The organism is Agrobacterium rubi TR3 = NBRC 13261 (assembly GCF_000739935.1).
Classification (GTDB): domain Bacteria; phylum Pseudomonadota; class Alphaproteobacteria; order Rhizobiales; family Rhizobiaceae; genus Agrobacterium; species Agrobacterium rubi.
On the sequence record NZ_BBJU01000013.1, the window covers coordinates 1 to 115,343 of the forward strand.

Genomic DNA, 115,343 nt, shown 5'->3' on the forward strand with positions numbered 1-115,343 from the left:
ACAACGGCAGCACAGGCTGAAGATCCACCCATGCTTTATCGGGATCTGCGTGATGGCCGATCGGCGGCATCGAATCCGTTGGACAAACGCGGCAGTGCCTTGAGCAGATCGATGAACTGCTCAAGACGACCGGAACAGAAAGGTCCGAGCTAACGCGGATGCAGATCTGGCTCCGACATGGCCAATTTCGAGTGGAGAAACGAAGTGTATGAAGATTGGCTCGCCGGGAGTGGCAAGCCAATTCGCGCGTGCGTGGCAGGCGAGCTTGCTGAAGCAAGGGGGTCGTAGAAATCCAGGTGTTCGCCTACTTTGGTTAGAGCGAGGAGGAAGGCATGCGCGTCGCTGGATGCGCATGCCATTTAGACTCTACTGAGAAGACATGCAGGATCAATGTCGCGCGGCTACTGATGCCCGGGCCGATATCTACCCAATTCCAGTTCTTCTTGTTTCAAGAGATTTTCGCCTGACAGTATGTCCAGTACACGTCCATACCACGCCACATCCGCCTTAATCGCCCGCGCTACCTCATCATTGCACAGCAGGATCAATCGTGTGTAAATCGTCGGATCATCGACGTCAGCCATGATGCCATCGGACGCGGCGATGTGGTTCTCCTGACTGCGGCGCAGCACAACGGGACTGTGAACCACGCGAGGCGGTATATCCGCTACATAGTATCTTTCCGTATCTCCTATACGAACCCCGAATTCTTCCCCACTCCCATCGGGGCGGGCGAGGTTGTATATCGTCCAACCGAAGTATTCATGTACGAGTCTTGCAAGTCGGCTTCGCTGAAACCAGTGGCGGTCGAGCATCTCTGTGAATTCTTCTCTTCCGACAGAAATCACCTGTCCTCCGGAGACCAACGTTGATCTGTCCTTCAGGAGCCGCATCTCCGATTTGAGAGCGTCGCAGAAGTCCTGGTCTGTTTGGAAAGCGAACTCGCCGAATAACTGTTCGAGTTTTTTGACCGCTAGATCGAAGTCTTCGTCACTCGACGGTCTTACGGTTTCAGATAGTTTCAGTAGCACCATCCACGATGCCATCCTGAAGCCGTTGAGCGCGAGACGTTCGTTTGATCGGAGTTTCTCGATCGCGGCACCGTAGCTAGTGTTGATCGAACCCTCGATCAGATACAGCCTGAGATATCCGGCTGATATCGGAGCGCCGTTCACCGCTGCGTCGTTGCCGATTTCGCTGGATGCGTTTGTGACCCGCGCTTTGTTGAATGCGTGGTCGACATGGAAGCGAGACCCTAGAGCGTCAATAGCCGGCGCATTCGAATGCTGGTTGAGAAATTGCAGGAATGCCTCTCGGCAACGCTTTTGTGGGAGATGGCGATCCACCCAAAGCGATGTCCTACCAAAAGTATCCGTGAGAATGACGGCGTCATGCGGTGATTGATCGTACATATGGCGTACCGAGTAACCACTCCGTCGCGCTAGCGTCACGAATGAAGCGTGGACCTCTTCCAGGGGCGGGCGCTCGTCACCCTGAAGCATCGGTATGAAGGCTACACGGTCGGCACAAGTTCTGACCTCTTCGATGAGCTGGGTCAGTTGGCGTTCGCGAAACTCTTTTATGATTTGTTGCCGCATATGGCTCAGGGTTTTCCGGTGATCTGGTTGACGAAAGTTTGGAGTGCCGGGCTGCGTTTCTCGCCCTTGCGAAACGCCAGGAAAATCTTTCGGCGGATCTCAGGGACGATCTTGCATACCCAGACATCTTCAAGGTCGTGACTGGCGCACAGGCCTGGAATCATCGAAATTTCATAACCCTCCCGAACCATCGCGATAGTCACTTCGGAGCTCTTGCAGCGTGCCCGCGGCCTTACATGCATTCGTAATCATTCGGGTATACGCGTCCGAGAGCGTGTCGAGGGCCCAGCGATCATCCTTGATCTCGCCAAGGCGAACCGTCGGCCGCTCCGCAAGCTTGTGGCCCTTAGAAACCATGACGTTGAACACGTCCTCCATGAGAAAAATGGTTTCGAAGTTCGGGTCTATAGCGTCTTTCGGAACGTACAGATCATCAATGATTGCGACATCAGTTTGCCAGCTCCGAAGAGCGGCCATGCTCTCGGCAGGCTCCATCTCCTCGAACTGGATCGTGAGATTCGGATGATTCTCACAAAGGTGCCGAGCCACCGTGGGTATGACAGTAGCCGCCACCGAAGGAAAGGCCGCCACGCGGACTTCGCCGGAGATGGTGCTCCTCAGTTCGGCAATGTCGGCGCGCGCGGATTCGATTTCCCTGATGATGCTTTCTGGCCTTTCGACGAGACGCTGTCCGGCAAGCGTCATCGTGACAACACGTCCCGTTCGTTCGATCAGGCTGATACCCAGCTCTTCCTCAAGCAAGGAAATCTGCTTCGAGACCGCGGACTGGGACACGTACAGCGCCTCGGCAACGGCCGCCATCGTCTTCCGTACCGCTAATTCCCGAAGTGTGCTAAGGCGTCCAATATCCACGATCGACCTTGAAAGAGTTATGAAACGTCACGAAAGCTGATGCTTTAAGCGGGAACCATGAAGGCTCCCTGTCCATTTCAATGATAGGAAAGCTCTGCGATATGCTTCGATTGCCGTGAATTCGGTGATCCTGTCAATGGTGGTGCCGCTGTGAGCTAACGCGACGCCGTATTCGCACTCAATCAACTCCGGTATCACGCCAGACCTTTCCTTTATCACGGCGGCATCTTTTGGACAGGGTTCCCGGATCGCTTTGATTACATGGGGCCGGACCAAATCCCGACCTCGATCCTTCTCCACGAGCCGTCTGTCGCGTGAGATCGATCCCACGTTCCGGCAGCGGGCTGTTCAGAAAAAAGAGGTAAGCTCATCCTGCTGATACACGACTTGATGTTCTAGGGCCATTTCTGTGGACACGGAGACCTTTCGGCTCATCAAAGACCTGAAGAACCTCGGATACGCGAATGAAACCTTTAGCAACTATGGAAAGTTGAAGATCGGGCTGGTCCCGGCGCAATCGTGGACTTTCGCTCCCGCAGTCGCTCGTCTATGAAACTGCGTTAGCTGCATCGGGAGGAGATCGTGGAGAAGTTAGGGCAGAAGGAACTCTGGGGGGTAGCCGAGGAAGGTGACGATATTCGTGTCGTTAATCAGGCCGAGGTTGCTCACGGTGGTGGCAAGGTCGTTGATGACTACAATGACCTCATCCGAACTCTGGCGAAGATTCAGTATCACAATCCGGACTTCGTCCTGATGTTGAGGGGGCAGACCCGAGATCATATGTCTAACCGGGCTACGATACTCAAGCCCAGCATACTAAGAGAACAGCGTGGTCGCTACCCCGGTAAGGGGCCTCTGGATGAACGGTTCCGTCGACTGAAGGACGCGGAGCAAGCGCTTGCAATGGCCTTTGATCGGCATGGAATTCCAGACCCAAAGCGAAGGGTCTGGAAGCACCGTATCGTGCGCTGGGCAATCCTCCAGCACTACAAAGTCGTCGATACGCCTCTTCTGGATGTCACCCTGTCGCCGCGGATCGCTGCATCGTTTGCAACCTCCGGCAACCCGCCCTGGGGGTTCATATATGTCTTGGCTGTTCCGAACGTGAGCGCCGCAGTGACGACCAGCGCAGAGGCCGGGTTGCAGATAATAAGACTGTCGAGCGTCTGCCCTTACGTAGCGATGCGGCCCGGTGTTCAGGAGGGCTATCTACTCGGGGAATATCCGGAGATCGATGCGATGGAGACCAAGAGCCGTATCCCCTACGAGGAAACGGACTTCAGCCTCAGGCTCATTTCCAAGATCAAGTTCAGACCTTGGGATTTCTGGTCTCGAAGTGGCATAGGCGCGGCTGCTGAAGAGCATCTCTATCCCGAAGAGGACGAGGGCTTCGGGCTGATGATTGACGAGCTGAAGGAACAGTTCGCTCGGATTTAAGGATTCCACCGAAAGCAGTTCCACCAGCAACATCGGCGCCTCCGAAAGAGGTAAGCCCGCAGAAAATCGAGTGAATCAGTATGGACGTTTCCGAAGCCGTGGACCAACTTTTTTCCGGCGTTGTTCCTGAAAGGATTGACGAGCTTCGAGTGATATGGGGAAAGGAGGAGGATCGCGTCCGTTTGATTGATACACCTCGTTTCCTGCTTCAACAGATGTGGGGCACAATCCAGGTAAGCGAGCTGGCACTCCGACAACTATGGCTCGCCGGATATGCCGCTTGGCGAGCAGTCGACGCTTACAACATGCCTCTCGCGCTTTTTCCGCTGAAGGACTTCGATCCGGAAGCATGGCTTCTGTCACCTTCTCATGCGGAGAAAGAGGCGGTGTTTCACCGGCTGTTCAAGATGATCGTTGAGATCGGAGAGCATGGCGGTGTTGAAGGATTCAAATGGCCAGCGGAAGCACCATTTCCTACGGAGGGGCTGAAGATTTCGGACCCCGAGATGAAAGCAACCTTCGATCTTGTATGCATGGCGGGAGCGTATGTGTTCGCGCATGAAATCGCACACGGGCTTTACAAACCTGTTGGGAACTCTCCCGATGACAAGATCGAGGAGGAGCGCGCCTGCGACGCATGGGCACTCTCACTGATGCTCGACCAGGCCGATGCGTACGCTGTTGCAAACGGCTGGCTGCCTCATGATGTTCGTGGCAAGCGCATACTGGGCATAGTTATCGCGCAGCTTACGATCGTCGTGCTCACTCCACGTGAAGTATGGGACCGGTCCGTTGATCACCCTTCAGTCAGGGAGCGGCTTCGCTCGGTGCTCTTGGCCGCGTCTGAGCCTACGCCGAATTGGTTCTGGATCACGGTCACCTCGATGCTGCTAGCGTTCACCCGTATGACAGGGGTGAAGATAGATCGCGCACCGAGCTCTGAGAGCCTGCGTGATTTCGCGTTCGAAATCTGTGATCAACTCAAATCCGAGTAGGTGCGCACGACGCTGCTGGCGGGCGGGTGTTTATTGAAGCGATAGCGATGGAGCCTGCGGCCGGGAACGAAACGGGGATTTCCTCCGTTTCGGCCCTTGAGGCCGCATCTGCAGCAGCTTCTGGCCATTCGTCAGGTTGAGTATTCTGGTTCTTCAGAGATTCCATATCTGATTAAACATGGAGTACTCTTTGCCTATCGGTCGAGTTCCGAATCCGCCTTCCATGCACCGTCATTCGCTATCCGGACAGAAAGTCTCCTTATGACGCAGAGCATCTCGACGAGAAGAACGCCGTCAACTGGTCGGGCATGCATCGCAGGGCGACGAACCGCGATAAGCCTCTGCATATCGAGACTGAAGGCGTCCCGGTGAATGAAGATGTCACCGAAAACATCATCCCAGTTCGCCTTGCTCTGCATGAGGGTGGCGAGCTCGCCGAGATCGGTGAACTCGATCAGCGGCAGGAACTCCTCTCCTCGCTCCAAAGCGGCCTTGCGTGCGGCCTTGGCCTTGCCCACGAGGTTCGATGCCCGGTCCCTGAACCAGTAGGTACCGAACCGCTCCTCCATCTTCCTGGAGACGAATGTTCTCAGTTCCTGCTCGAAAACCGATACGGCAGTAAAAGCATCATGTCTCGGTGAGCGCGATCTGACTGTCATGGACACGTCCCCGACCGCCACGACGGCGACCGCGCCGTCGTCCGAGCGCATGCCTGTCGCCAGGCCGCTTTCGATCATGATCTCCAACGCCATGCCCGGGCTGGCATGGATCAGGCCATCATCAACATCTGAATCCTTATAAAACCGCGTGCGCTCATTCACGTCGTACCAGAAACTTCTCGGCAGGCGAGGGTGTACCCGCCACTCTCCGAATAACTGCTGATAGGCCTCGCCCCGAAGGAATGACTGTGGAGTCGAGACTTCGCTGATGCCCGCAAGGAACGACATCTTGACGCGTGTGGATTCGAACTCTGCCGAAAACGCCTGTCCGAGCCCAAGCACGGAACTCATTCTTGCCAGGTGAGCAGTGAGGGGTGCTTCCAGCCCGCGCATCGAGGACCGCATTCCTTCGACCGCGTTTCTCATGGAATCTCCGAGCCGCGGCCCGTAACCTGTGATATCTCCGGATATCCCACCCATCCACTGGGCGGTTCTCGTGATCTCACCGACGGGGCCGCATAGAGCACCAAGGAGTGTATTCCGAAGATCTCTCTGCTGTTCCTCCATCTGCCGCAGGCTGTCACCGACCCTGCGGTAAGGCGCCAGAGCATCATCCATCGCCCGCCGAACGCCGCTGATGGTTTCGCCGAGAGCGCTGTCGATCTTCAACGGCTCCCACGCGCCCAAAGAGGTCCCCACCGATGGAGTGATCCCGAACCCGTTTACGGAAAGGCCTGCGAGTGAACCCGCCCGTGTACCTATGAGGCTCACGGCTGACATCGTCTCCTGCAGGCCTCGCAGAGGCCGCATTCCCGCTTGAAGTCTTTCCATCTCTTCGGATAGCCGGAGCATTGAAGGAGAGCGCAAGGTTCCCTGAATGATGTCCGCAAGCCGGTGTTGCGAAGCCGTCGGCTCGAGACCCCGTGCGATCCGTGCCATCGGCGTGTCGAGCTGCTCGCGAAAGAGCTCAGTCGCGGGCATCTGTGACAGCTCGTAGACGCTTTTCAGTTCGTCAGCATGCAAGTCCGAACTGCGTATCGCCTCAAGTTGGAATGGCGGTAGCTCCGCCGGATCGCTCGTAGAGGTTCGATCCGCCAAATTTCCGTTATCCTGAGAATCAACAGGAGCGGTGGACGCTCCAGACGCGCTGTTCTCATCATCGTTTTGATTGCCGTTGCTCATCCTAATGCCAGCCGTGTCCAGGTTCCCAAGTTTTCAAATCTCGTCTCATCATTGCCTCAGACATCCGCGTGACCTCAATGAGGTATAAGGGAGTTCAAAACGCCAAGGGCGACACGTTTCATCCTTTTGACCAGCGAAACGGAGAGATGGCCGGGTCTGCCTGGTCAAACTCGAACTCTACCCAGTGGTCGCTCTCGTCGTCGCCGGTCCTTATCACCGTCATCTTGGAAGGGAGTCGTCCGGTTGCCAGCATTCCGAGAAAAGCCGTTGTGATCCGGCTTGGAGGCTCGGGTGCCTCTCGCGCGGCCTCGATATTCAGAGCTCCGCGGTCGTCGAAGGTCCGCATGCCTGCCAGCACCTCCATCATCTCACGTGCGCTCACTCGGATTTTATTGCCACCCACTTCGCTTCCTCCATGAAGACCTAGATCGTAACCAGCTTCCGCAGCGCGCAGTGCGCCGTTAACGGCAGACTCGACAGGTTTTGGGAAGTCCGACAACATCCGCTCGAATACATGCGCAAGCTGCTGCCGCAACTGTCCGTTATCGCGTGTCACAAGGATAGGCTTCAGCGAATTCACGTGTTGCAGAGGCATGATCGATCCGATGTCATCTTGGACAGCGATCATGAGCACGAAATCAACAGAAGAATACTGCCGGAGAAAATCACGGGCAATGTCTTCCGCCGGGACCGTATCACGGGCTAGGCGGTTGGACGACAAGGCCCCACAGTCCCCGTCGCCCACGATGACCCCAGTAATGCCCTTGGACCCGCGAAGTTGGCCAGCCTTTTGTTTCAGTGCATTAAACAGAGGGTTCTGATCTTTGATCGTCGGGAAGGAGTATGGAGCGTAGCTTCCGGTAGTGTACTGCGAGCCATCGGGATTGATCGTGATTTCCAGTCCAGCTCCGCCATCATCGATAACAACACGCAGCGGTGACGCTTTCTCCTCGATCTGCGTGCGTAGACTTGGGACGATTTCGTCGCGGATGAATTCGGGAAGCTTGTTTTTCGGGGGCAGCCGAAGAACCCGTCGCTTTCCACGTCGCGAGACGACATCTTGTGATCGTACCTTGAGATCAAGTCCGCCGGACGGCAAACCAAGTCTGGCCTGCGCTTCGGATAGGAGACGCATCAGTTCCCGGTAGGGGTTCTGCTCATCTAGGCCGCTGTCGGAAACGCACGTGACGTCTGCGACAAACGTCAGGTCCGCGCTGCTGAACCTGATGTCCGGGCGCCGTCCGGAGACAAGAGCGACCTCGTGGTCAAGGACACCACATTTCGAAAGACCGGAAAAAACTACGGTCTCCCACATTGCGGCCATCCGATCCTTGCCCGGAACGTTGAGGCGACTGACTATGTCGTCGACCGCCTCTGAATCAATGGCTACCCGCAGGGCATCGAGCCTTCTCTGTATTGCACGCCTTGCAAATATCATTGTCGCTTACCTGGCACCAAGAATCTTCTCGTGTGTCTATAGGAAGCACGGAATCCTAGTGACGAAAACCCGGCACCAAGAAATCGTCCGGCGTTGGTTTATCGAGACAGTGTAGATTCTCTTCTCGGACGGCTTCGTGATATGAAGCGTGCATGAAACCTTCAGCACAAAGACGCGTCGAACGGCAGATTTAGTCGATCATGAGGACCGACGGAGACCGTTGCAGTCTTTGCAAAAAAAACGCTTCCACACAATTCAGCTACGTTTGGCGGTGTCACGAGGGCGGGCATTCCGGCCCTTGTTTCCGAATGCTGCAAGGACAAGCGCGCCGAGATCACTCTGTCGGGCCTCTATGTGAACAAGGATACCCATGGTCTCACGTTGGGCGGTGACGGAGTAGGTTCAGCGCCACTCGGAAGCCCGGCGGAAAGGGCAGGAGCCATATTACAGCTTCAAAGCCATTTCGCCGAGCGCCGCGACCTGCGCCACCAGGTCGCCAAACGTGCAGGCGTCGATCCGGAGAAGACAAGGATATTCACCGCGCCATCCGACTGGAAGAGCGCTGACGCATCCTGGTTCGAAGCGAACCCGAACCGATCACATCGGCTGCGTGTTCCTATCGGAGACGAGTTAAAGTCCTTTGGACCCATAGCAGACGAGCCCATGCCTCCTCGCCACGAGATCCAGGTTCTCATGCGACCACTGGAACCGGGTAAGCGGATCAGAGTCCCGTTGGGGCAAAACCTGGACATGCCAATCCCAGACCAAGAGGAGGCGATACATGGTTTGTTCGATATCGTCTCTGATCGTAGCCGAACGGGGAACATCACCCTCCAGGAAGCCATGGGACGCAGGGACGGCTATCTGAAGCGAAACGACGGTCAGCCCAACTAGGAACAACCTACCGAGTTCGAAAGCGATCGTGAATCGGTGGACAAGAAGGCCCGCCGGGCAGGGTGCCGCGATCAAGCCCTCTGTTTTGATGATGATCCCCGATGCCGATGGGGAGCTGTGTTCCGAGCGAAGGCTGGCAAAAGGGGCCATCGGGGCTCCTCGGGCATACCTAACACACCTTCCGTGCACTTGCGCGCGCCAATCAACTCGGTCCCAGAGCGTAGGCACCCTTTCCAGGGTGTAAACCTTAACTTGAATTCCGTCGAGCACGTTGAGCTCCGGTAACCGCTGCTTAGGCACCACGCTCTAGTCAGGACCAAAGTATCCTGTTGGGTCAATGAAATGTGCTTGGAGTCGACGACGGTGACAGATCCCCTTGAAGAGTTGCTCAAAGGCGGTGACGATGAAATTCGCGCAGTGAGGGACATCATATATCTCTTCAAGGCTTCGCTCATGGCCCCAGAAAACCAGAACCACCTCTATGAATTCCATTTCGGATGTACGGCGAGCGAATTTGCTGGGACGATAGCTGGCTGGCTCCGACGTATGCTGGAAATCCTGCTGTGAGTATTTGCATCGATATTGCAGAAATGTCCGCCGGAGCGTCCGATCAGATCACGCCGCGAGGCTTACATGGCTTGATGTTCAGCAAGACGTTCCAAGAGGTCGTGAATGAAGAACTCGGTCTAGCACTTCATTGCGAACGGGAATGCGAGACGGCAGGAGAGGCGACGGAGCTCCAGACGCAAACCATCCAGCGTCATCTACGGGCAGTCAGGGACGCAATTTACGAAAGGTGCTGCGCTGAGATCGCGCGCGAACCCGACTTGCGAAAACTTGCGGCACCGATCTGAACCAGTCGACCTAACGCCGGAGCGCTTCAGTGAACACGAACTGAGACTGCTGAGCCAGCACAGAAAGATCGGGCCCATCGGATCGATCTGGACGACGATTGGTTTCAATGCGACGGCAGATTTGGTCGAAACGCTCGAAGATCCGAATCTTTGTGGGAACAGTTGTAGACGGTACGCCCTCTGTGCCGACTGCCTGACCGCCTAACAATTTTTTTAAGGATTGGCTCTAACTTTCAAGAAACCCTAAAGGATTCGGCGCGATGACGGGGTCATGAATAAAGGTGGTGAGACCGTGGACGCAGTCAGCGACATAGCAATTAGTCTTGAGGAAATCCACGATGCTGAGGTCGCGGACTACTTTCGCGAAGCAGTGGTCTGTTATCGCCACGGGGCATATCGCGCCTCCGTTGGCATGATCCACAATACCGTCTTCTCCCATCTGCGGGAGCAGCTAAGGCACCTCGCGGAAGTCAATACACCCGCCAGGACCGTTCATCGCAAGTTGGAGAGCCTCCAGCCTCATGAGGCGTACGAAGCGACCCTCGAAACCGAGATGAAGGCCGCAAACCTCCTTGAACCTGAGCAGAGCCGTTTTCTCTACGATCTCCGGAATAGACGGAACGATGCTGCGCATCCAAACGGGCACGTCGTCACGAAGGAGCACGTCCGATATCTCCTCAGTGACGCCGTCAGCTTCTTTCTTTCGAAGCGCTCACTGTTTCCACGCCAGGCTGTTTCCGACCTCCAGGAAAGGCTTCAAGGCGACGCATTTCTGCCGACACATGGTGCGCCTGAGCACCTACGCAAGATAATAGTCAAGCAGATTGAGCTATTCAATCCGAGGACTTACGGAGCCCTCTTCGCAATGCTCACTACCTGCCTTTCCAGCCCCGAACACCTGGTCCGCCAGAATGCACGAACCTTCGTAGAAACGCTCTCTGCCCTCAGGCGTGACGACATCCGCATGCACCTAGCTCGAGGTCTCTATAGCCGGAGGCTACACAAGATTGGCAGGTTCGAAGATGACTACTCCAAGACCTTGTTCTGGTCCTTCGTGTGGGATCCGGCGATCGCAGAGCATCTGGATGAGGGAGACCTTTTACAGTTTGATCAGAGCCTGACCTCATACTGCTTAGAATCGTTACAGTCGGATCCAGACTGGCCTGCTCCGGAATTCCTGTTTCAAAATCTGCTGGCGGTCGCACCACACCTTCTAGGTGAGAAGCTTCCGCGAACGACGGGATTCCTCGCAGCAAATTATCCCGCTACCAAACATGCGCTGGAGATGTTGAAGCAGTCATCTGTCACGCGGGACTACGTGCTCCACGCCTTCGAAGAGGTCGTGAAAGGCCCGGATGCTGCTCGGACCCGCCGTCTGTTCGCTCTGGTAGAGGCCAACGAAATGCGCATCGTAGAGGAGAATGACGCGGAAACACTTCTTCGCCTTCTCCGTTCTCTCAAGTTGCAATCTTATTCCGACCGCCAGTGGAAACAAGCTGGCTTCACTGCACTGAAAGCCCGCGTCCAACAGCATTACGGCGTTCCGGCAGAGGACGTTCCTCAAGAAGTAGCGCGTCGCAGTTCGTCTCCGCAAGGGAGTCTGGAACTGATGCGACATGACACCTTCATGAAGCCTAGGACTGAGACGCCGCCCGTTACCGGGGAGACTGGCTGGGACTGGTCTCGATGAGTGCGTCGAGTTCTTCTTCGCTCTGCACGGTCTGATAGAATTCCTCCTCGTACTTGATAAGAGCGAGGTATTCTATCGTTGAAAAACCGAGCGTGACGGCATCACGAATAGTCAAGCTGGAGAAGCCTTTCCGAGATAGGGGCCAGCTATTGATTTGCTCTACGCCCGTGTAGTCGCTTCTTATTAGGTACAGCGATTGGAAACGATCGGGGACGCTGTCGACGGGAGTTCCATCGTCATCCACCCAGCTCACCGCATAAATAAGTTTCTCGAGAGAGTTTCTGTTTCGATCACTCATGGCTCTTCCTCAGGCATTTCGTCCTACCAGAGATTCATGCCGGCGACGCATTTCACAACACCCGCCAGAGGTGAAGGTGCGTACATCTTTTGTTGTGGAGGCAGATCGCAGCGGGTGTCCCTGCAAAGTATACACCGGACCCTTCGAAGCCTGGCCTGATCGTCCCCGATGAACCCGCCTCATGATCCAACGAGAAGTCGATCAGTCCTCCCACGAAATCGCGCATCTTAGGGCCTGATGGTCTTCTCCCACGACGACGGCGTAGTAGCCGGATGGCAGTGAATTCATCGTCAGGGTTCGTGAGGTCATGGATCCGAAAAAACTACGGCGCCGCTCTTTGGCATTCAAAGTGACCTGCCGATCGGCCAGCAGCTCCGCTCCCCGACTAGGAGACTCTGCAGTGCGCCGGAAAGTCCTTGCATGCTTGCATTCATCCGAAGAGAAGCTGGGCCGATCGAGTGATCCCAGATGCTGGTGCGGGATCACAATGAACGCCGGACAACGCTCGGCTTCGATTTCATCACGAACGATTCTGATTGCCGGAACAGGGTAAGGCAGCCTGATGGCATACTGGACCGACCGAAGCGCATCCGTACGAGAAAAGTGAAGCTTGTCCTAGGGATCGACACAGCTTGGACTGAGCGTCAACCGAGTGGTGTCGCGCTGATCTCTGATGACGGACGTGGCTGGCAGCTTGTCGAGGTTGCTGCATCCTACGAAGAGTTCTTCAGTGCTCCGGATGGCCTCGCTTTCATTCGGCATCACGGCTCTATTCCGGACGCAGGAGAAATTGTGAGTGCCGTCGAGTTGAAAACGGGTTCGTCCCCTGATGTCGTTGCCATCGACATGCCGCTTTCCGTGATGCCGATCGTCGGACGTAGAGTTTCTGACAACCTGATCTCGTCGCTTTACGGAGCACGAGGTGGCGGGACGCACACCCCAAGTGCGACCCGTCCGGGCAAGATAAGTGACGACCTGCGGGCAGGGTTCGATGCCGCTGGGTATCGCCTTGCGGTGACAAGTCTCAGGGGGCGAGACCTGATCGAGGTATATCCGCATCCGGCGCTCATCGAACTGGCCGGGGCAGGGCTATTCGCCTAACGCCATGGCGAGCGTTGAATCGCAGCTAATCAGCGCCGTGTCGAAAACGGCAATATGCTGAGCCAGTTCGTTCCGTCACGCTCGGGAGGAAAATACTAGCGAGCGGCCACCTCCTCAGGAAGTCGAATCATGATAATCTAGGGTTGAAAACTGGCTTCATGGCCGAAGCTTGGAGTGTGATCCGTGAACTTCGATATTTATCCGCCCTCAAAGGTCAACCTTTCTTCTATTAAAGGGCAGGTGGCACTGCAGCAGGACAACTGGGACGACTATAAATTTAAGACTACGTATCAGCTCTATTATAGCGACGGAAAAGCCGCAGAGCCACTTTTCGTCGGTAGTGTAAAGATCTTGAAACTAGGGCAAAAAGAGCGTGAACCCCTGCAGATCACAGACCCCTTTGAGAGCCTCGATGAGCAATGGTGCTCAGTAGGCGAGACGCTTGACTACTACGAGCGGCTTTCAACAATCGGAGAAGCGGATCGAACCGAAATCCTGCGATCCTTGAGAGACGTGGTTGCCAATCCAATTTTTGTACCTGAGTTTCAAAACGAACTTGGCTGGAGAAAATCGCTATTCCGGGACAACGTAAGTTGGAATCGTTTTCTTGATGATGCGACAGCCGTGCTCAACAAGGATTTTTCGAAGCTCGCCAACCTTGAAACTCCATTTTCCTTCAAGCCGACAGAGTCCTCGGATGTACTCGCACTCGAGTTTGCGGCACCGCCTGTGCCGAACTATTATCAGGCAATGCGCACCCTAGGTCCTAGCGGGAATGAGGTCCTTTTACCACAGCGCATCGTAGCCCTGATCGGGCGAAATGGATCGGGCAAGAGTACCTTACTTTCGCGTTTGTCACATGTTGCCTTCGCTTCTGGATCTGCCCGTCAGCGAGCAGCGGTACGCCAGTTGGGCTCGTTTGATCCACCTGACATCAATTTTTCCAGGGTAATTACGATTTCCTACAGTGCCTTCGACAGCTTTGATGTCCCGGGGCTAGATGGGCGTGACAGGGTGCAGATCGCCAAAGATATTGCGGCAGGGCAGGGACGGTTCGCCTACTGTGGGTTACGTGACATCTCGGCAGAAACCCAGGAGCGGGAGAACGCAGGCGAGGATCCCGCTGCTCCACAGACCCTCACGCGGTTAAAATCTATCGACTCGCTTGCCGATGAGTTTGAGGAATTGGTTACGGCTATAAGCAACGGTGGGCGACGATCGCTGTTCCTTGAGGCACTTTCGCCTCTCCTTTCGGAGCCGTCATTCGCTCAAAGGGGCGACGAGGGAGAAGCTGAATTCATCATCAATGAACCGAAGCGATCATTTCTGAGCTGGAGTACCGGGCATAAGATCGCACTGCACGTCATCGCATCGTTGACGGCCCGTGCTGCTCGAAAGTCCTTGGTGCTCTTCGACGAGCCCGAGATGCATCTTCATCCTCCTCTCACTGCCGCACTCATGCAGTCTATTCGCGTTATCTTGGAGGAAGTGAATGCGTTTTGTATTGTTGCAACGCACTCACCAGTGGTGGTTCAGGAAACACTCGCTCGCCATGTGCGGGTCGTTACAAGAGCTGGAGATACCGTTCATTTGAAGCAACCCGAACTTGAGACGTTTGGGGAGAACGTCGGAATTTTGACCTATGACATATTCGGCCTGGTAGCTTCCTCCACCGACTTTCATGAAGTCCTGGACCTTCTGGTGGACGCCGATCTCGGTCTTGAGGTCATCGAAGGGCTCTTTACGCCAGCTTTGAGCGGTCAAGCTCGCGGGTACGTAATGTCCAAGATTGCACGGAGCGAGCAAAAGAAATGAGGAACCTGCCGACGCCCTCCAGGGATACTGCAAAAGGGGATCTCGAGGAGGTTATCTACACATACACCTATAAGAACGAATTGCGCGGGTATGCCCCATCAGAGGCTGAAATTAGCGCTGTTCTAGCAATCTACGACCTTTATGACCAAACACTAGGCGCGCCCTCAGTAGCTCTCAAGGGATCAAATCTTCCCAAAGATTTTAGCGGAGCGATAAGACATGCTTATCGACAAACTTATGAAGATGGCAAAATTCCCCATATCCGGACAACAGCTTTTGAGAACGTAGATCTATGTCCAATGTGCGGTATCGACCCGCCTGTAGAGCTCGATCATCACCTACCTAAATCAGTGTTCGAGCCGCTTTCCGTTTACTCTCGAAATCTCGTGCCGCTCTGCGAGGCGTGTAATGGTGGCAAACTCGCAGGTGACTCGGGAAACTATGCTCACGCTTATTTCGACCAACTACCTGATGTTCAGTTTCTTCAAGTCGAGATTGACATCGACGGCGGCGGGCTGGTCACGACGTACTCGATCAATGATCGCGCTGGGTTACCTGCGGCTCTTCTGGCAAAGATCAAATTCCAGATGGACGCTCTGTCACTGAACGCGCGTTTCCAGAAGGACGTGAACAGTTACTTGGTCGCTCACACTACAGGGCTCCATATGGCGGCTGAGTTCAATGGCGGCGATGGCATTCGATATTATCTGACAAAGCAGGCCTCTGTGGAAGAGATCAAGTTCTATCGCAATCATTGGCGGCCTGTTCTTCTTCATGCGCTGGCCAAACATGAAGGGTTCTGTGATGGAGGTTTTAGGACAGTCTTGCCTGACGCCCAGGTCGCTCCACAAGCGGAGAACTTGGTAGCCGAAACGATTATCGAGATTTAATATGGGCAACAGATGAGGAAGACTATAAAAATGTGAACGAAGAAACTTCTCCGATGAAAAATGGACCGATCTATGTCACTGCGAGATTGTGCTCACTGGCTTACCAATGACATTTCAAGAGAAGTTAGAAATTTCAGTCGCTTTTAATGCCGAGTGACTTGTCCACTTCCCGCATCGTTTCGCTTGCATCGTCTCTTCTGCCGTCCGTATTCGTGAACCTATACACAAACGCCATTGTCAGAACAGTACAATCCTTCGTAATAATGGTCAGCCAATTTACAATCGGTCCTTATCTGCCTTACATCAACTCATGCGTTCTCATCTTCCGTTTACGATATTCTTGTCTCAGTGATCCCGTGGTCTCGACGAAAATCGAGCGCCGCATGGACGGAATGTTTACCAAGAAGTCTAAAGACACATCTTTCCGTTGATCACCAAGGACCGGGATCTGAGAGACTGTTGTTGGTGAGCGATTACACTCATTGGATGCGGTTAGGTCAGTTGATATATTGAGACGTACTTGCGTCGGGGGATACGATGAAGCTCGCAAAATTCAAGATCACCAACTATCGAAACGTCATCGATTCCGGATGGATCGAAACGACGGATGTCACCGCGTTCGTGGGGCAGAACGAAGCTGGAAAGAGTAACCTCTTCGAGGCTCTTTACTGCTTGAACCCTTACGTTAAAGGCGCGGCGTATGACGACGCGGAGGACTGGCCAGTCGATGACTGGAAAGGACGTAAGGATGCGAAGGGGAAGATCGTCTGCGAGGCCATCTTCACGCTCAGCAATACCGACATCAGGTCATTGATGAAATTCGCCAAGGCGGCGGTCGAGGAGGCCGATGATGAAGAAGAACGGGAGGCAGATCAAGACGCGCAGCTTCCCGCAAATCTTAGCTTGCACGCCTGGCGACACTACGGTTACGGCACGGGATACAGCATATATGAAGCGGCAGAACTAGGACTGGACAAAACAAAGGTGTCAGCATGGGCCGCACGGAGCATGCCCAAGTTCGTTCTCATTCAGGACTACAGCTTCTCAGGGAACCAGGTTGAACTGGATGAGCTCCGGCAGCGTTGGGATAATGTTGGACGCGACAACCGTCACCTCCTTTCGATCGAGGACCAGACAATCCTCATTGTTCTGGACTTGGCACAGATCGAAATCGACGACTTCGTCGAGAAGGGCGCGACCGCCGATGGTCGGACGATCCGACAATTCGACAAACGCGCAGCCTCAGCATATCTCACCAAGCAGTTCCAGCGACTTTGGACGCAGAAGAAGGTGAAGTTTGAAATCGACATCGACGGGCCTACTCTGAACATCTTTGCAGAAGATGAGGCGATTGGTTTTCCTGTCCGACTTTACAGGCGATCCACTGGGTTTCGTTGGTATGTTTCCTTTGCATGGAAGTTCACCCATGCCAGCGATGGTGACTTCGACAATTGCGTCCTTCTCTTGGAAGAACCCGGCGTGCATTTGCACTACAGCGGTCAGCGCGATCTTCTCAAGGTGTTCGAGAACCTAGCCGAGACAAACACAATTCTCTACACTACTCACTTGGCGTCCATGGTCGACCAGGCGAACCCCGAGCGCATAAGGATCGTCGAAGCTATCGACAATCATGTTGCGGTAAAGCATGGGGTCGTAAGTTCTCAGCCAGCCCCGATGGCTGTGATTGAAGCCGCACTGGGTCTCACGGCCGATCTGTCCGGGATGCTCGGCAATCGGAAGGTTCTTATCGTAGAAGGGGGTACCGACGCGCTAATCCTTAATAAGCTGTCAGGGATATTGGCGAATGGTGGAAAGATCGGTCTCTCCGATCAAATCTATCTGTGGCCAGCAGCGACATCTACGAAAGCTCCTATGTACGCCGCATTCGCAATCGGGCAGAAGTGGGACGCTGGTGTACTGCTGGATAGCGACGAGGCAGGATTCGCCGCACGGAAGAAGATTTCCGAGTTGGATCTCAAAGAGTTGGCTGAGAGTGGCGATAGGGCCTTCCGTGTATTGATGTTAAAGGAGGCATCGGGAATCAAGAAGACGGACGTGGCCATCGAGGATCTGTTTCCCGATGATTTCTTCCGGGAATGCGTCAACCGTGCATATGGTGTGGCGATAACACCAAAAGATTTGCCCGTCGATGGCTCCACCCTTATCTCAAAGCGGGTCGAGGAAGTCCTTAAACATCGGCACGGGAAGTCGCTCGACAAAAAGCTCGTTCTTTCGGAAATGCTCCGGGAGTTCGACCGCTGGACTAAACTTGCAGACCTTCCAAAAGGAGCGGCGGCATCCGCCGAAAAACTTTTCAAATCCGTCAACGCGGCTTTTGGCATCTGCGCCGAACCAAAAGCGAGTTAACGCATGCAAGCTGCCTGTTAAGGTTTGTTCCGCATGCAAGGCATCCGGCATCTTTTGCTGGCGCATTCAAGTTTCGGATGCTCGCTGACGACTTAGTTGATCAAGTCCAGGAGGCCGCGATGAGCCGATTCAATGACACCGAAGAAGCCGTGCTGAGGAGACTGCGCGCATTGAAAGCGAAGCCGGAAATGACGATCAACTTATTGGACCTTGGTACACCTCTCGGCGATGCTGGCTTCACTCAAGATAACATCATGGAGGTATTGATCGCTTTGGAACAGGAAAAGATCATCGCGTTCTCAACGGGAAACAGGCTGCTGATCCTCAATAAATTGCCTTTGTGAGCCCCTGCATAAGATCGGACAACCTCCATTCGCCCTTCCACAGCAGCCGCCACGGGATCGATTACAGCAAAGCGCATGATAGTGAAACGACAAAAGGCCGTCGTCGGCATAGATGCGGCCTGGACTCTGACCAATCCCACCGGAGTTGCATTGGTAGTAAACCGCGGTGATGGATGGGAGCTTGCCGATGTCGCCGGATCCTACAGCGAATTTCTAGCGATTAAAGGCGACCCGCTGATCCTTCGACATCAAGGTTCCGTTCCAGATGCCGCAGCGCTTAGGCGCGTGCGTGCTTGATGGGATGGCGGTTGCCCATGGAGATGCGGAATCGGCGATTTGGGTGCCTAAGCCGCTATAATCTCTGGACGCTTACGGCCATTACTACGAAGGCGAGTGCCCGCTCAGTGTTCGAGGTGAGACAGATCGAGTTCGCCGCCGACTGTCCAATTTGTCGGACGCACGTTGCCAAGCGAGACGGTGTCGATTGCCTCAAGCGCAGCTCCATCAGCCTTTGTCACTGAGGCGGCAGCCATCTCCCGAGCCCATCGTACATTTTCGTAATCCTCATCGACACCCCAGAACGATATGGCCTTTGCAAAATTTTCGAACGTGACCGAGCCTTCGACAACCATGTCCATCAGGATTTCGACGCCGACCTCACAAAAGAAAGCGCGCACATGTGGCCGCCACCGCTTCTCCGTCTCTTCGAGAAGCAGGCAAGCCACGAGCGTCTCTGCATCGATGTGAAGCGGAAGCGGTGCGTTGACCGTGGTCAATGCTTGCCAGATCGCATGACTTTGCCCCCTGTGATCTCCCATGACTTTTTGTATCAAAGCGACAGAGAATTCGCAAGGAACCGAGCATTGCTGGGCGCACCGAACAATTATCCGCGTTCGCCAGAGCCCGTATAGCCGACACATACAACGACTGCCTTAACGGTTCAGAATTTCGGTTTACGGCGGCCCCTATTGGGCAATCTTCGAATTCATCATCGCGGTGCGTTGGACACGTCGCAACCTGGTTTGCTGTCGTGAGAAGGTTAGGTTTGTGGAGCTAGAGGTCTTCGACATCAAAGCCACGAATGATTTTTTGTATATCCAAGGTTTGCTTGGCGGTGCTCGGGACTGCGTCTTTCTCGGGTTAGTACTATAAATTTAGCCTCAAGCGACTGCTGTTGGAAATTAACGATCTCTAATACTTCCACCTTGATCATAGGTTGTGACTGTGGGACACAAATACTATCTCAAATCAGCAATGGACTTGATTCCATGAACGAGCATGCCAGTCCTCCGTTCCGCGACTTCTCAAAGCTTGTCGCCAGTAAAATTGAGGATATCCGCCCCCGACTTCTCGACCTCACGTCAAGAAATCCGCTCGTCAACATGAGTTTTGACGGACGGTCGGCAAGTCAGATCAGAGTTGTCGACGAGCTGCCCGATCGGATTTTCTACAGCATTAACAACGACGGTTCATTGAAGTTCAGGTCACTCCCGTCATTGGAAGAGGATGCGAAGGACGAACTGGCCCCAAAATTCGTTGAAGCCGTATCGATCGCTCTGCGGACCGACGAGGAATACATAGAGACGAGCAAGGCGCTCGATCCCGAGGCACTAGACTATCCTGATCGGATCAGAAAGGCCGAGCGCGCGCTCCGAGATAGGGTTCGTGACAGTCTCGGAATGCCAAAGAGGGTCACGCGCAAGGACGAGTCCCTAGCGCAGCATGCAAAAAACAACGGCATCAATCCGAGCTTCGAGCTTCCGCCTCCCGACGACGTGGTCAACGACGACCGTTACGAAGACGACACTATCCAGACGCTGCTGCTAGCACCAGATCTCGAGCGAAAAATGAATGCGCTCGTGACCAAGGGGAGGACTGCCCAGCAGGAAACTGGTCTCAACTTGCTGCGCGGTGCGTTTGGCTTCCTAGAATGGAAGGATCCCGCCCGCACCGATGATCGCGTCTATCTTTCACCTCTCGTTCTTGCTCCAGTCGTGGTCGAGCGGAAGAAGACGCCCGGAGGCCCGGTGTTCTCGGTTCAGGGGACAGGAGAGGAGGCGGAAACCAACCTAGTCCTGCGGGAGAAATTCAAGCGTGAATTCAATATCGACCTCCCATTATTCCAGGGCGGATCGCTCGAGGAATACTTTGAGGAGATCGCTGACATTCGGCATGCCAAGCTTCCCTGGCAGGTGCGGCGACGGATAACGTTCTCGGTATTCCCGGCGGCACGTATGGCAATGTACGAAGACCTGGACTCGAGTTCGTCCGACTTCTCAAAGAACGCCATCGTTGAATCCATCCTTGTGGGATCGGAAACTTCCGAGGCGGGCGCGGTTGCAGAAGAGTATGAGGTCGACGCACCTGATGTCGAGGCTGAAGTTCCGCATTTAGTGAAGAAGGCGGATGCAAGTCAGTTCAGCGTTCTTGTTGACGTTGCCAGAGGAAAGAACCTGGCGGTTGAAGGCCCACCGGGAACCGGCAAGTCTGACACCATCGTCAATGCGATAGCGACGGCGCTCTCGAAAGGCAAGAAAGTTCTGTTCGTCGCGGAGAAGTCAGCCGCTCTGGAAGTCGTGCAAAGCCGCCTGGAGGCTGTTGGCCTGGGCGAGTTCGTCCTGCCGCTCCTGGCCGGACGAAGCTCCAAAGACGAATTCATGCGTTCCGTGCGAGAGCGCATAGGCGTGCGAGAGAGGCTGCCCGCGGAGTTGAAGGAAAACAGGGATCGCTTCATCGCGGTGAGGGAGAGCCTGTCACGGTACGTCGCCATTCTCTCAAGCGAGTGGGACGGCACAGGCGAAACCGTGCACCGCGTTCTAGGGCGCGCGATTGCCACACAGCATCTGCTGGACGCGATGTCGCCCGTGGCCCTGTCAGAGCATTCACTCCCATCCCGGGAGTTCAGGCGTCACGAGATTGAAGAGCTAGTAGCCCAGACGAAATGGCTTTCAGATTTAAGTTCGTCCTCAGTCGCTGACCGTTTGCATTGGCAGGGTACCAGCAACCTCGATACGAGCCAGTTCAAGACGTCGGCAGTCCTCGCGCTAACCCACAGATCAGCCGAAGCTTACGAGCAGCTCAAGGGTGCAGCGGACAGACTTTTGGGACTTGGCCTGGAGGACGATCTCTCGCTGGCAGACATATCCGACCTCGAGAGTTTGGCGGCTTCCGTCCGCGAGCTTGTCGAGGGGGAATTTTCCGATTCAGAAGTGACGATAGCGACGTACGCCTTCCCGGGCGAAATCTCGAACTTCTTCAAGGATTGCGATGCGGCGCGCTTGCTCGCAAGCAGACTGTCTACGGAACTGGTTGATCCGCACGGCGAGGACATCGTTCAGAAGCTAGACCGGATCAATGAGATCATCCGCGCTTCTGGTCTGAAGTCCTTGGATGCGGCTGGTCGCTCCATGGAGATATCGGCGTTGGAGTCGACGATCACCGATTTGGGAAAAATGCTTGCAACGGCTGACGAGTTCATCTCTCAACATCCGCCGGCGGCGGGCTGGACTGTGGGGTCGCTTGGAAAAGCCGCCGATATCGTTGCCTCGGCCCGTGTCGACGTATTGCGTATGCGATCGACCATTCTTGCGGACGCTGGTGCCGTTGCCACATTGAAGTCGATGGTAGAGGCCGGAATTGCCCTGCGGGACAAGCGGCGCACTTTGGAAGGACACCTGTCTTTGCGATCGGATGTTCGAGCATCCGATATTGATCGGCATCTCGGCGCGATCCGAGGGGCGGGCGCTTTCAGCTTCCTGTCATCGACGTTCAAGGATGCGAAGTCCTTTTATCTCACGATCTCGAAAGCTGGGAAGTTCGACAAGCAGCTAGCGATTCAGAACCTTGTTTCAGCGCGGGATCAAATCGAAGAAGAGTCCCGATTCAGTGCTCGCGCGACGAACAGCGGCGTGTTCGGAACTCGGTTCGATGGCATTGACACAGACTTCGAGAGCTTCGGCGAACTGACGGCCTTTTACGAGAACGTGGATGCTCAGCTCGGCGGCTTCAACAATCGGGAAGTGCGTGACTTCCTGAGAAGCGAGATCGTTGACACTCTGGTCAACACCCCATCTCTTCCGGGCTTGCCGTCCGAGGCCGTACTTCGCGACCTGTCGGAAACCCGTGCGAAGCTCGAAACGAAGCTTGAGGATTTGAAATCCACCGACACGGAGCTGAGACTGCTCACTCAGATATTCCATCGCCATGCAGCAGTCACCAGTTCGGATCTACGCGTAGTCGCAAACGAGGTTCGCGAACTCCAGGATATCGTTGGAAGCCTTGATCGCAGCGAACTTGCCTCGGTGCTTGGCGGTCACTTCCAAGGCTGGAAGAGCAAGCCAGATACAATCGATTACCTGGTTGAAGTCGCGCACCTGCTTCAGAAGAATCGTTATGGAAGCGCATTGGCCTCGGCGGCGCACAAGGGTTACCTCCAGGAATTGCTTTCGTCATCAAAAGTCGCACACCAAGCTGCCGAAAATGCGCAGGCGCTCCTTGCGCGGCTTTCTGTCGAAGGTCTCCTCGACATGGACGCCAAGATCAAAAAGCTGACATACGCCCAGGCGGCAGCATATCTTTCAGCCGCTTCCAGCGACGCAGAAGCCCTCGCACACTGGACGAACGTTGCCAGGTCGAGGTCTGAGATCGCCCGCATGGGCCTTCTCGAGACGGTCGACCTCCTGGTGAGGCAGGCGGGTACGATAGACGTCTCCGGCCATGTGGAGGCAATGCTTCGTCGCGCTGCTGCTGGCCGGGTCTATGACAAGTACGGGCGAGAGCTTGCGAACTATTCGGGACGGCAGCTCGAGGCTCTGCGCGCAAGATTGAAGTCGCTTGATGACGAGATCATGCTTCTTTCCCGCAAGGCGCTGCGCCACCAGTTGATTTCCACATCCCGTCCGCCTGCAGGGAACGCACGTGGACGAGTCGCCGAATATACCGAAATGGGTCTGATCGAGCTTTTGGCAGGACAGAAGAAGATTAGGGTTCCGGTACGGGACATTACAAAGCGGGCAGGGCGCGCCCTCCTAGCTCTCAAGCCCTGCTGGATGATGTCGCCTCTCGCGGTGGCTCAGTACATCCAGAAGAATACCTTGGAGTTCGACATCTGCATCATCGACGAAGCCTCGCAGATGCCGCCGGAGGACGCCATCGGTGCCTTGTTCAGAAGCAGGCAGGCGATGATTGTAGGCGACACCCAGCAGCTTCCACCAACCAACTTCTTCCACAAGAGCATCGCAGACACTGCCGACGATGAAGAAACCGACGCAGTGACGGAGGAGTCGGTTCTCGAAATGGCAAACAGCGCGTTCCGGCCGCGCCGAATGCTTACTTGGCACTACCGATCAAAGCATTCGGGCCTCATCAGGTTTTCAAACAGCTTGATCTACCGGGACAGACTGACCGTCTTTCCGTCTGCAAACGAAGATAATCCGAGAATGGGTGTATCCCTGGTGCAGACTGGTGGCATCTACAAGGCAGGCGTGAATACAACGGAAGCGCATGCAGTCGTTGAGGCAGCGTTGAACTTCATGCGTCATGATCCGAGCCGGTCGCTGGGCATCGTCGCGGTCAACAAGGCTCAGTCCGACTACATCAACGAACGTATCCAGTATGAGATTGCACGAGACAGCGCCGCCGGAGAATTTGTTGACAGGTGGCTACACGAACGCGATGGCCTTGAGGAGTTCTTCGTCAAGAACCTTGAAAACGTGCAGGGAGACGAGCGCGACGTAATCTTCGTGTCAACTGTCTACGGCCCACCGTCGGAAGGCGGCAAGGTGGCGCAACATTTCGGCCCCATCGCTGGTCCCACGGGACGCAGACGTCTGAATGTGCTGTTCTCCCGGGCAAAGGAGCAGATCAAGACCTTCACGTCGATGACGCCTTCGGACATCACAGCCGAGGAGACCGGAAACGCAGGTGCCTGGATGCTCAAACGCTGGCTAGAGTACAGTGCGGGTGGCCCTCTGCAGGCGGGAACCGGGACGCATGGCGCGTTTGACTCTCCGCTTGAGGAGTTTGTCGCTGCCCAGATCGAGTCCATGGGATGTGTAGCGGTACCGCAGGTCGGGGCAGGCGGCTACTCCATAGATCTGGGTGTCCGGCATCCGCAGTGGCCGCATGGCTTCCTCATGGGCGTCGAATGCGACGGAGCGACCTACCACTCATCACGATCTGCTCGTGATCGTGACCGTCATCGTCAGGAGATTCTAGAGAGCCTTGGCTGGAACATTCACCGTATCTGGTCGACCGACTGGTTCGACGATCCGAGGCGGGAGGCGGAGAGGCTCCGAACGGCTATCAGCGCTCGCTTGGAGCAATTAAAAACGAGACTCGCGGAGCGGGCAGTCGTGACGACCCCGACGCCGCTTCCCACGGCCACGACAGCAGCAATCGAAAATGTCGGTCGCACAGCGATCGAACAGCTTGTGCTACCAGTGGACATCCCTCGAGAGAAGTCTGATCGCCCCACGCCAGCGGCAGTGAAAAGCGGCACCGTGCGCCTCGGAAGCAAAGTCCGCTTGCGGTACCTAGATCGTGGTCAGGAGACCTACCAGTTCACCATCGTCAAAGATCCCAGCGCGCCAGAAAAGGGATTGGTCAATCGAAGCGCTCCCCTAGCAAAGGCGGTTCTGGATGCAGAGGCAGGAGACGAGTTGGAAATACTGCTTGGGAGCCTGATCAGAAAAGCAGTGGTCGAGAGCGTGGGCTAGAATTCGTGGCGGGGGGACGTCCGCCAACCAGGATTAACTTCAGGAGGAATTTTAGGTGCGAATACCATTCATTACGCTCATGCTCTGCCTCACGGCTGGCACGACGCAAGCAGATACTCTCGCCGATCTACGAGCATGCAAGGCAGAGAGCGACTCTTTGAAACGGCTGACGTGTTTCGACGCCATTGATGTTTCAGGCTCGGAGGGGACTGCTGCCGCGCCGTCGGTATCAGGTGTTGTAAGCACCTCTGCAAAGGCAACCGTGGAACTGGTCAATGCGAAGTTACGCGTCCAGCGGAAAAACTATCAAAGCCAGATATTCAACGACCGCATCGAACTCATCCCCAGTTTCAAGAACTCATCGAAGAAGACGGTCGTGGCGATAGCTCACACCGTATCCATCACCGACGCTTTCGGGGACAAGATCATCGATGGTGATAGCAAGCTGGACATCAAGATTCCTCCAGGGAAAACGATAGTGAGCGAGACCTTCTATACTTGGGAGGATAACCCCTTCATCCAGGGTGAGCCTTATGACAAGCTGAGCGGACCCGTCTCGACGGGGACCGCGAAAGCGGTGCTCAATGTGACTGAGGTGATATACTCTGACGGTACGTCGGAGAGTTTTTGATACGGCGAAGAGGTGCCGTTGGTTTTGCGACAATAGCCAAGAGAACTCGTGATTCAAAAGCGATACTCGTTTAGGCGGGTTGCGGAAATCGACAGCGTCGGCAACGCCCGCGACGACGAGGCCGGTCACGACAGCTTCAAGTTCTTCCGGCAAGGCACCCGCAACCTCGAGATAGTTATGGGAAGGCGACGCTCCAGTGATCACATGCTCCAACTAGCTAGTTTCGAATTTCTCCGCGGGCTTGGCGATGGCCACGAGATCGGATTGCAATCGCTGGGGCTCGTGGCAACGTTCGAGGCAAAAATGGGGAATCGACTTTGAGGATCAAGAGTTCACAGGGTACCGGGCATTGGATCCAAGTTCAGCAACCCGACGATGACAGGCCAGATCCGGCGACAGCCGACATTGGGCGTGTACTGTCTTCCGCGGTCCGAGCACAGAACCTGGTCATCCTGACGGGCCTCGGGACGTCCTTGTGCGTCTTAAAGGACGGAAAAAGGGCGGCACCTACGATGTGGGATTTGCTTTCGCGGATTAAAAAAATATTCAACACCGCAGACATCGTCGATGGGGCATCCGAGGGTGCACGTTGGAGGTCTTTCGTAGCATTTGCGAACGTCCCAGAAGATACCGAGGACCTCGAGCTTTTGATGTCGCGGGCAACGACGGCAGCCGACTTTTTGCCCGATAACGACGCGAAGAAAGTGCGCATGCTTATTGATATAGCGGAGGAAATCATCCGAGACGAAGTCAATTTCATGGACGAAACGATCAAAGTTCCGGTGCATGAGGCGTTTCTACGAAGAGTGGCCCGCAGGTCGGCACGACGCGCCCGGACGAAGATCTTCACGACGAATTACGATACGTGCTTCGAGACCGCAGCGAGACGATCCGCGTTCGTCGTCGTTGATGGCTTCGCTTTCGGAAGCGAGGCGTATTTTGACTCGTCGCAGTTTTCCTACGACGTTGTGCGCCGTGCGGCGGGGGAGGAGAAGTCTGATTTCATTGAAAACCTGTTTCACCTTTACAAGATCCACGGATCTATAGACTGGGAATTTAATCAAACGTCCGGGCAGATCGCCAAGAGGCCCGACACGAAGAAACCGCTGCTGATCTACCCAAAGTCTACGAAGTACGAACTGTCATTCAGTCAGCCCTATATCGAGATGATGGGGACCTTCCAGGCAGCTCTGCGCGCGCCCAACACCACACTCCTTGTCATCGGCTTCGGGTTTAATGACAAGCACATTTCGGAACCTATTCTTGGCGCCATCAAAGCCAACCTGTCGCTTAACGTCGTGGTGATAAACCCCGACGTGGAGGAAGCCAGCGACGGCGGGGCGAAAAGCAACGGCTATCTGAGCGCTGTAGGGTCGCTGATCGACAATGGCGATGCGAGACTGGCGTTGATAGCGGGCAAGTTCGAGGAAATCGTTCCGATGGTCCCGGACGTTATTGCGGAGACGGAACTTGAGCGGCATGCCGAGCGCGTCCGGAACATAGGACGCGCAAATGGTTGATGCAGCCCCCATTTATCCTTTTGAACGTTCCCGCTATTTGGGTTCGGTGTCGCGCGTCAGCCCTCTTGGGGTGCGGGTAAACTTTCCTTTCGCGACAGAGGTTTCTCCTTCTCAATATGCTGGGCATCGTGTCACTAGAGGACAGGTGGGCGAATTCGTCGTTATAGAATCCTTTGGAAGCGCCATTATAGGTCGGATCACGGAAATCCAGCTTCCTGATCGCGACCGCCTGTCGGTAGAGCCGGAAAGGAATGAGGGCGACGAGGTCGCCAATCCTATCGGCATGATTAAGCTCTTGGGTTCCGTCGATTTGAACTCACGTCAGTCGAGCCGCGGTATTGGAGAAGTTCCGAGGGTAGGGGATTACGTCTACCTCGCGCACCCGGATTTTGTACGCCACGCGATCGTGTCGACGACGGGAGCCAAGGGTGGGCTAATCGAAATCGGACATCTCAGCGGAGCTCCAGAGACGCGTATTTCGCTTTCTCCTGCGTCGATCTTCGGACGGCACTGTGCGGTTCTTGGAACAACGGGCGGCGGCAAGAGCTGGTCGACAGCGCGGCTGGTCGAACAAGTCGCGAACCGTGGCGGAAAGGTTGTCCTGCTCGATCCTACAGGCGAATACCACACGCTCAAAGGCAGGGTTAGGCATGTCCATCTCGGCGGGACACGCAACAGCGATGCCGACCCACGCGAATTCGTGTCTTTTCCATATTTTCATCTCACAGAAATGGATCTGTTCGCGTTTCTCCAGCCAAGCCCTGGCGTGCAAGCTCCAAAACTGCGCGAAGCCTTACAGAGCCTGAAATTGGTGCAGCTTGAACCAGGGCTTCTGGATGAGGGATCAACCATCCTGCTCAAGGAGGAACGAGCATGGAAACCTGTCAACCGGGCGATCGTCGAACACGATCGGAAGCTGCACGCGCCATCAGCCTTCTTTGCTTTTAAAGACCTCGTCCAGCAGGTGTTAGCGGAATGCGTTTATCCTTCGTCGAATAAAGAAGGGTTGAAAAATCACTGGGGCGGTAGACACCAGAACTCTTTCGACAGTTGCGTCACGCTTTGCATGAGGATCACCACCTTCCAGAAGTCGCAACCGATGGTGCCAGTATTTGCTCCACCAGCTTATATGACTGATTTGACCAAGGTCATCAGTGAATTTCTGTCAGATCCTGAAACTGCAGTCTTGCGAGTCTCGATGAGGTATCTGGCTTTTGAGCAGCATACCCGCGAACTCGTGGTGAATGCGATCGGGAGGTATCTACTCAATCGGGCGAGGAACGGGGATTTTCATAACGTTCCGCTTGTCGTCGCGATCGATGAGGCTCACCAGTTTCTGAACAAGAGCATCGGAGACGATAACAACAAGGTGACGCTAGACGCTTTCGCGCTTATCGCAAAGGAAGGCCGGAAATATGGTCTGACCTGTCTTCTCGCGACTCAGAGACCACGTGACATCCCAGAAGACGTGCTGTCGCAGATCGGTATGTTCGTCGTTCACCGTCTAATCAACGAGCGGGACCAATCAGTCGTGATAAACGCGAGCGGGGTCCTCGATCAGTCGACGGCCGCCTTCTTGCCAAATCTTAGAGATGGCGAAGCGTTGATAGTCGGCGCGGATTCGATCATGCCGATGCCCATCATTCTAAATCAGCCTATCAACAAGCCTGGCCTTGAGGAGAATATCGTTAAGACCTGGATGTCAACATAGGCGCCAAAACCTACCGCTTTGGACAATGGTGAAGTTTGTCCGCCGTGCTCGGTTAGAGATTGAGCAGCGCAATTTGCGGCCATATCCTCACGCCACTGAGTTTCTATGGTACCAATCTACCTTCCAACTCGAGCTAGATGCCATTGGTGAGGTAGTCCTTTGACACCCCCCCCGTCGAAGTAAGATCCAATCCTCTTTCAACCAGCGTGGATCCGGAGCCAGCGGATTTCGGCGCGGCACCCTTTCCGCCTCATGCCCTCCACCTGAGCGTGAACGGGCCTTCGTCGGACAGGCGAGTTTGATGCAACGATGGTTGATCAGAAGTAAATCCTTGGACGAGCATTTTCGTTTGCGCGTTCGAGGAGTCTTAGAGGAACACTCTTCAAGAGTGCCGGGCAACAAACAGCCCACATGAGAGAAAATACGTGCATGGCATGTGATATCGATGAATTGGAGGTTCACAACTTTTCGGGTCGGACCCATGCGGGCGTTGTCTACAGCGTGGGTGATAAGTGGTGTTGCAGACGGTGACAGAGACGCTGCGCAGGCGTTCGCGACCCTATTGGAACCGGACGAGGAGCAGGGATGGACGGTAGTACTCGAAAAACGGTCGCGCGAGAACGGACATTTGTGGGGCCCGAGCGTCGTGGGCAATGGGTTGGGACTGACCTACGCCGAGGCCGAGCAAGTCGCCTACATCTTCCACACGGAGGGCGAAGTGGAATTTGAATTTCACAGTTGGGTCGCCTTGAGCATCTGGGGTGGCGTGGAATTCAGTCAGATTGTGGCAACGCTCAGCGAGCGTTATGACGAGCGGCGCCGGGTGGTTTTTACGAAAGAGGAGAGCGGCTGGTACGCCACAGGAGGAATAGAAATCTGGGATGCTGACGTCAAGTGGTTCCTCGGTACGCATATTGGGTTCCGATTCCCGGAAGAGGGCTACGGCGACCTCGAGAGCATCCGCGGGCTGGCCTACGAATGGGTGATCCAGCCGGCGCTAGCTGATACAGACCGTGCCTCCGCGTGGTGGCTGAGGCGGTGCACCAAGGAAGTCCTCAAGAGCAAGGTCGCCTACCTGCGCTGAGGTGAAGCCGCTTGATTATCGACCAAAAGTCGAGCTCGTGAGGTGGATCTGACTCTTCACAGATCTGATCGGTGTCGAGGCCCGTGGAGGGCCCCGTACCTAGGACGAACATCGGCGAAGAATTCGGCGAGCCGCGTGCCATGAAGATCAACCAGCCGGGCAGCGAGCCCTGGTAGCTCGGTTGCGGCCCGGTGGTAGTCGTCGAGCTCGATGGCATCGGGCGTAGGCTCTCCATCGACTCGTAGTAGATGGTCGCGACCAATAAGAAGTCCTGCCTGCCCCAGCGCGTTCTGGCTCTGGAGCCTCATCGCCGAGGAGATGATTTCTTTCCAGTGCCAAATGCCGCCCCGCGACATTTGATGTTGCGAGAACGGGAAATCGGATTCGACGCACCCCAGCGACAATATACTGATGTCCCTGCGGTCGATCTCGTAGCAAGCCAACGCGTCGACTAGCGCGGTCATGACAGGATTGTTGGCCCAGACGCCACCGTCGGCGAAATGCCGGTCCCCGTTCTTGTAGGTGGAGAAGAACGTCGGCGCGGCAGAAGTGGAAAGTGCGACATCAAGCATCGTTTCCTTCCAGTCCCGCTGATAGTCGACGTGGTGAGGCGTCTTGAACAGATGGACCTCGTTGTATTCGTCGAAAGACGGGATTACCAGCCGCCGCTCTGCATCACCCAGAAGCTTGCCTTTGAACGTTGCCAGTAGGTTTCGCCGCAGCGCCTCGCGCTCGTACCTGTAGCGGTTCAGGTTGCGCAGGAAGTGCCAGGTCGATTGAACCCTCTGCATCGTTCTGTTGCGGTACCGACGTCGGGGAGGGAATATTTCAGAGCCATAGTCCATGTAGATCGCAAGGATGTCGCGCGCTGGAATGCCGACTGACAGGCCGAGGGCTATGATGCCGCCGGTCGAGGTGCCGCTGATGTAGTCGAAGAACTCGCCAGCGGGCCGACCGTCGCAGAAACGGTCTTCGCAGAGAGCGAGAACAGCCGCCGGAAGGATTCCCCGGATGCCGCCACCGTCGATCGATAGGATGCGCATGTCCGCCGCATTCCAGGGAAGCCGGGGACGCAGATCCAGCCTCGTACCCTCAGACCTTCGCGATCTCGGCGGAGGCGGAGCTTTCTCCTGCATTGCCTTCATCTCCTTCATGGCGGGCCGGGCCGAACCAGATGGTACTGACCCTCCAGGCCTCGTACCAATACAGCCACGTGCTCGACCATGGGACAGTGGTTTCGGCCAGATAGTCGCAGATCGACCACTCTTGATCCGGATCGAACAAGCAAAGGCAAGGGTCGCCCGCTCTCTGATTTCCCCTCGGCCAGTAGACATGCGGTAATTCACCATCGGTGTTCGGCATGAGTTGCGGGCTGTCAATGAAGACCCGAGGCTGGACCTGCTTGACCGTCGTGTTGTCGAGCAGTTTCGGGACCCGGTAGAATATCCGAACGCGATAGCTGGTCTTGTTCGGTCGCAAGTTTCCGATCCATGTCGCTGTTCGATCATCCTTCCGCGAGACCTTCCAGTCTGGCCACACTGCGCTCATACGCTCGATCTGGCGGTCAATCGACAGGATCATCAAGGAAGCCACCCATGTCTGTGTTCGCTCTCAATGGAACAGTCAGGCCAGCGAGAGCCGGTGCTGCCAGCGCGCTCCGTACCGCGCCGGACTTTGCGATCCCGAGCAAGTTCTGTTTCGCGAGTGTGCCTTGCCCACGATAATGGTCTTCAAATGCGCGCTCCGCTGGTGTCTCCCCGAACAGCTCCTTGAGGATGTTCTTGAGCTGCCGGGGGTCCCATTCGCGGCCACGCAGAAGTCTCAGATTCCGAACGAGACGGACGAGGTCGTCGCGCCATAGCCTTTGGGCCGTTCGGTTTTCTGGCCACCTGTCGGAGAATATGTCGGCAGGGTGAGCCGGATTGACGATCACCAGGGTCATCAAGTTTCTCTCCGCCTGCTCGATCTCGCCTTGCATGTGCGTTGCGATCGCAATCAGTTCGTCAGTGAGACTGTCACTCATCTGTCCGGCATCAAGAGCCATCGCGGCTATGATGACCGATGGCGGCCAACGGCCTTCGCGGTCGCGAAACTGGATGTCGCGGAAACGCTTGAGCAACTGGATCGCCACGAGCCGGGGTGACTTCTCCTCGATGGGGACGTGGTCCGGCATCGGCTGCGTCTCGGCGCGCTCCTGGAGCATTCCATCCGAAAGTAGCCGTCGCGTCCGGTAGCGGGATGCGAATACGTCACTGGATTTGATGCGAGCATTGAAATGCAGGGTGAAGGCCTTGGGGTTGACCTCCTTCGCATACTTCTCATCAAGTTTAGGGTTGTGGTGAAACAGAACGCCCGATCGCTCAGGACCGCCTAGGATGCGGGCTACTGGCATGAGATCGACGGTGACACCGTCTGGATAGGTGACCGTCACGCAACGCGAGTTCCGTATCACTTTGAACTCGTAGTAGCGGCTACCCGGCTCGCCCTTGACGGCCTTGAAGAGCTGATCAAGCATCCACGCGGGATCTGTGCCAATCGGGTAATCGACTTCGATCACAACGTCGACATCATGCTGCATGGATCTCACATGCGAGTAGATGGCTGCAGCTATTGAGAAGGAGCCGGAGGGATAGCACTCCAGCACTTTGCCTTCGAGCGGACTTCTCTTGCGGTCGACATGAGCGCAGAGGCCCATGAAGTGGTCGGCCGCTTCCTCGTGCTTGGTCTTGGGGACTTGGATTCGTCTGGCGACGTCGATCAGTATTCCGTCGAGAGGATCAATGGTGGCTGCGAGATCGAGGTTGATGAGTATTCCCATGCCATTGTCTCCTTCGACAGAGCGCTCGCGCTCTACTGTTCTATGCGGCTATTCCGCGGCGTTCCTCATCCCCCGATGAATTAAAGTCTGCTGTCTCAGTGTTTTATCGGCCGCCGAAGCGGCCAATAAGATTTCTGTCAGTGCGCCAATGCGCTGGTTTTAATGACACTAGGATGACTTAATGACAAACCCAGTGGCTCCCTACAGTCACACCAAGTGTTTGCGGATGGCTGTGACAAAGTTCACGTCATTGCGACAAAGTTCGTGTCACCCTACAGCGTTACACACAGCTTCAAATCAGCTGCAACCACTCGTCGCACCGCAAGTATCGCACTTCTCGCAAGTCCCATTTCTCACCATCGTGAAATTCTGGCACTCTCCGCACATGTTGCCTGTATACCCTTGAGCAATCGAGCGGATGCGGCGTTCGGCTTCCTTCTTTTTGGCTTCCGTCTTGGCAGAGGCGGCGTCGGCTGCTGCCTTGTCGGAGAAGAGGGCCGTTGCGGCCTGTTCGGATTCGGTGGCGAGGCCTTCTTCGAGTTCGACCGATTCCTTGGCGCGTTCCTCGTAGTCACGCTTGAAGGCGACGACTTCGGAGGTGGAGATGGCCACGGTGGGTTCCAGTTTGCGGACCGTGTTGCCGGAGATCTGCGTGACCGTGCCCGACGCTCGCGCAGGGGCTGCCGTGGCCGAACCCTTTGGCTCGGAGGAGGCGCGCTCGGGGGTGTTGGAGACGAGCGTTGGCTTGTAACCGCGGGTCCAGCCGGTGGAGACGAGGTTGGTCTTGCCTTCTTCGATGCCCTTGCCGAGTGCCGTCTGCGAGAAGTCGGACGTATCCACATGGGCCAGATCGTGACGGCCGAGGTAGGAGACGGCGAGTTCGCGGAAGACGTAGTCGAGGATCGATGTCGCGTTCTTGATCGCATCGTTGCCGATGACCATGCCGGCTGGCTCGAACTTGGTGAAGGTGAAGGCCTCCACATATTCTTCCAGCGGCACGCCATATTGCAGGCCAAGCGAGATGGCGATGGCGAAGTTGTTCATCATCGCACGGAAAGCAGCGCCTTCCTTGTGCATGTCGATGAAGATTTCGCCGATGCGACCATCACCGAATTCGCCGGTGCGCAGATAGACTTTGTGTCCACCCACGGCTGCCTTCTGGGTGTAACCCTGGCGGCGGTTCGGCAGTTTTTCACGCTCGCGGCTGACACGCTCGACAACGCGCTCGATGATCTTTTCGGTGATGGTGACGGCCTGGGCTGCCTGTGGCTGAGCGATCAGTTCTTCCATCGCATCTTCGTTGTCATCATCTTCGACCAGCGAAGCATTGAGCGGCTGGCTGAGCTTGGAACCATCGCGGTAGAGAGCGTTGGCCTTCAGTGCCAGCTTCCAGGACAGCATGTAGGCTGCGCCGCAATCTTCCACCGTTGCATCATTCGGCATGTTGATGGTCTTGGAAATCGCACCCGAGATGAAGGGCTGCGCTGCCGCCATCATGCGGATGTGGCTTTCGACCGAGAGGTAACGCTTGCCGATCTTGCCGCATGGGTTGGCGCAATCGAAGACAGGCAGATGCTCGTCTTTCAGGAACGGTGCGCCTTCAAGCGTCATCGCGCCGCAGACATGCACGTTGGCCGCTTCGATGTCCTTCTTGGCAAAGCCGAGATGTTCCAGCAGGTTGAAGCTCATGTCAGCGAGCTGCTCGTCGGAAACCTTCAGGGTATCTTTCAGGAAGTCGGCGCCGAGCGTCCACTGGTTGAAGACGAACTTGATGTCGAAGGCGGCCTTCAGCGCGCCGTTGACGGCTTCGATCTTGTCATCGGTAAAGCCCTTGGCGCGCAGCGTCGATGGGTTGACGGCAGGTGCCTGGTTGAGGTTGCCGTGGCCGACAGCGTAGGCTTCGATTTCGGCGATCTGGCTTTCCGAGTAACCGAGCGAGCGCAGGGATTCTGGAACCGCGCGGTTGATGATCTTGAAGTAACCGCCACCGGCCAGCTTCTTGAACTTCACCAGCGCAAAGTCAGGCTCGATGCCGGTCGTGTCGCAATCCATGACGAGGCCGATCGTGCCTGTCGGCGCGATAACGGTGGTCTGGGCGTTGCGGTAGCCGTTCTTCTCGCCAAGCTCCAGAGCCTTGTCCCATGCGGCAACCGCGTGGGTGATGAGGTCTGCGTCCGTGCAATCAGTGTGGATGAGCGGAACGGGGTTTACCGACAGGCCTTCGTAGCCATAGGCGATGCCCTGAGCGGCGCGGCGGTGGTTGCGGATGACCCGCAGCATGTTGTCGCGGTTCGGCGCAAAGCCCGGGAAGGGGCCGAGTTCGCCAGCCATTTCAGCCGATGTTGCGTAGGAAACGCCGGTCATGATGGCGGTCAAGGCACCGGCAATCGCACGGCCTTCATCGCTATCGTATGGGATGCCGGAGGACATCAGCAGGCCGCCGATGTTGGCATAGCCGAGGCCGAGCGTGCGGTATTCGTAGGAGCGTTCGGCAATTTCCTTGGATGGGAACTGCGCCATCATGACGGAAACTTCGAGAACGACGGTCCACAGGCGAACGGCGTGTTCGTAATCAGCAATGTCGATGTTCTTGGTCTTGGCGTCCTTGAACTGAAGCAGGTTCAGCGAGGCAAGGTTGCAGGCCGTATCGTCAAGGAACATGTATTCCGAGCAGGGGTTGGATGCGCGGATGGGGCCTGCGGCTGGCGATGTGTGCCAGTCGTTCATGGTGGTGTTGAAGTGCAGGCCGGGGTCAGCCGATGCCCATGCGGCGTGGGAAATCTTTTCCCAGAGCGCGCGTGCCTTCAGCGTCTTCATGACCTTGCCGTCCTTACGGGCGGTCAGGTTCCAGTCGCCATCGTCTTCCACGGCGCGCAGGAAGTCATCCTTCAGTGACACGGAGTTGTTGGAGTTCTGGCCAGATACCGTGAGGTAGGCTTCCGAATCCCAATCGGTGTCGTAGGTCTTGAATTCGATGTCCTTGTAGCCCTGCTGGGCGAACTGGATGACGCGCTTGACGTAGTTTTCCGGCACCATGTCCTTCTTGGCAGCGCGGATTTCGCGCTTGAGGGCAGGGTTCTTGGCAGGGTCGAAACAATCGCCGTTATCGGCTTCGCAATTGACGCAGGCCTTCATGATGGCCTTGAGGTGCTTGGCGACGATCTTGGAACCGGTGACCAGAGCGGCAACCTTCTGCTCCTCGTTCACCTTCCAGTCGATGTAGGCTTCGATATCGGGGTGGTCGGCATCGACGACGACCATCTTGGCCGCACGGCGGGTGGTGCCGCCGGACTTGATGGCACCGGCTGCGCGGTCACCGATCTTGAGGAAGCTCATGAGGCCGGAAGAACGTCCGCCGCCCGAAAGCTTCTCGCCTTCGCCGCGCAGGTAGGAGAAGTTGGAGCCGGTGCCGGAGCCGTATTTGAACAGGCGCGCTTCACGCACCCACAGGTCCATGATGCCGCCTTCATTGACCAGATCGTCTTCTACGGACTGGATGAAGCAGGCATGCGGCTGGGGATGTTCGTAGGACGACTTGGACTTGGTCAGCTTGCCGGTGAAGGGGTCGACATAGAAGTGGCCCTGGCCAGGACCATCAATGCCATAGGCCCAGTGCAGGCCGGTGTTGAACCACTGTGGAGAGTTCGGCGCAACGCGCTGGGTGGCCAGCATGTAGGCAAGCTCATCCTTGAAGGCGGACGCATCTTCTTCGGTCGAGAAATATTTGCCCTTCCAGCCCCAGTAAGCCCATGTACCGGCCAGACGGTCGAAAACCTGACGCGCATCGATTTCAGAACCGTAACGCTCGTCTTCGGGAATGTCCTTCATCGCCTTTTCATCGGCAACGGAGCGCCAGAGGAAGGAAGGAACGTCGTTCTCCTCGACCTTCTTCAGGCGCGCAGGGACGCCAGCCTTGCGGAAATATTTCTGCGCCAGAACGTCTGTCGCAACCTGGGAGAACTGCGCGGGAACGTCGATATCCGCCAGGCGGAAAACGATGGAGCCGTCCGGGTTCTTGATCTCGCTGATACCCTTGCGGAATTCGATCTCCGCATAAGCAGACTGGCCGGGCTTGGTAAAGCGGCGTTCGATGCGCATTGTTTGGTCCTCGTTTCGTGGCGCCTGTGAGCAGGGCGCAAAAATTCTCTCCCGCGTCGCGCCTCGTACGCGCCGCTGGTCTTTGCCGATATGATCAGGATCGTCATCGGTGGATGACGCATCCTCTATCTCGTGGTGATTTCGACTGCAAGCATACTATATATAGTATTAACAGTTTGTTGTCGCCATATATTCCGCATGTGTTTTGGCGAAAAAGCCAGCTCACAGACAAATCCGTGCCATCACCCCTTCATGGATGAGAACGCAGACCAACGCGTGAACTGAAACTGAAAAGAACCAGAGGTGGGACACCCGATTCTGTTGCCGCCGCAACATGAGGACACCATGTGAAAATGCGCTGATTCCGTCAAGGCCTAGTTTGAAAGGGTTTGTTAACCACCAGATATTGTGTATGAGCCTGTGGAAAACGGGGAAAGAAAAACCCTCTATAAATATCAGGCACTTGGGCGACGCCCGCGCGATTTCGCATCGCATGCTGTTGATATGGAATGCCGGTTTTCCGGGCCTTTTCGCAACTGCGGCAAAAAGGCGACACTTTGAGTTTTCCACCGGTCGGGGCGCAAAGAGTGGGAGAAAAATGAAGCCGGCACACAATCAGTAGAGGCACCGCGTTCAGGCTGGCCGGGTCTTTCTCTCGGGCAGCGTCATGGAGAAGACGCCAATGACGACGAGCACAAGACCGATCCATGCGGTCGGGGGCAGGCTTTCACCGAGAAAAATGACGCCGATGGCAACACCGATCGGCACACGCAGATAGGCCTGTGATGTGGTGCCGACGGAACCGAGTGTGCGGATCAGCCGGTAATAGATCACGAAGGCGAGCGCCGTGGAAAAGACGGAAAGCGCCAGAAGCGCGAGGATGGACGTTGCCGAGGGCGACAGCGTCCATGGGTGATCGACGATGAGGCTGAGGGGTGCCAAGAGTGCGGCCCCGCATAGAAGCGAACCGGCGGCCGGCATCATTGGATCGAGGCCCCTGAAATTCTTGCCGAAGATGACGGCTCCTGCATAACAGACGCTGGCGGCGATGACGGCGAGCTGTGCCAGCAATTCCTTGCCGACACCATTGAGGGCCTGCACGCCGACGATGAGCACGATGCCGCTGAACCCGGCGGCGATGCCCGCCATCTTGCGGCCGCTGACGGGTTCGTGGCGGATGAAAAGCACCGTCATAAGAAAGGCGAAGACCGGCGTGGTGGAGTTGAGAATGACCGCAAGCCCGGCATCCGTGGTGGTTTCGGCCCAGGCAATGAGGGTGAAGGGAACGGCGGTGTTGAGGCAGGCCTGAATGAAGAAGCGTTTCCACGTGGCAGCATCACGCGGCAGACGCAGCCCGCGGATGCGCAGGACGATGAGGAGAACCGTGGCGGCAATCAGTGTTCTGGCGGCAATCAACGTAACCGGTGGAATGGTGGCGACGCCCAGCTTGATGAAGGTATAGGCCGCACCCCACAGCGTGGCGAGTGTGAGAAGGAGGGCTAGCTCCCTGGTGATATTGCCGTTGGCGGTCATGCGTTCGTTCCTTGCTGCACGTCTGTCTGACAACGGTGTTAGCCGCAAAGGCAGCCGGAATGCTTCGGCGGTGGCCGAACTGTGGATGGCTGACAGGGTTAGACCATGCTGCTACGATCTGTCCCATGACAAATTTTGCTTCCGGTAACGCAATCGCCACTGTCGCAAGCCTGATCGGTGATGCGGCACGCGCCAATATGTTGTCTGCCCTGATGGGCGGTCAAGCCTTGACGGCGGGCGAACTGTCACGCCATGCGGGCGTAACGACCCAGACGACGAGTGGTCATCTGTCGCGCCTGACCGATGCGCGGCTGCTGACCGTGGAAAAACAGGGTAGACATCGTTATTATCGGCTGGCCTCGGCAGAGGTGGCGCAGGCCATCGACGCGCTGATGGCGCTTGCCTCCAGCGGGCCGAAACGCCACCACCCGATCGGGCCGAAAGACGATGCCTTGCGCATGGCCCGCACCTGTTACGACCATATGGCGGGCAGGCTTGCGGTGGCTTTGGCCGATGCGCTGTGCGACAAATCCTATGTGGTGGTTTCAGACAGCGCGGCGCTGGTAACGGAAGAGGGGCAAAGATTCTTCTGTGATTTCGGGCTATATCTGAAACCGCAGGGCAGTTCTAAACGACCGCTGTGCCGGGCGTGTCTGGACTGGAGCGAACGGCGGATGCATCTGGCTGGAAAGCTCGGGGCAGGGTTGCTCGACCGCTTCACCGCATTGGGCTGGGTTGCCCGAATACCCGAGACACGCGCTTTGCGCGTGACGCCAGCAGGAGAGGTGGGTTTTCGCACCACATTCGGATTGACGGCGGACTGGCGCTCGCCTTTGGTCACCGCAATAAAAAATGACGGCTGAGAGAGCCGTCATTGTCTTGTGCGATCGCTCGTAACAGTCAGCCCGGTGCGCCCTTGGCGATGGGTTCCTGATAGGTGAAGCCGAGGTCCCAGGGGAAGTAGATCCAGGTGTCCTGGCTGACCTCGGTGATGAAGGTGTCGATGGTGGGGACGCCTGTGGGCTTGGCGTAGACGCAGGCGAAGTGGGCTTTTGGTAGCATTTCGCGCACTTCGAGCGCCGTCTTGCCGGTGTCGGTGAGGTCGTCGACAACGAGAATGCCTTCGCCTTGTCTTTCCATCAATTCCGGCGAGATGCCCTTAAGCAGCAGCGTATCGCCCTGATTGACGTAATCATGGCGCGTGGCGATGCAGACGGTGTCGATGAGGCGGATGTTGAGTTCGCGCGAGATGATGGCGGCGGGCACGAGGCCGCCACGGGTGATGCAGACGATGGCGCGGAACTCCTGGTTCAGGCCGGCCAGACGCCATGCCAGCGCACGGGCATCGCGGTGAAATTGATCCCAGGAAACGGGAAAAGCTTTATCGGGAAGGGACATGAGGTGTCTACCATCTGGTCAAAATTGTCGATGGCTTTGGCTAATAGCGGCAAGAATGGCTGAAAGGCAAGCTTCTCACGCCGCTCACCATACGCTTTCTCGCCATATCAGCAAAAATGACGCCTATGGACTTTACGGGTTTTTCTCGACAAAGGCGCCGATGACGCGGTTACGCCCGGCATCCTTGGCGGTGTAAAGTGCCGTATCGGCGCGGCGCAGCAATTGCTGCAGACGCTCGCTTGTACCGGCCTGGACGACGCCGAAACTGCAGGTGATGCGGCCGTGGGGGAGTGGGTCGACATAGCTGGACTGGAATGCGGCGCGCAGACGTTCCGCAATGCCGAGCGCTGCCTCACCCGAGGTGCGCGGCAGGACCACACAGAATTCCTCGCCGCCCACACGGGCCGCCAGATCATAGGGGCGCAGCTGGTCTTTGACGATCTCTCCGACATTCATCAGGACGTTGTCACCGACATCGTGGCCGAAATTGTCGTTGATGTTCTTGAACTTATCGAGATCGAACAGAATGATCGACAGCGGCTCGTTGTTGCGCTCCGCCTGTGCCTGAAGAGCGGGCATCTGTTCCGTCAGCCAGCGGCGATTGCCGAGGCCGGTCAGGAAGTCCGTCGTTGCCTGATGCTGAAGCTTCTTGTTCAGTTCCTCGACCTGCAACAGCATGGATTTGGTCGCATCGGTCACGGTGGCGATTTCGTCTGACCCGATGGAGCGAAGCTTGAAGACGCTCTTGTCCTGCGGATATTTGTCCAGCGCCTCAGCCAGATGGTGCAACGGGCGAATGAAGCGCCATATCGCAAACAGGCACAGCGCGGTGCCAAGCAGTGTGGCCACCAGGATCAGTATAAACACCGGCATTGGGGATGTGTCGAAGCCGCTGAGCAGATGAATGATCAATGCAATCAGTGGGACATGCACGCTCAGGAACGAGACCAGAAAAATCTTCGCAATAAGAGAACGTCGAATGAGGGTCATCGTCTGGCGTCTTTCAGTCTTTATCCTTTACCTTTGTTCGGCAGCGGATTGTTCTTGGAGATGGCGAGCATGAACCTGATCCTAAAAAAAGCAATTACAAGGCAGCGACCTCTTATATTCGAATTTTATAGGGTTATTTTTCAATTCAAAGTGTTAAGAGCGCCCGTTAAAGCTTGGATTCATCGTTTTGCTATTTCAGGTTGCGGTCCGTGTCCGATGTTTGAGGGCATTTAACGCCGGATGGCGCACGTGGTTTCGCCATGACGGCAATTTCTTGCGCAAGCGCAGGTCTTTCAGGACTGAATTCCTTCGTTGAAGACCAGCGACAGGGTACGAGACGCAGTCTTCATCGTCTCTTGCCTGAAAATAAGCCTCTGTTTTGATTGCATATTCCGTGTCCAGAAAGACCTATAGGCGGGCATGTCATTTTTTTGTCAAAAGGCGCATTTTCCTGCTTGCGGTATCGAAAAGCTCTGACTATAAGGGCGCCACACGACATGTGTACGCGCCCTTCGTCTATCGGTTAGGACGTCAGATTTTCATTCTGAAAAGAGGGGTTCGACTCCCCTAGGGCGTACCATTTCAGTGTCTTCCCAGTGATAATTCTAGTTTAAAAAATAGATACGTGTCAGCTGAACATATGCTTTTACAGCATTGATGTTCATATGACGCATCTGTCTTCGATGAATTTTTCGGTTGTTAGCTAAAAATGCTGTCATATTTTTTTCGACAAAAAGTACATAGTTCGCCCGATATGGGATGATGTGTGGGCTGAGGGTGAGAAATGAAAGCGACTACGCTTCTAGAGAAAGTTTATCTCATCGGACTAGCAAATTTTCGAAATGAAGCGTCGGCTTGGTCCAAGCTTTCCCTAACGTTTTCCAAGTTTGGCGTTGCTCACAGCATAACAGTGATGAATATGAGTAAGCTTGACATAATGCTTCGACAGCTCGAACGAGAGCTCGTTGCTGAGTTTGCAAACTCGCAGTACGACGATAACAGCTTCTCTACTGGTCTTATTGTTGCCTTATCAGATGCTTGGCTTCTAGGAATATATGAGGCTATTCGAGCCGCTAGGGACATGAAGCCCGTTGAAGAAAAACTCGACGCTCTTTATGCAGCTCTCACTCTGGTTAGGATACCAGTTGCCAAGGCGCAATTGGCCGGTGCAAATAGGAAGTTTCCTAGCCTCCTGATGGTTCCGGCAGGTGATGAAGTTGACGATAACCAAAAACCGTATGCGCATGATGGCTCTTATCTAGTTGCCAGCAACTGTTGCACACAGACAGGCGCAAAAGTTTGGTACCCCTTCAATCTTAAAACTCAAAAAACTGACAGAATTAGCCGAATTGAACTGTCTGATCAGTTCTTAGCGTTGGCTTTATGAGGCAAATGCGTGCCTTTTGGCCTTAGAGATCCAGCGCAAGCTTATTTACAAACTGTCGTTGCGGGCGCTTGAGGTGCTGCACCTGTCCGTCTGATATCCGACTGAATACGGGTCGAGTTTCGCAGTTGACCCTGCGGGCAACAGCGCCATTGTAGCACTGACATCTTGGAGGAGATATCTGTGACATCAGGCATACCGTTTTCCCTTGTCGGCATCGATCACGTCGTTTTGCTGGTGGATGATATGGACAAGGCGCTGCGTTTTTATCACGACGTGTTGGGCTGCCGTCCGGGCTATACCTATCCGGCGCTGGGCATGGAGCAGGTGTGGTGCGGGGCGTCGCTGATCGTGTTGTGGGACACCACGCATCCCGGTGGGCAGAAGGCGGCGCCGCCGGTGGCGGGTGGGCGCAATGTCGACCACATCTGCATCGCGACCGGGCCATTCGAGCATGATGCCCTGCGGGTGCATCTGGAAAGCCACGGCGTTTCCATTCACCGCGAGGCGATGCATGGCGGGGCGAGGGGTATGGGGCATTCCTTCTATATATACGACCCCTTCGGTAACATGCTGGAAATCAAGGGACCGGCGGAATATCCGGACGGACGATCTGCTGTCGTTTGAGCAGAGGCGTGAACACGGTTTGATGATGCGGGCGCATGCAACTGGAAAGCGGGAATGGCGTTGTTCTGCAAACAGAATTAACGGAGCATTAACCATGACCAGTTTCCTTCGCCCGCTCGCCGCTACGCTTGCCTTTTGCGGGCTCAGCGCCTGCCTTATCGAAGAGGCAAAAGCCGAGACGCCGATCGTGCGCACGCAGATGTCGCATTATCAGGGCAAATGGCTCGAGATCGGCCGGACCCCAATGCGGCTGACGGATGGCTGCGTGGCTGGCTTCACTGTCTACACGAAGGGCGATGCGCCCAACCAGGTCAAGGTTCAGGATGGCTGTCGCGAGGGAACGCCGCAGGGTGAGTTGAAAACCATCGAGGGCGTCGGCACGCTGATGGATTACAAGGATACGAACGCGAAGCTGCGGGTGCGATATCCGCTCCTGATCACTTTCAATTATTGGGTTCGCTATCAAGCGCCTGATCGCAGCTGGTTCATCAGCTCCAACCCTGACATGACAAACCTGTGGATCTATGCGCGCAGCGTACCATCCAAGAGCAAGCTGGCTGTGATGGTGAAGAAGGCACAAGAGCTTGGTTATGATACGACCAAGCTGGAGTTTCCGAAGTTCTGATATTTCGGGTTTGATGATGAAAGATGCCTGCGGAGACGCGGGCATTTTTTATTTGTGGCGTTGGATGGGGACGTAGCGAGATGCGGTGAAAAGAGTCTCCTCAGACCAAGACTTGGTCTGGCTGGATACCGGCTCTAAGCCGGTATGACGGAGATGGTGAAAATCCACACAAAAATGCCCGCGTTTCCGCGGGCATTTCGTTTTGGTCGGATGGTCGCCGTTATTCGATGACGGTTTCGCGGCGGCGTTCTGTGTGGGCAGCGCCGATGTTACCGCCAAAGAGGGCAGCGACGGCACCGATGAGCAGGGCGCTGAAGGCGACGTAGGAGGCTGTGGAAACGCCGGTTGCTGTTGCCTGAGCGGCTTCAGTCGCGCGCTGCTTGGCCTGTTCTACGGCCTGCTTGTACTGGTTTTCGTAATCCGTGACCTGCTGACGGGCCTGATCGACAGGGATGCCCTGTGCACGAGCCAGAGCGTCTGCGGCGCGGTTGCGGGCGTCATTTGCCTGGGCCTGATCGCCTGTCAGTGCGGCACGAACAGCGCTAACGGCTGCATCGCGCAGAGCCTGTGGATCGTTGCCACCGCTGGCTTCACGAATGCGCTGTTCGATGGTCGCAACCGGGTCAGTCGCACCGGCAAGCGATGGAGCAGCTGTCGTTGCAGCCGTCGCGATGGTCGAGCCTGCGCCGGAAAAGACGCTCGTGACGCCTGTGAACGCACCGCCGACCAGTGCACCGACGGATGTGGTCAGCAGGTAGAAGACGATGAGTGTGGTGACGGCCCAGGATGTGAGGCCATGCAGCGCGCCGGTGGTGCGCACGGTGCGGCCAGACAGGCGGCTTGCAACATAAGCACCAACGAACGCTGCGATAATGCCGCTGACGATGATCCAGATGACCGAGCCCATGGAGAGCGATGTCGCGGTCGGCGTGTCGTTCGCGGCAGGGTCGATGACGCCTGCGCCGATTGCCAGACCCAGAAGGTTGAGCAGCAGGTGAAGTGCCAAGGCAATTGCCACGCCTGCGAAGATGGCGCCCCACGAAATATTGGCTAGGGATTCCCGCGCGACAGCAGTGTGAACTACCCCTGTCGATGCCGCGTATCTGGTCTGATCAGTCATTCTACTCTCCTGTAACACACGCGGGTTTCGCGTTCCGCACTGAAACGGGCGGATTATGCGTTTGTTCCGCGCTAAAACAGGAAAATCTAATTGTTTTTCAAATAAATTTCGGAATGGTTATAACTCAATAAATTCAACCATTTGTAGTTATGTCTTATTATGATGCTAAGGCGCGTAGAAAACGTCAGCGCGTGATCGGTTTCCTTAGTCTGCCAGCGGCATCCTGAATGTATTGCCAGGCGACGCGACCGGACCTGCCACCGCGTGTCGTTGCCCATGCCAGTGCTTCGTGGTGAAGCGTTTCGCGGGGCAGGCCGAGATCGAAATGGTCGGCATAGCCGTCGATCATGGCGAGGTAATCGTCCTGACTGCATTTGTGGAAGCCGAGCCACAGGCCGAAGCGATCCGACAGCGATACTTTCTCTTCGACCGCCTCGGATGGATTGATGGCGGTGGACTGTTCGTTCTCCATCATGTGGCGCGGCAGGAGGTGGCGGCGGTTGGAGGTGGCGTAGAACAGCACATTGTCCGGCCTGCCTTCTATGCCGCCATCAAGGGCCGCTTTCAGAGACTTGTAGGCGGTGTCGTCATGATCGAAGGAGAGGTCATCGCAAAACAGGATGATGCGGTTGTCTGCGGTTTTGAGAATGTCCATCAACGCGGGCAGCGTGTGGATGTCTTCGCGGTGGACTTCCACGAGTTTCAGTGGCATGTCGGTCGACGTCCGCACGTCTTCGTGAACGGCTTTGACCAGCGATGACTTGCCCATGCCACGTGCGCCCCACAGAAGGACGTTGTTTGCGGCAAAGCCTTGCGCAAAGCGCAGGGTGTTGTCGTGGAGGATATCGCGGACGTGATCGACGCCACGGATGAGCTGGAGCGCGATGCGGTTGGGCTTGGGCACGGGCTGAAGCCAGGCGTTGGCGGGTGCCCAGACGAAACAATCGGCGCTGTTCCAGTCATTGACGGCGGGGGCGGGGCCTGCGAGCCGCTCCAGTGCATCGGCCAGGCGGCGGACTTGCGACAGCAGCTCTGCGTTCGTTTCTTCCGGTGTCATCTCGACGTCTCCAACAAAGGATTGCGCCTGCCGTTCATCTTGTATGGAGGCCGCGCAACAGTAGAATTTCTGCGAGGTAGCATGGTGTTTATCGGCTTGAAAGGTTATGAGGCGTGGAAACGGTACGGCGTAGTGTCTGTGTCTGTTGCATTCTAGGGGATCGCAACTATATTCCGGCGGCTTGAAAAGCCGGCGAGTGGCTAAGACTGCGCCTGATAATCTGAGGAGTTTTTGATGTTCATTACCCAAGCCTTTGCCCAGGATGCGGCCGGCACACCATCTGCATTCGGCTCCGGCCTTGAAATGCTTTTCCTGTTCGCCCCGCTGATGGTCGTCTGGTACTTCTTCCTGATCCGTCCGCAGCGCGCACAGTTGAAGAAGCGTCAGGAAACGTTGACGGCCATTCGTCGCGGTGACCAGGTCGTTCTGGGCGGCGGTATCGTCGGCAAGGTGACAAAGGTTATCGACGACAACGAGCTGGAAGTCGAAATTGCCGAAGGCGTCAAGGTTCGTGCATCGCGCACCTATATCGCCGAAGTGCGCGTCAAGGGTGAGCCGGTCAAGACCGAAGCTCCTGCGAACGCGAAGTAAGTCCAAGACTGCGCAGTCCATAAAAGCAGGCTGCGGCTTACGCAGCCTGGGTTCTGACACCCAACCCTGACCGAGACCTCAATGCTTCATTTTTCCCGCTGGAAAACAGCCTTTATCTGGCTGGCCGTGCTGATAAGCGTGTTTATCGCTTCTCCAAACCTGTTTACCGACAAGCAGTTGGAGGGCATGCCATCCTGGTACAAGGACAATAAGGTAACGCTCGGTCTCGACCTTCAGGGCGGTTCCCACATCATGCTCAAGATCGAGCGTTCCGACATTGTCAAGGAACGTCTCGAGACCATCGTGGGCGATGTGCGCACCCAACTGCGGGATGCCAACGTCAAGTATTCCGGCCTTGCGGGCAACGGCCAGCAGGTGCAGGTCCGCGTTACCGATCCGGCTCAGTACGAAGCCGCAAAAACAGCGTTGCGCGACCTGACGTTGCCGATCTCTTCCGGCACGCTGGTTGGCACTTCCATCACGGAAGTGACGATGAGCGACGCTGGCGACAATGTGCTGCGCCTCAACCTGACCGATGACGGCATCAATTACCGCATGTCATCTGCCGTTTCGCAGTCCATCGAAGTCGTTCGCCGCCGCGTGGACGAAGTCGGCACGACCGAGCCGCTGATCCAGCGTCAGGGTTCAGACCGCATCATCGTGCAGGTTCCAGGTCTTCAAGACCCGCAGCGTTTGAAGTCGCTGTTGAACCAGACCGCGAAACTGTCCTTCCGCATGGTCGACACCTCCATGCCGGTTCAGGAAGCGATGAATGGTCGTCCGCCTGCAACATCTGAAATTCTCTATTCGCAGGATGATCCACCGGTTCCGTATCTGGTCGAGCGCCGCGCTCTCGTTTCCGGCGATAACCTCGTCGATTCGCAGGCGAGCTTTAACCAGCAGAACAACGAGCCGGTCGTCACCTTCCGCTTCGATAGTCGTGGTGCGCAGCGTTTCGCGCAGGCGACACAGCAGAATGTCGGCAAGCCTTTCGCTATCATTCTCGACAATCAGGTGATTTCCGCACCCGTGATCCGCGAGCCGATCATCGGCGGTTCCGGCCAGATTTCCGGTAACTTCTCGGTTCAGGGTGCCAACGACCTTGCCGTTCTGCTGCGCGCCGGTGCGCTTCCGGCGACGCTGACGGTTGTCGAAGAACGCACCGTGGGTCCAAGCCTTGGTAGCGATTCGATCAATGCCGGTCTGATGGCAAGCGCCATCGGTGCCGCCGGTGTCGTGATCTTCATGTTCATCTTCTACGGCTTCTTCGGCCTGTTGGCGAACATCGCGCTGATCGTCAACATCGTCATGCTCTTGGCTGTGCTCAGTATCATCGGCTCGACGCTGACCTTGCCGGGTATTGCCGGTATCGTTTTGACCATCGGTATGGCTGTTGATTCCAACGTTCTGATCTATGAGCGTATTCGAGAAGAGGTGAGGAGCGGTAAACCGCTGATCTCGTCGCTGGAAAGCGGATTCACGCGCGCCTTTGCCACCATCATGGATGCCAACATCACGACGCTGATCGTGGCGGGCGTTCTGTTCTATATGGGAACAGGCCCGGTCAAGGGTTTTGCGGTCACGCTGGCCGTTGGTATCGTCACCACTGTGTTCACAGCCTACACGCTGACGGCATGGATGTTCGGCGTCTGGGTTCGCCGCAGCCGTCCCAAGGCTCTGCCGAAGGGCATTCGCACTGCCGTCTTCGATGGCAAAGACATTCCCTTCATGCGCTACCGCCGCTACGTCTTCATGCTCAGCGGTCTGGTCATGCTGATCTGCGTCGGTGGCTTCGTCACCAAGGGGCTCAATCTCGGCATCGACTTCCAGGGCGGATCCGTCATCGAGGTCAAGGCCAAGCAGGGTGATGCCGATATCGCCGATATCCGCGATCGTCTGAGCCAGCTCAACCTCGGTGAAATCCAGGCGCAGGGCTTCGGTACACCGCAGGACGTGCTGATCCGTATTCAGGCGCAGGAGGGCGGCGAAAATGCCGAGCAGTCTGCGATTACGCTGGTGCGTGGCGAGCTTGAGGACAAGTATGAATTCCGCCGCGTGGAAGTGGTCGGTCCTGCCGTTTCTGGCGACCTGACCTTTACCTCCACCATCGGGATCGCGCTCGCCATGTTCGCCATCATGGCCTACATCTGGGTGCGCTTCGAATGGCAGTTTGCGCTGGGTGCCATCATTTCGATGGTGCACGACGTGGTCTTCACCATCGGTCTGTTCGTGTTCCTCGGTATCGAGTTCAACCTGACCAGTATCGCGGCCATCCTGACGATCATCGGTTACTCGCTCAACGATACGGTCGTCATCTATGACCGTATTCGAGAAAACCTGCGGCGTTACAAGAAGATGCCGCTGTCGATGATTATCGACGTTTCGCTGAACCAGACGCTGTCGCGCACGATCCTGACGGGTCTGACGGTCATGCTGGCGCTTCTGTCGCTCTATCTGTTCGGTGGCGAAGTTATCAGGTCGTTCACCTTCGCCATGCTGTTCGGCGTTGGCATCGGCGTCTTCTCGTCGGTCTATATCGCAGCACCTGTGCTGATTGCCTTCAAGCTGCGTCCCGGTGGCAATGATGCCGAAGACGAAAAGGCAGATGCCAAGGCGACCAATGCCATTGGCGGCAAGCCAGCCGTCTGATGGCAGCTGGTATCGAAATACGCCCGGCCCATTTTCCCGGCCGGGCGCCCATCGATGCTTACGGCAATGGCGGCTTTCGTTTCGCCGATATGTCGCATCGCGGCTCGCTCCTGTGCATTCCATCCGGCATCCATGGATGGGCTGTGGATGATCCGGCCCAACTGAGCATCGAGCACTTCTCCGAGATCATTGCGCAGGCCAGCGAGATCGAGTGTCTACTGATTGGCACCGGTGATACGATGCGGGTCATCCCGAAAGAGTTGAGGGCAGCTCTGAAAGAGGCTGGCATCACGGTCGATCCTATGAGCACGGGGGCTGCGGTGCGGACCTACAATATCATGCTGTCGGAATCGCGGGCCGTGGCGGCTGCGCTGATTGCCGTGGAAGGCTGAAAGAGCTGGGATCGATGACCGAGCGGATGACAGATACGGACGCGTGCATGAGCATGTTGCGCGAGACCGATCGTGATCGGTATCTGGCATGCCTGCTGTCGCCTGAAGACAAGCGCCTGGCGCTGTGTGCTCTCTATGCCTTCAACGCCGAGATAGCCCGCATTCGTGATCTCGTGCGCGAACCGCTGCCCGGTGAAGTGCGGATGCAATGGTGGCGCGACCTTCTGGAAGGCAATCCGCATGGCGAGAGCCTCGCCAACCCGGTTGCTGCGGCGCTGTTGAGTGCGGTCGAGACATACAAGCTGCCGCGCCAGACGCTGATCGACATGATCGAGGCGCGGATTTTCGATCTTTATGACGACCCGTTTGCGGACCGCAATGCGCTGGAAGGCTATGCTGGGGAAACGGCCTCTGCGCTGATCCAACTGGCCAGCATCGTGCTGTCTCCGACCGATGCGGCGGCCAGCGCGCAAGCGGCCGGTCACGCCGGTGTGGCGCAGGCCATGGCGGGGATGCTGCTGTTGATGCCGCTGCACAGCAGGCGCGGGCAGGTCTATATTCCCGCCGATATGCTGTCGGCTGCCGGTCTCGACCGTGAGGCGTTTCTCGATGGCAAAGACAAGGCACGCATCGGTGCGGCCATCGAAATCTTCTGCGTGCATGCGCAAGACCATCTGAACAAGGCGCGGCACGAACAGGTGCCAAAAGCGGTGTTCTCAGCTTTCATTCCCGTGGCGCTGGCCGGTGGTGTGATCGCTGGAGCGCGCAAGGCGGGGGCCGAACTTTTTGAGCAGGATATCCAGCCATCGCAGCTTCGCCGCCAGTGGCAGCTGGCCAAGGCCTCGTTTACCCGGCGCTTCTGAAGCCTGTCCATATTCGCGCAAGGCTTGATGGCTATGCACCGGCATTGATTATTGGACGAAGCCGGGACTCACTTTAGGAGTGGCCGCATGGAGAGACGTCGATGAACCCTGCACTCTGGATCGTCATCCTCTTTCCCCTGGGCATGTTGGGTTACTACCTGCTTCGGCTGCGGCGCGATACCGATGGTGACGATGGCCACGATACGGGCCAGGCCATCCTCGATTTTGCCCGCGCCTTTCCCACAGAAGCCATCCGCAGCCTGCATATGACCGCCGATGGCAATGCTGTATTCGTGCGTCTGCATGACAACAAGGCCGGTTTCATGCGCAATATGGGCAAGCACCATGCCTGTATGCTGATCGATCCCGAACGCATAACGGTTGAGCATCTTGAAACGGGTGACGGTTTTGTGGTGACGTTCATCGATACCCCCAAATACAGCGGCGCCTACCGGTTCAAGACGGTGGGCGAGGCGGCGGAAGTGTCGCTGTGGCTTTTGGGAAGCTATCTGGAAGCCGCAGACATTGAGCCTGCGGCGACTGACGATCAGGCCGCCGACGCATCCGAGATCAACGCATCGCCTTCCGCTTCCACCTGAGCAAAAACGGGGGCGGGGACGCCCAGCCACGCGGCGCAATCGGTCAGGGCACGCTTGGCCATGAGGTGCCGCTTCATGATTGTCTTGTCCTTGCCACGGAACCGCTTGACGCCCTCTGGTTTGACGATGGAGCCCGGCTCCAGTTCCGGGAATAGCCCGAAATTGACGTTCATCGGCTGGAAGGAGCGCTTGCCTTGCTCCTCATCCGTGGACAGATGCCCGCCGGTGATGTGGTTGAGCAGCGATCCCAGAGCCGTTGTCGCAGGCGGCAGGCTAACGGGTTGCCCCTTGCGCTCGGCGCTGGCGAAACGGCCGGTGAGCAGGCCGATGGATGCGCTTTCCACATAACCTTCGCATCCGGTGATCTGGCCCGCAAAGCGCACCGAGGGCCGCGATTTCAGCCGCAGAGACGGATCGAGCAGGCGCGGCGAATCGATATAGGTGTTGCGGTGCAGGCCGCCGAGGCGGGCAAATTCTGCGTTTTCCAGACCGGGAATCATGCGGAAAATATCGGCCTGCGTCCCATATTTCAGCTTTGTCTGGAAGCCGACCATGTTGTACAGCGTGCCCAGCGCATTGTCCTGACGAAGCTGGACGACGGCGTAAGCCTTGACGGTCGGGTTATGGGCATTGGTGAGCCCCATGGGCTTCATCGGGCCGTGGCGCAGCGTCTCGCGGCCGCGTTCGGCCATGATCTCGATGGGCAGGCAGCCATCGAAATAGGGCGTGCCTTCCCACTCCTTGAAACCGACCGTATCGCCCGCAACGAGCGCGTCGATAAAGGCGTTGTACTGCTCCTGATCCATCGCGCAGTTGATATAGTCCTTGCCGTTGCCGCCGGGGCCGACCTTGTCGTAGCGCGACTGGTACCAGCAGATATCCATATTGATGCTGTCGCGGTGAATGATGGGGGCGATGGCATCGAAGAACGCCAGAGCGTCTTCACCGGTTTCCGCCTGAATGGAGGCGGCCAATGCCGGCGAGGTGAGCGGGCCCGTGGCGATGATGGTGTTGTCCCATTCCTGCGGTGGCAGGCCGACGATCTCCTCACGGACGATGGAGATCAGCGGGTGAGCCTCGAGCTCTTTCGTGACCGCTTCGGCAAAACCATCACGGTCAACCGCCAGCGCGCTGCCGGCTGGCACCTTGTGTTTGTCGGCGCAAGCGATGATGAGCGAACCGGCCATGCGCATTTCTGCGTGGATGACGCCGACGGCATTGGCCGTCGCATCATCGGAACGGAAAGAGTTTGAGCAGACGAGTTCCGCCAGAGAATCACCCTTATGGGCATCGGTGCCGCGCACGCCGCGCATTTCATGCAGGATGACGGGGACACCGGCCTGCGCGATTTGCCAGGCAGCCTCGGATCCGGCCAGGCCGCCGCCGATGATGTGGATGGGAGAATAGATCTTGTCTTGCATAGAGCACCCGCACCGCCATGCAGCACGTGGCATTTTGGCGGACATATGTGTTTGATGGGGGAGCCTGCGATGGTCGCGAGGCAATCTGCGGATGCAGTACCACGATCAACGATGGCCGCCAAACTTTTTCGATGTTTGCGCCAGGGCAGGGCGGTGTCGTCGGTGCCCTAAAAAACGGAAACCCGCCGAAACGGTCGGCGGGTTATCATTGTGTATTGAAAATGCGATGCGTTCGCGCCAGTATCGTGTCGTCAGAAACCTGATGTCCAAGACCGGCATCTCGCCCGAAAGACAGGGCGAGGATAAATTTTATCAAGACAGCGGACGTTCATCCGCAAAGCTTGCTTCGGAAACCTGACCGCTTGCCAGCGCAACGATGGCCAGCACAGCGTGTTTCCGATCCCAGCCAGCTCCCTCTGCCTTTTCAAGGAGGCCATTGATCGATGGCTCCAAGGCAAACTGGCATTCGACCTGATAATCCATCGTGTCGACCGAGAGCGACGGAGAATTGATCAAAGCGCGCATTCAGCACTCCATTTCTCGCTTAGCCCTGAGTCCGAGCCCAGGCTAAGCGTGCATTCACACAAAAACGCCTGTCATCAGAATGACAACAGAACGTAATACGCAACGAATCCCCAGCGAGGCGTAAACTCTGTTATATGGATGAAACTGTCAAGTTATACAGCCGGATGTAGAGAACATAAGTCGGCTCGGTAACTTGGCGTTGAAGTCTTTGTTTTCAACGCCTTGGAGTTGACCGATCAGCGGAAATCCCGCTTTGGTTTCCGCCTCCAGATGAGCATGGCCATCAGAAACAGTGAAAAGAGGATGAACCAGCTCAAAGGGAAGGCCATGAAAAGTGCGGCGTATCCACAGTTTTCTTCATAGCACGAGCCCAAGGCACCCGTCTCCGCCATCATCATGACGGCAAATCCGGCGCTCAGGCCGGTTCCGACCACGCCTGCGACAAGAATCAATATGTTGGTGACAACTCTCATCTGTCCCATTAAGCGGAAAATTGAGACCGCTTTGCGGAGTAAACAAGACAAACCGAATGTTTGGGAGAGGTGTTGCCGGTTTGCGACGAAGGTCGCTGGCTCGCGTCTGAAATAAAGCAATATCGAGGATGTGGAGAAAGAATGGTGGGTGATGTAGGGCTCGAACCTACGACCCGCTGATTAAGAGTCAGCTGCTCTACCAACTGAGCTAATCACCCGCCGCCGCCGTGTCTGGCGGTGTGATTGGCCGTATAAAGAGGAACATTCTGATTGTCCAGCGTGGAAATGAAATTTCTTCGATTTTCATGTTCGAAAAATCAGAGCCACGCTGGAAAGGGCTGGAAACGCTGCCTTTTCAATCAGTTTGTCTTTTCCGTCCTCAGCGCCTGAAAGCTCTTGCGATGGCGATGAGGATGCATGCACCGACGAAGCCGGCAATGAGATATCCAATCCAGCCCGTCAGGACCACGCCGAATACCGCAAGGATCGCGTTGGCGACGATGGCGCCGACGATCCCCAGAATGATGTTCATGAAAACACCCATATTGCTCTTCATGAACTGTTCAGCGAGCCAACCGGCGATGCCACCGATGATGATTGCGGCTATCCAGCCAATACCAGCAGATTCCATAATTTCCTCCTCGGTTACTGCATCATCATAGTTGGCGATTTTATTAGTTTCTTCAAGGTGTCCCGCTGATGCCATTTTCAGCGACGAAACGCTTGAAACCCAGTTGTCGCCAACTACTTTGGCGCAGTGATTCGGAAAGAGTGGAAGGGCATTCACGATGACATTCTTCAGACGGCAGGCGCGGCTTTGGCCTGTCCTGCTCGCTTTCATGGCTTTGTGGATCATTCCCGCGCAAACAGGTCTGGCGCAAACGCCCGATGCGACCAGCGAAGATTCGGTTTTGCCGGTTGCACAAAGGGCTGAAGCCCGGCTTGTCAAAGACAAGGCCATTCTTGCCGACATCACCCAGCAGATCGAAAACAAGGGCAACGACGACGCCAAGCTCGTTGACCTCAAGGGCAAGGCCGATGATCTGGCCGGCAATGCGGCCGCCACCGTCGGTCACTTGCGGACACGGCTGGATGAGATCAGCACACGCATCACCTCGCTCGGCGAGCCGCCCAAGGAGGGGCAGCCACCCGAAGCCAGCGTCGTGACCGACGAGCGCACCAAGCTGAATGCGGAGAAATCCCAGATCAATGCCGTGCTGGGCGATGCAGAGAGCGTCTCTGCCAGCGCCGCGCGCCTCTCCAACACCATCACCAATCTTCGTCGCCAACTCTTTGCGGCCACCCTGTTCAAGCGCACGGAAATCTCGCTGCCGGTTCTGGCGGAAGCGGGGACGGAGTTTGTTGGCGAGATTTCCTCGCTTAGCAGCTCGCTGACGGGCTGGGCGATCTTCGTTTGGAACTACAAGCGCGTGTCGATGTTCGGCGCGGTAACGCTGTCCGTCATGGCTGCTCTGCTGTTCATGGTCGGTGGCTACCGCCTGTTGGGCCACCGGATGGAACGGCGGGCGTTCTCGGGTGCACCATCCTATTTGCGGCGCTTGTCGGTGGCGTTCTGGTCGACCACGGTCCAGTCGATGTCCGTGTTCCTGTTCATGTCGGCGTCGGCGTTTCTGCTCGATAATTTCGGGGTTTTGCGACCCGATATCGCGCCGATCGTGTTCGTGGCGATGTCGGTCATCGCTTTCGTCTATTTCGTCTCGCGGCTGACCTATGCGATCTTTTCGCCGACGCAGCCGGAATGGCGTCTGCTGAAAGTTTCCACACGCGGTGCGCATATCATCTCGTCGGCCATGCTGGTCATGGCGCTGGTCAATGGCCTCGACTATCTGTTCAGCACCATCAGCGAGACGCTGAATTCGCCGCTCATTCTGACCGTGGCCAAGAGCTTCGTTGCGTCCATCATCATCGGCATCATTCTGTTTGCTCTGTCGTTTCTGAAGCCGTTGGCCAGTACGGATATCGAAGGCGATGGTCGTGACCAACGCATGCCGCGCTGGCTCTCGATCCTGCTGCGCGTCGGCGGCCTGCTTCTGATCGGTGCTTGCTTGACCGGTTATGTCGGTCTGGCGCGCTTTCTGGCGACGCAGATTGTTTCGACTGGCGCCGTCCTGGCGACCGTTTACATCGGCATCCTTTCAGGCCGGGCCATTTCCAAACAGGGCATCTTTGCCGAAACGTTGGTCGGGCGCTATCTGGGCAGACGTTTCGGGCTTGGACCCGTGCCGTTGGATCAGGCCGGGCTTGCCGCCGGGCTTGGCATTTATTGCGCAGCGCTTGCCTTCGGCGTGCCGCTGGTTCTGTTCTCCTGGGGCTTCCAGCCGGGTGATATCGAAAGTTGGGCCTACCGCCTGCTGACGGGCTTTTCCATCGGCAAGACCTCCATTTCGCTGATCAGCATCATCACCGGTATTCTCGTCTTCGTCATCGGTTATGCGGTGACCCGCTGGTTCCAGAAATGGCTGGATCGAAACGTGATGGCGCGCGGCCAGGTGGATGCGGGTGTGCGCAACTCGGTGGGCACCGGCATCGGTTATCTCGGCGTTGTCGTTGCGGCTATCTTCGGCATTTCGTCGGCGGGTCTCGATCTTTCAAGTCTTGCGCTGGTTGCTTCCGCCTTGTCGGTCGGTATCGGTTTTGGCTTGCAGAACATCGTGTCCAACTTCGTGTCCGGCCTCATCCTGCTGGTCGAGCGCCCCTTCAAGGTGGGTGACTGGGTAGTGACAGGGACTGTCGAAGGCACGGTCAAGCGCCTGTCGGTACGTGCGACCGAGATAGAAACCTTCCGGGGCCAGTCGATCATTGTGCCGAACTCGGAATTCATCAATTCTTCCGTCGGCAACTGGACGCACAGAAACCGCATCCAGCGCGCAGAAATTCCCGTTTCCGTTTCCTATGACACGGACCCACAACGGGTGATGGATATTCTGCTGGAACTGGTCAAGAAGCAGACCCCGGTTCTGCGCAACCCGGAACCGCATGTGGAATTTCTGAGGTTTGGAGAGTTTGCACTGGACTTCGAACTGCGCTTCCATCTGGCCGATCTTAGCCATGGCCTCACGGTGAAGAACAATCTGCGCATGGAGATTTTGAAGCGATTCCACCAAGAGGGAATCAGCATTCCGATGAAACAGCGCAATGTGAACATTCATGTCGATGGTGACACCCATCCGAAGGTCCTGGCCGAGCTTATGGAGGAGGAAGGCGACAAGGCTCTCGTGTCCAAGACCGCTACCGCCACTGTGCCGAAGCCGGAGATGCCAAAACCCGAACCTGCGGAGCTTACCGTCAAGGATGCCGAAATCGAAACCACGAGACCTTCCGCGCGCAACCGCAGAGGCTGACGCTCGAAAGTATTGAAAATCGTCAAAAGGCTCGCCGTCGCGGCGAGCCTTTTGCATGTCGTAATCAGGCGTTTGAGCAACGGTGCGACATTGCATAGTCTGGCCCTGACGGGCTTGATAAAGCCTGCGTGAAAGCGGACGAACAGGCTTCAAGGGGAATTTTCATTATGAAGACACATGCGCGGGCGGTGGTGATCGGTGGCGGCGTTGTCGGCGTTTCGACGCTTTATCATCTGGCCAAGAAGGGCTGGAGCGACGCCGTTCTGATCGAGCGCAAGGAGCTGACCTCCGGCTCCACCTGGCATGCCGCTGGCCTGCTGCCGCTGTTCAACATGAGCTATTCCGTGGGCCAGATCCACAAATATTCGGTGAAGTTCTATGAAGAGCTTCAGGAGGAAACCGGCATGAATGTCGGCTTTTCCAAAGTGTCCAACATTCGTCTCGCCCGAACCAAAGATCGCTGGGACGAATATATGTATTATTCCGGCATTGCCGAAACCATCGGCGTCAACGTCAAGATGCTGACGCCGGAAGAGGTCAAGGACGTCTGGCCGCTCTGCGAAACCAATGGCCTGCTGGGTGCCATTCAGCACCCTGACGATGGCTACATCCAGCCCGCAGACCTTACACAGGCGTTGGCCAAGGGCGCGCGCGACCGTGGGGCCACCATCTACCGCAACACGACGGTCACCGCACTGGAGCAGCTTGAGGACGGTCACTGGAAGGTGACGACGGACAAGGGCGAGATCATTGCCGAACACGTCATCTCCTGTACCGGCAACTTTGCCCGCAAGACCGGTGAAATGGTCGGCATCAACATTCCCGTCATTCCGGTCGAGCACCAATATATCGTCACCGAACCGCATCCGGCCATTCTGGAACGCCGCAAACAGGGCCTGCCAGAAATGGGCGTGCTGCGTGAATCCGATAGCGCCTGGTATATGCGCGAGGAGGCAGGTGGCCTCATCCTCGGACCTTACGAGGTCGGTGCGCCCGTCTGTTATGTCGATGGTCCCTCCGACCAGAGCGAATACGAGCTGTTTCAGGAAGAACTCGACCGCCTGATGCCGCACATCGAAGCGGCAATCGCCCGCGTTCCTGCCTTCGGTGAAGTCGGCATCAAGAAGGTCTATAATGGCGCCATCGCCTATACGCCGGATGGTAACCCAATCGTCGGCCCTGCACCGGGTATGAAGAACTTCTGGCTGAACGAAGGCCACTCCTTCGGCATCACCGCAGCCGGTGGCGCGGGCTGGCAGCTCGCTGAATGGATCGTCGATGGTGAACCAACGCTCGACCTGATGGGCGTCGATCCACGTCGCTTCGGTCCGTACGCGACCGAAGGCTACCTCATCGCCAAGAACGAAGAGGCCTATGCCAACGTTTTCACCATGCACTACCCGGATGAAGAGCGCGCCGCCGCCCGTCCGCTCAAGACGACGCCGATCTATGACCGCCTGAAGAAGCTCGGCGGCGTCTTCGGCTCCGTTTATGGCTGGGAGCGCGCCAACTGGTTCGTGCCTGAAGGTTACGAACTGAAGCCGGAAGAGTTGGGCGTGGGTGCTGATGTCATCACCAATCACAATTATGCGCCAGCGCTGGATGATGGCCGCATTGTCGAGAAGTGGTCGTTCCGCCGTTCGAACTATTTCGAGCATGTCGGCAACGAGGTGAAACACGTCAGCCAGAATGTCGGCGTGCTGGATATGTCGGCCTTTGCCAAGATGGAAGTCTCAGGCCCCGGCGCGCGCGCTTGGCTCGATTCGATTCTCGCCAACGCCATCCCGAAGAAGCGCGGCCGCATTGCGCTGACCCACCTTCTGACCAAGGACGGCGGCGTGAAGGCGGAGTTCACCGTCTATGAGTGGGCGCCGGGTCGTTTCTATCTCGTTTCCGCTGGCGGTCTTGAAAACCACGACCATGATGTCCTGCGCCGCCTGGCGCCGACTGATGGCTCGGTTATCCTTCAGCCGATCACGCAGAAATATGGCGTGCTGGCATTGGCAGGCCCGAATTCCCGCGAGGTCCTGAAAAAGCTGACCCGCACCAGCCTCGACAACAAGGATTTCCCGTGGCTCACCGCCAAGGAAATCTCCGTTGGTGTCGCGACCGCCCACGCACTGCGCGTCAACTTCGTCGGCGAACTGGGCTGGGAGCTGCACCACCCCATCGAGATGCAGGCCTATATCTTCGACCGACTGATGGAAGCCGGCGCGGAATTCGGCATCAAGCCTTTCGGCATCCGTGCGATGGTCTCGATGTCGCTGGAAAAATCCTACCGCAACATGGGCCGCGAACTCTCGGTCGAATACAATGCCTACACGTCGGGCCTCGACCGCTTCATCAAGCCGGAAAAACAGTTCATCGGTCGTGACGCCGTGGTGGCGGGCAAGGAAAAAGGCCTGAGGTGGATTTTCTCGACGCTCGTCGTCACCGGCAACACCACGGTGGACGCGCGTGGGTCCGAAGCGATCTACAACGCTGCGGGTGAGGTCGTTGGCCGCGCCACATCAGGTGGCTTTGGCTGGCGTATCGGCAAATCACTGGCGCTTGCCATGCTGTCGCCGGACCATGCGGCGGTTGGCACCAAGCTGAAGATCAAGATTCTCGGCGATCTCTATGATGCCGAAGTGGTGGTCGAGAGCCCGTTCGACCCTGACAATGCGATGCTGCGCGGGTAGGCGTTCTTAGCCTCTCGTTCAAAGAAAAAACCCGCCGAGAATATCAGCGGGTTTTTCGTTCTTAGCTTGGTGAAATCAAGCAGCCTGTTTTGGCATGCTCTTCATGTCGATGACAAAGCGGTAGCGCACGTCGCTCTTGATCATGCGCTCATAGGCTTCGTTGATCTGATCCATGTTGATCATCTCGATTTCGGCAGCGATGCCCTTTTCGGCGCAGAAATCCAGCATTTCCTGGGTCTCGGCAATGCCGCCGATCATGGAGCCGGCAAAGGTCTTGCGGCCCGGGATGAGGCTGAAGGCGTGGACGGAGAGCGGCTTTTCGGGCGCGCCGACCTGTACCAGTGCACCATCGCGCTTCAAAAGTGCCAGGTAGGAATCGATATTGTGGTCTGCGGCCACGGCATCGATGATGAGGTCGAGGCTGGAGGTGGCCTTCTTCATCTGTTCGGCATCTGTCGACACGATGACTTCGTCAGCACCGAGCTTCTTGGCATCATTTGCCTTGCTCGGAGAGGTGGTGATCATGACGACCGTGGCACCCATGGCGCTGGCGATCTTGACGGCCATATGGCCGAGACCACCCAGACCGACAACGCCGACGCGAGTGCCGGGACCGGCATTCCAATGGCGAAGTGGCGAGTAGGTGGTGATGCCTGCGCAAAGGAGCGGTGCAGCTGCTGCGGCATCGAGACCTTCGGGGATGTTCAGCACATAGCGGTCATCAACGACCACATGCGACGAGTAGCCACCGAGTGTGTGGGCATCGCCGCCCATGGCCTTATCCGGCGAATTGTAGGTGCCGGTCATGCCGTTTTCGCAATATTGCTCGAGGCCCTCAGCGCAGCTGTCGCAACCGCGGCAGCTATCCACGATGCAGCCTACGCCGACGCGGTCGCCCGTTTTGAACTTGGTGACTTCGGCACCGACACGGCCAACGCGGCCGACGATTTCGTGGCCGGGGACGCAAGGAAAGAGCGAGCCTGCCCATTCTGCGCGGGCGGTGTGAATATCCGAATGGCAGACGCCGCAGAATTCGATTTCGATCTCTACGTCGCGCGGGCCAGGATCACGGCGCTTGATGGTGGCGAGTTTCAGCGGCGAGGAGCCATCATCGCAGGCATAGGCTGATGTTGTGAACATGAAATGTCACCTGTCTTAGGTTTATCGGATGGGAGCAGACGGATGGATGGATATCCATGTCTGCGTGTTGGAAACGTCGGTCGATACAGAAGGTTGCGGCCGGGCATCAGCCCGTGTGCCGAACCGCTTCATTTTCCGTCGCGCCGAACACCTCTTCGAAGGCCTGACGCAAGAGAACATCGACATCGTCCATCATAACCGGCAATCCCAGATCGACAAGACTGGTCACGCCATATTGCGTGATGCCGCAGGGAACGATGCCGGTGAAATGCGTCAAATCCGGATCGACGTTGATCGACAGGCCGTGAAAACTCACCCATTTGCGCAGGCGTATGCCGAGCGCGGCGATCTTGTCTTCACTGACCGAGCCATCCGGTAGAAGCGGTTTTTCAGGACGACGGACCCATACCCCGACGCGGTCTTCGCGGCGCTCGCCCCGCACATTCATCTTGTCCAGCGTGCGGATGATGACATCCTCCAGCGCGGCGACATAGGCGCGCACATCCTGTTTGCGGCGCTTGAGATCGAGCATGACGTAAACGACGCGCTGGCCGGGGCCGTGATAGGTATATTCGCCGCCGCGACCGGTGGCATGGACCGGAAAACGGTCGGGTTCGATCAGGTCCGTGGCATTGGCGCTGGTGCCTGCGGTGTAAAGGGGAGGGTGTTCCAAAAGCCAGACCAGTTCATGTGCCGTGCCATCGGCAATGGCAGCCACTTCACGTTCCATCTCCGCGCTTGCCTCCTCGTAAGGCACTGGAACATCGGAGATTCGCCAGCGGATGGGTGGCGAGCCGTCTACGGGGAACATATTTGTCTGGATATCGGTGCGTGTCAGCATGAAAAGTCCTTTCCACAGCCTTCTCGCAGAATGATTTCCAGGCCGCAAGCCCGGCGTTTGCGGGCTTCTTTCATATAGGAATGACGGGCCTGATTTTTAATTTCAAAAATCTGTCATGACGCTCTTGTGCACCCAAAGTGCTTTTGGTACATGCACCTTCGTCGGCGCAAGTCGGCTCTACCACGATGCGGTCGTGGCGGAATTGGTAGACGCGCAGCGTTGAGGTCGCTGTGGGGCAACCCGTGGAAGTTCGAGTCTTCTCGACCGCACCAAAGAAACCCGCTTCGGCGGGTTTTTTCTTTTTTACCAGTATTTTCTGCGCGTTTGTTAAAGTGGATATGCAAGCGCTTTGTGCTGACAGAGATCGGTTAGCGCTGGCGACTTCTGGCAGCGGCGGTGCGGCGTTTGCTCACCTGTTTCTTTGCCGGACGCGCCTTTGTGATGCGGGTGGTTTTCTTGCCGAGCGCTGCCTCGAGGATGCCGCCTAGAATGCCTCCTGCCACTGACGTGCTGGCTTTCGCCCGACGCTTGGTACGTCGTGTCTGTCGCACACCGGTCTTCTTGAGGATTTCGGACATAGCGCCTTTGACGACGCCACTGATCAACTGGTCAACGATTTTCGACAACTGCGCCTCTCATGCCTATAAAATGTCATCATTTATAATATAGGTGCGGCACCCAACATCAAGCGATCTTTCGGGGTTGCCCGCTCTAGGATTGCTTCTCATGACGAAGATTTCGTCGCGGCTCGTGTTTTATTTCCCCGGTTTCGATCCGCTGGATGCGGCAGCGCATCAGCGCCGCTATGAGCGCAGTGCGGCGCAATCCGGCAAGACGTTCGGGGTTGATTACGAGGTCGGCGGTGTCAGCCAGACGGTTGCGGGTAGCCGTATGGATGTGATGGCCCGGCATGATGGGCATGAAACGCAATCCACCATCTTCATCCATGACCATAATGATCTGATCTCGCAGCTGCGGGCGGCATCTGTGTGGAAACAGATTGGGCTTGGCTTCAAGGCTGGAGCTGGGATTATCCGCGAGGGTGGGGCCTTCGCGTACTTCCGCCATGCTTGGCGATTCGGGCTGTTTTTTTTGTTTCCGTTTCTGTTGATCGCACTGGGTATCGCCGCCGCTGTGCTGATTGCAGTGCTGCCTTTGCTTGTGGGTGTTTCCGCGCTCTTCTGTCTTCTCACTGCTCCCCTTGGTTACCTCTTCTTCGTGAAAGGCGTGATGCCGATTTCGGAGCGGTTTCATACGTTGCATCTGTTTGCCGACTGGCGCTTTGCACTGGCGGTGGGGCGGGACGAGGCGATGGCGCGGGACTGGATCGAGGACAAGGCGCGCAGCGTGCTGGTGGCGCTGGAGCAGGCATCAGACGAGGTTCTGTTCGTTTCGCACAGCATGGGCGCAAGTCTGGCGCTGGCGGTTGCTGGCCGCGTGCTGGAGCTGAAGCCGGATACGTTCGATGGTCGACGTGTTTCATTCGTGACGCTGGGTGGGGCTGCGCTTCAATGTGCGCTGCTGTCCAGTGCGTCGCGGCTGCGCGCGAGCATTGGCGTGGTGGCGCGGCATGGCGATGTAAACTGGTTCGACATTCAGTGCCTGACCGACCCCATCCATCTCTACAAGTGCCACACCGCCAAGCTGACCGGGCATGGCGATGCTGGCCAGCCGAAGATTGTGCCAATCCGGTTCAAGCATTCGCTGTCCACTGAACGCTACCAGAAAAACCGACGCAATTTTCTGCGCATGCACCGGCAATATGTGCTGGGTTCCGACCGTAAGTCCGGGTTTGATTTCACGCTGATGACGGCGGGGCCGTTGCCTGCGGCATCCTTTGCGGATCTGCGTTCCGACAAGTCTCCGGAAATGTAAAAGGCCTGCGCGAGGGTTCGCGCAGGCCTTTGATCTTACACTCGGACGTTGATTATTCCGGTGCTGATGTCTGCAAGGCGAGAGCATGCAGAACGCCGCCCATATTGCCCTTCAAGGCGTCATAGACCATCTGGTGCTGCTGCACGCGCGTCTTGCCCTTGAAGGCTTCGGCCACGACTTCTGCTGCGTAGTGATCGCCGTCACCGGCGAGATCACGGATGGTTACCTTCGCGCCGGGAATTCCGGCTTTGATCATGTCCTCGATGTCGCCAGGCTTCATGGGCATGGTGTTCACTCCTCAATTCTTATTCTGCAGCGGCGAGAAACTCGCCATCCATGAAGTGAGGGAACCATGATTCATGGGCGTTGCGCAATTCTTTAATCTCCACGGCGCGGGCGGTACCCAGCTTTACGACAGAGCCGCCGGTCTTGCCGATGACAGTGACGGAAACGCCAGCCGCCGCAGCACGGGATTTCAGCGTTTCGAGTTCCGCTTGGCGAATAGTGAGCACGTAGCGGCCTTGATCTTCGCCGTAGAATGTCGCGACGGGGTTGTGGCCTTCGACCGCATCCACAGTGGCACCAATGTCCGATGCAATGGCCATTTCGGCGACGGCGAGAGCGAGGCCACCGGACGAGCAATCGTGGACGGCAGTCGTCAGACCATCGGTGATGACTGAGCGAACGAAATCGCCGGTCTTCTTTTCATGCGCCAGATCCACATGCGGGGCAGGGCCATCGGTGCGGCCATGGACGTCGCGCATGTAGACAGACTGCGCGATGTGGGTGCCAAGACCATCAGGCGCACCTGCAAGCAGAATGACCTCGTCGCTGGCTGCAAAGCGGATGCGGGCCATCTTGGCCCAATCGGCCAACAGGCCGACGCCGCCTATGGTTGGCGTCGGGAGAATGGCCTGACCGTTGGTCTCGTTGTAAAGCGAGACATTGCCGGACACGATCGGGAATTCAAGCGCAAGGCAGGCTTCGCCGATGCCCTTGATGGCATGGACGAGTTGGCTCATGATCTCGGGCTTTTCGGGGTTGCCGAAGTTCAGGTTATCGGTTGCGGCCAGCGGCAATGCGCCTGTAGCCGTGATGTTGCGCCAGCATTCGGCCACGGCCTGCTTGCCGCCTTCGAAGGCGTCAGCTTCCACGTAGCGTGGCGTCACATCAGACGAGAAAGCGAGCGCCTTTGTGGCGTGGCCTTCGACGCGGACAACACCGGCGTCACCGCCCGGTAACTGCAAGGAATTGCCCTGGATTAGCGTGTCGTACTGCTCGTAAACCCAGCGGCGAGACGAGTTGTTGGCGGAACCGACGAGCTTGAGCAATGCATCGGCGATATCTGCATCCGGCACGTCGTCTTGCGCCAACGGTGCAGGCACCTTGGCAGGCGTCCATGGACGATCATATTCCGGGGCTTCGTCGCCCAGCTCCTTGATCGGCAGGTTGGCGACTTCTTCGCCATTGTGCAGAACGCGGAAGCGCAGATCGTCAGTCGTCTTGCCGACGATGGCGAAGTCCAGACCCCACTTGACGAAGATCGCCTTGGCGACCTCTTCCTTGGAAGGCTCGAGAACCATGAGCATGCGCTCCTGGCTTTCCGACAGCATCATTTCGTAGGCGGTCATGCGCTCTTCGCGAACCGGAACCTGATCGAGGTTCAGTTCGATGCCGAGATCGCCCTTGGCGCCCATTTCGACGGCGGAGCAGGTGAGGCCAGCGGCACCCATATCCTGAATGGCGATGACAGCACCCGTCTTCATCAGTTCGAGGCAGGCTTCCAGCAGGCACTTTTCGGTGAAGGGGTCGCCGACCTGAACGGTGGGGCGCTTTTCCTCGATGGATTCGTCGAATTCGGCAGATGCCATGGTAGCGCCGCCAACACCATCACGGCCCGTCTTTGCGCCGAGGTAGACGACCGGCAGGCCAACGCCCTTGGCTTCCGACAGGAAGATGGCGTCGGATTTTGCGAGGCCCGCTGCAAAGGCGTTGACGAGGATGTTGCCGTTATAGCGTGCGTCGAACTCGACCTCGCCGCCGACCGTCGGAACGCCGAAGGAGTTGCCGTAACCGCCGACACCGGCGACGACGCCAGCCACGAGGTGGCGGGTCTTCGGGTGGTCGGGCGCGCCGAAGCGCAGTGCGTTCATGGCAGCGATGGGCCGTGCACCCATGGTGAACACGTCGCGAAGAATGCCGCCGACGCCGGTGGCCGCGCCCTGATAGGGTTCGATGTAGGACGGGTGGTTGTGGCTTTCCATCTTGAAGACGACGACATCGCCATCATCGATATCCACGACGCCTGCGTTTTCGCCAGGGCCCTGAACGACGCGCGGGCCTGTGGTCGGCAGGGTCTTCAGCCATTTCTTGGAAGACTTGTAGGAGCAGTGCTCGTTCCACATGGCGGAGAAGATGCCAAGCTCGGTAAAGCTCGGCTCGCGTCCGATGAGGTCGAGAATGCGCTGGTATTCATCGGGCTTGAGCCCATGGGATGCAATGAGTTCCGGGGTGATCTGGATATGATTTGGAAGTGTCATAGGTCTCACGGGGTTCGAGCCGGTACGGGAGTTTCCGGTTCTTTACCGCAAGAGACGGGAAGGTGCGACAGGAAAATGTCCTGACGCACCGGCAAAATCGCCCTTAACCCCGGTTTTCAGACCGTGTTTCGGTATCAGGCCACGCCTTCATACCCGGCAGAGCCGTTGTCCAGCAGTTGCCGCAGAATGCCAAAGGCGTCGGTGAGTTCGGAGCGGGTTCTGGGTGCGGAAAAACTGATGCGGACGCGGTGGAAGACTTTTTCCGAACGCCCGGCTTTGAACTCATCCTCGTCATCGATGAGAATGCCTTCCTTCATCGCCGCACTGCGGAAGGTGCCCGATAGCCACGGCTCCGGCAGCTTGAGCCAGAGGAAGGGAATGTCCGGCATCGAATTGAATTCGAAATTGGCGAAGGTTTCGCGGGCGATCAGCTCGCGGGCATTGATCTCGTCTGTGACGTCTCTGCGGATATCATGCGCATCGCCGCTATTGACCATGCGGGCGCAGAGTTCGGCCAGCAGGAAGGGAAGGCCGCCGGTCATCATGGCGTGGGAAATGCGGATGCGCGACGCGAAATTCGAGGGGCAGGCGACCCAACCGCCACGCACGCCGGCGGACACGGATTTCGACAGGCCGCCCACGACAAAGGTGAGGTCGGGCGCGAACTGCGCAATCATCGGCGGCTGGTTGCTGACCATGGCGCCGTAGAGATTATCTTCGATGATCCAGACATTGTATCGGTGAGCGATATCGGCAATGGCGCGACGGCGCTCCTCGGGCAGCACGGCGCAGGTCGGGTTCTGGCCTGTCGGCATGAGGAAGACCATCTTCGGATGCTGCTGTGCGCAGACCCGTTCGAAATCTTCGGGGATGATGCCCTGCTCGTCGCTCTCCACGACAGATGCACGGCGACCGGCCAGAATGGCAGCGCGGGCAATCTGGGAATAGGTGACGGGTTCGAACACGATCCGGTCGCCCGGCGAGGTCATGGCGGTGATGACGCCCATGATCGCGGCATGCGCACCCAGCGTTGGGACAATGTTGTCCGCCACAGGTGACCAGTCACCCTGGCTCAGCCATCGAACACCGGCCTGCGCCCATTCCTGCGGGAATGCCCGTGCATAGTCGGTGATCTGGAGCGAGCAGTCTCTGACGATATCGGCGATGTGTCGGTCGATCAGCAGGTTCTGGCCGATGTCCGATGCGGCGGTGGTGTTCAGGCGATATTTGTTGGGCGTGTCAGAGGTGGGCCGCGTGCCGCCGAAGGAGGCAACCGCGCGTTCCAGCTTCGCGGTAGGGCTGGGCGTGATGCTGGTGTTTACATAGGTGCCACGACCGACTTCGCCGCTGACGAGGCCACGCTCATGAATGAGCGCATAGGCGCGGCTGATCGTGCCGATTGTCACCCCCAGATCGAAGGCAAGGTTTCTCTGCGGCGGCAGCTTTGCGCCAGCGGAAAGGGTGCCGTCGGAGATCGCGGCTTCGATGCTGTCTGCGAGCTTGATGTAAAGCGGGCCTGTGCCGGTGGAGAGGTCTGGAATCCAATTTGTCATGGTGACAATATATGCATTGTGTTCATTGTATTGTCAATTGTATCTGTATTGAAACAGTTAGATGAAAGGCGCTTCCGCGTTGATAGGTACAATATGCTCAAGATGGATCAATACAATCAGACAATAGATACAATGTATCCCGATGGCTATCAGCGCGAACGTATTTTTCGCGATGCGGGCGATATGGTCGATCCGAATTCGGCGGCTGTTGTCACAGGTTTTGTCGGGCGATGGATTGCGGCGATTGTGTCTTGGCAGAGCAAGCGGTCGGGCAGGCTGGCGCTTCGGGAATTGTCGGATGAGCAATTGTGCGACATCGGCATTACTCGAGAGCAGGCAATGCAGGAGGCGCAAAAGGCGGGGTTGTCATCCTGGCCTCCACGCGCTCTTTAAATTCATGAGTTTTCCTGCCGCAATGCGGGGCCGAGTTCCCCCGGCCTTGCACCCAATTGTCGGCAGAGCCCGCCATGTGCCAGTCCCAACCGGCACTGGCGGGTTTCTTGTTTCAAGAGCAGCCCTTGCCGCCATTGGCCCAGCGCTTCACGTCTGTGGAAATGCGTGCGGCGTGAGGTTCGTTCATGGCAGGGCCGAAGGCATCGACCTTGGCTGGATTGCCTTCCGCCTGAACAACGAGCATGGGGCGCGATTCAGGGCTGTTGCGCGGCACCAGCAGAATGCGGGGACGACCGGAGAAGGAGTTAAGCTCAGGCGCAAGGCGATAGGCCTTGAAAGCGGGGTCGCCAGATTTGAACCAGCAGGCATTGGCACCCAGCGCCACGCGTTCCATGACAGGCAAGGCCGCCTGCGATGCGGACGATGATGCGGCTGGTTTTCTTTCGGACTGGCAAGCGGCCAGCGAGAGCGCGACGAGGCCGAGGCCTGCAATGTTCAAGACGTGACGAAGGGGCAGGCGGTTCATCGCTTCAATCCATGAAAGTGGAATACAACAAAGCCGGTGTAACCCGGCTTTGTTAATATTTACGCTGCGATGACACCGAGTGCGGAAGCAAATATGCCGCGCCCATCATTGCCGCCATGGGCGGCTTCGATGAGGTTTTCCGGGTGCGGCATCATGCCCAGTACATTGCCCTTGGCGTTGATAACGCCAGCGATGTCGTTGAGCGAACCGTTCGGGTTGGTGCCTTCGGCATAACGGAACACGACCTGGCCGTTATCTTCAAGAGCCTTGAGCTGTTCCTGCTCAACGAAGTAGTTGCCATCATGGTGGGCGACAGGCGAGCGGATGATCTGGCCCTTGTCGTAGGCACGGGTGAATTCGGTGTCGTTGTTGACGACTTGGAGCTTCACTTCACGGCAGACGAATTTGAGCGATGCGTTGCGCATCAGGGCGCCTGGCAACATGCCTGCCTCGACCAGAATCTGGAAGCCGTTGCAGACACCTAGAACCTTCACGCCCTGTTCAGCCTTTTCGCGGATGGCCTGCATGACGGGCATGCGCGCGGCAATGGCGCCGCAACGCAGGTAGTCACCATAGGAGAAGCCACCGGGGATGACGATCAGATCGACATCGGGGATTTCGGTTTCGGTCTGCCAGATCGTGACGGGTGCCTTGCCGGAAATCCGTGTCAAAGCCGCGATCATGTCACGGTCGCGATTGAGGCCCGGAAGCTGGACGACTGCGGATTTCATGGGGGCGGCTCCTGAGCGTCAGAGAATAGCGATAGAGTAGTTTTCGATCACCGTGTTGGCGAGCAGCTTTTCGCACATCGCCTTCAGGTCGGTTTCGGCCTTTGCCGCGTCGCCGTTCAGTTCCAGATCGAAGACCTTGCCCTGACGGACCTGGCCGACGCCATCGAAACCGAGGCTGCCGAGCGCGCCTTCGATTGCCTTACCCTACGGATCGAGAACGCCGTTCTTCAGCGTAACAGTCACCCGTGCCTTGATCACCTGTTGCTCTCCTGAATTTACTTGACCAGAACCGGGCCGGTGCCACGGATCGGTTCATTTTCGTTGATGATGCCGAGACGGCGCGCGACTTCCGAATAGGCTTCCAGAAGCCCACCCATATCGCGGCGAAAACGGTCCTTGTCCATCTTTTCCTGCGTCTCGATGTCCCACAGGCGGCAGCTATCGGGGGAAATCTCGTCAGCCAGAATGATGCGCATCATATCGCCTTCGTAAAGGCGACCGCATTCGATCTTGAAATCGACCAGCTGAATGCCGACGCCGAGGAAAAGGCCCGACAGGAAGTCGTTGACGCGGATGGCGAGTGCCATGATGTCATCGAGTTCCGCAGGGTTCGCCCAGCCGAAAGCGGTGATGTGCTCTTCGGACACCATAGGGTCTTCGAGCGCGTCCGACTTGTAATAGAACTCGATGATGGACCGCGGCAGAACCACGCCTTCATCGATACCCAGCCTTTTGGAGAGCGAGCCAGCGGCCACGTTGCGCACGACGATCTCAAGCGGGATCATCTCCACTTCCTTGATCAACTGCTCGCGCATGTTGAGGCGGCGGATGAAGTGCGTGGGAATGCCGATCTTGTTGAGGTGCGTGAACAGATATTCCGAAATACGGTTGTTCAGAACGCCCTTTCCATCGATGACTTCGTGCTTTTTCTTGTTGAAGGCGGTTGCGTCGTCCTTGAAGAACTGGATGAGAGTTCCTGGCTCTGGACCTTCGTAAAGGATCTTGGCCTTGCCTTCGTAAATACGGCGGCGACGGTTCATATCAGCAAATCTCTTGGTTGGCGCCGGATGGACGGCGTTCGTTTCGTGTCTTGAAGCGGTCCCATAACGGAAAAGAAGCCATTCCACAATGAGGATGGGGCCGCGTTCGCTTCAATTGTGGCCCTTGCGTGCTGCTGGCGCGAGACGGTCGTCTCGCCGTCGGGCCTTTTCAACAGGTTTATTTCTACCGAAAAACAATTCCGGCAGAGAGTGCGATAATAACAAGCAGTAAAACACGGCTAAATTTATGCCGATGCTGAAAAAAGTGCAAAAATATTCATGACGCGCAGCAGGATTTTTCCTGCGCATTTGTGGCGGATTGTTCAGGGACTTCTCGGGTTGATTGATCCGTGTATTCTTTTGCAGCGGACCGAGCCATCCTTCATTTGGGAACGGTCATGGCGTGGGCCATTGTCCTTGTCGATCGCTGGACGGTGAAGGGCGCGATTCTCCAAGCTTCGGCCTCAACGAAAGCATTGATATGACCGGCCGGAAGCGGGCGACAGAGTGCGTATCCCTGAAGCGAATCGCAATTCATGGCTTGCAGAATGCGGATGTGGTCTGCAGTTTCCACCCCCTCTGCCACGACCTTGATGCCGAGAGAATGACCGATATCGATGATGGCGCCCAGGAGCTTTCGCTGCTCGGTCGACTGTGGCGCGAGCCGCACCAGTTCCCGGTCCACTTTCAGCGTCGTTGGGCTGACCTTCAACAGGCTGATGATGGAGGCGTGGCCAGTGCCGAAGTCATCGATTTCGATATCGATGCCGAGTGCGCGCAGTTTTTGCATGTTGGAAATGGCGATATCGTTGCTGTCATCCAGAAAGATCGACTCCAGCAGCTCGAAGGACAGCGTTCCTGGCTCCATTTTGAGCCCGTCGAGGGTCTTGGTGAGCAGCGGATCGTGCAGGCGGCGGGCCGAGACGTTGACCGACACTTTCGGTATGGGCAGGCCATCGGCGCGCCAGCGTTTGAAATCGACGAGTGCCTTTTCCAGAATGATACCGTCGATGGCGGCGACCACGTCCAGGTCTTCGGCAATATCCAGAAACTTGTCGGGGGTGAGGATACCGTCGATGGGGTGGTTCCAGCGCGCCAGCGTCTCGACGCCGCAAATGTCCAGTGTGTGGGTATCGAACTGAAACTGGTAGTAGGGAACGAACTCGTCACGTTCCAGCGCCATCAGGATTTCGTCTGACACGCGCTTGGTGTTGATCAGCCAGTCCTGCGTATCGGACGAGAAGAATTCGTAGCGGTTGCGACCGCTTTTTTTCGCGTTATACAGCGCCATGTCGGCATTGAGCAACAGCTGCTTGTAATCGAAATTTGGGCCCATGCCGCAGGCGATGCCGATGCTGGCGCCGAACCGGCACTCCTGCCCATCGTAGAGAACCGGCTTTCGCAGCTCTTTCACCAGCCTGTCTGCCGTGGAAGCGATCTTGCGGGTGTAGCCGTTGAACGGTAACAGAAGCACGAATTCGTCGCCGCCGATGCGCGCGATGAATTCATTGGTCTTCAGGTTCCGGCGCAACATCTCCGCGACATGCTTGAGCATCACATCGCCAGCGCGATGACCCAGCGTGTCGTTGATCTGCTTGAAACGGTCGAGGCCGATATGCAGGATGGCAATGCCGGAGCCGGTCTTGTCGGCTGCCAGAGTTCGGCGTTCCAGTAGGTCGTCGAGATAGCGGCGATTGGGCAGGTCTGTCAGGTAATCATGCATCGCATTGTGCTCGATGCTGAGCTTGGCCGCTTCCAGCTCGCAGGCGCGTGCCTCTGCCAGATTACGGGCGCGTTCCAGTTCGTTGCGCAGTTGCACGTCCGACGTTACGTCCCAATTGACGCCGATCATCTTCCTGCGGCCATCGATATCGATGAAAGGCAAGGAGCGGGCGCGGATATATCGCAACGAATCGTCTTCCATGACGATGCGGTAGTCCTCCGAGAATGGCTGAAGCTCCTGGATCATGTTCCACACATTCTTATGGACGCGATCCAGATCATCCGGGTGAACGCGTGTTTCCCACAGACCACCGATCCTGACGGGCGTGTTGGGATCGACCTTGTACATTTCGTACATGCGACTATCCCAGATGGTTTCGCCTGCGTCGAAATCGACTTCGAAGACGCCGACCTGAGACGCCTCGAGCGCGACTTTCAGATGGCGCGAGATGCGCTCCATCTCGTTTTCGGTTGCCTTGCGCTCCGACACGTCTGTATCGGTGCCGACGATGCGCACGGCCTTGCCATATTCGTCACGCTCGATGCAGGCCCCGCGACATTCGATCCAAACCCAATGACCATTCTTGTGACGCTCGCGATACTGGAAGGCGGTATAGGCCGGATCGCCCGCGTTCTGCCTCTCGATGCAATGCAGCGTGTGTTCGCGATCATCGGGATGGATCAGGTCCACCCAGCGGTCGAAATCTGTTTCGATCGGATCCTCGAGCGTCATGCCGCGAATGGCGCGCCACGTCTCTGAACCGTACATCTCGCCAGTGACGAAGTTCTGATCCCAGACACCGGAGAGCGAACTGACCAGCGCGCTGTTCCAGCGGCTTTCCCGTTGCGCGATGTCCTGCTCTCGCAGTCTCTGGGCGGTGATATCAGTGAATTGGGCGAGAATGACGGTGCGTTCGCTGGCGCGTATGGATGACAGGGACAGGAGGGCGTAGCGCTGGACGGAAGGGTTGTCTGAAAGTTGCACCTCCAACGTTGCAGGTGACTGTGCTGCGAGCGCATCGAGTGCTGCTATAGAACGACCGTGGTCATCGGCATGGATGAAATCCAGGAGGTGTGTAGGTTTATCGCAGGGCGGAAGGGGAACGTTCGGTGGCAGGTAGGCGATGTCACCCCCGGGCCAGATTTGGATGGCGGGAACAGGCAGGGAGTCGAGAATATCTTTCAGCAACAGATCTTGATTCACGCGATCCTGCCATCGTTGAAACGATTAAATTGCACCCAGACGTGCGCTGCTTATTTCACAGGCTATTGTTGCAGACTTAAGCTGCCGTTAAAAGGGAGGTGTGGAAAATTCTCTTTCACAAGTCATAGTCGTGGTAAACACGATATAGTCAATGAAATCAGCTACCGAATCCTGAAGGTGGTTTCAGCTTGCTGAGAAATTGCGCAAACACCATCGTGCCTTCCGGCCAGGGACCGTGACCCGATTCGGCGTTGATGTGACCTGACATGCCAGCATCGATCAGCGTCGAGCCCCAGGCATTGGCAATATCGCCTGCATGTTCATAGCTGCCGAAGGGGTCGTTCTGGCTGGCGATGGTGATGGCGGGGAACGGCAGTGGATCGCGCGGGTAGGGACCAAACGTCATCAGGTGCTTAGGACGGATATCCGGGTTTGCAACATCGGGCGGAGCAACGAACATCGCGCCTGCAATCTTGTCCCTGATCTGCGGCAGGGCATGCATGACGGTCGGCACGCCCAGCGAATGGGCCACCAGCACCACGGGACGGGTGCAGGCGTTCACCTCTTCAATGAGCTTTGCGACCCAGTCTTCCTTGACGGGCTTTGTCCATTCCGCCTGTTCGACACGGCGGGCTGTGGACAGCTTTTCCTGCCAGCGGCTTTGCCAGTGTTCTGGGCCGGAATTGGTGTAACCGGGAACGATGAGGATATCTGCTTCAGATGCTTTCATGCCGCATATCTCGGTGTTGTGGTTGGAGTTATCAAGGAGAAAATCTCCTGTCCCGCACCAGCCGCCAAACCCCTCACCAAGAAAATCTACGACTTAGCTTTCGCTAAGATCGTGATTTTCTATCCTCTCCCACAAGGGGAGAGGTAAGGAGCAAGCGGCGAGGCATTCGCCTATCTCTCCCCTTGTGGGAGAGAAAGCAATTTCAATATCTTGAGCTTTGCTCAAGTGTTAGAAATTGCAAGTGAGGGGGTTTTCGCTTTGCGCTTAAGCCTTGCCGAACACACGATTGAAAATCGTGTCCACATGCTTGGTGTGATAGCCCAGATCGAACTTCTCGCGGATTTTTTCTTCTGGCAGGGCGGCGCGGACTTCTTCGTCGGCGAGTAGTTCTTCCAGGAAGTCCTTGCCTTCTTCCCAGACGCGCATGGCGTTGCGCTGGACGAGACGATAGCTGTCCTCACGCGAAACGCCGGCCTGCGTCAGGGCCAGAAGAACGCGCTGAGAGTGGACGAGGCCGCGGAACTTGTTCATGTTCTTGAGCATATTGTCCGGGTAGATCACCAGCTTTTCGACGACGCCTGCCAGACGGTTCAGCGCGAAATCGAGCGTGATCGTCGTGTCGGGGCCGATGGCGCGCTCCACGGAGGAGTGGCTGATATCACGCTCATGCCACAGAGCAACGTTCTCCATGGCAGGAACGACCGACATGCGCACCAGACGCGCAAGGCCGGTGAGGTTTTCGGTCAGAACCGGGTTTCGCTTGTGCGGCATGGCCGACGAGCCCTTCTGGCCCGGAGAGAAGAACTCTTCGGCTTCCAGAACCTCGGTGCGCTGCATGTGGCGGATTTCGATGGCGACGTTTTCGATGGACGAGGCGATGACGCCGAGCGTGGCGAAGAACATGGCATGACGGTCACGCGGGATGACCTGCGTGGAGACAGGCTCCGGCGCGAGACCCAGCGCCTTGCAGACGTGTTCTTCAACGGACGGATCGATATTGGCGAATGTGCCGACAGCGCCTGAAATGGCGCCTGTGGCGATTTCTGCGCGAGCATTGACGAGGCGGGCGCGGTTGCGGTCCATCTCGGCATAGAAGCGAGCAAAGGTCAGGCCCATCGTCGTCGGCTCGGCATGGATGCCGTGGCTGCGACCGATGCGAACCGTGTCCTTGTGTTCGAAGGCGCGGGTCTTGAGCGCGTTGAGAACGCGGTCCATATCGGCAATCAGCAGATCGGCGGCACGAACCAGTTGGATGTTCAGCGTGGTATCCAGCACGTCGGATGAGGTCATGCCTTGGTGGATGAAGCGGCTGTCGGGGCCGACGAATTCCGCCAGATGGGTAAGGAAGGCGATGACGTCATGCTTGGTAACGGCTTCGATCTCATCGATGCGCGCGACATCGAACTGCGCAGCGCCGCCTTTTTCCCAGATGGTCTTGGCCGCTTCCTTTGGGATGACGCCGATTTCGGCCAGCGCGTCGCAGGCATGCGCCTCGATTTCGAACCAGATGCGGAATTTTGTTTCCGGCGACCAGATTGCGACCATTTCCGGCCGGGAATAACGAGGGATCATGGCAATGACTTTCTCTCAGGAAGGAATATTTCTGCCCCTTTAGCAAAGTGTTCCGGCAATCTCAACGCATTCGAGGCGATGAGAGACAGTGGCGAAGGGCAGGGCCGCCACTGGATGGACCGCTTCTACGCGCGACCCTGTTCTGCGGAGGCACGCACGGCGCTGACCATCGTGCGATAGTCTTCGACACCGTCACCCTTGAAGATGGCAGAGCCTGCGACCAGCACGTTGGCACCAGCGGCAATTGCGCTTCCCGCCGTTGCGATGGTGATGCCGCCATCGACTTCGAGTTCGATTGGCCTGTCACCGATCAATGACTTGGCGGCGCGGATCTTGTCGAGCATGGCGGGAATGAATTTCTGGCCGCCGAAGCCAGGGTTGACGCTCATGATGAGGATGAGATCGACATCATCCAGCACGTTTTCCAGAACCGACAATGGCGTGGCCGGGTTCAGCGTGACGCCGACCTTTTTGCCCAGGGAGCGGATGGTTTGCAGCGAGCGGTGCAGATGCGCACCCGCTTCGGCATGAACGGTGATGCCATCGCAGCCCGCCTTGGCGAAGGCTTCAAGGTATGGATCGGCTGGGGCAATCATCAGGTGGCAATCGAAGAAGGCCTGGCTGTGCGGGCGAAGCGCCTTGATGACATCGGGACCGAAAGAGATGTTCGGCACGAAATGGCCGTCCATGATGTCGAGATGAATCCAGTCGGCACCGGCGGCTGTCACATCGGCCACTTCCTGTCCGAGTTTTGCAAAATTGGCGGCAAGAATGGAGGGGGCGATCCGCACGGGAAGAGACATTTGCAAAGGCTCCTAAAACGAAGATGTGAGACCGCTGGCGAAGTTCGACAAGTCGTTTCGTCATCGATCTCTTATAACGCGCATGTACCACCGTTGCGTGGGATCAACAATCACGGACCACGCAATTGTCTTCAGCGCTCGGCGCGCTCCACGGGTATAAAGGCGGTGCCATTCCATTGCTGGAGGCGGTAGGGGTTGGTTTGCAGCTCGTGACGGTCGTTGAAGATGACAGGGCCGATGGCCGTCTCAAATGTGGTGCCGACGAGAAGCGTGGGGGCAGGCTTGCCTTCGGACTGCGTCAGCTCGATCAGCTTTGCCGCGATCTGGGTCACCGCAAAGGCGGGCAGGGTGTAGCCCTCGGGCTCGACATTTGCGGCGCGCAGAGCCGTCACGGCATCGGCAGCCGATGGCAGCGCTGAGGCATCGGGCAAGGTAACGGCGAGCACGCCAGCGGGCATGGGCACCGGGCTGTTGGCTGCTCGCATCGTATCGCCTGAAAGGATGGTGAGCGGAGCCTTTTCGGCTGCTGCATCGCGGGCGATGATGGCGACATCGTTGCGTTCTGCGCCGATAAAGACGTGGGTGATGCCGGTGCGGCTCAAGCGCCGGACAAGGGCTACCTGCTGCTCCTGCGAGGGACGCATGGTATCGGTGAAGGTCGGCTTGAGGCCGGATTCCTCCAGCTTGGCGCGGACGCGATCCACCAGTTCGCGGCTGTAGATGGTACCGTCATCGATCAGTCCGAAGGAGTGACCCTTCCAGTCGCGCATGATTGCGGAGATCACGGCTTCCGATTCATCGTCCTCGGACGGTGCGAGACGGAACAACGGCCAGCCACGCTTGAGCGTATCTTCCATGAGACCGGAGGCGCGGCTCGACAGAGTTATGGCCGGAATGGCCGCGTTTTTCAAAGTGGGAAGAGCTTCTGGCAGCGTTTCGGTGCAAAGGAACCCGACGACCATGCTGACCTTGGCCGCGACCAAGCCATCGGCAATGGCGCCGCCGCTTCCTTCTTCGCAGCTCTCGTGAATTTCCATGACATCGAGGCCGGCTTTCGCCGCTGCAATCTTCACGCCCTGGCGAATTTGCAGGCCCAGCGTTTCATAGGCACCGCTCTGCGGCGCGACGACGCCGATGGTCGCGGCACTTGCGGTGCCTGCCAAGGCAAGGCTGGCAGCAACGGTGAGCAGGCGAAATAAATGCATGGTGCGGCGGTTTTCCTCTTCCTGTCCTGCGATGTTTATCGACACCGGACGGTTTGCAAAAGGGGAAATGCCCGTGAAAACGCCCATGGAGCAGAAATTTTCGCGCATTTTCAGCGATATAGGCTGATCGGAGCCGTTCACGCTCTGCTCTTGCGCAGATGGTAGAACGCATCCTGTGCGAAAAGGGAGAGTGGCTGTGGGAGGGCGTCCCTGTCGAACCAGCCCATATCCGACAATTTGTCGGGTTCGGTCAGGCTCGGTTCGCCCTTGATATCGTCGGCGATATAGATGATCGACAACCAATGTTGCCCATCGGCCGGGATGATCTGTTCGCTAATGCAGAGAAAACGCACACCGCCGATCGTGAGGCCCGTTTCTTCCTCGGCCTCGCGCTTAGCGGCAGTGGCGGCGGTTTCCATATGGTCGACCTTGCCGCCGACGATGTTCCAGTGGCCCGCCTCTGGCGGTTTGACCCGCTTGTAGAGCAGGACCTTACCATCACGCTCGATGACGAGGCCGGAGCCGACGCCCGGAAAATCAATGCCGGGCTTCATCATCACGCTTTCGCGTTGGCGACGATCAACATGAAGGCAGGAATGTCGTCACCGAAGCCAACCGGCGTCGGGCCATCGTCATGGTCGCGGTAGTGGCGACGACGATTGTCGTCGTTGGCAGGTGGCGTCGTATTGTGGTTGCGCTCGAAATTGCGAGGTGCTCTTTCTTGCTTGCGTTCTGCCTTCAACTTGTCGCCTCCATTTGCCGCGATATCTATGATGGCGGCTGGCTGAATGATCTTTTCTTCGATGACAGGCTGCGGCACTGCGGCCTGGACATCGACCTGGGGAGCAGCATCGCGACGGTTTCTGTCACGGCCACGACCACGCTGTTCTTTTTCCTTGCCCCGGCGCGGACGCTCGGAGGCAAAGCTTTCCATCGGCTCCGGCAGCGCGGTCAGGTCACCGTTCAGCCATTCGATCTTCTCGTTGATCAGCTTTTCGATGGCGTCCAGATATTTCGTGTCGCGACGGTTGACGAGGGTGAAGGCAGCGCCGGAGCGACCTGCGCGGCCCGTACGACCGATGCGGTGGACATAGTCTTCCGCATGGATCGGAACGTCGAAGTTGAAGACATGGCTGACGTCGGGAATATCGAGACCGCGTGCAGCAACGTCGGATGCGACGAGCAGGGTGATCTGGTTATCCTTGAAGCCCGCCAGCATCTTGGTGCGCGAGTTCTGGTCCATATCTCCATGCAGAGCGCCGACCGAGAAACCGTGACGTTCCAGCGAACGGAACAGATCGGCGACATCCTTCTTGCGGTTGCAGAAGATGATCGCATTTTTCAGGTCGGTCTGTGCATTGATGAGGTCGCGCAGAATGGCGCGCTTCTCGTAATCCTTGTCGTGCGTGGCGACGATGCGCTGCGTCACGGTCTTTGCTGTCGAAGACGGCTTGGCGACTTCGATGCGAACCGGGTTCTGCAGGAAGCGGTCTGCCAGCTTCTGAATTTCCGTCGGCATTGTGGCCGAGAAGAACAGCGTCTGACGGGTAAAGGGAATCATCTTCGCGATACGTTCGATATCGGGAATGAAGCCCATGTCGAGCATGCGGTCGGCTTCGTCGATCACGAGGATTTCGACGCCAGTCATCAACAGCTTGCCGCGTTCGCAATGGTCCAGCAGGCGGCCGGGGGTGCAGATCAGAACGTCTGCGCCGCGCTCCAGCTTGCGGTCCTGTTCATCGAAGGACACACCGCCGATGAGGAGAGCCACGTTGAGCTTGTGGTTCTTGCCGTATTTTTCGAAGTTCTCAGCCACCTGTGCGGCGAGTTCGCGGGTCGGCTCGAGAATAAGGGTTCGCGGCATTCTTGCGCGCGCACGGCCTTTTTCAAGAAGGGTCAGCATCGGCAGCACGAAGGATGCGGTCTTGCCCGTACCCGTTTGCGCGATGCCGCAGATGTCGCGTCGTTCCAGCGCTGGCGGAATCGCACCTTCTTGAATAGGTGTCGGTGTCGTGTAGCCGGCACTTTCGATAGCAGAAAGAACTTTTTGGCTTAGGCCAAGATCAGAGAATGTTGTCAAAGGAAAAACTGTTTCCGTGTTGGTTCGAAAAGAACACTTAGCTGTCATAACGGCGACGCCGCAGACTGTAGCGGCGAAATAGGCCGAATTGGCCAGAAAGTCAAGGAAACAGGGATTTATCCCAAAATAATACAGGTTGCCGCGCTTATTACGGCGAGACTGGCAATTGTATTTGAAACAATAACCACGTCGGCGTCACACCGACTGTTTTATTGAAGATAGGTTTTCAGCTGCGTTCCGGCAACCAGAAACCGAGTCGGATCGACCGGTTCGTCGTTCAGGCGCACCTCGTAATGCACATGCGGCCCGGTGGAGCGCCCGGTGCTGCCAGCCTTGCCGATAACTTCGCCCAGCGCGACCTTGTCGCCTTCCTTGACGAGAATTTGCGATAGATGACCGTAACGGGTGGTGATGCCCTTGCCATGATCGACTTCGACCATATTGCCGTAACCGCCTGAAAATCCGGCGCTTGTCACAGTGCCTGCACCTGTCGTGTGGACCTCTGAGCCAGTCTGGGCGACGAAATCGATACCGGCATGCAAGGCGAGGCGGCCGAGGAATGGGTCCATACGATTTCCGAATCGGCTGGAAACTTCGCTGCCGGGGGCGGGGTTTCCGAACGGGAGCGAAACGGCGGCACCGCGGACGGTCTCGAGACGGCTGAGTGCCGTGTCGAGGTTGCTGAGCTGTTCTTCGAAGGTCGCGGCACTTCCCGTCATCGGCTCAACGAAGGGACCGCCGATATTTTGGGAGGCTGAGTCGTCGATCTTGATGCCGGTTCTACGGATGATGTCGGCCATGGCGTCGGCCTTGGTTTCCGCGCCCGATGTCAGCGAGGCGATTCGGGTCAGTTGTTCGGTTTCGACCTTGCTGAGCGAAGCGATCATCATCGACAGGCTGCGGTCCGACAGTTTCTCGCTTTTGGAGGCGTAGCCGATGCTGCCCTTGAGGCCGGTCGAGGGGGAGGACAACATGCTATCGATGGCTTTCGAGCCGCCAGAGAGGCTGGCTCTTTTGTCGGGTGAATAGGCGTTGACCGGATGTGTCTCATCGACCGTGCCGGAGACGCCTGATTTCTCGGCGCGTTCCAGAAGCTCGCTCATGCGGCCATGGCGGGAGGTGAGGTCTTTTTGTTGCGCCAGCAGTTTCTCGACTTTACGCTCCACGGCCTGCTGATCGAGCATCTGTTTCGACGTGACGCGGTCCACCTGGGCGCGCAGGGCGGAGATGCGGTCTTCATATTCGGTCTGCATGCGGGACTGGCGGGCAATGGTGGCACCAACCAGATCGTCGCGCAAAATGAGATAGGCCGTCGCGCCGATATAGCCGACGCTGAGGAGGCCCGCGACGCACAGGGCCGTGGCGGCCAGCCATGGCCGAATGGTGAAGTGGCGCACCTTGTCGCCACTTGCGAGAATCAGGACGTGCTGCTGGCGTTTTTTGCCAAATGCCAGGTTTTTACCCGCTCCCGTCAAAATCCATCCTCCAGCCATGTCTCGTTCGGCTGGATGGTAATTTGTTAAGGTTAACGAAGTTTTGACTTTGGCGGGCCGGAGGCTCCTTAGAGCGCTTTGATGGTGTCGAGAACGGCCTGTGCGTGACCGGGAACCTTCACCTTGTTCCAGATTTGCACGATCTTGCCGTCTGGCGAAACGAGATATGTCGTGCGCTCCACGCCCATGTATTTTTTGCCGTACATGCTTTTTTCTTTCCAAACGCCATAGGCTTCCAGAACCTTGCGCTCTTCGTCCGATGCCAGCATGACGGACAGCGAATGCTTGGCGGCAAACTTGTCGTGGCTTTTGACCGAGTCGGGGGAGATGCCGATCACGACGGCATTGGCCGCTTCGAAATCGCCGCCCATGGCGCTGAAGTCGATGGCCTGTGCCGTGCAGCCCGACGTGTCGTCCTTGGGGTAGAAGTAAAGCACCACGGCTTTGCCCTTGAGGCTGGAGAGTGTGACGTCGCCGCTGCCGTTTCTCGGGAGGGTAAAATCCGGTGCATTATCGCCAATTGCTAAATCTGTCATGAGGTGACCTTTCTTTCGCCGGATTGTTGAGTAAATGGGCCATTATTCGATATATACCGAATAAGCGCTTCGTCCAGTCTTGTGGCGAGTCAGACGGTGTGATTGGTTGACCCGTCACTCCGAACAGGTCTTGATGGTGATTTCAGGGCCGTGGCAATTCCGGGAGCAGGCACGGCGAATGGCGGAAATTCGTGGCGAAAAGGTAAGCTTCAGCAAGCGGGACATCCAGCCGCTGCATGCGATGCCGTCTGCCCAGGTCGAAGACCCCATCATCGTTCATTGCCCGGCGCCGCGCTCCATGATGCGGGCTCTCGTCAAAGTGTTCGTGGCCCTTATCGTTCTCGCCTTCATCTCCATCGGCGGCATCATTCTGTCGATCGAGACCGGGTCCATCGACAATGCGCTTTCGACGCAGGCCAAGCAGGCGCTCGAACATGCGCTGGGCTCGCGGTACGAAGCCCGCATCGGCTCCACCTCGGTGCGTTTCGCATCCGGTTTCCAGCTGGCGCTTGTGGCGCAGGATGTCGATATCATCGAGCAGGATACCGGCCAGCATATGAGCCGTGCCCGTGCCATCGGCATGGCGCTCGATCCGCTGGCGCTTCTGACCGGCCGTGTGTCCGTTGAGAGCATCGAGGCGACCGGCATGGAGCTCGATACCGCCTTGTTGCCGAAGGGCCAGGGCATCGATCTGGCAAAATTGCGCGTGGATGCAGTGCCGAACTATCTGAACATCGCGTTCAAGGCTCTCGACACTTTCGCCCAGACATTCAAGAGCAGCGGCACGGATGAGATCGATCTCTCCGACATCGCCATCCGACTGCCGCCGAAACAGGATGGCGAGCCGCGCACCATTGTGTTGCAGGAGCTGTCGCTGGTACCGGATCGGGAAGGCGGCTATTCGCTTGATGGCAATGTGGCGTTCAACGGTGAGGTTGCTACTCTTGCGCTTGCGGCGAAAGGTGCCGACGGCGGCATCGACAATTTCAGCGCCCGGCTTGATGGGTTCGACATCGGACCGCTTCTGGAACAGCACGATCCCGAGGGGTTGATGCACCAGGGCCTGAACGTTAAAGCGGGTCTCAACATTCTTGGCAGCCGTGAGCACGGCGACGTGAAGCCATCGCTTTCCGTGTCCGCCGGTATCGGCGACGGCAAGCTCTATATCGGTGGCGATGCGCAGCCGGTGTCGGGCGGCCAGATCAATGCGCGCTATGACTTCGATAATAACGCTATTGCGGTCGACAACTCCACCTTTACCTTTGGTCAATCGGTTCTGCCGCTTCGTGCAGTGGTCAAAGATAATGCTGAAGGTTTCGATCTTTCACTAAAACTGGAAGGTGCGAAGGCGGTGGCCGAGGCGGGTGGTGAGCCACCCGTGACATTCGATCTGATGGCCGATGGCACCTTCAACAAGACGACACATCGCCTGGATATTCCGGCGCTTTATGTGAAAAGCGCGCTTGGCGATATGGCCGGCTCGCTCAAGGTGCAATTCGGTGTGGGCTCGCCGGAAATCAGCTTCGGCGGCCAGATCGCGCAGATGGAAGCGACAGCCGTCAAGCAGCTCTGGCCGTTCTGGATGGCACGCAAGGCGCGGCCCTGGGTAATCTCCAACCTGTACGGTGGGACGATCAAAAACGGATCGATTTCGGTCTTCATACCGCAGGGCAAGATGTGCGGACCCGGTTGTCCGATGGAGCTTTCCGGCGACGAATTGCAGATCAAGTTCGATGTCGAAAACACTCGTCTCAACGTGGCAGGCGATATCCCGCCGCTGCGCGATGCCTATGCCCACTTCGAGCTGAAGGGTGAAAAGATCGACGTCAACATTCTCAAGGCAACTTCGTTCTTCCCGTCGAACCGGACTTTGACGCTCGAAAACAGCACCTTCAAGATACAGTCGGTCTATGAGAAGCCGTTGATGGCCGATCTCGATCTCAACCTGTCCGGCGCCGCAGATGCGGTTGCCGAGATGGCGACGTTCCGGCCTCTCAATGCCTTGAAGGATTCGGAATTCAAGCCGGGTGACTTCGCTGGTCAGGTCAAGGCGAATGCCAAGCTGACAATCGGGTTGTTGAACAGTCAGAACCCGCCACCGCCGGTGTGGTCGGCGCAGCTCGATCTTGATAACGTGGCACTGACCCGGCCGTTTGCCGGTCGCGCTGTGACTGGCGTCACCGGTCCACTGACGATCGATCAGCAGGCGCTGCGCCTGAAGGGCAAGGGGCGGATCGACGACGTGGCGATGGATATCGATCTGGTCCAGCCGGTTGGGAAAGCCAGCACGGTCGCACGTCAGCTGACGCTCAAGTCAACGCTGGAATCGACGCAGATCGCCAAGCTTGCGCCGGAACTCAGCAAGGTCATAACCGGAACGACGTTGCTCGAAATCAACGGCAGCGATCCGAAACACCAGAGCGTGAAACTCGATCTCTCCAATGCGTCGCTCGTTCTGCCTGGAATAGGCTGGACGAAGGGGCAGGGTATTGCTGCGGCAGCATCATTTACTGTCGAAGCGGTGGATGGCCGCACCAATGTCAGCAATTTCTCGTTCAAGGGTGACGGCTTCGGTGCCAACGGCGACATGTCTTTCGACAAAAACGGCCTGATCTCAGCGAATTTTTCGCGGCTTCAACTGTCGCCGCAAGATAGTGTCGCTGTCACGGTTTCATCGTCGCGCAAAAACTATACCGTCAATGCCAGTGGCAGTTCCATCGATCTGAGACCCCTCATCGCAAGGCTGCGCAACCCCGCGCCCAATGGCAGCGGTGGTGGTTCCGGCGCCGGTTCTGGTGATGGTGATTTCGGCTCGTTTTCGATCAAGGCACAGATCGACAAGGTCTATGGCTTCAACAACGAGGTGATGAGCAACGTCAACGCCGATATCAATCTGCGCAACGGCAAACTGCGCACCGTCGACCTCAAGAGTGTCACCAGTCGCGGACAGGCACTGGTGGCCCAGACGATCAATCGCGGCGATGGCGGGACGATCAACCTGACCACCAGCGATGCCGGATCGTTCGTGCGGTTTGCCAACCTCTATTCGCGACTGCGCGGCGGTTTGCTGAATCTGGCCCTGACGACGGCCAATGGCAACGACTGGAGCGGGTCGCTCGATATGCGAAATTTTGCCGTCGTCAACGAGGCCAAGCTCCAGGACATCGTCGCCACGCCGACCGGGCAGGATGGCCGCAGCCTCAACACCGCCGTGCGTCGCAACATCGATGTCAGCTCGGAGAAATTCCAACGTGGATTTGCGCGTCTCGTTTACGTCAACGGCACGCTTGCGCTGGAGAATGGGGTTGTTCGTGGCGAACAGATCGGCGCCACCTTCCAGGGTATCGTCAAGGATCAGAGCGGCAATATGGACATGACCGGCACCTTCATGCCAGCCTATGGTCTCAACCGCCTGTTCGGCGAATTGCCCTTTATCGGCATCTTCCTCGGAAACGGCCAGGATCGCGGTCTGCTCGGCATCACCTTCAAGCTGACCGGCCAGACGGATACGCCGCGTCTTGTCGTCAACCCGCTATCGCTGATCGCGCCCGGTGTGTTCCGCCAAATCTTCGAGTTTTAAACCAACCTCACTGGTCGCGCAGTCTCAACTCGTCCGTCTGCATTTGAAGCGAGCCAAGGGTGGACAGGAACGTCATGCCGAGGAGGCTTTGGTCGAGCTGGCCGCTTTGCGCCACGAGGCCTTCGACGTTGCGCCTGACGATCGGGCCGATCGCGAGTTCGCGCAAGCGGACGGGGGCTGCGGATGTGCGGCCATTGGCCGTCATGACCGAGACGGAATAATCCAGATTTTCGACATTGATACCGACCGCTTCGGCGTCTTCGCTCGAGAGAACGACGGAACTGGCACCAGTGTCGACAAGCATGTGGATACCGGCACCGTTGACCTGCGCGTCGGTTTCGAAATGGCCGTTCATGGATTTGTTGATGATGACTTCCTGCTCGCCACCCTGCGTGGTGACGACCACCGCGCGACCCGGGATGAGCCCGGCCAGCAGCCTGTCTCCCACGCGCTGGAAATCGTAGCGGTAGAGATAGACGGTGACGAGGCTGAGAATGATGACGAGCCAGATGGCCATTTGCCGTAGCGCGGTGCCGAAGCCACCGCGATTGCCCGCCAATATGCCGACCGACAGAAGGGCTGCAATGGGCGCAAGATACAAGGCGTGCGCAAAGTCATCATTCGCGATGCCGAATGTGCGGCCGCTATCGTGGTTGAAGATGAGCAGTGCCAGACCCACGCCCAGTATAAGAAAAACGAAGGTCAGCCTGTTCATACGGTGTCGGTCTCCCCGGTGTTCTTTGCGTGCCGCTGAGAGGTGCGCTGCGCAAGTTCGGCCATGATGGCGCTGCGTGCCGCATCCCCATAGCCGGACCAGCCCATTATTTCCTCGATGGTACGATAACAGCCCACACACAGGCCATCATCGGGATCGAGCGTACAGATATTGATGCAAGGCGTTTCCATCGGTTTATATCTTCACATCAGGCGATCAGGGCAAGTCCGGCGAGCATCACGATCTCCGTGATCTGCTGGGTGGCTCCAATGGTATCGCCGGTGTGTCCCTTGATTTTGCGGTCGCAATAGCGGTTGAACAGATAGGTCGCTACGAGTGGAGCGGCGAGGACGACAGCAAAGGGGAAGGGTGCAAAGTAGTTCATGGCGATCAAACCCGCCAGACCGACGCCGTAGCCAAGTGCGCGCGATCTCTCCGTCTCACCCGGCTGGCCCGCCGAGGCGGCGACGCCAGTTGGTTTTGCCGGTGCGAGCTTCTGCCAATGCCAGACCAGAGCGCCACGGCTGAGACATGCGACGGCGATGAGGCTGACGGCAACGCCCAGTGACGATAGCTCTCTCATCAATGCAGCGATGGCCGCCATGCGCAAGGCAAAGGAGAGGATAAGCGCAATGGCGCCATAGGTGCCGATGCGGCTGTCTTTCATGATTTCCAGTGCGCGTTCTCGTGAACTGCCGCCGCCGAAGCCGTCTGCGGTGTCGGCAAGCCCGTCCTCGTGCAGGGCCCCTGATATAAAGGTCGCGATGGTGAGCACGATGGCGGCCGACAGGAGCGGGTCAGCGTTGTGGGAGACGAGGATTGCAGCAACACAGGCGGAGGGGATGGCGATGAGAATGCCAGCCAGCGGGAAGGCACGCGAGGACTGGGCAATCGAGCGGTGGTCATCTTCGAAGAAAATATCATGCACGGGAATGCGGCTGAGAAAGCTCAGCGAGCGCATGATATCCGTCAGATAATCGCCTGTCCGCACCCGTCCCTCCAGTGCCTGAGGAGGCGCTGATCGTATTTGAGGTTGTTCCTCTGCGCATCCCCGATTATGAGAAGCGCAACAAAGACCGATTTGCCGGAAAACACAAGCGTCCGGCACGACCAGAAAGACCGATATCATGAGCATGAGCGGATTGCCTTTTGATGATTTTCGAACGCTGCTGCGCGATCTGCCAGGGCCTGACACCTTCGCGCTGGTCGCCGCCAAGGAGCGCAACGCACAATTGACGAAGCCAGCCGGTTCGCTTGGACGTCTGGAAGAAATCGCTATGTGGCTGGCCGCATGGTCCGGCCGCGCGCCTGCGGTGAACCGTCCGCTGGTTGCGATCTTTGCCGGAAATCACGGCGTGACCCGCCATGGCGTGACGCCTTACCCGTCATCGGTCACACAGCAGATGGTCGAAAACTTTGCCGCTGGCGGCGCCGCCATCAACCAGATTTGCGTCACCCACGATTTGGGTCTGAAGATTTTCGATCTGGCGCTGGATTATCCAACCGGCGATATCACCTGCGAACCGGCGCTGTCCGAGCGAGACTGTGCCGCGACTATGGCGTTCGGCATGGAAGCGATTGCCGGCGGCACCGATCTGCTGTGCATCGGCGAAATGGGCATTGGCAACACGACGATTGCGGCTGCGATCAATCTGGCGCTCTACGGCGGGACTGCGGAAGAGTGGACGGGACCGGGCACGGGGTCTGAAGGCGATGTCATGGCGCGCAAGATCGCGGCCGTCAAAGCGGCGGTGGAGTTCCATAAGGATCATCTGTCCGATCCGCTGGAAATCATGCGCCGTCTGGGTGGTCGCGAAATCGCGGCGATGGCCGGTGCCATTCTGGCTGCGCGGGTGGAGAAAATTCCAGTTCTGATCGATGGCTATGTGGCAACGGCTGCGGCAGCGCTGTTGAAGGCTGCCAATCCGGCAGCACTCGACCATTGCCTGATCGGCCATGTGTCCGGTGAGCCGGGGCATCTGTCGGCCGTCGAGAAGCTTGGCAAGACGCCGCTTCTGGCGCTCGGCATGCGGTTGGGCGAAGGGACCGGTGCAGCCCTTGCCGCCGGTATCGTCAAATCCGCAGCTGCTTGCCATTCCGGCATGGCGACCTTTGCAGCCGCGGGTGTCAGTACCCGCACCGACCACTGAGACGACGATGGACAAACTCAACGGCACGCCGTCACAAAAGCCGGTCTTCGAAAAGGAGACCGGCTTCAGGCACCTGTTCGCTGCGGCCCGGTATTCGGCTCAGGGGCTGGCACGGCTGTGGAAGGAAGCGGCTTTCCGCCACGAGGTGTTGGCCTTTGGCGCGGGGCTGGTGCTGCTGGGCGTGATCGGTGCGCCGTTTGCACATTACATGATTTTTTCCGGACTGACGCTGGTGCTGTTTGCGGTGGAAGCGCTTAACACGGCCATCGAGGAAATCGTGGACCGGGTGTCGCCGGAATTTTCGTCCGCTGCCCGCCACGCCAAGGATCTCGGATCCTTTGCAGTGTTCTGCATGCTGCTCGCCAATGGTGGCTTTGTGCTCTATTCAGTCATCAGCACGTTTTTCATGTCCATCGTTCTGTTTTAGGCGAACGAGCGGCGGCGCGGCTGGACGACCGGGACGTCCTCAACGGCTGGAATGCTCTGCAGCACCCGCTTGGCCGGCAGGATGGCAATGACCTCAGTGCCTTCGCGCAATCTGGATTTCAACACGAACTGACCGTCATGTTTGGACAGGATAGCTTGAACAATGGGAAGACCGAGGCCTGTTCCCTGTTCGGCGCTCTTGATGGCGATGGAGCCCTGTCCGAAAGCCGATAGAACGACCGGGATTTCGTCTTCGGGAATGCCGGGGCCGTTGTCCTTGATGGAGACGTATTGCCCGCCGCTGGCCGTCCATCCCGCCTTGATAGAGATTTCACCGCCCTGCGGCGTGAACTTCACGGCGTTGGACAACAGGTTCAAAATCACCTGGCGCATGGCTTTTTCATCTGCCCAGACATGGGGCAGGGTGTTTTCGAACTGCTGGGAAATGCGGATGTTCTTGGCACGCGCGCGCAGCTGGATCATGCCCACGCAATCCTCAGCGATTTCCAGAATGCCGATGGCTTCTTCCTGCAAGTCGTAACGACCGGCCTCGATGCGCGAGAGGTCGAGGATTTCGTTGATGAGATCGAGAAGATGTTGGCCTGAGCGGTGAATGTCGCCGGAATATTCCTTGTAGAGCGGATTGTTGAGGGGACCCAGCACCTCCGATGCCATGACTTCGGAAAATCCAAGGATGGCATTGAGCGGCGTGCGCAGCTCGTGCGACATGGAGGCAAGAAAGCGCGACTTCGCCATATTGGCTTCCTCAGCGCGCCGACGGGCCTCATCCGACATGGATTTGGCCACTTCCAGCTCGGCAATCAGATCGTCCTTTTCCGACTGGAAGGACAGCAGTTTCAGGTTGGAGAGGTATAGCCGCTTGGTAACATGATGGCAAAACAGCATGGCCATGGAAAACATCAGCGCAAGACCGATTTCCATCGGGTTGCGCGAAAGGGCTGCGGTTACACAGAGCGCGACAAGCACCGGGAGAAACGTCATCAGCATCGCACGTCGCAGCAGGGAGCTCGACATCGAGGTGATCGACAGGGCAATCAACAGGGTCGATCCCTTGTAGAACATGATCAGCGACGGGTCGCCCGGCTCTATTTTCTGGAGCGCAAAAAGCACCCATGTAAGACCGATGACGATCTGCGTGGTGAGAAAGATGTTGTTCCAGGTGTTGAGATTTGCAGCGTTGAGCTCTTGTCGAGAGGCTTTTCGGGCAAAGAATAGGGCCAGCGCGTGGGCTGACAGCGCCAGCACAGCCCAGCCGACGATTTGCGGATCGCGGCTGATATAGATGCCTATGCCTGTTGCTAGCACGATGAAAAGCGGCATGATCGTTGCGCTTTGCAGCGTTTCGAGCACGTGCATTTGCAGCATATCGCGCTCGAACACGCTGGTGGTGACAGGGCCGTATTGCAAGCGCTCACGCGTCAACTTGACCGTGTCGAACACAGCCTTGTTGCGCCGTGTCCGGGACCGGTCGACGATATTCTTGTCGGCAGTGGTGCTAGCGCTCTTACTCATTTACACAACGCGGATAATGCATGGACTTGCAGGCTAGTCGGAAAATCTTAAGAAGATGCTGCTGCTAAAGGATTTGTTTGCCATTTTTAAAAAGGGTTTGTTCTTACATGAGACGAAAGTCAGGCCGGGGTTTCCGGCCCATCAGGGACGGATTCATCTTTATTTTGATGATGGTGCTGGGCGTCTTGATCGCCGCACGGCTGGATGGCGTGAATCAGGAGCGGTTTGCCGGTGGGTTTTATGCGGTTGATGGCGATACGATTGGGCTCGACAACAAGCGGTTCCGTTTGATTGGTATCGATGCGCCGGAGAAGAGCCAGAGCTGTCAGAGCGATAAGGGCGAATGGGCGTGCGGTGAGGAGGCCAAGGGCTATTTGGCTGATATTGTCAAAAGCGGTGCTGTCGAGTGTTTTGGAAACGAGCGTGACAAATACAAGCGCCTGCTGGTGCGCTGCGCGGTAAACGGACAAGATGTGGCGGGGCAGATGGTGTCAGCGGGATATGCGGTGACGACGGAATATTTTCTGTTTTCCGATGAGCAGGCCCAGGCGCAAGCGCGTCGGGCGGGCATCTGGTCCGGCACCTTCGAACAACCCAGAGATTGGCGGCGGGAACACAAAGCCGCCGATATGGATGTGCCGCTTGCTGGCGTGCTCAGCCTGGTTCGTCATGTCCTGGGATGGTAGGGTTACGTGATGTTGGCTAAGGCGGAACAAGAGCGTGCGCTCGAGGCGTTGCGTCACGACATTGCGCGGTGTCGCATCTGTCGCGATGCGCCAATGAGAGGCGTCGAAGACCGCTTGCCGCACGAGCCGCGGCCTGTCGCTGTCATATCCGACAAGGCCAGAATTCTGATTGCTGGACAGGCACCGGGATTGCGCGTCCATGAGAGCGGGCTGCCGTTTGACGATGCCTCGGGAAATCGCCTGCGGGATTGGCTGACTGTCAGCCGCGAGACGTTTTACGATCGTGATGTGTTTGCCATCGTGCCGATGGGGTTCTGTTTTCCGGGCTATGATGCCAAGGGCAGTGATTTGCCACCACGGCGGGAATGCGCGCCGCGGTGGCGCGACGCAGTGATGGCGTCCATGCCGCAGATCGAACTGGTGTTGGCCATCGGCCAATATGCGCAGGCCTGGCATCTGGGCCTGCGCCGGATGAAGACGATGACGGAAACCGTGCAGAACTGGCGCAGCTATCTGCATTCCAATCAGGGCTTGCCCGTTCTTCCTCTGCCGCATCCGAGCTGGCGCAATAGTGCGTGGTTGCGTAAAAATCCCTGGTTCGAAGCAGAGCTTTTGCCGGTGCTGCGACAGAATGTGGAAAGACTATCAATCTGAAACAAATTTCTTTTTTTCTGATTTTTTTAGTGTAAACAGAGGATAATAATTCTGGAGGAGAGTAGATTGGACCGCCTCGACCGAAAAATACTGCGTATTCTGCAAGAAGACTCCACACTGGCAGTTGCCGATCTGGCCAAGAAAGTCGGACTTTCCACCACGCCATGCTGGCGCCGTATCCAGAAAATGGAAGAAGATGGCGTGATCCGCCGTCGCGTCGCCATTCTGGACGCCGCCAAGGTCAACACCAAGGTCACGGTCTTCGTTTCGATCCGCACCGCGTCCCATTCCATCGAATGGTTGAAGCGCTTTTCCGAGGTCGTTTCCGAATTTCCCGAAGTGGTAGAGTTCTACCGAATGAGCGGTGACGTGGACTACCTGCTACGCGTCGTCGTTCCAGATATTGCCGCGTATGATGCGTTCTACAAGCGCATGATCGCCAAGATCGAAATTCGCGACGTTTCGTCTGTGTTTGCGATGGAGCAGATCAAATACACGACCGAACTGCCGCTGGATTATATGCTGTTGGATAACGCAAAGTCCGGCGAAGAGTGACGGTGAGAGGCGCGCCAGTTGGTGCGCCCACTGTTTCTCTCCTCATTCCTGTGACGAGCACAGGAATGAGGAGAACCGAAGTTTACCCTATCACCCCTTGAACTTCGCAATCACCAGATGGCCCGGCGTCGGGTGGCCGTCCTGCATGCGCACGTTGATGTCGGTCACTTCGATGATGTCGAAGCCGGTCGAAGCGAGGCGTTCGCGGATATAGGTTTCCGAGTGGGCGAAACGCTGGTGCGGGCCGACCATGTACGGGCGACCGGCGAGCGTGTCGTCGGGCAGGGTTTCCGATGAGAAGATGAACAGGCCGCCTTCCACCATGTTTTCCGAAGCGCCGAAGAAGATCGGCTCCAACGCGCCGAGATAGGGCAGCACGTCGGTGGCGGTGATCAGATCGAAGGGCTCATCGTCATTGTCCTCAAGGAAGTCTTCGACTTCCGCGACATAGAGCGTTTCGTAAAGGTCTTTCTCGTGGGCGATTTCGACCATGTTTTCGGAGAGATCAATGCCGGTGATGTCATCTGCCATGTCGCGCAGGGCTTCACCCGTCAGACCCGTGCCGCAGCCGAGATCGAGCACGCGCTTGAACGGGCCGAGTTGCAGCGTTTGCAGGCGCTGGCGCACGACCATCGGCACGGCGTAGCCCAACTGTTCCACGAGGATGTCCTCAAAGGCTTCGGCCTGCTGGTCGAACAGGGTCTCGACATAGGCATCCGGCGCCTTGGGCGGCGTTTCACCGCGCCCCATGGAGGCGACGCGCACGGCTGCACCGCCATGGTCTTCCGGATCGATGGCCAGAACCTCTTCGTAGGCCTTGACCGCGGCGTCGATGTCGCCAGCCTTTTCCAAGGCAAGAGCGCGATGATAGGCTTCGGCCAGGGCTTCTTCGTCGATCTTCTGGTTCTTCGTCATGGCAGGCATCCGGGTTTTAGCTGAAATCCGAAGCCTGCTTAGTCGCCAAAGCCGTCAGGTGCAATCCTTGTTTGATCAGTGAAGGATGAACTCACCCTTCAACGAGCGCCATTCCTGCGCGGAAATCAGCTGGCGGTGGACGTAGCGAACGGAGTGCAGCGGACCATCGAGCTTTTCCTTCCAGAATTTCAGAAAGCCCTGCATTTCAGGAAAATCCGGCGCAAGATCGTAGTTCTGCCAAAGGTAGGTCTGCAACAATGTGGGATGATCCGGCATGCGGTAGAGAATTTCGGCGGTGGTGACGCCGTAGCCCTTCAACATCATTTCCATGTCTTTGTTCATTGCATCTGCTCCCGTCGTTGGTGGTCGCCGATACCTGCGAGGTATCGAAGACCATGGGAACATGACAGGGTTAACCGAAGCTTGCGAAAAGCTGGGTTTGTCACAAAATTGTAACGTTTTTCAATCTGTTAGCATTCGATTTATGCGAGTGCTGCCAGCGCTATCTCGTCAGGTGCCGGGTGAGGCGTGCTTCCAGCCATGCCCAAGTATGGCGCAGGATTTCGACCATGGAGAGGTAGAAGATCGCCGCCCAGAGATAGGTCTGGTAATCGAATGTGCGGGAAAATGCGTAGCGTGTCTGTCCCATGAGATCGTAAACAGTGACGATCGAGACGACGGCCGAGCCCTTGATCATCAGGATGATCTCATTGCCATAGGGGCGCAGCGCCACGATGAGGGCTTGCGGCAGGACGATTTTCCAAAAGGTGACCGCTTTCGAAATACCGAGAGAGGCTGCGCCTTCCAACTGGCCCTTTGGCACGCTCTGGATCGCGCCGCGCAGGATTTCCGCCTGATAGGCTGCGGTGTTGAGCGTCAGTGACAGCAAGCCGCAATACCAGGCCTCGCGGAAAAACCACCAGAGGCCGACGGTTTCCATCTGTGGACGGAAACTTCCCAGGCCGTAATAGATGAGGAAGAGCTGGGCCAGAAGCGGGGTGCTGCGGAAAACGTAGACATAGATGTAGGCGAGGCTGCCGATGATCCGGTTTCTGGACATCCGCGCGAAGGCGATCGGCAGCGACAGCAGGGCACCGAGAATGATGGAGATGCCGACGAGCGTGATGGTCGTGAGCAAACCATCGAGATATCGCGGACCATAGCGCGTGAACTTGTCCACGTCCCAGTCATCGATCAGGCTGTAGACGAGCCCAAGTGCCAGAAGCAGCCAAAGGCCGGTGACGGTTACGCCAACGATTTTAGACAGGGATAGCGGCTTGGCTACGGCCGCCGGGGCCGGGCGCGCGGGAATGAGGTGTTCGCTGTGGCTCATCGGCGCGCCTCCGAACGGCGCGACCAGCGGTCGATGAAGCCGAGGCCGAAGGACGAGATCAGGGCAAGGATGAGGTAGAGCAGGCAGGCAATGCCGTAGAAGAAGAAGGCTTCCTTGCTAACACGTGCCGCAATGCCCGTTTGGCGCAGAATATCCGACAGGCCGATGATCGAGACATAGGACGTGTCCTTGAGCAGGATCATCCACAGATTCGTCATGCCGGGCAGGGCGATGCGCACGAGTTGGGGAATGATGATGAGGACCATGGTGCGGCTGCGCGACAGGCCGAGCGCATCGCCAGCCTCATATTGTCCCTTGGGAATGGCGCGGAAGGCCGAGAGCAGCACTTCCGACGCATAGGACGAAAAGACCACCGACAGTGCAATCATGCCAGCAACGAAGGCGTTGATCTCGATTGGGCCGGTAAAGCCGATATAGCCACCGATGGACTGCAACAGCATCTGGATGCCATAATAGACGATGAACAGCGTCAGCAGTTCTGGCAGGCCGCGGAAGATGGTGGTGTAGATGCCAGCGGCAAGCCGCAGCGATTTTTCGCTGGATTGCGCCGCAAGGGCAATAAGGAAACCAAGGGTCAGGCCGACAGGCAGGGTTGCGAGCGCAACTGAGATGGTGATCTTGACGCCAAAGCCGATTTCATCGCCCCAGCCCGCATCACCACAGGCAACGAGTGTGCCGTTGCCGAAAAGGGAGAAGATGCCGGCTGGCCCGCAAAAGGGATCGAAGAGATACGTCAGATAGGTCCAGAACGAACCTATGGCGGAAAATACTCCGCTCATGCCAATTTCCCCTGCGGTCTTTGCCGCTTGCTTCGTCGTGTTTTATGGTTTTGTTCTCAAACAAAAATGGCGGAAGGGCAAGCCTTCCGCCACGATATTTCAACAGAACAATCGCTTACTTGCCGTAGGCGTCGAAGTCGAAATACTTGTCGTTGATCTTTTTGTATTCGCCGTTGGCGCGGATAGCGGCGATTGCGGCGGAGAATTTGTCAGCCAGCGCGGTGTCGCCCTTGCGAACCGCAATGCCTGCGCCCATACCGTTGATGGCCTCATCAACCGGCATTGGTGTCAGGATTTTGCAGCAGGCGCCTGCGTCGGATTTCACCCATTCGGAGAGAACGACGATATCGTCAATGACGCCATCGATGCGGCCGTTGGTGATGTCGAGCTTGTATTCGTCAGCCGTCGGATAGAGCTTCAGTTCCGAATCCGCCAGATGCTTTTCGGCGTAGTTCGCGTGGGTGGTGGAACCCTGCGCGCCGATGGTCTTGCCCTTCAAATCCTCGACCGACTTGACAGGGCTGTCCTTTGGTACGGCAATGGCTGGAGGCGTGTTGTAATACTTCTTGGAGAAGTCGACCTTTTCGAGACGCTCAGGCGTGATCGACATGGACGCCACGATGGCGTCGAACTTCTTCGACTGCAGGGCGGGGATGATGCCGTCCCAATCGTTTGTGACGAAGGTGCATTCGGTCTTCATTTCAACGCAGAGCGCCTTGGCGATATCGATATCGAAGCCGGTCAGCGTGCCGTCTGCTTCAAGAACGTTGAAGGGTGGGTAGGCGCCTTCCGTGCCGATGACGAGTTTGTCCTGCGCCATGGCGGCTCCGGAGAACAGCGAAACAGCAGCAATGGATGCTGCTGCAAGCAGACGGGTGGAAATACGCATTGAGATCCTCTCTTTCGGCGTGTCAGCCGCACGGTTTGTTTGTTTTTTCCGTGCGGGAAATGTGTCGCGAGACCACCTTGCCCCAGTGGCTGGAGGCCGCGCTTGCCGGATAGTCTTACCCTTGCCTAAAAAATGCAACCCTAATCGTTTCGCACTGCACAGAACGCCACAAACAGTTCACGAAAAGGCCTTTATCTGTTCATTTCCGGTACAGAACAGCTGGGCCATGATCGGAACAAGGCTGCCATTCGCGCGTTGTTCAGCGCCCGCATGTGCAGACGCGTTTTTCAAAAGGCCGTGAGACAAGCGGTATGAGACTATTTTTAGGTGAGGAACTATGATGCTCAAGAAAAACAAGCTGCTGACCGGGGTGGTTTTCCCCCTGATGTCAATTGCGATGGTCGCCGAGCCCGCGCTGGCAGCGTCCGGTGGTGCCGCGCAATTCATCTCTCCCCCAGCGGTGACAAGCACCGGCAGCGCGCCCGTGCTTCTGGCGCAGGCAGAGCCTTCTGCCGAGGAGCTTTTGAAAAAGCGCGCGCAGGAACAGCAGAAGGAAGAGCCAAAGGCTGAAGCGCCTCAACAGCGCCAGCAGGAAGAAGCGCCGCGCCCTCGTCGTGAGGCAGCACCGGAAGCCGCGCCTGAACAGCAGCAGCGCCCGCGCCGTGAAGCGGCACCGGAGGCAGCACCTGAACAACAGCAGCGTCCTCGCCGCGAGGCCGCACCTGAAGCCGCGCCAGACGCTGAGCAGCCACGCCAACGCCGTGAAGCACAGCCGGATGCAGCACCTGCACAGGCACAGCCAGAACAGCAGCAGGAAAAGCCACGTCGCCCACGCGACCAGCAGCCCGCCGCAGAGGGTGAAACACGCCCAGAACGTCCGCGCCGTGATGCACAGCCGGATGCAGCGCCTGCACAGGCTCAGCCGGAACAGCAACAGGAACGTCCACGCCGCGTACAGGGTGAGCAGCAGCCAGCCGCAGACGGCGAGCAGAAGCCGCGTCCTGAAGGTCAGCGTCCTCGTCCAGGCCAGGAGCCAGCAGCGGCCGCCGGTGAAGCCAACCCTGAAAAGCCAGCGGTTCCGGGCAAAAAGCCAGCCGCGCCTGAGCCAGATGCCAAGGCCGCACCGGTTCCAACAGAACCTACGACCCCGGGCCGGTCTCCGAAGCCTGCCGAGCAGCCCAACCCGGCTCCGGGCCAGCAACCATCCGAGCAGCCACGTCCGCCGCGCGCCCAGAACGGCGAACAGCCGCCAATGCCCGATGCAGCACCGAAACTTGAAAACGGCGCTGCCACCGGACAGGCGCCTGCTGGTGAACCCGTGCCTCAGCAGATCGTGACGCCGCAGCAGGAAGCCCCGCCATCAACGAAGCAGGAACTGGACAGGGCCCGTGCCGTGGCCAAGGACCCGTCCAAGTCTGCCGATACGGTGCTTCTGCCGATCGACAAGGGAGCCGCCGTGCTCGACAGTGACAAGGAAGCCGAACGTTCTGGCAACGAGCAGTCCAGAGGCGAGCGTCGCCAGCAGCGTGAAGCCGTTCAGGACTACAAGGTGCCGACATCGGACGCCGAAGCGCAGGCTGTTGCGCGCGGAAACGCCCCCGCACCACAAATCAACATCCAGGCCATCACCAATATTCAAGGCGAGCGTATCAACGAGCGTCCTGAATATGATCGTCCGGATGGCGTGCGTGAGTGGCAGCCGCGTGACATGCCGCGCGGCGGACCACGGGACCGCGATATGGGCGACCGCGTCTTCATGCAGTTCGGCGACCGCGTCGTCGTGCGTGGCAATGATGACGACCGCTTCATCCGCGATGGTGCCAAGCCATACTATGAGCGTCTGCCGGATGATCGCTACCGCGAAACGGTCGAGCGTCCAGACGGTACGCAGGTTGTGACGGTGCGCAACCGCTATGGCGACGTGATCCAGCGTTCGCGTATCGACAGCCGTGGCCGTGAATATGTGCTGTTCTATGCGCCGGAACTCGTCGATCAGCCAGACCGCGAATATGTCTATCGCGACCCGGGCCTCGATCTTCCGCCGATGCGCCTGCGCATTCCGGTTGATGACTACATCATCGACACATCCAGCGAGCCGGACCGCGACTACTATCGCTTCCTGGAACAGCCACCTGTAGAGCCCGTCGAGCGTGTCTACACCATGGATGAAGTGCGCTACTCCGCGCGTATTCGTGACAAGGTCCGCCGTATCGACCTCGACACGATCACGTTCGCGACCGGTAGTGCCGAAATCCCGATGAGCCAGGCACAGTCGCTGCGCAAGGTGGCCGATGCCATCAATCAGGTGCTGAAGAACAACCCGGCGGAGACCTTCCTCATCGAAGGCCACACCGACGCCGTGGGTAACGACGAGAGCAACCTCGTTCTGTCCGATGAGCGCGCGGCCTCCGTCGCCAATGTGATGACGGACGTTTACGGCATTCCGCCGGAAAACTTGACGACACAGGGTTACGGCGAACGCTTCCTCAAGGTCCAGACGCTCGGCCCTTCGCAGGAAAATCGCCGCGTAACGATCCGTCGTATCACCTCGCTGGTGAAGCCGGTCGCACAGAACTAAGCTGATACCGCCCAAGAAAAAGCCCGGGAACCGAGAGGTTTCCGGGCTCTCTTTATTTGCCGATCGGTCAGATCAAACGAGTGCGACGGCGATCTCGGCTGCGAGGCGGGCATTGTTGCGCACCAGCGAGATGTTGGTTTCAAGGCTGCGACCTTCGGTGATGTCAAAGATTTTCGACAGGAGATAGGGCGTGACGGACTTGCCAGCAATCTCGTCTTCTTCGGCGTGAGACAGGGCGCGGGTGATGTAGATTTCCATCTCCTCGCGGGAAATTTCGTCTTCTTCCGGCACCGGATTGGCAATCAGCATGCCGCCATCAATGCCCAACTGTTCGCGCGTGGACTGAAAGTTGGCGATGGCTGCCGGGCTGTTGAGCGATAGCGGGCTTTTGAGGCCTGAGGCGCGCGACCAGAATGCCGGAAATTCGGTCGATCCGAACGTGACGACCGGAACGCCATTGGTCTCCAGAACCTCCAATGTCTTTGGAATATCGAGAATGGCTTTCGCACCTGCGCAGACAACGATCACGCCGGTTCTGGCCAGTTCGGTCAGGTCTGCAGAAATATCGAAGCTTTCCTCGGCTCCGCGATGGACGCCGCCGATGCCGCCTGTCGCAAAGACCTTGATGCCTGCGTGTTCTGCAGCAATCATCGTGGCGGCGACTGTGGTGGCGCCCGTGCGGCGCTCGGCAATCGCAAAGGCGATATCGGCGCGCGAGACCTTCATGGCATCCGTCGTCTGCGCCAGTGCCTCGAGCTCGTGTTTTTCGAGCCCGATATGCAAGGTGCCGTGAATGACGGCGACGGTGGCGGGAACCGCGCCCTGATCGCGGATGATCTGTTCGACGCTTTCCGCCATCTGGATATTGCCGGGATAGGGCATGCCGTGGGTGATGATGGTGGATTCAAGCGCGACGATGGGCGCGCCGCGCTGCTTGGCGGCGGCAACCTCGGTCGAGTAAGCGATGGGCAAAAGCGGGGAGGTGGATTTTGTCATTGTTTCTTCCGATTTATTTCAGCGATCTCTTCACAACATTTCAGCCGGTGGCACAAGGCCCAGCATGGCGTCCAGCGTTTGCGGGTTCAAGTCTGCAGCCGTTGCGCTGGAGGATTGGACGGTGATGGCGGCGGCTGCCGCACCCCAACGCAGCGCTTGCGATGGAGGCTGGCCGTTCGTGATGGCGGCAAGATAACCCGACGCCATGGCATCTCCCGCACCGGTGACATCGCGCACGGCGTCGATCAAGGGCGGGTGGAGAATAGCCGTTTCCCGCTCGGAAAATGCCACCACGTGACGCGCCCCGCTGGTGATAACGCCGCCGCGAAGGCCGAGGGCAGCCAGATGTTTCGGCCATTCCCGCACATCATCAACAGTTTCGCCGGTTAGCGCCCGTGCCTCCGCCTCGTTCATGAACAGCATGTCGATATCCCTGATGGCCGCTTTCAGCCGCACGACCTTTGCCGGTGATATGGCGATGGCAGCCAGGGGCTTTTCGCAAACGCGCGCGGCGGTGCCAATCGCCTGCAACGTGTCTTCCGGCAGGTTGGCATCGCAGACAATCACATCGCTTGCCATGATCGCATCGCGCACGGCACGCACCCGCAGGCGGCGTGGCGTGAACAGCCTGTAGAGGTCCATGTCGGCAATCGCGATCACCAGATTTCCATCCCGTTCCAGAATGGCGGTGTAGCTGGGCGTGCGGCGATCAAGGAACGTAAATGGGGTGTCTTCGACGCCAGCCTCGCGCGCGGCACTCGAAACCGTCTCGCCATTGGCATCGCCGCCGCGCGGCGCGATGATCCTGACCTTGAAGCCGAGGCGGGAGAGATTGCGGGCCGCGTTGAAACCGCCGCCGCCTGCCTCTTCCATCCACGCGCCGGGATTGCTGGCGCCTGGCACGGTTTCGGTCTCGATCATTCCTCGGCGGTCAATATGTGCGCCGCCCAGAACGAGTATTTTTTTCACGGCCCATTTTCCCCATGTGATCGGTCAGATGCGTGTCGATTCGTGTGTTTCAAGCCAGCCAGACCCTATTGCAAAGCCATGTTTTTCCACAGTGTGAAAATAAAAACAAAAGTAGAACAAAGGACTTATCCATATTTGTTTTCAATATGATGATCGCTCCTTGTGAAAAGAGAACAAATAAGGTACAAACCGGACATCGAGAGCTTCATTGCCTGTGCGGCTTCAATAACCTAAAGGTGGTTTCCAGATGGCACAAAATTCTTTGCGTCTTGTAGAGGACAAAGCAGTGGATAAAAGCAAGGCACTGGAAGCGGCGCTTTCCCAGATCGAACGTTCGTTCGGTAAGGGATCGATCATGAAGCTCGGTTCCAATGAAAGTATCGTCGAGGTCGAGACCATTTCTACGGGGTCGCTCAGCCTTGATGTCGCACTTGGTATTGGCGGTCTGCCCAAGGGCCGTATCATTGAAATTTACGGACCGGAAAGCTCGGGCAAGACAACGCTTGCCTTGCAGACGATTGCGGAAGCCCAGAAGAAGGGCGGCATTTGCGCCTTCGTGGATGCCGAACATGCGCTCGATCCGGTCTATGCCCGCAAGCTCGGCGTCGATCTCCATAATCTGCTGATCTCGCAGCCGGACACAGGTGAACAGGCCCTTGAAATTACCGACACGCTGGTGCGTTCCGGTGCTGTCGATGTTCTCGTCATCGACTCCGTTGCGGCTCTGACGCCCCGTGCTGAAATCGAAGGCGAAATGGGTGATAGCCTTCCGGGTCTTCAGGCCCGTCTGATGAGCCAGGCGCTGCGCAAGCTGACGGCTTCCATTTCCAAGTCGAAGACCATGGTGATCTTCATCAACCAGATTCGTATGAAGATCGGCATCTCCTACGGTTCGCCGGAAGTGACGACCGGCGGCAACGCGCTGAAGTTCTACGCTTCCGTTCGCCTCGACATCCGCCGTATCGGCGCCGTCAAGGATCGCGAAGAGGTCGTTGGAAACCAGACACGCGTCAAGGTCGTCAAGAACAAGATGGCACCTCCTTTCAAGCAGGTCGAATTCGACATCATGTATGGCGAAGGTGTTTCCAAGACCGGCGAATTGGTGGATCTGGGCGTGAAGGCCGGTCTGGTCGAAAAGGCCGGTGCATGGTTCTCCTACAAGAGCCAGCGTCTGGGGCAGGGTCGAGAAAACGCCAAAACGTTCCTCAAGGAAAACCCAGCCGTGGCGGAAGAGATCGAACTGGCGCTGCGCCAGAACGCCGGATTGATCGCTGAAAAGTTCCTCCAGAATGGTGGACCTGAAGCGGATGCGGATGGGGTCGATCCCGACGCATGATCAGACCTCACGGGGTTGAGGTCTTGATATATTCGAGCATTTGAAGATCAAAGGTCGTGCGATTGTGTCGCGCGGCCTTTATTTGTGCTGTAACCCCGCCCTCTTTGGCTGGACAGGCAGGGTGGTGAGCGATAAAAGCCAGTGTTTTTGATGCTATGGCCGCGGGATCGCGTGGAAATAAGGACTTCTGATGAGCGGTGTAAATGAAATCCGGTCGACCTTCCTCGACTACTTCAAGAAGAACGGCCACGAGATCGTGCCCTCCAGCCCGCTCGTGCCGCGCAACGACCCGACATTGATGTTCACCAATGCGGGCATGGTGCAGTTCAAGAATGTTTTCACCGGACTGGAAAGCCGCCCCTATTCCACGGCAGCGTCGTCGCAGAAATGCGTGCGCGCCGGTGGCAAGCATAACGACCTCGACAATGTCGGCTACACCGCCCGTCACCACACCTTTTTCGAAATGCTCGGCAACTTTTCCTTCGGCGATTATTTCAAGGAAGAGGCGATCAGCCATGCCTGGAACCTGATTACCGGCGAATTCGGTATCGACAAGAACCGTCTACTGGTGACGGTCTACCACACCGACGACGAAGCCTTTAACCTGTGGAAGAAGATCGCCGGTTTCTCCGACGACCGCATCATTCGCATTCCGACCAGCGACAATTTCTGGGCGATGGGCGATACCGGTCCTTGCGGCCCTTGCTCCGAAATCTTCTATGACCACGGCGATCACATCTGGGGCGGCCCTCCGGGTTCTGCCGATGAGGATGGTGACCGGTTCATCGAAATCTGGAACCTCGTCTTCATGCAGTATGAGCAGGTGACGAAGGAACAGCGCATCGATCTTCCGCGCCCCTCCATCGATACCGGCATGGGCCTTGAGCGTATTTCCGCTCTGCTTCAGGGCAAGCATGACAATTACGACACCGACCTGTTCCGTGCGCTGATTTCCGCTTCCGTAGAAGCCACCGGTGTTCCGGCGGAAGGTGAAAACCGCGCAAGTCACCGCATCATCGCCGACCACCTGCGCTCCACCGCGTTCCTCATTGCCGATGGCGTTCTGCCATCCAACGAAGGTCGCGGCTATGTTCTTCGCCGTATCATGCGCCGCGCCATGCGCCATGCCGAGTTGCTGGGTTCGCGCGAGCCGCTGATCTGGAAGCTGTTGCCAGCACTCATCCAGCAGATGGGCCGCGCCTATCCTGAACTGGTACGCGCCGAAGCACTGATTTCCGAAACATTGAAGCTGGAAGAAACCCGTTTCCGCAAGACGCTGGCCCGTGGTCTGACGCTTCTTTCTGACGCAACATCCACGCTCCACAAGGGCGATATGCTGGATGGCGAAACCGCCTTCAAGCTTCACGACACCTATGGCTTCCCGCTCGATCTGACGCAGGACGCGCTGCGCGCTCGCGAAATCGGCGTGGATGTTGCAGGCTTCACCGACGCGATGGAGCGCCAGAAGGCCGAGGCCCGCTCGCACTGGACCGGCTCTGGCGACAAGGCGACAGAAACTGTCTGGTTCGAGCTCAAGGAAAAGCACGGCGCGACCGAGTTTCTCGGCTACGACACCGAGACCGCCGAAGGCGTGGTTCTTGCCATCGTCAAGGACGGCAAGGCAGTCGACAGCGCAGCTGACGGCGAGACCGTCCAGATCGTCGTCAACCAGACACCGTTCTACGGTGAATCAGGTGGACAGATGGGCGATACCGGGATCATCGCGTCCGACGAGGGCACCTTCACGGTGACCGATACGAACAAGAAGGGCGAGGGCCTTTTCGTCCACATCGGCTCCGTCTCCAAGGGTGGCATCAATGTGGGCGACGAGGTGCAACTGACCGTCGATCACACCAGACGCTCACGCCTGCGTGCCAATCATTCGGCGACGCATCTGCTGCATGAAGCGCTGCGTGAAGTGCTCGGCACCCATGTTGCCCAGAAGGGTTCGCTGGTCGCGCCCGAGCGTCTGCGCTTTGACGTCTCTCACCCGAAGCCCATGTCGGCGGAAGAGTTGAAGATCGTTGAGGATATGGCCAACGAAATCATCCTCCAAAACTCGCCCGTCGTCACCCGCCTGATGAGCGTCGATGACGCTATCGCCGAAGGTGCGATGGCGCTGTTTGGGGAGAAATATGGCGATGAAGTGCGCGTCGTCTCCATGGGCACTGGCATTCACGGTGCCAAGGCCAACCGTCCTTACTCCGTCGAGCTTTGCGGCGGCACGCATGTTGCCGCGACTGGCCAGATCGGTCTCGTGCGCGTTCTCGGCGACAGCGCCGTGAGCGCAGGTGTGCGTCGTATCGAGGCTGTGACGGGCGCGGGGGCTCTGGCCTATCTGGCCGAGCAGGACGATCGGGTCAAGGCGCTCGCGTCGTCGCTGAAGGTCCAGCCTTCTGAGGTGCTGGGCCGCGTCGAAAGCCTTGTCGATGAGCGCAAGAAGCTGGAGCGTGAACTGGCAGACGCTCGCCGCAAGCTGGCCATGGGTGGCGGTTCTGCGGAAGGTTCTGCTGGCGATGTGAAAGACATCGGCGGCGTGAAGTTCCTCGCCAAATCCATGTCTGGTATCGATGCGAAGGACCTCAAGAGCTTGGCCGACGAAGCCAAGACCAGCCTCGGTTCAGGCGTCGTGTTGCTGATTGCCGTGTCTGATGATGGCAAGGCCAGCGCCGTTGCTGCCGTCACCGAAGACCTGACAGCCCGCTTCAGCGCGGTCGATCTGGTCCGCACCGCATCCGCCGCTCTCGGCGGTAAGGGCGGCGGCGGACGCCCCGACATGGCGCAGGCCGGTGGCCCGGATGGGGACAAGGCTGATGCTGCGATTGAAGCGGTTGCGGCGACGCTCGCTGGGTGAGTTGATGGGTGTTCTGAGGGAAGCACCTCATGGCATGCAAGTGCCGCGCTGGCTGTGAAGGTTAGACAACAACAGCTCATCTCCGTCATTCCGGCCTTGAGCCGGAATCTAGTCAGACCAAGGACTTGGTCTGAAAGAACCTCTCTCGCCGCGCAGACGCGCGTCAGCTGGACCCCGGCTCAAAGCCGGGGTGACGGAGGTGGATGTACTTCCGCCAAAATGTTCTAAATTTTGAACCAGTCAGCAGTGCATCAAGTCCGGGATTGGAAGAAGAAGCGTTTCTAAAACGCTGACCTATCCGGTTAAGTCGGGCAATCGTGAGAACACGCAGAGGGTTGACGACAGCGAAGATGGGCTTTGATCCCGTCCCCGCCTCCTGCTTCAATATCGGCGGTCTAGCCCGCCGCCTGCTGCGCCTTCGCCGCCTCGTCGTCTAACTGCGTAGCGCGCTGATAGGCCGGACGATCCTGGACATCGGCAAGATAGTCCACAAACCGCTGGCGTTTTTCGATGGAGCCGAAACGCAGGCCCAGGGTGATTTGTGAGCCGATATAGACGTCGGCGGCGGTGAACTGGTCTCCGGCTATATAGCGGTTGGCCTTGAGTGCGTGCTCCAGCGTGTCCATGACATCGGAATAGACGCCACAGCCCGCCATGCGCTGCTTGTCGGGGCCGATTTCAAAGCCCATGGCTTTGGTGGTCACCGCCATTTCGAGCGGGCCAGCGGCATAGAACAACCAGCGATAATAGGTTCCGCGATCCGTGATGGGTGGGGCGAGATTGGCTTGCGGAAATGCGTCCGCAAGGTAGGCGCAGATGGCGGCGCATTCCGTCACCACCGTGTCGCCGTGCTTGATGGCCGGTACTTTGCCCATCGGGTTGATCGCCTTGTAGGCTTGCGACTTCATGCCGTCGCTGTCGTAGCCGAGATATTGCGTTTCGTAGGGCGCGCCCACTTCCTCCAGCATCCAGCGTGCGATGCGTCCGCGCGACATGGGGTTGGTATAGAATGTCAGTTCGCTCATGATCTCTCTCCCTCTTATTTCTGATTTCGAAATTGCATTGCGTCTGCGACGTAATCAAGACAGAGGCCATCCGGCCAAAAGAAAACCCGGCGCGAAGGCCGGGTTCTCATGGTTATCTTTGAAGCGTGGCTGCTTAGGCAGCCATGGCCTTCTTGAGGTTTTCGTCGATCTTGTCGAGGAACGCCGTTGTGGAGAGCCAAGGCTGGTCGGGACCGATCAGAAGTGCCAGGTCCTTTGTCATGTAACCGGCTTCGACGGTATCGACGCAAACGGTTTCCAGCGTTGCTGCAAACTTCGCCAGTTCCGCGTTGTCGTCCAGCTTTGCGCGGTGAGCGAGGCCACGGCTCCAGGCGAAGATCGACGCGATGGAGTTGGTCGAGGTTTCCTGACCCTTCTGGTGCTGGCGGTAGTGACGTGTCACCGTGCCGTGGGCGGCTTCGGCTTCAACGGTGCGGCCATCAGGCGACAGAAGAACTGATGTCATCAGGCCGAGCGAGCCGAAGCCCTGCGCAACCGTGTCAGACTGCACGTCGCCGTCGTAGTTCTTGCACGCCCAGACGTAACCGCCGGACCACTTGAGAGCAGACGCAACCATGTCGTCGATCAGGCGGTGCTCATAGGTGATGCCGACTTCGTCGAACTTCGCCTTGAATTCCGTCTGGTAGATTTCTTCGAACAGATCCTTGAAGCGACCGTCATAGGCCTTGAGGATGGTGTTCTTGGTGGACAGGTAAACCGGCCACTTGCGCATCAGGCCATAGTTCATGGATGCGCGGGCGAATTCGCGGATCGACTCATCCAGGTTGTACATGGCCATGGCAACGCCAGCGCCGGGCGCGTCGAACACGTCCTTTTCGATGACCTGGCCGTCTTCACCAACGAACTTGATGGACAGCTTGCCCTTGCCAGGGAACTTGAAATCGGTTGCCTTGTACTGGTCACCGAAAGCGTGACGACCGACAACGATCGGCTTCGTCCAGCCTGGAACGAGGCGCGGTACGTTCTTGCAGATTATCGGCTCGCGGAAAATAACGCCGCCGAGAATGTTGCGGATCGTGCCGTTCGGGCTCTTCCACATCTGCTTGAGGTTGAATTCCTTGACGCGATCTTCGTCTGGAGTGATCGTCGCGCACTTGATGCCAACGCCGTGCTTCTTGATGGCGTGGGCCGCATCGACCGTTACCTGGTCGTTGGTAGCATCGCGGTTTTCAACGGAAAGATCGTAATATTCGATATCGAGATCGAGGTATGGCAGGATCAGCTTGTCCTTGATGAGCTGCCAGATGATACGGGTCATTTCGTCGCCGTCGAGATCGACGACCGGATTGGCTACCTTGATCTTTGTCATGAATTCCTCACCTTCGAGAACGATTGCGCCGGGAGGGCGCGATATGCAAAAAATATCCCGTGGCGCTATAGCATCGCGAGCGAGCAACGCAAAGCCATGCACATGCTTTTTTGGTTCTAAAACAACCTGAAACGCGTTGCCAAAACCCATTGGCGAATTAAAGTCTGGCGAATCGCTTACGTCGGGTAAGCCTTATTCCAGGACATCATCATGCGGAACATTCTGCTCGCCACTGCCGCCATTCTCTTCGCGACCAACGCCTTTGCTGCAGACCCGACGGAGCCGGTCAAGAAGGTGATGGACATTACCGTCAAGAACTGGTCGGGCGAGGCGGATGACTGGAAGTATATCTTCGATGAGGATTTGCTGACGACGCTGTTCAGCAAGGCTTTCGTGGCGCAATATCGCGAAGCCTCCAAGAAGCCCGCGTCGGAAGTAGAGAGCGGCGATAAGGGTGACCCGTTTGGTTACGACGTTGTCACCAATTCGCAGGACGGTTGCCCTTTGCAGGATGTCAACATTACGCCGGCTTCGCCCAAGGATGGCGTGACGGATGTTACCGTCAAGTTCAAGCTATGGGCCTGCATGGACGAGGCCGAAATGAAGGCGACGGTCGATCAGGTCAATTTTGACGTGATCGAGGAAGACGGCAAGCCTGTGATCAGCGACATTCACCGTGTGGGCGACGAGGGCCGTGATTCTCTCGTTCAGGAGATGGCCAATATCATCAAGGGCGAATAAGCGGCACATGCTGGCGCTGTGCCTTTGATTTGTCGCAAAAACTATGCCAGTGAAGCCGAAAAATCGGAAGGCGAATATGGCAGGTACGAATAGCGAGCTCGAGCTTGTGGCTGAGGGTCCGGCGATCATTCTGGTCGAGCCCCAGCTGGGCGAAAACATCGGCATGGTGGCGCGGGCCATGGCCAATTTCGGCCTGGCCGAATTGCGCCTCGTCAACCCGCGCGATGGCTGGCCGAGCGAAAAGGCGCGTGCCGCGGCCTCCAAGGCCGATCACGTCATCGACCATACGCGGGTTTTCGACACCATCGAGGAAGCGACTGCCGACCTGCAATTCACCTATGCCACGACGGCGCGCGAACGCTACGGCTTCAAGCCGGTGCGTGCGCCCGTTGTGGCCGCACAGACATTGCGTCAGAAATTTACGTCAGGCGAAAAAACCGGCATCCTCTTCGGACGCGAGCGCTGGGGCCTGACCAATGAAGAGGTGGCGCTGGCCGATGAGATCGTGACCTTTCCGGTCAATCCCGCCTTCGCATCGCTCAACATTGCGCAGGCCGTGCTGCTGATGTCCTATGAGTGGATGAATTCCGGCATGGAAGACCTGAGCCAGACGCTGTTCGTGCCGCTGGAGCAGAAACAGGCGACGAAGGAGCAGCTTTACGGGCTGTTCGAGCAGCTGGAAGAAGCGCTGGATGCGCGAGGCTATTTCCGCCCCGAAGGCAAGAAGCAGCGGATGATCGAAAATCTGCGGGCTGTTTTGTCGAGACGTGCGTTGAGCTCGCAGGAAATCAGCGTGTTGCGGGGCGTGTTCGGCACCTTCGACAAATACGGTCGCCAGACACCGCGTGGCAGCAATGGCCCTTATGCTGACGGGAGCAATGCACAGGATGACATCGATAACGCGTGATCCCAGCGAGATACCACTGAAGCCGGTGCTGATCCTCGACAGTGGCATCGGCGGACTGACCGTTCTGCGTGAGGCGAGGGTGCTGATGCCCGAGCGCAGCTTTGTCTATGTGGCCGATGATGCCGGTTTTCCCTATGGCGGCTGGGAAGAGAGCGCTTTGACCGAGCGGCTTTTGTCGCTGTTTAAGCAATTGATCGAGACTCACGACCCTGAAATCTGCATTGTTGCCTGCAACACGGCTTTCACGCTGGCAGGTGTGGCGCTCCGGGCAGAGTTTCCCGATATGACCTTCGTTGGTACCGTTCCGGCGATCAAACCGGCGGCGGAACGCACCCGTTCCGGTCTTGTCTCGGTTCTGGCGACGCCCGGCACCGTCAAGCGCGCCTACACGCGCGATCTCATCCAGTCCTTCGCTTCGCAATGTCATGTTCGTCTGGTGGGGTCTGAGAACCTTGCGCGCATGGCGGAAGCGTGGATACGGGGGGACGCGATTTCCGATGACGAGGTTACAGCGGAAATAGCACACTGTTTCATCGAGGACAGCGGAAGGCGCACCGACATCATCGTGCTGGCCTGTACGCATTATCCGTTCATGGCAAATGTCTTCCGAAGACTGGCGCCATGGCCTGTGGACTGGCTGGACCCGGCTGAAGCCATTGCGCGGCAGGCACGGCGCAAAGTGCCGTTGGTGGAGGGTGCGGAGCATCCCGAAGGTTTCGACGTTGCCATTTTCACCTCCGGCCAACCGGATTTTACGACCCGCAGACTGATGCAGGGCTTCGGCCTTCGTGTCGCCGGGTAGCTGAAATGCTCATCTGTGACATTTTTGCACTGATTTTTGTTCTTTGATGCAATTCGCGATTGAGTGGCTTGAAATCGAATCGAAGCCATGTCACAAAATTCAAGCCCGCAACTCAAACAAGGAGGCTACAAATGAACACATTTAATTTGCACGGCCTTTTTGGCGTGGTTCGACTTATGGCAACGGTTCATACCGCCTATATGGTGCCATCAGTGCGACCTGGAACAGCGATTTAAAGCCGTTCTCCAGCCTTTATAGGCATTTTCAACTTGTCTCATAACGTGTCGGTCCCCGTTTAGTCGTCGCAGAGTCTATCTGCGTCTGTTGGTCCCCGCACGTCTTTTCCCATCACGAAAGGACCTGGTCGCCACAGTGCGCCGGGGCGGATTTCCTATGTCTCATGAACAATCTTTACGTGTAAATGATGTTTCGAAAGAAGTTGATGATCTGTTCAGGCATTTCGGTGTCTGGACGACGTTCAAAGCCGTACTGGTCGTTGCCTGGCAGCATCGGCAGACGAAGGTGTATGTCTCGCATCTGTCTGACCACATGTTGCGTGACATCGGTCTTCCTGTCAGCAAATATCGGTCTGAAATACCATTGTTACCCCCTTGGACCCCACGCTTTTGAGGGTGGTGGCCTCCTCGGCAGTCATTCTGCCGGGGAGGTTTATTGTGATGCAGCTGAAATCTTGAGATACAAAAATTGTCGACTATTGACGCAGAGGCCTATCGCGACCTTCGTCTGGAGGGCTTGGCTGCTCATCCGGAAGCCTTTGGTGCTTCTTTTGAAGATGAGGCCGTGTTCTCAGTCGATGATTTCGCTCAACGCCTTGAACAAGGAAACGTTTTTGGCGCTCGTCGCACCGACACGAATGCTTTGGTGGGTGCCGTTGGCCTTCGCCTCTCGACGGCCTCGAAGACCAGACATAAAGGCGCGATCTGGGGCATGTATGTGCGACCGCAGACGCGCGGCTCGGGCATCGGGGCTGCCCTCATCAAACACGCATTGGACTATGCCAGGCCGCTCGTTGAAGAGGTCACCATTATTGTCGGTGCGTCCAACATTGCTGCCCACAAACTGTATATCAAGATGGGTTTCGAGCAGTATGGGTTTGAACGGCGGGCGTTGAAAATCGGGCGAACCTATTATGATGAAGTGCTGATGGCAGTCGTTCTAAATCCGCCCGCCGAGCTGTGACGGCCTAAGGTTGACCGCATCGATTGACATGCTTTCGACTTGGTGGCTTGCTCCGCATTATCATCACAAGGGGACACCGTCATGCCGATTGAAAACTGGTTGGCCTTCGTGGCCGCATCCGCTGTCATGCTCGCGATTCCCGGGCCGACGATTTTGCTCGTTATTTCCTATGCGCTCGGTCATGGGCGCAAAGCCAGTTCCGCGACTGTGGCGGGTGTGGCGCTGGGGGATTTTACGGCTATGACGGCATCTATGCTGGGGCTGGGTGCGCTGCTCGCGACATCTGCTGCGCTGTTTACCGTTTTGAAGTGGGTGGGTGCCGCTTATCTGATCTATCTCGGCATCAAGCTGTGGCGCGCGCCGGTGAGCGGTGAGGGCGCGCAAGAAGCGGCGACCGGCAAGGAGCGCCCGCTTAAAATCTTCCTGCACACCTATATCGTCACGGCTCTGAACCCGAAAAGCATCATCTTCTTCGTGGCATTCCTGCCGCAGTTTCTGAAGCCATCGCTGCCGTTCTGGCCGCAGGTGATGATCTTCGAGGTCACGTTCCTTGTGCTTGCCACCTGCAATGCGGCTCTTTATGGATTGCTGGCAAGTGCGGCCCGCAATTCCATTCGCAAGCCAAAAGTCCAGCGCATCGTCAACCGTACAGGCGGAAGCCTGCTGATCGGGGCTGGCCTGCTGACCATGGGTTGGAAGCGCGCCGCCGGTTAAGTACGCCGCGATCTGGTGCGGCACCCGATTGGATAAAAACAAAATGGCCGTGCCGCATATCTTTCTCGCCCTGATCACCGTGTTTTTGTGGGGCTTCAACTTCGTTGTCATCAAGGTCGGCGTCATGGACATGCCGCCCTTGTTTCTAACAGCGCTGCGATACCTCTTTGCCGCCGTGCCGCTCGTCTTCTTTCTGGCGCGCCCGAAAGTGCCGTGGAAGCATATGGTCGTCTACGGCATGGTGATGGGCTGCGCGCAGTTCGGGCTTTTGTACACCGCCATCAAATGGGGGCTTCCGGCAGGGCTTGCGTCGCTGGTCATGCAGTCTCAGGCGTTTTTTACCATGGCGCTGGCGGTGACGCTGCTGGGTGAGATACCGCTGAAATCGCATGTTGCGGGTGCCGCCGTCGCGTTTGGCGGGCTGGCCGTGATCGGTCTTGAGCGTCTTGATATCGACGCCATGGTGCCGCTACTGATGTGCGTTGGTGCCGCCTTTAGCTGGGCCCTCGGCAATATCGTCAATCGCAAGGTCGGCAGGGTCAATGCCGTGTCTTTCGTGGCGTGGACAAGCCTTGTGCCGGTGCTGCCGCTTATCGCGCTTTCTCTGGTTTTGGAAGGTCCGCAGGCTATTTCGGCAGGTCTGGCATCTGCCAATGTCATGACGGTGATGGTCGTCGTTTACATGGCCTATGGCGCAACGATTGTCGGTGCGGGTATCTGGAGTTTCCTGCTGCTGCGGTATCCGGCGGGCACGGTTGCACCCTTTTCGCTGCTGGTGCCGATCGTCGGTTTTCTCGGTGCCTACTTTGCTTTCGCCGAGGAAATCACGCTGCTGGAGGTCATTGGCAGCACGCTGGTTGTTGCGGGGCTGGCGCTGAATGTGTTCGGACGCCGCCTGTCATGGGGCCGCGTTGCGTCCTGACGAGGGGAGATATTCCCTGTGCATTGTTGCGATAGGCAGGGGTATTCGGTTAAAACTTTGGTAAAGAGATGGTTCGCGCGGCGTGAGCCAGCGCATCATCCATTCTGAGTCGCAGGGACATTCACAGTGCAGGTCGGCATCGACATGGGGACTCTATCGGGCGGGCAGGCGGCCAAGCTCGATATTGAAGAATTGCTGGCCACGCGTTTGCTGGTGCAGGGCAATTCCGGTTCCGGCAAATCGCATCTGCTGCGCCGTCTTCTGGAGCAGTCTGCGCCCTGGGTGCAGCAGGTCATCATCGATCCCGAAGGCGATTTCGTTACGCTGGCCGATAAATTCGGCCATGTGGTTGTCGATGGCGAGCGCACGGAGGGCGAGCTTGCTGGCATCGCCAACCGCATCCGGCAGCACCGCGTTTCCTGTGTTCTCACGTTGGAAGGCCTCGATATCGAGCAGCAGATGCGCGCTGCCGCAGCCTTCCTCAATGGCCTTTTCGATGCCGACCGCGAATTCTGGTATCCGGTTCTGGTCGTGGTGGACGAGGCGCAGATGTTTGCGCCGTCCGTTGCCGGTGAGGTGACGGAAGACGCGCGCAAGATGTCGCTGGGTGCCATGACAAACCTCATGTGCCGTGGCCGAAAGCGCGGTCTGGCAGGCGTTATCGCCACGCAGCGTCTGGCAAAGCTGGCCAAAAACGTGGCCGCCGAAGCCTCCAACTTCCTGATGGGGCGTACCTTTCTGGATATCGACATGGCGCGCGCCGCCGATCTCTTGGGCATGGATCGTCGTCAGGCGGAAATGTTCCGCGATTTGCAGCGCGGCAATTTCGTGGCGCTTGGCCCCGCCCTGTCGCGTCGCCCGCTGCCCATCGTCATCGGCAACGTCGAGACATCAGCGCGGTCCTCCTCGCCGAAGCTTATGCCGCTGCCCGACTCGCCGCAGGATGTCGAAGACCTGATTTTCACGCCGGACCCGGAAGAGTTCAGCCGAACTTCCGTGCGCCGCACACCGCCAGCACCGCGCCCGACGACGGATATTCTGGCGGAGCTGTCGCGCTCCACCCCTGCCATTGGCGGGCCGGAACCGCAGCAACCACAGCGCAGCAGCCAGCCGGAACTTTCGCCAGAAGAGCGGACGGAGAAGATTTCGGCCGTTCTGACGGAAATCATGGAAGACCCGCAATCGGCCTATCGCACGGATGCCGTCCTTTATCAGGAGTTTCTGGTGCGCGCCCGAATGCGCCGCATTCCCGGCACCCCGATGACGCTTTCAGAGTTCCGCCGTCAGGTAGCCATCACCCGCTCCGGTGTGGATGCGGAGATGGCGGCCAGTGAGGATTGGCAGAAGGCGCTGGAGCTATCAAAGAACGTTTCCGATGATCTGCAGGGCGTGTTCCTGCTTCTTGTGAAGGCAGCGTTGGCACAAGAGCCTTGCCCGTCCGACGCGCGGATCGCCCGAGCCTATGGCACGCATTCGGCGCGACGTGCGCGCATGCTGCTGGGCTATTTCGAGGAGAAGGAACTTGTCGTCGTCCACGCGGATTTCTCCGGCAAGCGCATCGTAGCATTCCCTGACCTCGACGCAAAAACCGCACCCGGGGATGCGGATGCGGCTGAGGAAATTTCAAAGCTTGCAGCTGAGTAATGCATGAAGGCGGCTTTCGCCGCCTTCATTTTCAACCTTACTCGATCACCTTCTTCTCATTACGGGTCGCAAGCAACGAACCGATAATGCCGGTCGCGAGGATTGCGATCGTTACGCCCAGCGAAACGGCTGGAGGTATTTTGGCGATGCCCAGCATGTCGGCCAGGAAGATTTTCGAGCCGACGAAGACCAGAACCGCAGCCAGCGCGTATTTCAGATACGCAAAGCGGTGGATCAAAGCGGCCAGTGCGAAGTAGAGGGCACGCAGGCCAAGGATCGCGAAGATGTTCGACGTGTAGACGATGAACGGGTCTGTCGTGATCGCGAAGATCGCCGGGATCGAATCGACTGCGAAGATGAGGTCAGCGATTTCGACCATGATCAGCGCGAGGAACAGCGGCGTCACGAAGGTTTTCAGCTTGCCGGTCTTTTCATCGACTTCCTTGACGATGAATTTCTCGCCGTGCAGCGCATTCGTCACCGGCAGGTGACGGCGCAGGAATTTCAATATCTTGTTGTTGCCGATATCGTTTTCATCATGGCTTGAGGAAAACAGCATTTTGAGGCCGGTAAAGACCAGAAACGCAGCGAAGATATAGAGAACCCAGTGGAAGTTTTCGACGATGGCGGCACCCGCAGCAATCATGATGCCGCGCAGCACGATCACGCCGAGAATACCCCACAGCAGCACGCGGTGCTGATATTGGCGGGGAATGGCAAAGTAGGAGAAGATCATGGCGATGATGAAGATGTTGTCCATCGCCAGGCTTTTTTCGACCACGAAGCCGGTGACATATTCCAGAGCCAGCTGCTGGCCGGACTGGTACCAGATCCAGCCGCCGAAGGCCAAACCGATACCGATATAGAAAGTGGACATCAGCATGCTTTCGCGGATGCCGATTTCCTTGGAGTTCTTATGGAGAACACCCAGATCGAGGGCTAGAAGACCCAATACGAGAGAAATAAAGACAGCCCACATCCAAGTGGGGGTGCCGAGAAAATCAGCGAGAAGAAAGTCCATCAGTCAACCTTTGGCCGGACGAGGTTGGCTTTTCGGATGGGGAACGTGTGACAGACATAGACGTGGCCCCAACCGCAAGAGACTCGACATCGCGTATTGTCCGGTAATACGCCAGAGGGGCCCGAGTCCTGATCACGGACGAGAAATAATGTGGCGAAATCCTGTTTCAAGAGGGCCGTCAAACTTTTTTCTCGTTGACATCTTTATGAAGGGAACATAGAAGCCGCACAACACCGGGCAGCAATGCTCGGTGTATTCAGTTGACTGCCCTGCAGCCTATGCGCTGTCGTTCGGTAGTCGACACCACCGACATGTCCCGTGGCTTCTCCATTCGCAAATGTGAGAAACCTGTCAGAGGTCCTGAAAACGGGATCTCAGAGGAGGGCGTGTTTCCTTGATCCGGTTTGGCAACAAACCGGTGTAACGTTCTGAAAGGAAATACGATGAGCAAGCGCGAATCGTCTAAGTATAAAATTGACCGCCGTATGGGCGAAAATATCTGGGGTCGTCCTAAGTCCCCAGTCAACCGTCGCGAATACGGCCCAGGCCAGCATGGTCAGCGCCGCAAGGGCAAGATGAGCGACTTCGGTACGCAGCTGCGTGCCAAGCAGAAGCTCAAGGGCTACTACGGTGAAGTCCGTGAAAAGCAGTTCCGTGCAACCTACGACGAAGCTAACCGTCGCAAGGGTGACACATCCGAGAACCTGATCGGTCTGCTCGAGTCCCGTCTGGACGCGATCGTGTACCGCGCAAAGTTCGTTCC

General features: G+C 57.4%; 95 protein-coding genes, 3 tRNA genes and 1 pseudogene (1 of these 99 running past the window's edge). 47 read left to right on the plus strand and 52 right to left on the minus strand.

Features of this window, described 5'->3' with window-relative positions; translation table 11 throughout:
* Positions 1-401: 401 nt before the first annotated feature.
* Positions 402-1,598, minus strand: coding sequence for a hypothetical protein (locus RRU01S_RS10555; RefSeq protein WP_045230256.1), 1,197 nt, complete (start codon positions 1,596-1,598; stop codon positions 402-404).
* Positions 1,599-1,603: 5 nt separating this feature from the next.
* A pseudogene (locus tag RRU01S_RS10560) lies at positions 1,604-2,420 on the minus strand (LysR family transcriptional regulator).
* A 633-nt stretch (positions 2,421-3,053) separates the two neighbouring features.
* Here RRU01S_RS10560 and RRU01S_RS10565 point away from each other — a divergent pair.
* On the plus strand, positions 3,054-3,908 hold the full coding sequence (locus RRU01S_RS10565) for an FRG domain-containing protein (RefSeq protein WP_045230257.1): 855 nt from the start codon (positions 3,054-3,056) through the stop codon (positions 3,906-3,908).
* Positions 3,909-3,988: 80 nt separating this feature from the next.
* Complete coding sequence (locus RRU01S_RS10570) at positions 3,989-4,903, plus strand: phage exclusion protein Lit family protein (protein ID WP_045230258.1); 915 nt, start codon at positions 3,989-3,991, stop codon at positions 4,901-4,903.
* Positions 4,904-5,097: 194 nt separating this feature from the next.
* Here RRU01S_RS10570 and RRU01S_RS10575 read toward each other — a convergent pair whose 3' ends face one another.
* The gene (locus RRU01S_RS10575) at positions 5,098-6,660 is read right to left on the minus strand and encodes a Swt1 family HEPN domain-containing protein (protein WP_131367784.1); all 1,563 of its coding nucleotides are present in this window, start codon (positions 6,658-6,660) and stop codon (positions 5,098-5,100) included.
* Positions 6,661-6,862: 202 nt separating this feature from the next.
* Positions 6,863-8,182 carry a hypothetical protein gene (locus RRU01S_RS10580; RefSeq protein ID WP_045230260.1) on the minus strand — a complete coding sequence of 440 codons (1,320 nt, stop codon included), beginning with the start codon at positions 8,180-8,182 and terminating at the stop codon, positions 6,863-6,865.
* A 1,257-nt stretch (positions 8,183-9,439) separates the two neighbouring features.
* On the opposite strand from RRU01S_RS10580, the gene RRU01S_RS10590 reads away from it, so the two are divergent.
* Both RRU01S_RS10590 and RRU01S_RS10600 read left to right on the plus strand, forming a co-directional pair.
* Positions 9,440-9,643 (plus strand): hypothetical protein, encoded by a 204-nt coding sequence (locus tag RRU01S_RS10590; RefSeq protein WP_131367785.1) that lies wholly within the window; start codon positions 9,440-9,442, stop codon positions 9,641-9,643.
* Between the two features lie 558 nt (positions 9,644-10,201).
* Positions 10,202-11,620 carry a hypothetical protein gene (locus tag RRU01S_RS10600; RefSeq protein ID WP_045230264.1) on the plus strand — a complete coding sequence of 473 codons (1,419 nt, stop codon included), beginning with the start codon at positions 10,202-10,204 and terminating at the stop codon, positions 11,618-11,620.
* Here the strand turns inward: RRU01S_RS10600 and RRU01S_RS10605 are convergent.
* Positions 11,586-11,918, minus strand: coding sequence for a hypothetical protein (locus RRU01S_RS10605; protein WP_045230265.1), 333 nt, complete (start codon positions 11,916-11,918; stop codon positions 11,586-11,588). The genes RRU01S_RS10600 and RRU01S_RS10605 overlap by 35 nt on opposite strands.
* A 603-nt stretch (positions 11,919-12,521) precedes the next feature.
* On the opposite strand from RRU01S_RS10605, the gene RRU01S_RS10610 reads away from it, so the two are divergent.
* From RRU01S_RS10610 to RRU01S_RS10630, 5 genes are all read left to right on the plus strand, one after another.
* Positions 12,522-13,019, plus strand: coding sequence for a DUF429 domain-containing protein (locus RRU01S_RS10610; protein ID WP_165572220.1), 498 nt, complete (start codon positions 12,522-12,524; stop codon positions 13,017-13,019).
* 183 nt (positions 13,020-13,202) lie between these two features.
* Entirely contained in the window at positions 13,203-14,834 is a 1,632-nt protein-coding gene (locus tag RRU01S_RS10615) for an AAA family ATPase (RefSeq protein ID WP_045230266.1), read from the plus strand.
* Positions 14,831-15,724: an HNH endonuclease gene (locus RRU01S_RS10620; RefSeq protein ID WP_045230267.1), complete on the plus strand. Its 894-nt coding sequence runs from the start codon at positions 14,831-14,833 to the stop codon at positions 15,722-15,724. Before RRU01S_RS10615 ends, RRU01S_RS10620 begins: the two co-directional genes overlap by 4 nt.
* Before the next feature lie 537 nt (positions 15,725-16,261).
* On the plus strand, positions 16,262-18,091 hold the full coding sequence (locus RRU01S_RS10625) for an ATP-dependent nuclease (protein ID WP_045230268.1): 1,830 nt from the start codon (positions 16,262-16,264) through the stop codon (positions 18,089-18,091).
* A gap of 119 nt (positions 18,092-18,210) precedes the next feature.
* Positions 18,211-18,435 (plus strand): hypothetical protein, encoded by a 225-nt coding sequence (locus RRU01S_RS10630; protein WP_045230347.1) that lies wholly within the window; start codon positions 18,211-18,213, stop codon positions 18,433-18,435.
* Positions 18,436-18,836: 401 nt separating this feature from the next.
* Here RRU01S_RS10630 and RRU01S_RS10635 read toward each other — a convergent pair whose 3' ends face one another.
* A complete protein-coding gene (locus RRU01S_RS10635) occupies positions 18,837-19,253 on the minus strand; it encodes a hypothetical protein (protein WP_045230269.1) in 417 nt (138 codons plus the stop codon).
* Between the two features lie 450 nt (positions 19,254-19,703).
* On the opposite strand from RRU01S_RS10635, the gene RRU01S_RS10640 reads away from it, so the two are divergent.
* The 6 genes from RRU01S_RS10640 to RRU01S_RS10665 all read left to right on the plus strand — a co-directional run bounded on the left by RRU01S_RS10640 (position 19,704) and on the right by RRU01S_RS10665 (position 30,097).
* Positions 19,704-25,151, plus strand: coding sequence for a PDDEXK-like endonuclease domain-containing protein (locus tag RRU01S_RS10640; protein ID WP_045230270.1), 5,448 nt, complete (start codon positions 19,704-19,706; stop codon positions 25,149-25,151).
* Between the two features lie 157 nt (positions 25,152-25,308).
* Positions 25,309-25,782, plus strand: a complete 474-nt coding sequence (locus RRU01S_RS10645; protein WP_131367787.1) for a hypothetical protein — start codon at positions 25,309-25,311, stop codon at positions 25,780-25,782.
* Positions 25,783-25,830: 48 nt separating this feature from the next.
* Positions 25,831-26,103 carry a hypothetical protein gene (locus RRU01S_RS10650; RefSeq protein WP_045230272.1) on the plus strand — a complete coding sequence of 91 codons (273 nt, stop codon included), beginning with the start codon at positions 25,831-25,833 and terminating at the stop codon, positions 26,101-26,103.
* Positions 26,104-26,294: 191 nt separating this feature from the next.
* On the plus strand, positions 26,295-27,302 hold the full coding sequence (locus RRU01S_RS10655) for an SIR2 family protein (RefSeq protein ID WP_234936060.1): 1,008 nt from the start codon (positions 26,295-26,297) through the stop codon (positions 27,300-27,302).
* Positions 27,295-29,013: an ATP-binding protein gene (locus RRU01S_RS10660; protein WP_045230274.1), complete on the plus strand. Its 1,719-nt coding sequence runs from the start codon at positions 27,295-27,297 to the stop codon at positions 29,011-29,013. The genes RRU01S_RS10655 and RRU01S_RS10660 overlap by 8 nt, the downstream gene beginning before the upstream one ends.
* Before the next feature lie 562 nt (positions 29,014-29,575).
* Positions 29,576-30,097 (plus strand): hypothetical protein, encoded by a 522-nt coding sequence (locus RRU01S_RS10665; RefSeq protein WP_131367788.1) that lies wholly within the window; start codon positions 29,576-29,578, stop codon positions 30,095-30,097.
* A gap of 56 nt (positions 30,098-30,153) precedes the next feature.
* Here the strand turns inward: RRU01S_RS10665 and RRU01S_RS10670 are convergent, their stop codons facing one another.
* The 5 genes from RRU01S_RS10670 to RRU01S_RS10695 form a co-directional block, all read right to left on the minus strand.
* A complete protein-coding gene (locus RRU01S_RS10670) occupies positions 30,154-31,140 on the minus strand; it encodes a CBASS cGAMP-activated phospholipase (protein WP_052816057.1) in 987 nt (328 codons plus the stop codon).
* 49 nt (positions 31,141-31,189) lie between these two features.
* Positions 31,190-31,678 carry a type II CBASS E2 protein gene (locus tag RRU01S_RS25820; RefSeq protein ID WP_052816060.1) on the minus strand — a complete coding sequence of 163 codons (489 nt, stop codon included), beginning with the start codon at positions 31,676-31,678 and terminating at the stop codon, positions 31,190-31,192.
* Positions 31,662-32,915: an SMODS domain-containing nucleotidyltransferase gene (locus tag RRU01S_RS10680; RefSeq protein ID WP_045230277.1), complete on the minus strand. Its 1,254-nt coding sequence runs from the start codon at positions 32,913-32,915 to the stop codon at positions 31,662-31,664. The genes RRU01S_RS25820 and RRU01S_RS10680 overlap by 17 nt, the downstream gene beginning before the upstream one ends.
* A gap of 297 nt (positions 32,916-33,212) precedes the next feature.
* Positions 33,213-37,013 (minus strand): vitamin B12-dependent ribonucleotide reductase, encoded by a 3,801-nt coding sequence (locus tag RRU01S_RS10685; RefSeq protein WP_045230278.1) that lies wholly within the window; start codon positions 37,011-37,013, stop codon positions 33,213-33,215.
* Between the two features lie 633 nt (positions 37,014-37,646).
* Positions 37,647-38,546, minus strand: coding sequence for a DMT family transporter (locus tag RRU01S_RS10695; protein ID WP_045230280.1), 900 nt, complete (start codon positions 38,544-38,546; stop codon positions 37,647-37,649).
* A gap of 125 nt (positions 38,547-38,671) precedes the next feature.
* On the opposite strand from RRU01S_RS10695, the gene RRU01S_RS10700 reads away from it, so the two are divergent.
* Positions 38,672-39,409, plus strand: a complete 738-nt coding sequence (locus RRU01S_RS10700) for an ArsR/SmtB family transcription factor (protein ID WP_045230281.1) — start codon at positions 38,672-38,674, stop codon at positions 39,407-39,409.
* Positions 39,410-39,446: 37 nt separating this feature from the next.
* Here the strand turns inward: RRU01S_RS10700 and gpt are convergent, their stop codons facing one another.
* Both gpt and RRU01S_RS10710 read right to left on the minus strand, forming a co-directional pair.
* On the minus strand, positions 39,447-39,944 hold the full coding sequence (gpt, locus tag RRU01S_RS10705) for a xanthine phosphoribosyltransferase (protein WP_045230282.1): 498 nt from the start codon (positions 39,942-39,944) through the stop codon (positions 39,447-39,449).
* Between the two features lie 132 nt (positions 39,945-40,076).
* Entirely contained in the window at positions 40,077-40,934 is an 858-nt protein-coding gene (locus RRU01S_RS10710; RefSeq protein ID WP_045230283.1) for a GGDEF domain-containing protein, read from the minus strand.
* Between the two features lie 505 nt (positions 40,935-41,439).
* On the opposite strand from RRU01S_RS10710, the gene RRU01S_RS10715 reads away from it, so the two are divergent.
* The 4 genes from RRU01S_RS10715 to RRU01S_RS10730 all read left to right on the plus strand — a co-directional run bounded on the left by RRU01S_RS10715 (position 41,440) and on the right by RRU01S_RS10730 (position 43,570).
* Positions 41,440-41,514, plus strand: a tRNA-Glu gene (locus RRU01S_RS10715).
* 204 nt (positions 41,515-41,718) lie between these two features.
* On the plus strand, positions 41,719-42,321 hold the full coding sequence (locus RRU01S_RS10720; RefSeq protein ID WP_045230284.1) for a hypothetical protein: 603 nt from the start codon (positions 41,719-41,721) through the stop codon (positions 42,319-42,321).
* 180 nt (positions 42,322-42,501) lie between these two features.
* A complete protein-coding gene (locus RRU01S_RS10725) occupies positions 42,502-42,945 on the plus strand; it encodes a VOC family protein (RefSeq protein ID WP_244446081.1) in 444 nt (147 codons plus the stop codon).
* A gap of 94 nt (positions 42,946-43,039) precedes the next feature.
* The gene (locus RRU01S_RS10730) at positions 43,040-43,570 is read left to right on the plus strand and encodes a lipocalin family protein (RefSeq protein ID WP_065698083.1); all 531 of its coding nucleotides are present in this window, start codon (positions 43,040-43,042) and stop codon (positions 43,568-43,570) included.
* A 220-nt stretch (positions 43,571-43,790) separates the two neighbouring features.
* On the opposite strand, the gene RRU01S_RS10735 is transcribed toward RRU01S_RS10730, so the two are convergent.
* Together RRU01S_RS10735 and RRU01S_RS10740 are read right to left on the minus strand one after the other, a co-directional pair.
* Entirely contained in the window at positions 43,791-44,690 is a 900-nt protein-coding gene (locus tag RRU01S_RS10735) for a PhnA-like protein (RefSeq protein WP_045230285.1), read from the minus strand.
* Positions 44,691-44,874: 184 nt separating this feature from the next.
* Positions 44,875-45,747, minus strand: a complete 873-nt coding sequence (locus RRU01S_RS10740; protein ID WP_045230286.1) for an ATP-binding protein — start codon at positions 45,745-45,747, stop codon at positions 44,875-44,877.
* A 234-nt stretch (positions 45,748-45,981) separates the two neighbouring features.
* On the opposite strand from RRU01S_RS10740, the gene yajC reads away from it, so the two are divergent.
* From yajC to RRU01S_RS10765, 5 genes are all read left to right on the plus strand, one after another.
* Positions 45,982-46,338 (plus strand): preprotein translocase subunit YajC, encoded by a 357-nt coding sequence (gene yajC / locus RRU01S_RS10745; RefSeq protein ID WP_045230287.1) that lies wholly within the window; start codon positions 45,982-45,984, stop codon positions 46,336-46,338.
* 81 nt (positions 46,339-46,419) lie between these two features.
* Positions 46,420-48,987 carry a protein translocase subunit SecDF gene (secDF, locus tag RRU01S_RS10750; protein WP_045230288.1) on the plus strand — a complete coding sequence of 856 codons (2,568 nt, stop codon included), beginning with the start codon at positions 46,420-46,422 and terminating at the stop codon, positions 48,985-48,987.
* Positions 48,987-49,379: an Mth938-like domain-containing protein gene (locus tag RRU01S_RS10755; protein ID WP_045230289.1), complete on the plus strand. Its 393-nt coding sequence runs from the start codon at positions 48,987-48,989 to the stop codon at positions 49,377-49,379. The genes secDF and RRU01S_RS10755 overlap by 1 nt, the downstream gene beginning before the upstream one ends.
* A 14-nt stretch (positions 49,380-49,393) precedes the next feature.
* Positions 49,394-50,242, plus strand: coding sequence for a phytoene/squalene synthase family protein (locus tag RRU01S_RS10760; protein ID WP_108722615.1), 849 nt, complete (start codon positions 49,394-49,396; stop codon positions 50,240-50,242).
* Positions 50,243-50,343: 101 nt separating this feature from the next.
* On the plus strand, positions 50,344-50,841 hold the full coding sequence (locus tag RRU01S_RS10765) for a hypothetical protein (RefSeq protein ID WP_045230290.1): 498 nt from the start codon (positions 50,344-50,346) through the stop codon (positions 50,839-50,841).
* Here the strand turns inward: RRU01S_RS10765 and trmFO are convergent.
* The 4 genes from trmFO to RRU01S_RS10790 all read right to left on the minus strand — a co-directional run bounded on the left by trmFO (position 50,790) and on the right by RRU01S_RS10790 (position 53,891).
* The gene (gene trmFO, locus RRU01S_RS10770) at positions 50,790-52,262 is read right to left on the minus strand and encodes a methylenetetrahydrofolate--tRNA-(uracil(54)-C(5))-methyltransferase (FADH(2)-oxidizing) TrmFO (RefSeq protein WP_045230291.1); all 1,473 of its coding nucleotides are present in this window, start codon (positions 52,260-52,262) and stop codon (positions 50,790-50,792) included. The genes RRU01S_RS10765 and trmFO overlap by 52 nt on opposite strands.
* 312 nt (positions 52,263-52,574) lie before the next feature.
* Complete coding sequence (locus tag RRU01S_RS10775; protein ID WP_045230292.1) at positions 52,575-52,787, minus strand: hypothetical protein; 213 nt, start codon at positions 52,785-52,787, stop codon at positions 52,575-52,577.
* Between the two features lie 615 nt (positions 52,788-53,402).
* Positions 53,403-53,478, minus strand: a tRNA-Lys gene (locus tag RRU01S_RS10785).
* A gap of 161 nt (positions 53,479-53,639) precedes the next feature.
* Positions 53,640-53,891 carry a GlsB/YeaQ/YmgE family stress response membrane protein gene (locus RRU01S_RS10790; RefSeq protein ID WP_045230352.1) on the minus strand — a complete coding sequence of 84 codons (252 nt, stop codon included), beginning with the start codon at positions 53,889-53,891 and terminating at the stop codon, positions 53,640-53,642.
* A gap of 157 nt (positions 53,892-54,048) precedes the next feature.
* Here RRU01S_RS10790 and RRU01S_RS10795 point away from each other — a divergent pair, with 157 nt between their 5' ends.
* Both RRU01S_RS10795 and RRU01S_RS10800 read left to right on the plus strand, forming a co-directional pair.
* Positions 54,049-56,622 carry a mechanosensitive ion channel family protein gene (locus RRU01S_RS10795; protein WP_081880050.1) on the plus strand — a complete coding sequence of 858 codons (2,574 nt, stop codon included), beginning with the start codon at positions 54,049-54,051 and terminating at the stop codon, positions 56,620-56,622.
* A gap of 167 nt (positions 56,623-56,789) precedes the next feature.
* Positions 56,790-59,303, plus strand: coding sequence for a GcvT family protein (locus RRU01S_RS10800; RefSeq protein WP_045230294.1), 2,514 nt, complete (start codon positions 56,790-56,792; stop codon positions 59,301-59,303).
* Between the two features lie 75 nt (positions 59,304-59,378).
* Here the strand turns inward: RRU01S_RS10800 and RRU01S_RS10805 are convergent, their stop codons facing one another.
* Positions 59,379-60,443: an NAD(P)-dependent alcohol dehydrogenase gene (locus RRU01S_RS10805; RefSeq protein WP_045230295.1), complete on the minus strand. Its 1,065-nt coding sequence runs from the start codon at positions 60,441-60,443 to the stop codon at positions 59,379-59,381.
* A 106-nt stretch (positions 60,444-60,549) separates the two neighbouring features.
* Positions 60,550-61,284, minus strand: a complete 735-nt coding sequence (lipB, locus tag RRU01S_RS10810; protein ID WP_045230296.1) for a lipoyl(octanoyl) transferase LipB — start codon at positions 61,282-61,284, stop codon at positions 60,550-60,552.
* A 187-nt stretch (positions 61,285-61,471) separates the two neighbouring features.
* Here lipB and RRU01S_RS10815 point away from each other — a divergent pair.
* A tRNA-Leu gene (locus RRU01S_RS10815) sits at positions 61,472-61,556 on the plus strand.
* Positions 61,557-61,652: 96 nt separating this feature from the next.
* Here RRU01S_RS10815 and RRU01S_RS10820 read toward each other — a convergent pair.
* Positions 61,653-61,910, minus strand: coding sequence for a hypothetical protein (locus RRU01S_RS10820; RefSeq protein ID WP_045230297.1), 258 nt, complete (start codon positions 61,908-61,910; stop codon positions 61,653-61,655).
* A gap of 100 nt (positions 61,911-62,010) precedes the next feature.
* On the opposite strand from RRU01S_RS10820, the gene RRU01S_RS10825 reads away from it, so the two are divergent.
* Positions 62,011-63,159, plus strand: a complete 1,149-nt coding sequence (locus RRU01S_RS10825) for a hypothetical protein (protein WP_045230298.1) — start codon at positions 62,011-62,013, stop codon at positions 63,157-63,159.
* A gap of 52 nt (positions 63,160-63,211) precedes the next feature.
* On the opposite strand, the gene RRU01S_RS10830 is transcribed toward RRU01S_RS10825, so the two are convergent.
* From RRU01S_RS10830 to RRU01S_RS10840, 3 genes are all read right to left on the minus strand, one after another.
* Entirely contained in the window at positions 63,212-63,445 is a 234-nt protein-coding gene (locus RRU01S_RS10830; RefSeq protein WP_003507909.1) for a BolA/IbaG family iron-sulfur metabolism protein, read from the minus strand.
* Between the two features lie 19 nt (positions 63,446-63,464).
* A complete protein-coding gene (gene purL, locus RRU01S_RS10835; RefSeq protein WP_045230299.1) occupies positions 63,465-65,699 on the minus strand; it encodes a phosphoribosylformylglycinamidine synthase subunit PurL in 2,235 nt (744 codons plus the stop codon).
* Between the two features lie 134 nt (positions 65,700-65,833).
* On the minus strand, positions 65,834-67,252 hold the full coding sequence (locus RRU01S_RS10840) for an aminotransferase-like domain-containing protein (protein ID WP_045230300.1): 1,419 nt from the start codon (positions 67,250-67,252) through the stop codon (positions 65,834-65,836).
* A gap of 48 nt (positions 67,253-67,300) precedes the next feature.
* Between RRU01S_RS10840 and RRU01S_RS10845 the strand changes: the two genes are divergently transcribed.
* Positions 67,301-67,645 (plus strand): DUF1127 domain-containing protein, encoded by a 345-nt coding sequence (locus tag RRU01S_RS10845; protein WP_327787002.1) that lies wholly within the window; start codon positions 67,301-67,303, stop codon positions 67,643-67,645.
* 112 nt (positions 67,646-67,757) lie between these two features.
* Here the strand turns inward: RRU01S_RS10845 and RRU01S_RS10850 are convergent, their stop codons facing one another.
* The 13 genes from RRU01S_RS10850 to bcp all read right to left on the minus strand — a co-directional run bounded on the left by RRU01S_RS10850 (position 67,758) and on the right by bcp (position 81,287).
* A complete protein-coding gene (locus RRU01S_RS10850) occupies positions 67,758-68,171 on the minus strand; it encodes a hypothetical protein (RefSeq protein WP_045230301.1) in 414 nt (137 codons plus the stop codon).
* A 59-nt stretch (positions 68,172-68,230) separates the two neighbouring features.
* Positions 68,231-68,902 (minus strand): phosphoribosylformylglycinamidine synthase subunit PurQ, encoded by a 672-nt coding sequence (gene purQ / locus RRU01S_RS10855; RefSeq protein WP_045230302.1) that lies wholly within the window; start codon positions 68,900-68,902, stop codon positions 68,231-68,233.
* 18 nt (positions 68,903-68,920) lie between these two features.
* Positions 68,921-69,097: a phosphoribosylformylglycinamidine synthase subunit PurS gene (purS, locus tag RRU01S_RS25305; RefSeq protein ID WP_244446082.1), complete on the minus strand. Its 177-nt coding sequence runs from the start codon at positions 69,095-69,097 to the stop codon at positions 68,921-68,923.
* 80 nt (positions 69,098-69,177) lie between these two features.
* Complete coding sequence (purC, locus tag RRU01S_RS10860; RefSeq protein WP_045230303.1) at positions 69,178-69,942, minus strand: phosphoribosylaminoimidazolesuccinocarboxamide synthase; 765 nt, start codon at positions 69,940-69,942, stop codon at positions 69,178-69,180.
* A gap of 382 nt (positions 69,943-70,324) precedes the next feature.
* On the minus strand, positions 70,325-72,868 hold the full coding sequence (locus RRU01S_RS10865; protein ID WP_052816062.1) for a sensor domain-containing protein: 2,544 nt from the start codon (positions 72,866-72,868) through the stop codon (positions 70,325-70,327).
* A 157-nt stretch (positions 72,869-73,025) separates the two neighbouring features.
* On the minus strand, positions 73,026-73,598 hold the full coding sequence (locus tag RRU01S_RS10870) for an RBBP9/YdeN family alpha/beta hydrolase (protein WP_045230304.1): 573 nt from the start codon (positions 73,596-73,598) through the stop codon (positions 73,026-73,028).
* 264 nt (positions 73,599-73,862) lie between these two features.
* A complete protein-coding gene (purB, locus tag RRU01S_RS10875) occupies positions 73,863-75,170 on the minus strand; it encodes an adenylosuccinate lyase (RefSeq protein WP_045230305.1) in 1,308 nt (435 codons plus the stop codon).
* Positions 75,171-75,295: 125 nt separating this feature from the next.
* Positions 75,296-75,973, minus strand: coding sequence for a ribulose-phosphate 3-epimerase (gene rpe / locus RRU01S_RS10880; protein ID WP_045230306.1), 678 nt, complete (start codon positions 75,971-75,973; stop codon positions 75,296-75,298).
* A gap of 131 nt (positions 75,974-76,104) precedes the next feature.
* Positions 76,105-77,178 (minus strand): branched-chain amino acid ABC transporter substrate-binding protein, encoded by a 1,074-nt coding sequence (locus RRU01S_RS10885; RefSeq protein WP_081880055.1) that lies wholly within the window; start codon positions 77,176-77,178, stop codon positions 76,105-76,107.
* Between the two features lie 137 nt (positions 77,179-77,315).
* Positions 77,316-77,735 carry an NUDIX domain-containing protein gene (locus RRU01S_RS10890; RefSeq protein WP_045230307.1) on the minus strand — a complete coding sequence of 140 codons (420 nt, stop codon included), beginning with the start codon at positions 77,733-77,735 and terminating at the stop codon, positions 77,316-77,318.
* Entirely contained in the window at positions 77,735-79,258 is a 1,524-nt protein-coding gene (locus RRU01S_RS10895) for a DEAD/DEAH box helicase (RefSeq protein ID WP_045230308.1), read from the minus strand. The genes RRU01S_RS10890 and RRU01S_RS10895 overlap by 1 nt, the downstream gene beginning before the upstream one ends.
* Positions 79,259-79,467: 209 nt before the next feature.
* Positions 79,468-80,733 carry a M23 family metallopeptidase gene (locus RRU01S_RS10900; RefSeq protein WP_045230357.1) on the minus strand — a complete coding sequence of 422 codons (1,266 nt, stop codon included), beginning with the start codon at positions 80,731-80,733 and terminating at the stop codon, positions 79,468-79,470.
* Between the two features lie 86 nt (positions 80,734-80,819).
* Positions 80,820-81,287 carry a thioredoxin-dependent thiol peroxidase gene (bcp, locus tag RRU01S_RS10905; protein ID WP_045230309.1) on the minus strand — a complete coding sequence of 156 codons (468 nt, stop codon included), beginning with the start codon at positions 81,285-81,287 and terminating at the stop codon, positions 80,820-80,822.
* Between the two features lie 178 nt (positions 81,288-81,465).
* Here bcp and RRU01S_RS10910 point away from each other — a divergent pair, with 178 nt between their 5' ends.
* On the plus strand, positions 81,466-84,867 hold the full coding sequence (locus RRU01S_RS10910; RefSeq protein WP_045230310.1) for a YhdP family protein: 3,402 nt from the start codon (positions 81,466-81,468) through the stop codon (positions 84,865-84,867).
* A 7-nt stretch (positions 84,868-84,874) separates the two neighbouring features.
* On the opposite strand, the gene RRU01S_RS10915 is transcribed toward RRU01S_RS10910, so the two are convergent.
* Genes RRU01S_RS10915 through RRU01S_RS10925 form a run of 3 tightly spaced genes read right to left on the minus strand, consistent with a single transcriptional unit; the run spans position 84,875 to position 86,573 of the window.
* Positions 84,875-85,582 carry a TIGR02281 family clan AA aspartic protease gene (locus RRU01S_RS10915; protein WP_045230311.1) on the minus strand — a complete coding sequence of 236 codons (708 nt, stop codon included), beginning with the start codon at positions 85,580-85,582 and terminating at the stop codon, positions 84,875-84,877.
* Positions 85,579-85,773: a DUF1289 domain-containing protein gene (locus RRU01S_RS10920; protein ID WP_045230312.1), complete on the minus strand. Its 195-nt coding sequence runs from the start codon at positions 85,771-85,773 to the stop codon at positions 85,579-85,581. Before RRU01S_RS10920 ends, RRU01S_RS10915 begins: the two co-directional genes overlap by 4 nt.
* 17 nt (positions 85,774-85,790) lie before the next feature.
* Positions 85,791-86,573 (minus strand): adenosylcobinamide-GDP ribazoletransferase, encoded by a 783-nt coding sequence (locus RRU01S_RS10925; protein ID WP_108722616.1) that lies wholly within the window; start codon positions 86,571-86,573, stop codon positions 85,791-85,793.
* Positions 86,574-86,709: 136 nt separating this feature from the next.
* On the opposite strand from RRU01S_RS10925, the gene cobT reads away from it, so the two are divergent.
* Both cobT and RRU01S_RS10935 read left to right on the plus strand, forming a co-directional pair.
* Positions 86,710-87,732 carry a nicotinate-nucleotide--dimethylbenzimidazole phosphoribosyltransferase gene (gene cobT / locus RRU01S_RS10930; protein ID WP_045230313.1) on the plus strand — a complete coding sequence of 341 codons (1,023 nt, stop codon included), beginning with the start codon at positions 86,710-86,712 and terminating at the stop codon, positions 87,730-87,732.
* A 7-nt stretch (positions 87,733-87,739) separates the two neighbouring features.
* On the plus strand, positions 87,740-88,159 hold the full coding sequence (locus tag RRU01S_RS10935; RefSeq protein ID WP_045230314.1) for a diacylglycerol kinase: 420 nt from the start codon (positions 87,740-87,742) through the stop codon (positions 88,157-88,159).
* Here RRU01S_RS10935 and RRU01S_RS10940 read toward each other — a convergent pair.
* The gene (locus RRU01S_RS10940) at positions 88,156-89,691 is read right to left on the minus strand and encodes a sensor histidine kinase (protein ID WP_045230315.1); all 1,536 of its coding nucleotides are present in this window, start codon (positions 89,689-89,691) and stop codon (positions 88,156-88,158) included. The genes RRU01S_RS10935 and RRU01S_RS10940 overlap by 4 nt on opposite strands.
* 167 nt (positions 89,692-89,858) lie before the next feature.
* On the opposite strand from RRU01S_RS10940, the gene RRU01S_RS10945 reads away from it, so the two are divergent.
* The 3 genes from RRU01S_RS10945 (at position 89,859) to RRU01S_RS10955 (ending at position 91,586) form a co-directional block, all read left to right on the plus strand.
* Entirely contained in the window at positions 89,859-90,377 is a 519-nt protein-coding gene (locus RRU01S_RS10945; RefSeq protein ID WP_234936062.1) for a thermonuclease family protein, read from the plus strand.
* Positions 90,378-90,386: 9 nt separating this feature from the next.
* Positions 90,387-91,031 carry a uracil-DNA glycosylase family protein gene (locus RRU01S_RS10950; protein WP_045230317.1) on the plus strand — a complete coding sequence of 215 codons (645 nt, stop codon included), beginning with the start codon at positions 90,387-90,389 and terminating at the stop codon, positions 91,029-91,031.
* Positions 91,032-91,097: 66 nt separating this feature from the next.
* Positions 91,098-91,586: an Lrp/AsnC family transcriptional regulator gene (locus RRU01S_RS10955; RefSeq protein ID WP_045230318.1), complete on the plus strand. Its 489-nt coding sequence runs from the start codon at positions 91,098-91,100 to the stop codon at positions 91,584-91,586.
* Positions 91,587-91,676: 90 nt separating this feature from the next.
* Here the strand turns inward: RRU01S_RS10955 and RRU01S_RS10960 are convergent, their stop codons facing one another.
* The 5 genes from RRU01S_RS10960 to RRU01S_RS10980 form a co-directional block, all read right to left on the minus strand.
* Complete coding sequence (locus tag RRU01S_RS10960; protein WP_045230359.1) at positions 91,677-92,501, minus strand: class I SAM-dependent methyltransferase; 825 nt, start codon at positions 92,499-92,501, stop codon at positions 91,677-91,679.
* A 75-nt stretch (positions 92,502-92,576) separates the two neighbouring features.
* The gene (locus RRU01S_RS10965; protein ID WP_045230319.1) at positions 92,577-92,843 is read right to left on the minus strand and encodes an usg protein; all 267 of its coding nucleotides are present in this window, start codon (positions 92,841-92,843) and stop codon (positions 92,577-92,579) included.
* A gap of 160 nt (positions 92,844-93,003) precedes the next feature.
* Positions 93,004-93,834 carry an ABC transporter permease gene (locus RRU01S_RS10970; RefSeq protein ID WP_045230320.1) on the minus strand — a complete coding sequence of 277 codons (831 nt, stop codon included), beginning with the start codon at positions 93,832-93,834 and terminating at the stop codon, positions 93,004-93,006.
* The gene (locus RRU01S_RS10975) at positions 93,831-94,634 is read right to left on the minus strand and encodes an ABC transporter permease (protein WP_045230321.1); all 804 of its coding nucleotides are present in this window, start codon (positions 94,632-94,634) and stop codon (positions 93,831-93,833) included. Before RRU01S_RS10975 ends, RRU01S_RS10970 begins: the two co-directional genes overlap by 4 nt.
* A gap of 115 nt (positions 94,635-94,749) precedes the next feature.
* Positions 94,750-95,523: an ABC transporter substrate-binding protein gene (locus tag RRU01S_RS10980; protein ID WP_045230322.1), complete on the minus strand. Its 774-nt coding sequence runs from the start codon at positions 95,521-95,523 to the stop codon at positions 94,750-94,752.
* Positions 95,524-95,863: 340 nt separating this feature from the next.
* Here RRU01S_RS10980 and RRU01S_RS10985 point away from each other — a divergent pair, with 340 nt between their 5' ends.
* Positions 95,864-98,101, plus strand: coding sequence for an OmpA family protein (locus RRU01S_RS10985; RefSeq protein WP_045230360.1), 2,238 nt, complete (start codon positions 95,864-95,866; stop codon positions 98,099-98,101).
* 72 nt (positions 98,102-98,173) lie between these two features.
* On the opposite strand, the gene RRU01S_RS10990 is transcribed toward RRU01S_RS10985, so the two are convergent.
* Positions 98,174-99,097 carry a pseudouridine-5'-phosphate glycosidase gene (locus RRU01S_RS10990; RefSeq protein ID WP_045230323.1) on the minus strand — a complete coding sequence of 308 codons (924 nt, stop codon included), beginning with the start codon at positions 99,095-99,097 and terminating at the stop codon, positions 98,174-98,176.
* Between the two features lie 30 nt (positions 99,098-99,127).
* On the minus strand, positions 99,128-100,066 hold the full coding sequence (locus RRU01S_RS10995; protein ID WP_081880052.1) for a carbohydrate kinase family protein: 939 nt from the start codon (positions 100,064-100,066) through the stop codon (positions 99,128-99,130).
* A gap of 247 nt (positions 100,067-100,313) precedes the next feature.
* Here RRU01S_RS10995 and recA point away from each other — a divergent pair, with 247 nt between their 5' ends.
* Together recA and alaS are read left to right on the plus strand one after the other, a co-directional pair.
* Positions 100,314-101,402 carry a recombinase RecA gene (gene recA / locus RRU01S_RS11000; protein ID WP_045230325.1) on the plus strand — a complete coding sequence of 363 codons (1,089 nt, stop codon included), beginning with the start codon at positions 100,314-100,316 and terminating at the stop codon, positions 101,400-101,402.
* A gap of 190 nt (positions 101,403-101,592) precedes the next feature.
* The gene (gene alaS / locus RRU01S_RS11005) at positions 101,593-104,256 is read left to right on the plus strand and encodes an alanine--tRNA ligase (protein ID WP_045230326.1); all 2,664 of its coding nucleotides are present in this window, start codon (positions 101,593-101,595) and stop codon (positions 104,254-104,256) included.
* Positions 104,257-104,651: 395 nt separating this feature from the next.
* On the opposite strand, the gene RRU01S_RS11010 is transcribed toward alaS, so the two are convergent.
* Both RRU01S_RS11010 and RRU01S_RS11015 read right to left on the minus strand, forming a co-directional pair.
* Positions 104,652-105,281 carry a glutathione S-transferase family protein gene (locus RRU01S_RS11010; RefSeq protein WP_045230327.1) on the minus strand — a complete coding sequence of 210 codons (630 nt, stop codon included), beginning with the start codon at positions 105,279-105,281 and terminating at the stop codon, positions 104,652-104,654.
* A 133-nt stretch (positions 105,282-105,414) separates the two neighbouring features.
* The gene (locus tag RRU01S_RS11015; protein WP_045230361.1) at positions 105,415-106,629 is read right to left on the minus strand and encodes an NADP-dependent isocitrate dehydrogenase; all 1,215 of its coding nucleotides are present in this window, start codon (positions 106,627-106,629) and stop codon (positions 105,415-105,417) included.
* A gap of 210 nt (positions 106,630-106,839) precedes the next feature.
* Between RRU01S_RS11015 and RRU01S_RS11020 the strand changes: the two genes are divergently transcribed.
* From RRU01S_RS11020 to RRU01S_RS11050, 7 genes are all read left to right on the plus strand, one after another.
* Positions 106,840-107,370: a hypothetical protein gene (locus RRU01S_RS11020; RefSeq protein WP_045230328.1), complete on the plus strand. Its 531-nt coding sequence runs from the start codon at positions 106,840-106,842 to the stop codon at positions 107,368-107,370.
* 76 nt (positions 107,371-107,446) lie between these two features.
* Positions 107,447-108,277, plus strand: a complete 831-nt coding sequence (locus RRU01S_RS11025) for an RNA methyltransferase (protein ID WP_045230362.1) — start codon at positions 107,447-107,449, stop codon at positions 108,275-108,277.
* Positions 108,258-109,079 (plus strand): glutamate racemase, encoded by an 822-nt coding sequence (murI, locus tag RRU01S_RS11030; RefSeq protein ID WP_045230329.1) that lies wholly within the window; start codon positions 108,258-108,260, stop codon positions 109,077-109,079. The genes RRU01S_RS11025 and murI overlap by 20 nt, the downstream gene beginning before the upstream one ends.
* A gap of 705 nt (positions 109,080-109,784) precedes the next feature.
* Positions 109,785-110,279: a GNAT family N-acetyltransferase gene (locus RRU01S_RS11035; RefSeq protein ID WP_052816064.1), complete on the plus strand. Its 495-nt coding sequence runs from the start codon at positions 109,785-109,787 to the stop codon at positions 110,277-110,279.
* A gap of 81 nt (positions 110,280-110,360) precedes the next feature.
* A complete protein-coding gene (locus tag RRU01S_RS11040) occupies positions 110,361-110,993 on the plus strand; it encodes a LysE family translocator (protein ID WP_045230331.1) in 633 nt (210 codons plus the stop codon).
* Between the two features lie 43 nt (positions 110,994-111,036).
* A complete protein-coding gene (locus tag RRU01S_RS11045; RefSeq protein WP_045230332.1) occupies positions 111,037-111,915 on the plus strand; it encodes an EamA family transporter in 879 nt (292 codons plus the stop codon).
* A 126-nt stretch (positions 111,916-112,041) separates the two neighbouring features.
* Positions 112,042-113,559: a helicase HerA domain-containing protein gene (locus tag RRU01S_RS11050; RefSeq protein WP_045230333.1), complete on the plus strand. Its 1,518-nt coding sequence runs from the start codon at positions 112,042-112,044 to the stop codon at positions 113,557-113,559.
* Positions 113,560-113,596: 37 nt separating this feature from the next.
* Here the strand turns inward: RRU01S_RS11050 and RRU01S_RS11055 are convergent, their stop codons facing one another.
* Positions 113,597-114,580: a TerC family protein gene (locus RRU01S_RS11055; protein WP_045230334.1), complete on the minus strand. Its 984-nt coding sequence runs from the start codon at positions 114,578-114,580 to the stop codon at positions 113,597-113,599.
* A gap of 443 nt (positions 114,581-115,023) precedes the next feature.
* Between RRU01S_RS11055 and rpsD the strand changes: the two genes are divergently transcribed.
* Positions 115,024-115,343: the 5' portion of a 30S ribosomal protein S4 gene (gene rpsD, locus RRU01S_RS11060; protein ID WP_042619322.1), read on the plus strand. Its footprint extends 298 nt past the window's final position; the window shows 320 of its 618 coding nt (coding positions 1-320); its start codon is at positions 115,024-115,026; its stop codon lies off the right edge, out of view.

Coding starts and splice junctions, on each gene's coding strand:
- RRU01S_RS10555 (WP_045230256.1), bottom strand. CDS start 1,598: ATGCGGCAACAAATCATAAAAGAGTTTCGCGAACGCCAACTGACCCAG.
- RRU01S_RS10570 (WP_045230258.1), top strand. CDS start 3,989: ATGGACGTTTCCGAAGCCGTGGACCAACTTTTTTCCGGCGTTGTTCCT.
- RRU01S_RS10580 (WP_045230260.1), bottom strand. CDS start 8,182: ATGATATTTGCAAGGCGTGCAATACAGAGAAGGCTCGATGCCCTGCGG.
- RRU01S_RS10600 (WP_045230264.1), top strand. CDS start 10,202: ATGAATAAAGGTGGTGAGACCGTGGACGCAGTCAGCGACATAGCAATT.
- RRU01S_RS10605 (WP_045230265.1), bottom strand. CDS start 11,918: ATGAGTGATCGAAACAGAAACTCTCTCGAGAAACTTATTTATGCGGTG.
- RRU01S_RS10620 (WP_045230267.1), top strand. CDS start 14,831: ATGAGGAACCTGCCGACGCCCTCCAGGGATACTGCAAAAGGGGATCTC.
- RRU01S_RS10625 (WP_045230268.1), top strand. CDS start 16,262: ATGAAGCTCGCAAAATTCAAGATCACCAACTATCGAAACGTCATCGAT.
- RRU01S_RS10630 (WP_045230347.1), top strand. CDS start 18,211: ATGAGCCGATTCAATGACACCGAAGAAGCCGTGCTGAGGAGACTGCGC.
- RRU01S_RS10635 (WP_045230269.1), bottom strand. CDS start 19,253: ATGGGAGATCACAGGGGGCAAAGTCATGCGATCTGGCAAGCATTGACC.
- RRU01S_RS10640 (WP_045230270.1), top strand. CDS start 19,704: ATGAACGAGCATGCCAGTCCTCCGTTCCGCGACTTCTCAAAGCTTGTC.
- RRU01S_RS10655 (WP_234936060.1), top strand. CDS start 26,295: ATGTGGGATTTGCTTTCGCGGATTAAAAAAATATTCAACACCGCAGAC.
- RRU01S_RS10660 (WP_045230274.1), top strand. CDS start 27,295: ATGGTTGATGCAGCCCCCATTTATCCTTTTGAACGTTCCCGCTATTTG.
- RRU01S_RS10670 (WP_052816057.1), bottom strand. CDS start 31,140: ATGCGCATCCTATCGATCGACGGTGGCGGCATCCGGGGAATCCTTCCG.
- RRU01S_RS25820 (WP_052816060.1), bottom strand. CDS start 31,678: ATGATCCTGTCGATTGACCGCCAGATCGAGCGTATGAGCGCAGTGTGG.
- RRU01S_RS10680 (WP_045230277.1), bottom strand. CDS start 32,915: ATGGGAATACTCATCAACCTCGATCTCGCAGCCACCATTGATCCTCTC.
- RRU01S_RS10685 (WP_045230278.1), bottom strand. CDS start 37,013: ATGCGCATCGAACGCCGCTTTACCAAGCCCGGCCAGTCTGCTTATGCG.
- RRU01S_RS10695 (WP_045230280.1), bottom strand. CDS start 38,546: ATGACCGCCAACGGCAATATCACCAGGGAGCTAGCCCTCCTTCTCACA.
- RRU01S_RS10700 (WP_045230281.1), top strand. CDS start 38,672: ATGACAAATTTTGCTTCCGGTAACGCAATCGCCACTGTCGCAAGCCTG.
- gpt (WP_045230282.1), bottom strand. CDS start 39,944: ATGTCCCTTCCCGATAAAGCTTTTCCCGTTTCCTGGGATCAATTTCAC.
- RRU01S_RS10710 (WP_045230283.1), bottom strand. CDS start 40,934: ATGACCCTCATTCGACGTTCTCTTATTGCGAAGATTTTTCTGGTCTCG.
- RRU01S_RS10720 (WP_045230284.1), top strand. CDS start 41,719: ATGAAAGCGACTACGCTTCTAGAGAAAGTTTATCTCATCGGACTAGCA.
- RRU01S_RS10730 (WP_065698083.1), top strand. CDS start 43,040: ATGACCAGTTTCCTTCGCCCGCTCGCCGCTACGCTTGCCTTTTGCGGG.
- RRU01S_RS10735 (WP_045230285.1), bottom strand. CDS start 44,690: ATGACTGATCAGACCAGATACGCGGCATCGACAGGGGTAGTTCACACT.
- RRU01S_RS10740 (WP_045230286.1), bottom strand. CDS start 45,747: ATGACACCGGAAGAAACGAACGCAGAGCTGCTGTCGCAAGTCCGCCGC.
- yajC (WP_045230287.1), top strand. CDS start 45,982: ATGTTCATTACCCAAGCCTTTGCCCAGGATGCGGCCGGCACACCATCT.
- secDF (WP_045230288.1), top strand. CDS start 46,420: ATGCTTCATTTTTCCCGCTGGAAAACAGCCTTTATCTGGCTGGCCGTG.
- RRU01S_RS10755 (WP_045230289.1), top strand. CDS start 48,987: ATGGCAGCTGGTATCGAAATACGCCCGGCCCATTTTCCCGGCCGGGCG.
- RRU01S_RS10760 (WP_108722615.1), top strand. CDS start 49,394: ATGACCGAGCGGATGACAGATACGGACGCGTGCATGAGCATGTTGCGC.
- RRU01S_RS10765 (WP_045230290.1), top strand. CDS start 50,344: ATGAACCCTGCACTCTGGATCGTCATCCTCTTTCCCCTGGGCATGTTG.
- trmFO (WP_045230291.1), bottom strand. CDS start 52,262: ATGCAAGACAAGATCTATTCTCCCATCCACATCATCGGCGGCGGCCTG.
- RRU01S_RS10775 (WP_045230292.1), bottom strand. CDS start 52,787: ATGCGCGCTTTGATCAATTCTCCGTCGCTCTCGGTCGACACGATGGAT.
- RRU01S_RS10790 (WP_045230352.1), bottom strand. CDS start 53,891: ATGGAATCTGCTGGTATTGGCTGGATAGCCGCAATCATCATCGGTGGC.
- RRU01S_RS10795 (WP_081880050.1), top strand. CDS start 54,049: ATGACATTCTTCAGACGGCAGGCGCGGCTTTGGCCTGTCCTGCTCGCT.
- RRU01S_RS10800 (WP_045230294.1), top strand. CDS start 56,790: ATGAAGACACATGCGCGGGCGGTGGTGATCGGTGGCGGCGTTGTCGGC.
- RRU01S_RS10805 (WP_045230295.1), bottom strand. CDS start 60,443: ATGTTCACAACATCAGCCTATGCCTGCGATGATGGCTCCTCGCCGCTG.
- lipB (WP_045230296.1), bottom strand. CDS start 61,284: ATGCTGACACGCACCGATATCCAGACAAATATGTTCCCCGTAGACGGC.
- RRU01S_RS10825 (WP_045230298.1), top strand. CDS start 62,011: ATGACGAAGATTTCGTCGCGGCTCGTGTTTTATTTCCCCGGTTTCGAT.
- RRU01S_RS10830 (WP_003507909.1), bottom strand. CDS start 63,445: ATGCCCATGAAGCCTGGCGACATCGAGGACATGATCAAAGCCGGAATT.
- purL (WP_045230299.1), bottom strand. CDS start 65,699: ATGACACTTCCAAATCATATCCAGATCACCCCGGAACTCATTGCATCC.
- RRU01S_RS10840 (WP_045230300.1), bottom strand. CDS start 67,252: ATGACAAATTGGATTCCAGACCTCTCCACCGGCACAGGCCCGCTTTAC.
- RRU01S_RS10850 (WP_045230301.1), bottom strand. CDS start 68,171: ATGAACCGCCTGCCCCTTCGTCACGTCTTGAACATTGCAGGCCTCGGC.
- purQ (WP_045230302.1), bottom strand. CDS start 68,902: ATGAAATCCGCAGTCGTCCAGCTTCCGGGCCTCAATCGCGACCGTGAC.
- purC (WP_045230303.1), bottom strand. CDS start 69,942: ATGAACCGTCGCCGCCGTATTTACGAAGGCAAGGCCAAGATCCTTTAC.
- RRU01S_RS10870 (WP_045230304.1), bottom strand. CDS start 73,598: ATGAAAGCATCTGAAGCAGATATCCTCATCGTTCCCGGTTACACCAAT.
- purB (WP_045230305.1), bottom strand. CDS start 75,170: ATGATCCCTCGTTATTCCCGGCCGGAAATGGTCGCAATCTGGTCGCCG.
- rpe (WP_045230306.1), bottom strand. CDS start 75,973: ATGTCTCTTCCCGTGCGGATCGCCCCCTCCATTCTTGCCGCCAATTTT.
- RRU01S_RS10885 (WP_081880055.1), bottom strand. CDS start 77,178: ATGCATTTATTTCGCCTGCTCACCGTTGCTGCCAGCCTTGCCTTGGCA.
- RRU01S_RS10890 (WP_045230307.1), bottom strand. CDS start 77,735: ATGATGAAGCCCGGCATTGATTTTCCGGGCGTCGGCTCCGGCCTCGTC.
- bcp (WP_045230309.1), bottom strand. CDS start 81,287: ATGACAGATTTAGCAATTGGCGATAATGCACCGGATTTTACCCTCCCG.
- RRU01S_RS10910 (WP_045230310.1), top strand. CDS start 81,466: ATGGCGGAAATTCGTGGCGAAAAGGTAAGCTTCAGCAAGCGGGACATC.
- RRU01S_RS10915 (WP_045230311.1), bottom strand. CDS start 85,582: ATGAACAGGCTGACCTTCGTTTTTCTTATACTGGGCGTGGGTCTGGCA.
- RRU01S_RS10920 (WP_045230312.1), bottom strand. CDS start 85,773: ATGGAAACGCCTTGCATCAATATCTGTACGCTCGATCCCGATGATGGC.
- cobT (WP_045230313.1), top strand. CDS start 86,710: ATGAGCATGAGCGGATTGCCTTTTGATGATTTTCGAACGCTGCTGCGC.
- RRU01S_RS10935 (WP_045230314.1), top strand. CDS start 87,740: ATGGACAAACTCAACGGCACGCCGTCACAAAAGCCGGTCTTCGAAAAG.
- RRU01S_RS10940 (WP_045230315.1), bottom strand. CDS start 89,691: ATGAGTAAGAGCGCTAGCACCACTGCCGACAAGAATATCGTCGACCGG.
- RRU01S_RS10945 (WP_234936062.1), top strand. CDS start 89,859: ATGATGGTGCTGGGCGTCTTGATCGCCGCACGGCTGGATGGCGTGAAT.
- RRU01S_RS10950 (WP_045230317.1), top strand. CDS start 90,387: ATGTTGGCTAAGGCGGAACAAGAGCGTGCGCTCGAGGCGTTGCGTCAC.
- RRU01S_RS10960 (WP_045230359.1), bottom strand. CDS start 92,501: ATGACGAAGAACCAGAAGATCGACGAAGAAGCCCTGGCCGAAGCCTAT.
- RRU01S_RS10965 (WP_045230319.1), bottom strand. CDS start 92,843: ATGAACAAAGACATGGAAATGATGTTGAAGGGCTACGGCGTCACCACC.
- RRU01S_RS10970 (WP_045230320.1), bottom strand. CDS start 93,834: ATGAGCCACAGCGAACACCTCATTCCCGCGCGCCCGGCCCCGGCGGCC.
- RRU01S_RS10975 (WP_045230321.1), bottom strand. CDS start 94,634: ATGAGCGGAGTATTTTCCGCCATAGGTTCGTTCTGGACCTATCTGACG.
- RRU01S_RS10980 (WP_045230322.1), bottom strand. CDS start 95,523: ATGCGTATTTCCACCCGTCTGCTTGCAGCAGCATCCATTGCTGCTGTT.
- RRU01S_RS10985 (WP_045230360.1), top strand. CDS start 95,864: ATGCTCAAGAAAAACAAGCTGCTGACCGGGGTGGTTTTCCCCCTGATG.
- RRU01S_RS10990 (WP_045230323.1), bottom strand. CDS start 99,097: ATGACAAAATCCACCTCCCCGCTTTTGCCCATCGCTTACTCGACCGAG.
- recA (WP_045230325.1), top strand. CDS start 100,314: ATGGCACAAAATTCTTTGCGTCTTGTAGAGGACAAAGCAGTGGATAAA.
- alaS (WP_045230326.1), top strand. CDS start 101,593: ATGAGCGGTGTAAATGAAATCCGGTCGACCTTCCTCGACTACTTCAAG.
- RRU01S_RS11010 (WP_045230327.1), bottom strand. CDS start 105,281: ATGAGCGAACTGACATTCTATACCAACCCCATGTCGCGCGGACGCATC.
- RRU01S_RS11015 (WP_045230361.1), bottom strand. CDS start 106,629: ATGACAAAGATCAAGGTAGCCAATCCGGTCGTCGATCTCGACGGCGAC.
- RRU01S_RS11020 (WP_045230328.1), top strand. CDS start 106,840: ATGCGGAACATTCTGCTCGCCACTGCCGCCATTCTCTTCGCGACCAAC.
- RRU01S_RS11025 (WP_045230362.1), top strand. CDS start 107,447: ATGGCAGGTACGAATAGCGAGCTCGAGCTTGTGGCTGAGGGTCCGGCG.
- murI (WP_045230329.1), top strand. CDS start 108,258: ATGACATCGATAACGCGTGATCCCAGCGAGATACCACTGAAGCCGGTG.
- RRU01S_RS11040 (WP_045230331.1), top strand. CDS start 110,361: ATGCCGATTGAAAACTGGTTGGCCTTCGTGGCCGCATCCGCTGTCATG.
- RRU01S_RS11045 (WP_045230332.1), top strand. CDS start 111,037: ATGGCCGTGCCGCATATCTTTCTCGCCCTGATCACCGTGTTTTTGTGG.
- RRU01S_RS11055 (WP_045230334.1), bottom strand. CDS start 114,580: ATGGACTTTCTTCTCGCTGATTTTCTCGGCACCCCCACTTGGATGTGG.